116 protein-coding genes (1 of these 116 running past the window's edge) are annotated in these 115,343 nt (G+C 60.8%); 26 read left to right on the forward strand and 90 right to left on the reverse strand.

All coding sequences use genetic code 11. The annotated features are described in order from the left end of the window. Positions 1–232, reverse strand: partial view of a RidA family protein gene (locus tag GV818_RS06295; protein ID WP_161753622.1) — the 5' portion only. The gene continues 218 nt to the left of window position 1, outside the view; only the first 232 of its 450 coding nucleotides appear in the window; it begins with the start codon at positions 230–232; the stop codon falls past the left edge of the window. A 134-nt stretch (positions 233–366) separates the two neighbouring features. After that, the gene (locus GV818_RS06300; RefSeq protein ID WP_161776074.1) at positions 367–996 is read right to left on the reverse strand and encodes a hypothetical protein; all 630 of its coding nucleotides are present in this window, start codon (positions 994–996) and stop codon (positions 367–369) included. A gap of 261 nt (positions 997–1,257) precedes the next feature. Between GV818_RS06300 and GV818_RS06305 the strand changes: the two genes are divergently transcribed. After that, complete coding sequence (locus tag GV818_RS06305) at positions 1,258–2,466, forward strand: MFS transporter (RefSeq protein WP_161776076.1); 1,209 nt, start codon at positions 1,258–1,260, stop codon at positions 2,464–2,466. 95 nt (positions 2,467–2,561) lie between these two features. On the opposite strand, the gene GV818_RS06310 is transcribed toward GV818_RS06305, so the two are convergent. The 11 genes from GV818_RS06310 to ccmA all read right to left on the reverse strand — a co-directional run bounded on the left by GV818_RS06310 (position 2,562) and on the right by ccmA (position 11,159). Then, positions 2,562–3,704: a hypothetical protein gene (locus GV818_RS06310; RefSeq protein ID WP_161776077.1), complete on the reverse strand. Its 1,143-nt coding sequence runs from the start codon at positions 3,702–3,704 to the stop codon at positions 2,562–2,564. 139 nt (positions 3,705–3,843) lie between these two features. Beyond that, entirely contained in the window at positions 3,844–4,233 is a 390-nt protein-coding gene (locus GV818_RS06315) for a hypothetical protein (protein WP_161776080.1), read from the reverse strand. 14 nt (positions 4,234–4,247) lie between these two features. Continuing rightward, on the reverse strand, positions 4,248–5,453 hold the full coding sequence (gene ccmI, locus GV818_RS06320) for a c-type cytochrome biogenesis protein CcmI (protein ID WP_161776081.1): 1,206 nt from the start codon (positions 5,451–5,453) through the stop codon (positions 4,248–4,250). After that, a complete protein-coding gene (locus tag GV818_RS06325; RefSeq protein ID WP_161753636.1) occupies positions 5,450–5,920 on the reverse strand; it encodes a cytochrome c-type biogenesis protein in 471 nt (156 codons plus the stop codon). Before GV818_RS06325 ends, ccmI begins: the two co-directional genes overlap by 4 nt. Continuing rightward, a complete protein-coding gene (locus GV818_RS06330) occupies positions 5,917–6,453 on the reverse strand; it encodes a DsbE family thiol:disulfide interchange protein (RefSeq protein WP_161776082.1) in 537 nt (178 codons plus the stop codon). The genes GV818_RS06325 and GV818_RS06330 overlap by 4 nt, the downstream gene beginning before the upstream one ends. Beyond that, positions 6,450–8,438, reverse strand: coding sequence for a heme lyase CcmF/NrfE family subunit (locus GV818_RS06335; RefSeq protein ID WP_161776083.1), 1,989 nt, complete (start codon positions 8,436–8,438; stop codon positions 6,450–6,452). The genes GV818_RS06330 and GV818_RS06335 overlap by 4 nt, the downstream gene beginning before the upstream one ends. Before the next feature lie 3 nt (positions 8,439–8,441). Continuing rightward, complete coding sequence (ccmE, locus tag GV818_RS06340; protein ID WP_161753642.1) at positions 8,442–8,897, reverse strand: cytochrome c maturation protein CcmE; 456 nt, start codon at positions 8,895–8,897, stop codon at positions 8,442–8,444. Next, the gene (gene ccmD / locus GV818_RS06345) at positions 8,894–9,070 is read right to left on the reverse strand and encodes a heme exporter protein CcmD (protein ID WP_161753645.1); all 177 of its coding nucleotides are present in this window, start codon (positions 9,068–9,070) and stop codon (positions 8,894–8,896) included. Before ccmD ends, ccmE begins: the two co-directional genes overlap by 4 nt. Then, positions 9,067–9,822 (reverse strand): heme ABC transporter permease, encoded by a 756-nt coding sequence (locus tag GV818_RS06350; protein ID WP_161753647.1) that lies wholly within the window; start codon positions 9,820–9,822, stop codon positions 9,067–9,069. Before GV818_RS06350 ends, ccmD begins: the two co-directional genes overlap by 4 nt. A 90-nt stretch (positions 9,823–9,912) precedes the next feature. Next, positions 9,913–10,581, reverse strand: coding sequence for a heme exporter protein CcmB (gene ccmB / locus GV818_RS06355; RefSeq protein WP_161753649.1), 669 nt, complete (start codon positions 10,579–10,581; stop codon positions 9,913–9,915). After that, entirely contained in the window at positions 10,578–11,159 is a 582-nt protein-coding gene (gene ccmA / locus GV818_RS06360; RefSeq protein WP_256679433.1) for a cytochrome c biogenesis heme-transporting ATPase CcmA, read from the reverse strand. Before ccmA ends, ccmB begins: the two co-directional genes overlap by 4 nt. A gap of 250 nt (positions 11,160–11,409) precedes the next feature. Between ccmA and GV818_RS06365 the strand changes: the two genes are divergently transcribed. Together GV818_RS06365 and GV818_RS06370 are read left to right on the forward strand one after the other, a co-directional pair. Next, the gene (locus GV818_RS06365; RefSeq protein ID WP_161776085.1) at positions 11,410–12,993 is read left to right on the forward strand and encodes a flagellar hook-length control protein FliK; all 1,584 of its coding nucleotides are present in this window, start codon (positions 11,410–11,412) and stop codon (positions 12,991–12,993) included. Beyond that, positions 12,990–13,319, forward strand: a complete 330-nt coding sequence (locus GV818_RS06370) for an EscU/YscU/HrcU family type III secretion system export apparatus switch protein (RefSeq protein ID WP_161753655.1) — start codon at positions 12,990–12,992, stop codon at positions 13,317–13,319. Before GV818_RS06365 ends, GV818_RS06370 begins: the two co-directional genes overlap by 4 nt. 95 nt (positions 13,320–13,414) lie before the next feature. On the opposite strand, the gene GV818_RS06375 is transcribed toward GV818_RS06370, so the two are convergent. The 65 genes from GV818_RS06375 to GV818_RS06695 all read right to left on the reverse strand — a co-directional run bounded on the left by GV818_RS06375 (position 13,415) and on the right by GV818_RS06695 (position 83,625). After that, on the reverse strand, positions 13,415–13,807 hold the full coding sequence (locus tag GV818_RS06375; protein WP_161753657.1) for a DUF2802 domain-containing protein: 393 nt from the start codon (positions 13,805–13,807) through the stop codon (positions 13,415–13,417). Then, positions 13,808–14,290, reverse strand: coding sequence for a chemotaxis protein CheW (locus GV818_RS06380; RefSeq protein WP_011060011.1), 483 nt, complete (start codon positions 14,288–14,290; stop codon positions 13,808–13,810). It lies immediately after the preceding gene. 79 nt (positions 14,291–14,369) lie between these two features. Continuing rightward, positions 14,370–15,254 carry a CheW domain-containing protein gene (locus GV818_RS06385; protein ID WP_161753659.1) on the reverse strand — a complete coding sequence of 295 codons (885 nt, stop codon included), beginning with the start codon at positions 15,252–15,254 and terminating at the stop codon, positions 14,370–14,372. Positions 15,255–15,338: 84 nt separating this feature from the next. Continuing rightward, a complete protein-coding gene (locus tag GV818_RS06390; protein ID WP_161753661.1) occupies positions 15,339–16,127 on the reverse strand; it encodes a ParA family protein in 789 nt (262 codons plus the stop codon). A gap of 50 nt (positions 16,128–16,177) precedes the next feature. Next, positions 16,178–17,065, reverse strand: coding sequence for a flagellar motor protein MotD (motD, locus tag GV818_RS06395; protein ID WP_372242067.1), 888 nt, complete (start codon positions 17,063–17,065; stop codon positions 16,178–16,180). Then, the gene (locus GV818_RS06400; protein WP_161753665.1) at positions 17,065–17,805 is read right to left on the reverse strand and encodes a flagellar motor protein; all 741 of its coding nucleotides are present in this window, start codon (positions 17,803–17,805) and stop codon (positions 17,065–17,067) included. Before GV818_RS06400 ends, motD begins: the two co-directional genes overlap by 1 nt. Further along, a complete protein-coding gene (locus GV818_RS06405) occupies positions 17,805–18,920 on the reverse strand; it encodes a protein-glutamate methylesterase/protein-glutamine glutaminase (protein WP_161753667.1) in 1,116 nt (371 codons plus the stop codon). The genes GV818_RS06400 and GV818_RS06405 overlap by 1 nt, the downstream gene beginning before the upstream one ends. A 47-nt stretch (positions 18,921–18,967) precedes the next feature. Then, positions 18,968–21,238 carry a chemotaxis protein CheA gene (locus tag GV818_RS06410; RefSeq protein ID WP_161776086.1) on the reverse strand — a complete coding sequence of 757 codons (2,271 nt, stop codon included), beginning with the start codon at positions 21,236–21,238 and terminating at the stop codon, positions 18,968–18,970. 12 nt (positions 21,239–21,250) lie between these two features. After that, positions 21,251–22,039, reverse strand: a complete 789-nt coding sequence (locus GV818_RS06415; protein WP_161753671.1) for a protein phosphatase CheZ — start codon at positions 22,037–22,039, stop codon at positions 21,251–21,253. Between the two features lie 30 nt (positions 22,040–22,069). Beyond that, positions 22,070–22,441, reverse strand: a complete 372-nt coding sequence (locus GV818_RS06420; protein WP_003183998.1) for a chemotaxis response regulator CheY — start codon at positions 22,439–22,441, stop codon at positions 22,070–22,072. Positions 22,442–22,607: 166 nt separating this feature from the next. Next, positions 22,608–23,348 (reverse strand): RNA polymerase sigma factor FliA, encoded by a 741-nt coding sequence (gene fliA, locus GV818_RS06425; RefSeq protein ID WP_011060003.1) that lies wholly within the window; start codon positions 23,346–23,348, stop codon positions 22,608–22,610. Further along, a complete protein-coding gene (gene fleN, locus GV818_RS06430) occupies positions 23,345–24,175 on the reverse strand; it encodes a flagellar synthesis regulator FleN (protein WP_011060002.1) in 831 nt (276 codons plus the stop codon). Before fleN ends, fliA begins: the two co-directional genes overlap by 4 nt. 118 nt (positions 24,176–24,293) lie before the next feature. Next, positions 24,294–25,616: a flagellar biosynthesis protein FlhF gene (gene flhF / locus GV818_RS06435; protein ID WP_161753673.1), complete on the reverse strand. Its 1,323-nt coding sequence runs from the start codon at positions 25,614–25,616 to the stop codon at positions 24,294–24,296. Between the two features lie 11 nt (positions 25,617–25,627). After that, on the reverse strand, positions 25,628–27,757 hold the full coding sequence (flhA, locus tag GV818_RS06440) for a flagellar biosynthesis protein FlhA (RefSeq protein ID WP_161753675.1): 2,130 nt from the start codon (positions 27,755–27,757) through the stop codon (positions 25,628–25,630). A 280-nt stretch (positions 27,758–28,037) separates the two neighbouring features. Beyond that, positions 28,038–29,213 (reverse strand): flagellar biosynthesis protein FlhB, encoded by a 1,176-nt coding sequence (flhB, locus tag GV818_RS06445; protein WP_161753677.1) that lies wholly within the window; start codon positions 29,211–29,213, stop codon positions 28,038–28,040. A gap of 3 nt (positions 29,214–29,216) precedes the next feature. Then, entirely contained in the window at positions 29,217–29,999 is a 783-nt protein-coding gene (gene fliR, locus GV818_RS06450; protein WP_161753679.1) for a flagellar biosynthetic protein FliR, read from the reverse strand. 4 nt (positions 30,000–30,003) lie between these two features. Then, complete coding sequence (fliQ, locus tag GV818_RS06455) at positions 30,004–30,273, reverse strand: flagellar biosynthesis protein FliQ (RefSeq protein ID WP_011059988.1); 270 nt, start codon at positions 30,271–30,273, stop codon at positions 30,004–30,006. 24 nt (positions 30,274–30,297) lie between these two features. Beyond that, positions 30,298–31,047 (reverse strand): flagellar type III secretion system pore protein FliP, encoded by a 750-nt coding sequence (gene fliP / locus GV818_RS06460; protein WP_161753681.1) that lies wholly within the window; start codon positions 31,045–31,047, stop codon positions 30,298–30,300. After that, positions 31,047–31,493, reverse strand: a complete 447-nt coding sequence (gene fliO, locus GV818_RS06465; protein ID WP_161753683.1) for a flagellar biosynthetic protein FliO — start codon at positions 31,491–31,493, stop codon at positions 31,047–31,049. Before fliO ends, fliP begins: the two co-directional genes overlap by 1 nt. Continuing rightward, positions 31,494–31,955 carry a flagellar motor switch protein FliN gene (gene fliN, locus GV818_RS06470; protein ID WP_161753685.1) on the reverse strand — a complete coding sequence of 154 codons (462 nt, stop codon included), beginning with the start codon at positions 31,953–31,955 and terminating at the stop codon, positions 31,494–31,496. A gap of 55 nt (positions 31,956–32,010) precedes the next feature. Next, the gene (gene fliM / locus GV818_RS06475; RefSeq protein ID WP_161753687.1) at positions 32,011–32,979 is read right to left on the reverse strand and encodes a flagellar motor switch protein FliM; all 969 of its coding nucleotides are present in this window, start codon (positions 32,977–32,979) and stop codon (positions 32,011–32,013) included. Positions 32,980–32,988: 9 nt separating this feature from the next. Continuing rightward, a complete protein-coding gene (gene fliL / locus GV818_RS06480; RefSeq protein ID WP_161753689.1) occupies positions 32,989–33,489 on the reverse strand; it encodes a flagellar basal body-associated protein FliL in 501 nt (166 codons plus the stop codon). 240 nt (positions 33,490–33,729) lie between these two features. After that, positions 33,730–35,142: a flagellar hook-length control protein FliK gene (locus GV818_RS06485; protein ID WP_161753691.1), complete on the reverse strand. Its 1,413-nt coding sequence runs from the start codon at positions 35,140–35,142 to the stop codon at positions 33,730–33,732. 98 nt (positions 35,143–35,240) lie between these two features. After that, positions 35,241–35,585, reverse strand: a complete 345-nt coding sequence (locus tag GV818_RS06490) for an Hpt domain-containing protein (RefSeq protein WP_161753693.1) — start codon at positions 35,583–35,585, stop codon at positions 35,241–35,243. A 30-nt stretch (positions 35,586–35,615) separates the two neighbouring features. Then, positions 35,616–37,313, reverse strand: coding sequence for a fused response regulator/phosphatase (locus GV818_RS06495; protein WP_161753695.1), 1,698 nt, complete (start codon positions 37,311–37,313; stop codon positions 35,616–35,618). Positions 37,314–37,327: 14 nt separating this feature from the next. Continuing rightward, entirely contained in the window at positions 37,328–37,633 is a 306-nt protein-coding gene (locus GV818_RS06500) for an STAS domain-containing protein (protein WP_161753697.1), read from the reverse strand. A gap of 87 nt (positions 37,634–37,720) precedes the next feature. After that, a complete protein-coding gene (gene fliJ, locus GV818_RS06505; RefSeq protein WP_161753699.1) occupies positions 37,721–38,170 on the reverse strand; it encodes a flagellar export protein FliJ in 450 nt (149 codons plus the stop codon). Between the two features lie 6 nt (positions 38,171–38,176). Next, a complete protein-coding gene (gene fliI, locus GV818_RS06510; RefSeq protein ID WP_161753701.1) occupies positions 38,177–39,535 on the reverse strand; it encodes a flagellar protein export ATPase FliI in 1,359 nt (452 codons plus the stop codon). Then, complete coding sequence (gene fliH, locus GV818_RS06515; protein ID WP_161753703.1) at positions 39,525–40,370, reverse strand: flagellar assembly protein FliH; 846 nt, start codon at positions 40,368–40,370, stop codon at positions 39,525–39,527. Before fliH ends, fliI begins: the two co-directional genes overlap by 11 nt. Before the next feature lie 9 nt (positions 40,371–40,379). After that, the gene (gene fliG / locus GV818_RS06520; RefSeq protein WP_011059975.1) at positions 40,380–41,399 is read right to left on the reverse strand and encodes a flagellar motor switch protein FliG; all 1,020 of its coding nucleotides are present in this window, start codon (positions 41,397–41,399) and stop codon (positions 40,380–40,382) included. Continuing rightward, on the reverse strand, positions 41,392–43,179 hold the full coding sequence (gene fliF, locus GV818_RS06525; RefSeq protein WP_161753705.1) for a flagellar basal-body MS-ring/collar protein FliF: 1,788 nt from the start codon (positions 43,177–43,179) through the stop codon (positions 41,392–41,394). The genes fliG and fliF overlap by 8 nt, the downstream gene beginning before the upstream one ends. A gap of 15 nt (positions 43,180–43,194) precedes the next feature. Beyond that, complete coding sequence (gene fliE, locus GV818_RS06530) at positions 43,195–43,521, reverse strand: flagellar hook-basal body complex protein FliE (RefSeq protein ID WP_161753707.1); 327 nt, start codon at positions 43,519–43,521, stop codon at positions 43,195–43,197. Positions 43,522–43,650: 129 nt separating this feature from the next. Beyond that, positions 43,651–45,057, reverse strand: coding sequence for a sigma-54-dependent response regulator transcription factor FleR (gene fleR, locus GV818_RS06535; protein ID WP_161776087.1), 1,407 nt, complete (start codon positions 45,055–45,057; stop codon positions 43,651–43,653). Between the two features lie 5 nt (positions 45,058–45,062). Next, positions 45,063–46,256 carry a sensor histidine kinase gene (locus GV818_RS06540; protein ID WP_178124769.1) on the reverse strand — a complete coding sequence of 398 codons (1,194 nt, stop codon included), beginning with the start codon at positions 46,254–46,256 and terminating at the stop codon, positions 45,063–45,065. Positions 46,257–46,384: 128 nt separating this feature from the next. Beyond that, positions 46,385–47,860 (reverse strand): sigma-54 dependent transcriptional regulator, encoded by a 1,476-nt coding sequence (locus GV818_RS06545; protein ID WP_161753712.1) that lies wholly within the window; start codon positions 47,858–47,860, stop codon positions 46,385–46,387. Between the two features lie 171 nt (positions 47,861–48,031). Then, positions 48,032–48,328, reverse strand: coding sequence for a flagellar protein FliT (locus GV818_RS06550; protein WP_161753714.1), 297 nt, complete (start codon positions 48,326–48,328; stop codon positions 48,032–48,034). 11 nt (positions 48,329–48,339) lie between these two features. Next, positions 48,340–48,735 carry a flagellar export chaperone FliS gene (gene fliS / locus GV818_RS06555; RefSeq protein ID WP_161753716.1) on the reverse strand — a complete coding sequence of 132 codons (396 nt, stop codon included), beginning with the start codon at positions 48,733–48,735 and terminating at the stop codon, positions 48,340–48,342. Positions 48,736–48,863: 128 nt separating this feature from the next. Continuing rightward, a complete protein-coding gene (fliD, locus tag GV818_RS06560) occupies positions 48,864–50,330 on the reverse strand; it encodes a flagellar filament capping protein FliD (RefSeq protein WP_161753719.1) in 1,467 nt (488 codons plus the stop codon). An 82-nt stretch (positions 50,331–50,412) separates the two neighbouring features. Continuing rightward, on the reverse strand, positions 50,413–50,784 hold the full coding sequence (locus GV818_RS06565; protein WP_161753721.1) for a flagellar protein FlaG: 372 nt from the start codon (positions 50,782–50,784) through the stop codon (positions 50,413–50,415). Between the two features lie 73 nt (positions 50,785–50,857). Further along, a complete protein-coding gene (locus GV818_RS06570) occupies positions 50,858–51,709 on the reverse strand; it encodes a flagellin domain-containing protein (RefSeq protein ID WP_161753723.1) in 852 nt (283 codons plus the stop codon). A 242-nt stretch (positions 51,710–51,951) separates the two neighbouring features. Then, positions 51,952–52,221, reverse strand: a complete 270-nt coding sequence (locus GV818_RS06575; RefSeq protein ID WP_161753725.1) for a hypothetical protein — start codon at positions 52,219–52,221, stop codon at positions 51,952–51,954. Continuing rightward, the gene (locus GV818_RS06580) at positions 52,218–53,507 is read right to left on the reverse strand and encodes a motility associated factor glycosyltransferase family protein (protein WP_161753727.1); all 1,290 of its coding nucleotides are present in this window, start codon (positions 53,505–53,507) and stop codon (positions 52,218–52,220) included. The genes GV818_RS06575 and GV818_RS06580 overlap by 4 nt, the downstream gene beginning before the upstream one ends. 82 nt (positions 53,508–53,589) lie before the next feature. Then, entirely contained in the window at positions 53,590–54,516 is a 927-nt protein-coding gene (locus GV818_RS06585) for a ketoacyl-ACP synthase III (protein ID WP_161753729.1), read from the reverse strand. A 231-nt stretch (positions 54,517–54,747) separates the two neighbouring features. After that, positions 54,748–55,800, reverse strand: a complete 1,053-nt coding sequence (pseI, locus tag GV818_RS06590) for a pseudaminic acid synthase (protein WP_161776089.1) — start codon at positions 55,798–55,800, stop codon at positions 54,748–54,750. Then, entirely contained in the window at positions 55,793–57,298 is a 1,506-nt protein-coding gene (pseG, locus tag GV818_RS06595; RefSeq protein ID WP_161753733.1) for a UDP-2,4-diacetamido-2,4,6-trideoxy-beta-L-altropyranose hydrolase, read from the reverse strand. The genes pseI and pseG overlap by 8 nt, the downstream gene beginning before the upstream one ends. Further along, complete coding sequence (gene pseF / locus GV818_RS06600) at positions 57,295–58,002, reverse strand: pseudaminic acid cytidylyltransferase (RefSeq protein WP_161753735.1); 708 nt, start codon at positions 58,000–58,002, stop codon at positions 57,295–57,297. Before pseF ends, pseG begins: the two co-directional genes overlap by 4 nt. A 5-nt stretch (positions 58,003–58,007) precedes the next feature. Next, positions 58,008–59,171 (reverse strand): UDP-4-amino-4,6-dideoxy-N-acetyl-beta-L-altrosamine transaminase, encoded by a 1,164-nt coding sequence (gene pseC, locus GV818_RS06605; protein ID WP_161753737.1) that lies wholly within the window; start codon positions 59,169–59,171, stop codon positions 58,008–58,010. Next, positions 59,168–60,169, reverse strand: coding sequence for a UDP-N-acetylglucosamine 4,6-dehydratase (inverting) (gene pseB, locus GV818_RS06610; protein ID WP_161753739.1), 1,002 nt, complete (start codon positions 60,167–60,169; stop codon positions 59,168–59,170). The genes pseC and pseB overlap by 4 nt, the downstream gene beginning before the upstream one ends. A gap of 10 nt (positions 60,170–60,179) precedes the next feature. Further along, the gene (locus tag GV818_RS06615) at positions 60,180–63,116 is read right to left on the reverse strand and encodes a TIGR00180 family glycosyltransferase (RefSeq protein ID WP_161776091.1); all 2,937 of its coding nucleotides are present in this window, start codon (positions 63,114–63,116) and stop codon (positions 60,180–60,182) included. Between the two features lie 51 nt (positions 63,117–63,167). Then, positions 63,168–63,905: a cephalosporin hydroxylase family protein gene (locus GV818_RS06620; RefSeq protein ID WP_161753743.1), complete on the reverse strand. Its 738-nt coding sequence runs from the start codon at positions 63,903–63,905 to the stop codon at positions 63,168–63,170. A 20-nt stretch (positions 63,906–63,925) separates the two neighbouring features. Continuing rightward, a complete protein-coding gene (locus GV818_RS06625; protein ID WP_161753745.1) occupies positions 63,926–64,996 on the reverse strand; it encodes a class I SAM-dependent methyltransferase in 1,071 nt (356 codons plus the stop codon). Next, entirely contained in the window at positions 64,986–65,843 is an 858-nt protein-coding gene (locus GV818_RS06630) for an NAD-dependent epimerase/dehydratase family protein (RefSeq protein ID WP_161753898.1), read from the reverse strand. Before GV818_RS06630 ends, GV818_RS06625 begins: the two co-directional genes overlap by 11 nt. A 5-nt stretch (positions 65,844–65,848) precedes the next feature. Then, on the reverse strand, positions 65,849–67,075 hold the full coding sequence (locus GV818_RS06635; protein WP_161753747.1) for a class I SAM-dependent methyltransferase: 1,227 nt from the start codon (positions 67,073–67,075) through the stop codon (positions 65,849–65,851). Beyond that, the gene (locus tag GV818_RS06640) at positions 67,072–67,632 is read right to left on the reverse strand and encodes a dTDP-4-dehydrorhamnose 3,5-epimerase family protein (protein WP_161753749.1); all 561 of its coding nucleotides are present in this window, start codon (positions 67,630–67,632) and stop codon (positions 67,072–67,074) included. The genes GV818_RS06635 and GV818_RS06640 overlap by 4 nt, the downstream gene beginning before the upstream one ends. Beyond that, positions 67,629–68,711, reverse strand: coding sequence for a CDP-glucose 4,6-dehydratase (rfbG, locus tag GV818_RS06645; RefSeq protein ID WP_161753751.1), 1,083 nt, complete (start codon positions 68,709–68,711; stop codon positions 67,629–67,631). Before rfbG ends, GV818_RS06640 begins: the two co-directional genes overlap by 4 nt. Then, positions 68,693–69,466, reverse strand: coding sequence for a glucose-1-phosphate cytidylyltransferase (gene rfbF, locus GV818_RS06650; protein ID WP_161753753.1), 774 nt, complete (start codon positions 69,464–69,466; stop codon positions 68,693–68,695). Before rfbF ends, rfbG begins: the two co-directional genes overlap by 19 nt. Positions 69,467–69,735: 269 nt before the next feature. Beyond that, on the reverse strand, positions 69,736–73,308 hold the full coding sequence (locus tag GV818_RS06655; protein WP_161753754.1) for a glycosyltransferase: 3,573 nt from the start codon (positions 73,306–73,308) through the stop codon (positions 69,736–69,738). A gap of 121 nt (positions 73,309–73,429) precedes the next feature. Next, entirely contained in the window at positions 73,430–74,998 is a 1,569-nt protein-coding gene (locus GV818_RS06660; protein ID WP_161753757.1) for a flagellar hook-associated protein 3, read from the reverse strand. 13 nt (positions 74,999–75,011) lie between these two features. Further along, positions 75,012–77,063, reverse strand: coding sequence for a flagellar hook-associated protein FlgK (gene flgK, locus GV818_RS06665; RefSeq protein WP_161776093.1), 2,052 nt, complete (start codon positions 77,061–77,063; stop codon positions 75,012–75,014). Between the two features lie 10 nt (positions 77,064–77,073). After that, entirely contained in the window at positions 77,074–78,330 is a 1,257-nt protein-coding gene (gene flgJ, locus GV818_RS06670) for a flagellar assembly peptidoglycan hydrolase FlgJ (protein ID WP_161776095.1), read from the reverse strand. A gap of 10 nt (positions 78,331–78,340) precedes the next feature. After that, a complete protein-coding gene (locus GV818_RS06675) occupies positions 78,341–79,450 on the reverse strand; it encodes a flagellar basal body P-ring protein FlgI (protein ID WP_161776097.1) in 1,110 nt (369 codons plus the stop codon). A 15-nt stretch (positions 79,451–79,465) separates the two neighbouring features. Next, complete coding sequence (gene flgH / locus GV818_RS06680) at positions 79,466–80,161, reverse strand: flagellar basal body L-ring protein FlgH (RefSeq protein ID WP_161753765.1); 696 nt, start codon at positions 80,159–80,161, stop codon at positions 79,466–79,468. Between the two features lie 58 nt (positions 80,162–80,219). Further along, entirely contained in the window at positions 80,220–81,005 is a 786-nt protein-coding gene (gene flgG, locus GV818_RS06685) for a flagellar basal-body rod protein FlgG (protein WP_161753767.1), read from the reverse strand. 45 nt (positions 81,006–81,050) lie between these two features. After that, a complete protein-coding gene (locus GV818_RS06690; RefSeq protein WP_161753769.1) occupies positions 81,051–81,791 on the reverse strand; it encodes a flagellar basal body rod protein FlgF in 741 nt (246 codons plus the stop codon). A 280-nt stretch (positions 81,792–82,071) separates the two neighbouring features. Continuing rightward, positions 82,072–83,625, reverse strand: a complete 1,554-nt coding sequence (locus GV818_RS06695) for a sigma-54-dependent transcriptional regulator (RefSeq protein ID WP_161753771.1) — start codon at positions 83,623–83,625, stop codon at positions 82,072–82,074. A gap of 304 nt (positions 83,626–83,929) precedes the next feature. Here GV818_RS06695 and phhA point away from each other — a divergent pair, with 304 nt between their 5' ends. The 3 genes from phhA to GV818_RS06710 all read left to right on the forward strand — a co-directional run bounded on the left by phhA (position 83,930) and on the right by GV818_RS06710 (position 86,343). Then, entirely contained in the window at positions 83,930–84,721 is a 792-nt protein-coding gene (phhA, locus tag GV818_RS06700) for a phenylalanine 4-monooxygenase (RefSeq protein ID WP_161753773.1), read from the forward strand. A 69-nt stretch (positions 84,722–84,790) separates the two neighbouring features. Next, positions 84,791–85,147, forward strand: coding sequence for a 4a-hydroxytetrahydrobiopterin dehydratase (locus tag GV818_RS06705; protein WP_007930096.1), 357 nt, complete (start codon positions 84,791–84,793; stop codon positions 85,145–85,147). After that, entirely contained in the window at positions 85,147–86,343 is a 1,197-nt protein-coding gene (locus tag GV818_RS06710; RefSeq protein ID WP_161776099.1) for an amino acid aminotransferase, read from the forward strand. Before GV818_RS06705 ends, GV818_RS06710 begins: the two co-directional genes overlap by 1 nt. A 117-nt stretch (positions 86,344–86,460) precedes the next feature. Here the strand turns inward: GV818_RS06710 and GV818_RS06715 are convergent, their stop codons facing one another. Further along, a complete protein-coding gene (locus GV818_RS06715; protein WP_161776101.1) occupies positions 86,461–87,231 on the reverse strand; it encodes an anti-sigma factor family protein in 771 nt (256 codons plus the stop codon). Next, a complete protein-coding gene (locus GV818_RS06720; protein ID WP_161753780.1) occupies positions 87,228–87,737 on the reverse strand; it encodes a sigma-70 family RNA polymerase sigma factor in 510 nt (169 codons plus the stop codon). Before GV818_RS06720 ends, GV818_RS06715 begins: the two co-directional genes overlap by 4 nt. Before the next feature lie 148 nt (positions 87,738–87,885). Here GV818_RS06720 and GV818_RS06725 point away from each other — a divergent pair, with 148 nt between their 5' ends. The 5 genes from GV818_RS06725 to GV818_RS06740 all read left to right on the forward strand — a co-directional run bounded on the left by GV818_RS06725 (position 87,886) and on the right by GV818_RS06740 (position 91,132). Continuing rightward, positions 87,886–88,857: a metallophosphoesterase family protein gene (locus GV818_RS06725; protein WP_161753781.1), complete on the forward strand. Its 972-nt coding sequence runs from the start codon at positions 87,886–87,888 to the stop codon at positions 88,855–88,857. Between the two features lie 13 nt (positions 88,858–88,870). After that, positions 88,871–89,188: a cupredoxin domain-containing protein gene (locus tag GV818_RS06730; protein WP_372242060.1), complete on the forward strand. Its 318-nt coding sequence runs from the start codon at positions 88,871–88,873 to the stop codon at positions 89,186–89,188. Between the two features lie 228 nt (positions 89,189–89,416). Then, complete coding sequence (locus GV818_RS34365) at positions 89,417–89,548, forward strand: hypothetical protein (protein WP_256667335.1); 132 nt, start codon at positions 89,417–89,419, stop codon at positions 89,546–89,548. 83 nt (positions 89,549–89,631) lie between these two features. Next, entirely contained in the window at positions 89,632–89,814 is a 183-nt protein-coding gene (locus GV818_RS06735) for a hypothetical protein (RefSeq protein WP_161753782.1), read from the forward strand. A 118-nt stretch (positions 89,815–89,932) separates the two neighbouring features. Next, positions 89,933–91,132 carry an MFS transporter gene (locus GV818_RS06740; RefSeq protein WP_161776103.1) on the forward strand — a complete coding sequence of 400 codons (1,200 nt, stop codon included), beginning with the start codon at positions 89,933–89,935 and terminating at the stop codon, positions 91,130–91,132. Here the strand turns inward: GV818_RS06740 and arfB are convergent. Further along, positions 91,129–91,542 carry an alternative ribosome rescue aminoacyl-tRNA hydrolase ArfB gene (gene arfB / locus GV818_RS06745; RefSeq protein ID WP_161776105.1) on the reverse strand — a complete coding sequence of 138 codons (414 nt, stop codon included), beginning with the start codon at positions 91,540–91,542 and terminating at the stop codon, positions 91,129–91,131. The two genes, GV818_RS06740 and arfB, sit on opposite strands and share 4 nt — an antisense overlap. Positions 91,543–92,375: 833 nt before the next feature. On the opposite strand from arfB, the gene GV818_RS06750 reads away from it, so the two are divergent. From GV818_RS06750 to GV818_RS06765, 4 genes are all read left to right on the forward strand, one after another. Beyond that, positions 92,376–94,631: a glycoside hydrolase gene (locus tag GV818_RS06750; protein WP_161776107.1), complete on the forward strand. Its 2,256-nt coding sequence runs from the start codon at positions 92,376–92,378 to the stop codon at positions 94,629–94,631. A 113-nt stretch (positions 94,632–94,744) separates the two neighbouring features. Next, complete coding sequence (locus tag GV818_RS06755) at positions 94,745–95,431, forward strand: hypothetical protein (protein ID WP_161753786.1); 687 nt, start codon at positions 94,745–94,747, stop codon at positions 95,429–95,431. Positions 95,432–95,843: 412 nt separating this feature from the next. Beyond that, complete coding sequence (locus GV818_RS06760) at positions 95,844–96,569, forward strand: hypothetical protein (RefSeq protein WP_161776109.1); 726 nt, start codon at positions 95,844–95,846, stop codon at positions 96,567–96,569. A gap of 104 nt (positions 96,570–96,673) precedes the next feature. Beyond that, the gene (locus GV818_RS06765; RefSeq protein ID WP_161776111.1) at positions 96,674–97,093 is read left to right on the forward strand and encodes a hypothetical protein; all 420 of its coding nucleotides are present in this window, start codon (positions 96,674–96,676) and stop codon (positions 97,091–97,093) included. Positions 97,094–97,177: 84 nt separating this feature from the next. On the opposite strand, the gene GV818_RS06770 is transcribed toward GV818_RS06765, so the two are convergent. Continuing rightward, positions 97,178–98,599 carry an amino acid permease gene (locus GV818_RS06770; protein ID WP_161753788.1) on the reverse strand — a complete coding sequence of 474 codons (1,422 nt, stop codon included), beginning with the start codon at positions 98,597–98,599 and terminating at the stop codon, positions 97,178–97,180. Positions 98,600–99,626: 1,027 nt separating this feature from the next. Between GV818_RS06770 and GV818_RS34065 the strand changes: the two genes are divergently transcribed. Next, positions 99,627–99,764 (forward strand): hypothetical protein, encoded by a 138-nt coding sequence (locus GV818_RS34065; RefSeq protein WP_178124747.1) that lies wholly within the window; start codon positions 99,627–99,629, stop codon positions 99,762–99,764. A gap of 63 nt (positions 99,765–99,827) precedes the next feature. Next, positions 99,828–100,793 carry a leucyl aminopeptidase gene (locus GV818_RS06775; protein WP_161753789.1) on the forward strand — a complete coding sequence of 322 codons (966 nt, stop codon included), beginning with the start codon at positions 99,828–99,830 and terminating at the stop codon, positions 100,791–100,793. Between the two features lie 139 nt (positions 100,794–100,932). Here the strand turns inward: GV818_RS06775 and rluB are convergent, their stop codons facing one another. From rluB to GV818_RS06800, 5 genes are all read right to left on the reverse strand, one after another. Next, complete coding sequence (gene rluB / locus GV818_RS06780; protein ID WP_161753790.1) at positions 100,933–102,123, reverse strand: 23S rRNA pseudouridine(2605) synthase RluB; 1,191 nt, start codon at positions 102,121–102,123, stop codon at positions 100,933–100,935. A gap of 305 nt (positions 102,124–102,428) precedes the next feature. Beyond that, positions 102,429–103,490, reverse strand: coding sequence for an SMC-Scp complex subunit ScpB (gene scpB, locus GV818_RS06785; RefSeq protein WP_161776113.1), 1,062 nt, complete (start codon positions 103,488–103,490; stop codon positions 102,429–102,431). Positions 103,491–103,502: 12 nt separating this feature from the next. After that, entirely contained in the window at positions 103,503–104,201 is a 699-nt protein-coding gene (locus GV818_RS06790; RefSeq protein ID WP_178124775.1) for a segregation and condensation protein A, read from the reverse strand. Between the two features lie 120 nt (positions 104,202–104,321). Then, positions 104,322–104,951 (reverse strand): L-threonylcarbamoyladenylate synthase, encoded by a 630-nt coding sequence (locus GV818_RS06795; RefSeq protein WP_161753795.1) that lies wholly within the window; start codon positions 104,949–104,951, stop codon positions 104,322–104,324. A 13-nt stretch (positions 104,952–104,964) separates the two neighbouring features. Then, positions 104,965–105,825, reverse strand: a complete 861-nt coding sequence (locus GV818_RS06800) for a PHP domain-containing protein (RefSeq protein WP_161753797.1) — start codon at positions 105,823–105,825, stop codon at positions 104,965–104,967. 87 nt (positions 105,826–105,912) lie between these two features. Between GV818_RS06800 and GV818_RS06805 the strand changes: the two genes are divergently transcribed. The 6 genes from GV818_RS06805 to GV818_RS06830 all read left to right on the forward strand — a co-directional run bounded on the left by GV818_RS06805 (position 105,913) and on the right by GV818_RS06830 (position 110,029). After that, the gene (locus GV818_RS06805) at positions 105,913–106,509 is read left to right on the forward strand and encodes a septation protein A (protein ID WP_161753799.1); all 597 of its coding nucleotides are present in this window, start codon (positions 105,913–105,915) and stop codon (positions 106,507–106,509) included. A 1-nt stretch (position 106,510) separates the two neighbouring features. Continuing rightward, entirely contained in the window at positions 106,511–106,810 is a 300-nt protein-coding gene (locus tag GV818_RS06810; RefSeq protein ID WP_161776115.1) for a YciI family protein, read from the forward strand. Positions 106,811–106,920: 110 nt separating this feature from the next. After that, entirely contained in the window at positions 106,921–107,331 is a 411-nt protein-coding gene (locus GV818_RS06815; RefSeq protein WP_161753802.1) for a translation initiation factor 2, read from the forward strand. Positions 107,332–107,338: 7 nt separating this feature from the next. After that, entirely contained in the window at positions 107,339–108,016 is a 678-nt protein-coding gene (locus GV818_RS06820) for a response regulator transcription factor (RefSeq protein WP_161753804.1), read from the forward strand. A gap of 161 nt (positions 108,017–108,177) precedes the next feature. Beyond that, on the forward strand, positions 108,178–108,621 hold the full coding sequence (locus tag GV818_RS06825) for an LTXXQ domain protein (protein WP_161776117.1): 444 nt from the start codon (positions 108,178–108,180) through the stop codon (positions 108,619–108,621). 67 nt (positions 108,622–108,688) lie between these two features. After that, the gene (locus tag GV818_RS06830; RefSeq protein ID WP_161776119.1) at positions 108,689–110,029 is read left to right on the forward strand and encodes a sensor histidine kinase; all 1,341 of its coding nucleotides are present in this window, start codon (positions 108,689–108,691) and stop codon (positions 110,027–110,029) included. An 82-nt stretch (positions 110,030–110,111) separates the two neighbouring features. Here the strand turns inward: GV818_RS06830 and GV818_RS06835 are convergent, their stop codons facing one another. Next, positions 110,112–110,678: an NAD(P)H nitroreductase gene (locus tag GV818_RS06835; protein ID WP_161753810.1), complete on the reverse strand. Its 567-nt coding sequence runs from the start codon at positions 110,676–110,678 to the stop codon at positions 110,112–110,114. Positions 110,679–110,790: 112 nt separating this feature from the next. Between GV818_RS06835 and GV818_RS06840 the strand changes: the two genes are divergently transcribed. Continuing rightward, positions 110,791–112,245 (forward strand): TrkH family potassium uptake protein, encoded by a 1,455-nt coding sequence (locus GV818_RS06840; RefSeq protein WP_161753812.1) that lies wholly within the window; start codon positions 110,791–110,793, stop codon positions 112,243–112,245. Here the strand turns inward: GV818_RS06840 and GV818_RS06845 are convergent. Further along, positions 112,202–113,263, reverse strand: a complete 1,062-nt coding sequence (locus GV818_RS06845) for an AraC family transcriptional regulator (protein ID WP_161753814.1) — start codon at positions 113,261–113,263, stop codon at positions 112,202–112,204. The genes GV818_RS06840 and GV818_RS06845 overlap by 44 nt on opposite strands. Before the next feature lie 160 nt (positions 113,264–113,423). Here GV818_RS06845 and GV818_RS06850 point away from each other — a divergent pair, with 160 nt between their 5' ends. Together GV818_RS06850 and GV818_RS06855 are read left to right on the forward strand one after the other, a co-directional pair. After that, positions 113,424–113,735, forward strand: a complete 312-nt coding sequence (locus GV818_RS06850; RefSeq protein WP_161776121.1) for a DUF962 domain-containing protein — start codon at positions 113,424–113,426, stop codon at positions 113,733–113,735. A 98-nt stretch (positions 113,736–113,833) separates the two neighbouring features. Continuing rightward, entirely contained in the window at positions 113,834–114,424 is a 591-nt protein-coding gene (locus GV818_RS06855; RefSeq protein WP_161776123.1) for an HD domain-containing protein, read from the forward strand. Positions 114,425–114,444: 20 nt separating this feature from the next. Here GV818_RS06855 and GV818_RS06860 read toward each other — a convergent pair whose 3' ends face one another. Next, positions 114,445–115,266 (reverse strand): UDP-2,3-diacylglucosamine diphosphatase, encoded by an 822-nt coding sequence (locus tag GV818_RS06860; RefSeq protein ID WP_161753820.1) that lies wholly within the window; start codon positions 115,264–115,266, stop codon positions 114,445–114,447. Positions 115,267–115,343 lie beyond the last annotated feature (77 nt).

Below are 115,343 nucleotides of genomic sequence, written 5' to 3' on the forward strand. Positions count from 1 at the left end.
GCATCACCACATCCGCCAGCCTGCCACCGGCCTCGGCCAGGACCCTGGCGATATTGTCGAAGGCCTGCTCGGTCTGCTCCCGCAGGCCTGGGCCCACGGTACGCTCCTGCTCATCCACCCCCACCTGGCCGGAGAGCAGCAGGCGTCGGCCACCGCGGACCTCCACCGCCTGGCTGAAACCGTACTGCAGGGAATTGAACACACTGGCTGGGTTGAACGTCGACTTTTCCATACGGCACTCTCGGCGCATTGAACGACCGGGAACCGTAAACCAAGCGTTTCCCAACTTCCACCGCAACCCGCGTGCTGCAACACTTGGCAATGCAAGCCCTGCCTGCGCCACCAGCGCCCCCGTGTAGCAGCGGCCTACATCGGCGGCGCAACCCCGTCCTTGCCGGCGGAAATCGACTGCGCGGTGAGTTTGCCGTCGGCGCTCTGGGTGACGAACATCACCACCTTGACCCCAGCCTTGAGCAGGCTGCGATCCCCGGGAGCGAGGTTGACGATGGGAACGTCGTCCGGCACCAGGATCTTCTGCTGGCCCCCCTTGTAGTTGACGGTCAGGGTGCGGCCATTGCTCACCACCAGGTCACCGACACTGCCATTGGTCATGCTGCTGCCCTTGGCCAGGTCGAAGGGCCGATGGCCATCGCCGGTGCCGGCCATCTGCGGTGGGAATACATGCACTTCCATGGCCTTGAGGGTGCCGTCGGCCATGGGCATGGCCGCCGAGCCGATATAGCTGCCGGGCTTGATGTCTTCGATATTGGCCAGGGTCACGGCGCGCACCTGGGTCTGCGGCGTGAGATCGACACTGACATTCTCGCCGCTGTTGACATGCACCCGTACCACATCACCGCTGATCCCGGTGATTTCCCCGCGCACGCCAATGCGCATGCCCGGAGCATCCTGGGCCAGGGCCGCAGTGCTGCCCAGCATGAATGCCAGGGCGATGCATTGAACGTTGCACAACAGACCAAGCAAAGACCGATTCATGAAATGCATTTCCTCTACTGAAAGGGTGCACAGGGCCACGCAGCCAACGCCTGGACCCTGGAAGGCATGAGCATGCTATCGAGCAGGATGTAAGTAAATGTATCATTGCGCCTCGGCAGCGGTACGCCCTCGACAATACCCGGATCGCCGGCAATCGGTCATTTATTCCCCATTGGAATAATCCTGTTACCCGCCCCTCCCCGCTGCATCACTGCGCTGTCGCTCCATCTCGCTCCATCCTATCGCTGCCAGAGAACCGTGATGACTTCCACCCCCCAGGCGCTGCCTGCCAGCAGCCCGACAATGACCCGAGGCATGGTGTTGCTGTTCGCCTTCTGCTGCGGTGCCATCGTCGCCAACATCTACTACGCACAGCCGATCATCGAATTGATCGCACCGGACCTGGGCCTGTCCAACTCCATGGCCAGCCTGATCGTGTCCCTGACCCAGATCGGCTATGCCCTGGGCCTGTTCTTCCTGGTACCACTGGGGGACCTGCTGGAAAACCGTCGGCTGATGATCATCACCACCCTGGTGGCTATCGCCAGCTTACTGGGCGCCGCCTTTACCCAGCAGCCCAATGCCTTTCTCCTGGTGTCGCTGCTGATCGGCTTCAGCTCGGTGTCGGTGCAGATCCTCATTCCCCTGGCTGCGCACCTGGCACCCGAGGAATCCCGGGGCCGGGTGGTAGGGGGAATCATGGGCGGTCTGCTGCTGGGGATTCTCCTGGCCCGCCCAGTGTCCAGCGTGGTGGCCGACCACTTCGGCTGGCGCTCGATGTTCATCGCCGCCGCAGTGCTGATGGCCGCTATCAGCCTGGTGCTGATGCTGACCATCCCCAAGCGCCAGCCGGCCCACAGTGCGACCTACGGCCAGTTGCTGCACTCCCTGGGAAGCCTGCTGCGCCAGCAACCGGTCCTGCGTCAGCGAGCCTTCTACCAGGGTTGCATGTTCGCCACCTTCAGCCTGTTCTGGACCGCAGCGCCCCTGGAACTGGCCCGGCATCACGGCCTGTCGCAGAGCCAGATCGCGCTCTTCGCCCTGGTAGGTGCCATCGGCGCCATAGCCGCGCCCATCAGCGGACGCCTGGCGGATGCCGGGCATACCCGTATCGCCTCGCTGCTGGCCATGCTGCTGGCGGCCCTGAGCTTCGTGCCGAGCCTGATCCATCCGGCCTACAGCGTCATCGGCCTGGCGGTAACCGGAGTAGTCCTGGATTTCTGCGTGCAGATGAACATGGTGCTTGGACAGCGCGCGGTGTACGCCCTCGACGCCCACAGCCGCAGCCGCCTGAATGCGCTCTACATGACCAGTATCTTTATCGGCGGTGCCTTCGGCTCATCGATTGCCAGCGCGGTCTACGAACATTCCGGCTGGCTGGGAATCGTGCTGGTGGGCAGCGCGTTTCCGCTACTGGCGCTGCTGCGATTCCTGCTGGTGAAGGAAAACCACAGCCCGGTCCACGCCTAGCCTTGCGTGTCGGCGGCCTTGCCGATTCAGCGCAAGAATCGGCGAGCGCCAAAACCGGGCGTTAGAGGATTACCTGGAGCAGTTGCTGGCGTGTCTCAAATACGCTCGCGCACCAGCACTTCGATATTCACCGCTTCACCCCAGCGCCGTAGCCGGTCGATCAGGCCCGGATCGGTTTCTCCCACCAGGTACAGGATGTCGATGGTCTGGGTCGCCGCCCACTCGACAAACTCGCTGCTGTCGAACTCGGCAAGGGTCGTGAGGCGGAACTCGTTCTCGTAAAAGCCCGGCGTCACCGGGACCGGAGAGTCCTGGGGGCTGGCCCCGGCAATGAATTCACAGGACAGGTGCACCACGCCCCATTGCGCCACACGCCAGTTCCTCAGCGCCTCGTCCAGCCGGGCACGGGCGCCACGGACAAATCCCAGGCCATCGATCACCACACGCTGGTTGACGATCAGCCACAGCTTGCGCCGCCGTGGCGCCTTGAGCAGCACCTCGCCAGTGACCTTGGAAGCTCGCAGGGCCAAGGCGATCACCAGCAGCAACGGCACGCAGTAGCCATAGAGCTTCTCGGCCTGGCTGACCTCGGTCAGCCCTTGCAACCGGTGGACATCGGCCCGCTGACGCTCGATCTCGCCGAAGGTCTCGCTCAGGCGCTCAAGCCATTGGCTGACCAGCGGCGCTGAATACTCGCTACGAAGATCCCCCAGGGCCTGCTGCACCTTGATCACCGCCAACGCCGACAAGCGCCCGTCGGCCGAGCGCTCCAGAGCGGCAAAGCGCTCGCACAGCCGACTGACCTGGGCTGCATCCTGGGGTTCAGGCAGATCCTTGGCGGCCTTGCAATGTTCACTGCCGAGCATGTCGTCGATTTCGGCCGCGATACGCTTGTGCAGGCGACTCTCGGCACTTTGTGCCAACTGGTAATCAGTCTGGAACCAATCCACCCGCACTGCCTGAGTGGCACTGATCAAGGCCAGGGACGCCAGCAGCAGCCAACCATAATCCACGCGCTTCCAGCCGACTTCCCCCAGCCGGAACACCGAGATCAAACTCCAGCAGAAGAAGTAGTACATGAAGGCGAACGCCACCAACAGGTACACCGGCGCCAGGGACAGATAGATCAATTCCGGCACATCGGCCGACCCCTGGCCATACACCAGCAACAAGACACCGACCACAGCCAGCCAAAACACCATGGGCGCAAAATAGGGTTTATTCAGGTCTTTCTTCATTGGATGCTCAACGACAACGACTCAGGAACACCCCGCTGTATCGGCCAGCCTTCCCGGGGCTTAAATAATCCGCCAGCCGTGGCAAGGCTTGCGCCGGCTCGGGCCTGCGCGGGTGCAGTCAGGCAGCGAGGCCTGGGGTTTACTGGTATTGGCGCCCCAACCCGGCCGGAACCCCATGAATATCGGTGTCTTCCCAAGGTCCATCCGGGCTGATGGAGCGGCTCCAGCCGTTGTTCCAACGGTAGTAGGTACGCTGGCGATAGAAGGTATCGCTCTGGTTCTCCAGCACATACACCCCAAGTCGCGCGTCCCAGTGGCTGTGGCCGCCCGGTGGCGGGGCAAAGCTCGCCGAAGTACGTGGCAGGGGCTTGGCAGCGGGGATCGGCGCGCCGGGCGTACTCGGCGCCGGGCGGGTGCTCGGCCGCGCAGGCGGAATCGGCTCGGAGCTGGTGGGCTGAGGCCGCGAGACCGTACAAGCGCTCAACCCCAGGACCAGTGCTAACAGGGTGATACGAGCGATGACGGTCATGGCGGTTTCTCTGATTATTGATCCGGGCTGTCGATGGTCAACTGCTGGGCGGCAGTCGTGCTGCTGGCCAAGGGCTGGCTGCGCCCGACCCACTCGCCGGCCGTTGGCTGGCCGGCGCGGGATACGCGCGCAACCAGTTGGACTTCAGGGAAGTTCGACAGTTTCAACTGCGGCATCATTGCGTCGGCATCGCCCAACTCGACGGTTACCGGCAGATCGGCCACGGTCACACGCTTGGCCGCCAGTGGCGCGGGCGGGCCCTGGGTGGCGCGAGCGAAGATGAACACGCTGTCATCCGGCTGGACCTTGGCCTTGAGCTCGGCCGCCAGGTCAACCCGGACCTTGAGCAAAGCGCCATTGGGCTTGGTCGCAGGCTCAGTCGCGACCTTGCCGCCGCTGGCCACCAGCTTCTCGCTGGCGCGATCGATACCGCCCTGCAGTGCTGCACGCGAGTTGTCGTCCGGTGGCAGTTGCGCCTGCAGGCGCTTCCAGTAATCGATGGCTTCCTGGAATCTCCCGCCTTCAAAGGCTGCAATCCCCAGTAGCCCGAGGCTGGTGACTTCGTTGGGATCGGCTTTCAGCGCTTCGTCGGTCAAGCCCCGGACCTTGTCCGACCATTGCTTGTTGTCTGCGAAGTACTGGGCCTGGGCCCACTGCCCGAGCAGCTCCGGCTGGCGCCCGGCCAGGGCCACGGTGCGCTCGAAGATCTTCGCCGCGTCCGCAGGACGGTCCTGGGCCATGTAGGTGCGTCCGAGGAAATACAGGCCCTCGGCGGAATCCGGCTGCGCTGCTACCGCACGTTCCAGGCGCCGAGTCATTTCGTCCATGGACTGTGGCGCTTGGGCGAACTCCCGGGTCAGTTCAACCTTGTCGCTGGCACCGAAGTGCAGGTACAGGCCCAGCCCCAGGATCGGCACCAGCAACGCCGCCAGCAACGGCAACGGCTTGCCCAGGCGCGAGGTGCGCACCGGGCCGTTGCCTTCGGTGTCCGCCAGCAGTTCGCGGGCAGCTTCGGCGCGACCGCTGTCCATCTGTTCGGCACTGAGCACGCCTTCCTGCTGCTGGCTGTGCAGCTCGGCCACGCGCTCTTCATAAAGCGCCACGTTCAGCGCGGTACGATCCTCTTCACGCTGAGCACGACGCTCACGCAACACCGGGATCAACAGGAAACTCAGGGCAATCAGGAGCAGCAGGCCTGCCGCAAGCCAGAAATCAATCATGGGTGGTTTTTATCCAGCAGTTGGTCGAGGCGCTGACGCTCTTCGACGGAAAGCGTGTTCGGGCTGTCGCTGCGCTCGGCACGACGACGCCGGACAATCACGGCAATGAGCACCAGGCCACCCAGCAACAGTGCGGCAGGGCCGAACCAGAGCAGCGCGGTCTTGCCGGTCAAAGCCGGCCGGTAGCGGACGAAGTCACCGTAGCGATCGACCATGAAGTCGATGATCTGCTGATTGTCCTTGCCCTCGCCGAGCATGCGGAAAATCTCTTTGCGCAGGTCCGCGGCGATGGGTGCGTTGGAGTCGGCGATGTCCTGGTTCTGGCACTTGGGGCAGCGCAGTTCCTTGGTCAGCTCGTGATAGCGTTCGCGCTCGGCGTCGTTGGCGAACTGATAGGTGTCGATGGCGGCGTGGGCCACGCCAGCGATGCTCAGGCCCAGGATGGCAGCGGCTAACCAGCGCTTCATGGCTTGGCCTCATCCACCAGCGCCTGGTACTTGGCGGCCAGCTGTTCGCGCCATACCACTTCGTCGATCACCCCGACGAACTTGTCGCGGATGATGCCCTTGGCATCGATGAAGAAGGTTTCCGGCGCACCGTAGACGCCAAGGTTCAAGCCCAGGGAGCCGTCCTCGTCACGCACGTCCAGCTGATAGGGGTTGTGGAACTCCGCCAGCCACTTCAGGGCGTCGGCATTGACGTCCTTGTAGTTGACGCCGTAGATCACCACGCCTTGCTGGGCCAGCTTGTTCAGCACCGGGTGCTCGACCCGGCAGGAGATACACCAGGTGGCCCAGACGTTGACCAGCGCCGGCTTGCCCAGCAGGTCGGCTCGGGTCAGGGTCTTGTCGCCCTGCACCGCCGGCAGGGAAAACTCCGGGAACGGCTTGCCGATCATCGCCGACGGCAACTCGGCCGGGTCCAGGTACAACCCGCGGTACAGGAACACCGCGACCACCAGGAACAGGGCCAGGGGCAACATCATCATCCAGCGTCTCATGCGGTGGCTCCTGTCATGCCCAGTGCTTCGCGCACGCGGGTTTTAACCTTGACCCGATAACGTCGGTCCATCGCTGCCAGCAAGCCACCAAAACCGGTGAGCAGGCCGCCGAACCAGATCCAGCGCACGAATGGCTTGACGTGCACCCGCACGGCCCAGGCACCCTCTTCCAGGGGCTCGCCCAGGGCGACATACAGGTCACGGGTGAACCCGGCGTCGATCCCGGCCTCAGTCATCATTGAGCTCTGCACGGTGTACAGGCGTTTTTCCGGATGCAGTAGCGCCACTTCCTTGCCGTTGCGCACGACCCGCACAGTGCCTTTGTCGGAGGTGAAGTTCGGCCCTTCGAAGTGCTTGGCCCCCTCGAAGATGAAGTGGTAACCGGCCAGCTCCATGGACTCGCCAGGCGCCAGACGCAGATCGCGCTCGGCACTGTTCTGGCTCGACAGCACGACACCCAGGGCACAGACCGCGATCCCCAGGTGCGCCAGCTGCATGCCCCAGTAGCTTCGAGTCAGGCTGGACAAGCCCTTGATCAAGCCTTTGTGGCGGGTCTTGTCGAAAATGTCGCGTACACCCGCCAACAGCACCCAGGCCGACAGCAGGAAAGTCGCCAGCACCGCCCAGTTGAAGTCGCCATAGGCAATGCCTGCAACCACGGCCAGGGCCACGCTGCCCAACAGTACCGGAGCGAGCATGCCCGCCAACCACTTCACCGGAGTGTCTTTCCAGCGCACCAGCACGCCCACCGCCATCACCACCATCAGCAGCGCCATCAGCGGTATGAACAGAGCGTTGAAGTACGGCGGGCCCACCGACATCTTGGCCCCGCTCAGGGCGTCGAGCACCAGTGGGTACAGGGTGCCCAGGAGAATCATCGAGGCCGCCACCACCAGCACCAGGTTGTTACCCAGCAGCAGGGTTTCCCGGGACCACAGGTTGAAGCCCACCTGGCTCTTGACCACCGGTGCGCGCAGGGCGAACAGGGTCAGGGAGCCACCCACCACGAACAGCAGGAAAATCAGGATGAACACGCCGCGCTCGGGGTCCGAGGCGAAGGCATGCACCGACGTCAGCACCCCGGAACGCACCAGGAAGGTTCCCAGCAGGCTCAGTGAGAAAGCGGCGATGGCCAGCAGCACGGTCCAGCTTTTGAACACACCGCGCTTTTCCGTGACCGCCAGGGAGTGGATCAGCGCCGTGCCGACCAGCCAAGGCATGAAGGAGGCGTTTTCCACCGGGTCCCAGAACCACCAGCCACCCCAGCCGAGTTCGTAGTAGGCCCACCAGGAGCCCAGGGTGATACCGATGCCGAGGAAAGCCCAGGCGACGATGGTCCAGGGCCGCGACCAGCGGGCCCAGGCAGCGTCCAAGCGACCGCCCAGCAGCGCGGCGATGGCGAAGGCGAAGGCCACCGAGAAACCGACATAACCCATGTAGAGCATTGGCGGGTGGACGATCAGGCCGATGTCCTGCAGCAGCGGGTTGAGGTCACGGCCGTCCGCGGGTACCTGAGGCAGAATTCGCGAAAACGGGTTGGAGGTCATGATCAGGAACAGCAGGAAGCCAGTACTGATCATGCCCATCACTGCCAGCACCCGGGCCAGCATCACTTGCGGCAACTGGCGCGAGAACACCGACACGGCGAAGGTCCAGCCACCGAGGATCAGTGCCCACAACAGCAACGAGCCCTCGTGGGCGCCCCACACGGCGCTGAACTTGTAGTACCAGGGCAAGGCGCTGTTGGAGTTGCTGGCGACATAGGCTACCGAGAAGTCATCGCTCATGAAGGCGTAGGTCAGGCAACCGAAGGCGAACACCAGGAACGCGAACTGGCCCCAGGCCGCCGGCTGGGCCAGGCTCATCCACAGGCGATCGCCACGCCAGGCGCCCAGCAGCGGAACCACCGCCTGGACCAGGGCGAAGCACAAGGCGAGGATCATCGCCAGATGGCCGAGTTCGGGAACGAACAGTGCGGAGCTCATGGCTTAACCCTCTTTGGCTGGCGTCGGTGCCGACTGGCCGCTGTCTTTCAGCGCCTTGGTAACTTCCGGCGGCATGTATTTTTCGTCGTGCTTGGCCAGCACTTCATCGGCCACCACCACGCCATCGGCGTTGAGCTTGCCCAGGGCGACAATGCCCTGCCCCTCGCGGAACAGGTCCGGAAGGATGCCGCGATAGGTGATGGTCACCGACTTGTTGAAGTCGGTGACCACGAATTTCACGTCCAGAGAGTCACCGGAACGCTGCAGGGAGCCGGCCTCGACCATGCCGCCGGCACGAATGCGCGTGTCCAGGGGCGCTTCGCCATTGGCGATCTGGGTCGGGGTGTAGAAGAGATTGATGTTTTCCTTCAGCGCACTGAGGGCCAGACCGACGGCAATGCCGACGCCGACGAGAATCGCCAGGATGATCAAAAGACGCTTTTTACGCAGCGGATTCACTTACCGTTCTCCCGGCGCAGACGACGCGCCTCTTGTTGCAGATAACGCTTGCGGGCCAGGATCGGCACCGCCACGTTGAGGGCCAGGACCGCCAGGCAGATGCCATAGGACGACCAGACATACAGGCCGTGATGGCCCATGGCGATAAAGTCGCTGAAGGATGCAAAACTCATCGAGTGGTCTCCAGGCAGCCCTGCACTTCGGCCTTGACCCAACTGGCCCGGGCTTCACGCTTGAGCACTTCCAGGCGCATGCGCAGCAGCAGCACGGCGCCAAAGAAACAGTAGAAGCCCAGCGCCGTGAGCAGCAGCGGCAGCCACATCTCCACCGGCATCGCCGGTTTTTCCGTGAGGGTGAAGGTCGCCCCCTGATGCAGGGTGTTCCACCACTCCACCGAGTACTTGATGATCGGGATATTCACCACGCCGACAATCGCCAGCACCGCACAGGCCTTCGCGGCGCTGTCACGATTACTGATGGCGTTGCCCAAGGCAATCAGACCGAAGTACAGAAACAGCAGGATCAACATGGACGTCAGTCGCGCATCCCAGACCCACCACGAACCCCAGGTCGGCTTGCCCCAGATAGCCCCGGTCACCAGCGCCACGGCCGTCATCCAGGCACCGATCGGCGCAGCACATTGCAGTGCCACGTCCGCCAGCTTCATCTTCCACACCAGGCCGACCACGCCGCAGACCGCCAGCATCACGTAGCAGGACTGCGCCAGCATGGCCGCAGGCACGTGGATATAGATGATGCGAAAGCTGTTGCCCTGCTGGTAGTCCGGTGGCGCAAAGGCCAGGCCCCAGACCACGCCGACAGCGATCAGCAACACCGCGGCGATGCTGAGCCAGGGCAGCATCTTGCCGCTGATGCCATAGAACCATTTAGGCGAGCCGAGCTTATGAAACCAAGTCCAGTTCATTCACTGTTTCCATCACGGGTGCTTTTCGTGGTCGAAAAGCCAGGGTCTTTTCTTAAACAGAAATGATCAAAAAATGATCAGACCTCATTATTATTCGCCGACGCTGATCTTCAGGCCAGCCGCTATTGCAAAGGGTGTCAGGGTTACTGCCAGGGCGGTCAGGCTCCCAAGCCACAGCAGGTAACCGGTGGCCGGCATGCCCTGCAATGCCGCCTGCAAGGCGCCACTGCCGAGAATCAATACCGGGATGTACAACGGCAGGATCAACAGCGCCAGCAACAGGCCGCCGCGCTTGAGTCCCACCGTCAATGCCGCGCCCACCGCGCCCAGCAAGCTAAGCACCGGTGTACCCAGCAACAAGGACAGCAACAACACTGGCAGACAGGCGGCAGGCAGCCCCAGCATCAGCGCCAACAATGGCGCGAGCAAGACCAGTGCCAATCCGGAAAACACCCAGTGTGCCAGCACCTTGGCCAGAACCAGAAGAGCCAGGGGGTGCGACGAAAGGACCCACTGCTCCAGGGATCCGTCCTCAAAATCACTGCGAAAGAGCCCGTCCAGCGAGAGCAGGACGGACAATAAGGCCGCTACCCAGACCAGCCCCGGAGACAAGGTTTGCAACAATTGCGTCTCAGGTCCCACGGCCAACGGGAACAGTGCGACAACGATTGCGAAAAATACCAGGGGGTTGGCCAACTCCGCCGGACGACGACAAAGCAACCGCGCTTCGCGGGCTACCAACAGGGCAAAGACACTCATGCGGCCCACCGCCCCAAGTCCATGTCTCGGTAACCCGAGGGCATCCGGGTCAAGCTGTGGTGGGTCGTCAGGACCACCGCGCCACCACGCTCGCAATGGGCGGCCAGGTGTTCTTCGAGCTGGGCCACGCCCTGCTTGTCGAGGGCGGTGAAAGGCTCATCGAGAATCCACAGCGGTGGGCTGTCCAGGTACAACCGGGCCAGAGCCACGCGGCGCTGCTGGCCGGCGGAGAGGGTATGACAGGGCACATCTTCGAAGCCCCGCAGGCCGACCGCGGCCAGGGCCTGCCAGATCGCCTCGCGCCGGGCGGGCTGGTGCAGGGCGCAAAGCCAGCTGAGGTTCTCTTCGGCGGTGAGTAAATCCTTGATGCCGGCGGCATGACCGATCCACAACAGGTTGTGTGCCAGCTCCGTGCGCTGAGCATGCAACGGCAAGCCATTGAGCAGCACCTCGCCGCTGGTGGGCTGCATCAGGCCGGCGAGCAAACGCAACAGGCTGGTCTTGCCGCTACCATTTGGGCCACTGATCTGCAGCATGTCTCCGCCAGTCAGGCGCAACTCGAGGTGTTCAAACAGCATCCGCCAATCACGCTCACAGGCGAGTGCTACGGCTTCGAGAAGAGGGCTGGTCAAGGGATAGAGGGCCTTTACGGGTTCAAGTCGGCAATGGAGCGGCCGTTAAAGGGATGCAGGATAAATGCATCGACGACCGGTTCTAGAGAGCTGCGTCAAACATTTGCAATGTTTTCACCACTCCCCCAAAGACGGGCGGCATTATACATGCGAAGCCCTACTCTCAAGAGGGCTAATTTCCACAGGTTGTGTCCGAATGACAGGCGAAATCAACATCCTCCCGCTGCCCCAGACAACTGCGCCCGGCGCCTCGCGCCCGCAAGCGATCAGCGGTGAACTGCTCAAGCTGGTGCAACCTCTGGAAGGCCTGATTGCCGCCGGCCAGAGCGCCAAGGCCGAAGTGCTGTCACTCAAGCAGACCGACCAGACCTTCCAGCTGCTGCTCAAAGTGACCCTGGACAACGGCCGGCAAACCACCCTGCAGGCCACCAGCAACCAGCCCCTGCCGCAAGGCACCAGCCTGACGATCACTCAGCCTTCGGCGAGCAACCTGGCGATCACCGTGCAACAGGCCATCGCCTCCAATGTCGCCGCGCTGACCCGACTGGACACCACACAACTGCCTCCCGGGACCCTGCTCCAAGGCAAGGTACTGACGACCCAGATGCTGCCCCAGGGCAGCAACCAGCCGGCGATCTACCGCTCGCTGGTGAGCCTGCTCAATACCGCCCAGAGCGGGACCACCCTGAGCATCGACAGCCCGCAGCCACTGCGCATCGGCAGCCTGCTCAGCGCCCTGGTCTCGGACTCGCAAACCCTGAACTTCGTGCCCCTGAGCAACCGCCAGGAACAATTGGCCATTGCCGCACAACTGGCCAGCCAGCAAAGCCGCCAGGGCTCCTTGAGCGGACTGATCAATGCCCTGCAGAACCTGCCCGCCGACAGCGACCCGACGACGACTTCCACCGACCTGCGGGCCGCCGTCGAACGCCTGCTGGCTGGCCTGCCTGATCCACAACAGTTGAGCACTCCCCGTGGGCTGGCACAGGCCCTGCTGGGCAGCGGCCTGTTCCTGGAAGCCAAGCTGCTGGCCGGGGCCAACCCGGGGCAGGCTCCGGACATGAAGGCCGACCTGTTGCGGCTGATCGCCCAACTGACTCCCGGCCTGCCCTCCTCCAGCAGCTTCAATGCGATCATCGCCGCCAATACCCTGGCCCAATCGCTGCCGAGTTTCGTTCGCAGCGCCCTGGGCACCCTCGGCCAAGTCAGCGCCAAGAGCCCGCCCAGTGGCTTTCCACTGCCCGAGCGGCTGCTGCAGAGCCTGGAAGGTGAAGGTGATCTGCAACAGCTATTGCGCCTGGCGGCTGCCGCGGTATCACGCTTGCAGAGCCACCAGCTGGCAAGCCTGGAACAAAGCGGCCTGACCGACGATGGACGGCAACTGACCACCTGGCAGCTGGAAATCCCCATGCGCAACCTGCAGGACATCGTGCCCTTGCAGGTCAAGCTGCAACGCGAAGAGGCGCCAGAACCGGAGCCGCAACAGAAACGCGAAGAGCGCGAGCCCAAGCAGGCCCTGTGGCGGGTCGACCTGGCCTTCGATCTGGAGCCGCTGGGACCGCTGCAGGTCCAGGCGCAACTGATTCAAGGCCGGCTGTCCAGCCAGCTCTGGGCTGAACGCCCCTACACTGCGAGCCTGATCGAAAGCCATTTGGGCAACCTGCGTGAACGCCTGCTGGCTTCAGGACTGAATGTCGGCGACCTGGATTGCCACCTCGGCAGCCCGCCCCAAGGCCCGCAAACTCGACTGGAACAACGCTGGGTGGACGAAACCGCATGAAGCACTCTGCCCCACCCCGCCAGGCCATTGCCCTCAAATACGATGGCCAGCAAGCCCCGACGCTCACCGCCAAGGGCGACGACGAACTGGCAGAAGCCATCCTCAAGATCGCCCGGGATTATGAGGTACCGATCTACGAGAACGCCGAGTTGGTGAAACTGTTGGCGCGACTGGAATTGGGCGAGAGCATTCCCCCGGAGCTGTACCGGACCATCGCCGAAATCATTGCCTTCGCCTGGAATCTCAAGGGCAAGTTTCCGGCTGGGCATGATCCGCAGCAGGGAGAATTAGAGAGGGACATCACCGAACGCGGTGACGATTACTGACGCTAGCCACCGCCGCACAAGGCCCGAAGATCCTTTCGAAGCCCCAAGGGCGGCGCCTGCTTCGGCGCCGACCGCAGCTTGCGACAGCAGCTATATCAGTTTTTGTGCATCTTGCTGACCAGCTCCGCCTCGGCCTGGGTCAGGCCACAAGACTGGGTCAGCTCGTCAACACTGGCGCCCATGCCTACCAAGCGTGCGGCCTGGGCGAAGGACAGACTGGAGGGGTCACGCTGTTCCAGCTGGGCCAGCTTGTCCGGCAAAGGCGCCACCACCGCACGTAACTCGTGCAGATCCTCACCCATGCGCACCGTACCATTCTGATAATGGTCGACGCGCTTGGACAGTTCCTTGATCCGCTGGTCACGTACAGCATCGCCCTCGGCCTGCTGCGCAGCAATCTGCCGCTGGTTGCGGGTGTAAGACAGGAAAAACGCCACAGTGGCGACCCAGAGGATCGCCAGGACAATTACCGCTACCTCGAGGATCAATCAGATACTCTCCAGTTCCGACCATTCCTCTTCGCTCATCATCTTGTCCAGCTCAACCAGAATCAGCAGTTCGCCGTTCTTGTTGCAGACACCCTGGATGAACTTCGCCGACTCTTCGTTACCGACATTCGGCGCGGTCTCGACTTCAGACTGACGCAGATAAACCACTTCCGCCACACTGTCGACCATGATCCCGACCACTTGCTTGTCGGCTTCGATGATGACGATCCGGGTGTTGTCGTTGACTTCGGTAGGCACCAGGCCAAAGCGCTGGCGGGTGTCGATCACAGTGACCACGTTGCCGCGCAGGTTGATGATCCCCAGCACGTAGCTCGGAGCACCCGGCACCGGGGCAATCTCGGTGTAGCGCAGGACTTCCTGGACGCGCATCACGTTGATGCCGTAGGACTCGTTATCCAGCTTGAAGGTGACCCATTGCAGGATCGGATCTTCGGAACCCTGTGCAGACGACGACTTATTCATACCCTGACCCCTCAAAAAACCGTTGAAAACGGCGTGTGTTCTGTGTGGCCACGCCCGACGGACATGGCCTGTTGTTGGTTTACTTCGGCTTGTGGGCCGCTTGACTGATAGCCATCTGCTTGGCGCCACCGGTGGCGATCAACTCGGCCAGTTCGGCAACGTCGAGCAAAGCACACATGTGTTCAATCACTGTGCCGGCCAGCCACGGGCGCTGGCCACGATGACTGCGCCATTTGATTTCATTGGGGTCCAGACGCAGCGAGCGGCTGACTTGATGCACCGCCAGCCCCCACTCATACCCCTGGACCGAGATCACGTACTGCAGGCCCTGGCGGAAATCGTCGCGGTAGCGGTCCGGCATGACCCAACGCGCGGTATCCAGGACTTTCAGGTTACCCGCCTGGCTCGGCAAGATGCCGAGGAACCACTCCGGCTGACCGAACAGTGGCGTCAGCTCCAGCCCCGCCAGGGAATAGATCGAACCCAGGCATACTAGCGGCACCGCCAGGGTCAACCCGGCGACATCGAACAACAGGCATTCGAAAGGCTCGGCCGCCCACTCGGGACGGTCATTACCCGTCACCGGAGGCGGTGTATTGCTCGGAGGCAAGTGCACGTCGACAACCGGCGGCACCAGAGCCTGGAGCATCGGCACCACCGGCGAGATCGAAGCTGGCAAGGACACCGGCGCTTCCAGCACCGGAGCCACTACTGCGGCAGGCGCTTCGACTCGGACAGCAGGCAGCACCTGATGCTGAACCCTGGCGTCTCGTGCCTGCTCTTCCAGCACCGCGGCCTGGAAGTCGTCCAGCGCTTCGCTGGCGGCCTCCAGGATTACTGGTGGGGCAATCGGGGCCGGTGGTTCTGGCGGCAACAGTTCTTCAGTGGCGTCCTGCAACAACGCATCCAGGTAGGACTGCAGCGCCAGCTGCGGCCGGCTCTTTATATCCAGGGGACGGCTCATGAGGATGCCCACGCAAAAACCCCGACACAGTGATGTGTAGGGGTTATCGGCCGGGCTGCCGAGTGACTTGAATAACGCTTCACGTCAAGCCACCTGCGCCACAAGTTGCTGGGTCAGCAGGTGCTTGAGCAAGGCTTTATAGGCCAGTACGCCGCGGCTCTTGCCGTCAAACTGCGAGGGCGTGACTCCGGCCCGGCTGGCATCCCGCAGGCGGGTATCCACCGGAATGTAGCCTTGCCAGATGTCCTCGGGAAACTTGTCGCGCAAAATACGCAAGGTGCCCAGGGAAGCCTGGGTCCGACGGTCGAACAGGGTCGGCACGATGGTGAACGGTAGCGGCTGCTTGCGCGAGCGGTTGACCATCGCCAGGGTATTGACCATGCGTTCCAGCCCCTTGACCGCCAGATGCTCGGTCTGCACCGGAATCACCAACTGCTGGCTGGCCGCCAGGGCATTGACCATCAGCACCCCGAGCAACGGCGGGCTGTCGATCACCGCATAGTCGAAATCCTGCCAGAGTTGCGCCAGGCTCTTGGCAATCACCAGGCCCAGGCCACTCTGCCCCGGAGACTGGCGCTCGAGGGTAGCCAGGGCAGTGCTCGAGGGTAATAGCGAAATACGCTCATGACTGGTGCCCAGCAACAGCTGGCCCGGCAAGTCCTCGGGCACGCTGCCCTTGTGCAGGAACAGGTCGTAGCTGCTGTGTTCCAGGGTATCCGGGTCATAGCCGAAGTAACTGGTCATGGAACCGTGGGGGTCGAGATCGACCACGACCACGCGCTTGCCCGCCTCGGCCAGCAAGCCGGCTAAAGCGATGGAACTGGTGGTTTTACCGACACCACCCTTTTGATTGGCAACTGCCCAGACTCTCATTCGGTTTGTTCCTCCCGCCCGGCCACAGCGGGGCGAGACATAGCGCTAAGTTATAAAGCGGGTGACGGAGAATTGACGGCGCTTCCCTGTACCGGCGTTTTCACCGGGGTCGGTGCAGTTTGTGTGCCAGCACGCTTGAGTGCCGCATCCGGTGTCGCATTGGCGGTTCCGGTGCCGGTCAGGCTGCGACGCACATCCAGGTTGCGCGACACCACCAGCACCACCCGGCGGTTGCGCGCCCGGCCATCGGCAGTGGCGTTGTTGGCCACCGGCTGGAACTCGCCATAACCCACCGAGGCCATGCGCGCCGGGTTCACCCCCTGCATCGCCAGCATCCGCACGATGCTCGCCGAGCGCGCCGAGGACAGCTCCCAGTTGGTCGGGTATTGCGCGGTCTGGATCGGCAGGTTGTCGGTGAAACCTTCGACATGGATCGGATTGTCGAAAGGTTTGAGGATCTTCGCCACCTTGTCGATGATGGTGAACGCCTGGTCGCTGGGCATGGCATCACCACTGCCGAACAACAGGCTGGAGTTGAGCTCGATCTCTACCCACAGTTCGTTGCCACGCACGGTCATCTGATTGGAGCTGATCAGGTCACCAAAGGCTGCGCTGATGTCATCGGCGATGCTTTTCAGCGGATCACTGGCACCGGAGATGCCCGCGTCGACCTGGTCGCTGTCCTTGACCAGCGGCTTGGCTGGGGTCACCGTCTTCGGCCGCTCATCGCCGATGGGAATCGGCTTGAGGCTGCGATCGGAGTCACTGAAGACCCCGATCAAGGCTTCGGAAATCACCTTGTACTTGCCCTCGTTGATCGAGGAAATCGAGTACATGACCACGAAAAAAGCGAACAAAAGGGTGATGAAGTCGGCATAGGAAACCAACCAGCGTTCGTGGTTTACATGTTCTTCTTGCTGGCGACGACGAGCCATAATCAGTCCATGAAGCCTTGCAGCTTCAACTCGATGGAACGGGGGTTCTCGCCTTCGGCAATCGACAGGATGCCTTCCAGCAACATTTCCCGGTAACGCGACTGGCGCAGGGCGATGGCTTTCAGCTTGGCGGCAACCGGCAGCAGCACCAGGTTGGCACTCGCCACCCCGTAGATGGTCGCAACGAAGGCCACGGCGATGCCGCTGCCCAGTTGCGACGGATCGGCCAGGTTGCCCATCACATGAATCAAGCCCATTACCGCGCCGATGATGCCAATGGTCGGCGCATAGCCGCCCATGCTTTCGAAGACCTTGGCGGCTTCGATATCCCGGCTTTCCTGAGTGTAGAAGTCCACCTCAAGAATGCTCCGGATAGCTTCTGGCTCGGCGCCGTCCACCAGCAATTGCAGGCCTTTGCGCGAATAGGTATCCGGCTCGGCATCCGCCACGCCTTCCAGGCCCAGCAGGCCTTCCTTGCGTGCGGTCAGGCTCCAGTTGACCACCCGGTCGATGCCACCCGGCAGATCGACCCGCGGTGGAAACAGGATCCACACCAGGATCTGCATGGCCCGTTTGAAGGCACTCAACGGCGACTGCAGCAAGGCTGCCCCGATGGTGCCGCCAAGCACAATCAGTGCCGCCGGGCCGTTGGCCAGCGCCGACAGATGACCGCCTTCCAGGTAGTTGCCGCCGATGATGGCGACAAACGCCATGATGATCCCGATAAGGCTGAGCACATCCATCAGAGACAGGCCTCGACCAGGTGCCGGCCGATGTCATCCAGGCTGTACACCGCATCCGCCAGGTTGGCTTTGACGATGGCCATGGGCATGCCGTAGATCACGCAACTGGCCTCATCCTGGGCCCACACCGCACTACCACCTTGCTTGAGCAGGCGTGCGCCCTCACGACCGTCAGCGCCCATGCCGGTAAGCACCACCGCCAGAACTTTGTCGTTATAGGACTTGGCCGCAGAACCGAAGGTGATATCCACACACGGCTTGTAGTTCAGGCGCTCATCACCAGGAAGAATCTTCACCGCACCGCGCCCGTCGATCATCATCTGCTTGCCACCGGGAGCCAACAACGCCAGGCCCGGACGCAGGATGTCACCATCCTCGGCTTCCTTGACGCTGATGCGGCAGAGCTTGTCCAGTCGCTCGGCAAAGGCCTTGGTGAAGGCCGCCGGCATATGCTGGATCAGGACGATGGGGGCCGGGAAGTTGGCCGGCAACTGGGTCAGGACCCGCTGCAGCGCCACTGGGCCACCGGTGGAAGTACCGATCGCCACCAGCTTGTAGGCCTTGCGCTTGGGCGCAGGCGATGCCGGACCAGCCGCTGGAGCACGGGCAGGTGCCGGTGCTGGCGCCGGGCGCGCAGTGCTGCTGAAGCTGGAAGCACTCGGTGCAGGGGCGGCCGCCGGCTGCGGCGCCGGAGCGCTGTAGCTGCTGAAACGCCGATTGCTGCGCGAGATGCTGTGAACCTTCTCGCACAGCATCTGCTTGACCTTCTCGGGATTGCGCGAGATGTCTTCGAAATTCTTCGGCAGGAAATCCACAGCCCCGGCATCCAGCGCATCGAGGGTCACTCGGGCGCCTTCATGGGTCAGGGACGAGAACATCAGGACCGGCGTCGGGCAGCGCTGCATGATATGCCGCACTGCAGTGATGCCATCCATCATCGGCATCTCGTAGTCCATGGTGATCACGTCCGGCTTGAGCGCCAGGGCCTGATCGATCGCCTCTTTACCGTTGGTCGCCGTACCGACGACCTGGATATTCGAATCTGCTGAAAGAATTTCCGAGACGCGGCGGCGGAAAAAACCCGAATCGTCCACCACCAGGACTTTGACTGCCATAAACACTCCGTTAGGTGGGGCGAGGCCAACCGCCCCTCCCCGCCGAATCAAATACGCCGTGCGGCGTAACGCTTGAGCATGCTAGGAACATCGAGAATCAGAGCGATGCGGCCGTCACCGGTAATGGTGGCGCCGGACATGCCCGGGGTTCCCTGAAGCATTTTGCCCAAGGGCTTGATGACCACTTCTTCCTGGCCCACAAGCTGATCGACGACAAAGCCGATCCGCTGAGTGCCCACCGAAAGGATCACTACATGGCCTTCACGCTGCTCTTCATGAGCGGCGGAACTGACCAGCCAGCGCTTGAGGTAGAACAGGGGTAATGCCTTGTCGCGCACGATCACCACTTCCTGACCGTCCACTACGTTGGTGCGCGACAGGTCGAGATGGAAGATCTCGTTGACGTTGACCAACGGGAAAGCAAACGCCTGGTTGCCGAGCATCACCATCAACGTCGGCATGATCGCCAGGGTCAACGGCACCTTGATGACGATCTTCGAACCCTGGCCCTTGGTCGAGTAGATGTTGATCGAACCGTTGAGCTGGGAAATCTTGGTTTTCACCACGTCCATGCCCACGCCACGACCGGAGACATCGGAGATCTCGGTCTTGGTAGAGAAACCCGGGGCAAAGATCAGGTTGTAGCACTCGCTGTCGCTCAGGCGGTCGGCGGCGTCCTTGTCCATCACGCCACGCTTGACGGCAATCGCCCGCAGGACGTTCGGGTCCATGCCCTTGCCGTCGTCGGAGATCGACAGGAGGATGTGGTCACCCTCCTGTTCCGCCGCCAGCACCACCTTGCCGCCACGGGACTTGCCCGAGGCTTCGCGCTCTTCCGGCGATTCGATACCGTGGTCCACCGCGTTGCGCACCAAGTGCACCAGCGGGTCGGCCAGGGCCTCCACCAGGTTCTTGTCGAGGTCGGTTTCTTCCCCTACCAGTTCCAGGTTGATCTCTTTCTTCAGCTGCCGTGCCAGGTCGCGAACCAGGCGCGGGAAGCGCCCGAAGACCTTCTTGATCGGCTGCATGCGGGTCTTCATGACCGCGGTTTGCAAGTCGGCGGTGACCACGTCGAGGTTCGACACCGCCTTGGACATGGCTTCGTCGCCGCTGTTGAGGCCCAGGCGCACCAGACGGTTACGCACCAGCACCAACTCGCCGACCATGTTCATGATTTCGTCCAGGCGCGCGGTATCTACCCGCACCGTGGTTTCCGCTTCGCTGGTGGGTTTTTCCGCCGGCGGGGCAGCAGCAGCGCGAGCCGGGGCAGCAGCAGGAGCAGGAGCAGCGGCAGGCTTCGGCGCTTCGGCCTTGACCTCAGGCTTCTTCGCCACTGGCTTGGCGACTGCCGCGGTAGCCGCAGCAACCGGCGCAGCCGTTGTCGCAGCTGCAGGTTTCGCCGCACCCGGAGTTTCAGAGAACTTGCCCTTGCCGTGTAACTCATCCAGCAGGGATTCGAATTCGTGATCGCTGATCAGGTCGCCACCCGCTGCGGCGGCGCTAGGCACCACTGCTGCAGGTACCGCGGCCACTGCCGACTCCAGAGCATCGACAGCAAAGCTGCCCTTGCCATGCAGTTGGTCCAGCAAGGCTTCGAATTCGTCATCGGTGATTTCATCACCACCGGCGGCCGCACCACTGGCGGCCTGGGCCGCTGCAGGTACTACCGCATCAGGTGCGAACTGACCCTTGCCGTGCAACTGGTCCAGCAGCGACTCGAACTCGGCATCGGTGATTTCATCGCCGGCCGGCTCACCTTGCGCCACTGCTGCGGCGGGCACTGACTCGGCGTCGGCCTTGGCGGCATTCAGCGAATCGAGCAGGAGTTCGAATTCGTTGTCGGTGATATCACCCTCTGAGCTTTGGGCCTCAGGCTCGACAACGGCTGGAGCCACCTCCTCCACAGCTGGCGCTGCAGGTTCGGCGCCGGCGGGCTCTGCCAGGCGCGCCAAGGCGGCCAGCAGTTCCGGGGTCGCAGCGGTAATTGCGGTGCGCTCACGGACCTGGCTGAACATACCGTTCACCGCATCCAGAGCCTCAAGCACCACGTCCATCAATTCCGAATCGACACGCCTCTCACCCTTGCGCAGGATGTCGAAGACGTTCTCGGCGATGTGGCAGCACTCCACCAGCTCATTGAGCTGGAGGAAGCCGGCGCCCCCTTTAACAGTGTGAAAACCGCGAAAAATTGCATTGAGCAAGTCCGCATCATCTGGCCGGCTTTCCAGCTCGACCAGTTGTTCGGACAATAGCTCTAGAATCTCGCCGGCCTCAACCAGGAAATCCTGAAGGATCTCTTCATCGGCGCCGAAGCTCATTAATGGGTGCTCCTAGAATCCAAGGCTGGAAAGCAAATCGTCTACATCGTCCTGACCGGACATAACGTCTTCCCGTTTATCGGCATGAATCTGTGGACCTTCACCCTTGGCGAGATGTTTTTGCGGATCTTTTTCAGCGAGGATCGATTCGCGGTCATGTTCGATACCGGCAAAACGATCGACCTGGCTGGCCATCAACACCAGTTTGAGCAGATTACTTTCGACTTCCGTGACCAACTGGGTCACACGCTTGATTACCTGGCCGGTCAGGTCCTGGTAATCCTGCGCCAACAGAATGTCGTTGAGGTGGCCCGAGACGGTGCGATTTTCCTGCTCGCTGCGAGTCAGAAAAGCGTCGACCCGACGCGCCAGCTCACGGAACTCTTCAGCCCCGACCTCGCGCCGCATGAAGCGTCCCCAGTCCGCGCTCAAGGCCTGTGCTTCAGTGCTCAGGCCGTTGACCAGCGGGGTGCTGCTCTCTACCAGGTCCATAGTGCGGTTGGCAGCGGCTTCCGTCAGCCGAACCACATAGGACAGGCGCTCGGTGGCATCCGTGATCTGTGAAACTTCCTCGGCTTGCGGCATGTGCGGGTCAATCTGAAAATTGACGATCGCGCTATGCAGCTCGCGGGTGAGCTTGCCCACTTCCTGGTACAGGCCACGGTCACGGGTCTGATTAAGCTCATGGATCAATTGCACTGCGTCGCCGAATCTGCCCTTTTCAAGGCTCTCGACCAGTTCCAGGGCGTGCTTTTTCAGGGTCGACTCAAAGTCGTCCAGTGAAGATTCGTTATGCTCCATAGCTCCCCCGTGGCGGAATGGCTACGCACATCAACCGATGCGCTCGAAGATCTTTTCGATCTTCTCTTTCAACGCCTGGGCCGTGAATGGTTTGACCACATAGCCGTTCACCCCGGCCTGGGCAGCTTCGATGATCTGCTCGCGCTTGGCTTCGGCAGTTACCATCAACACCGGCAGGTGCTTGAGCTTTTCATCGGCACGCACGTGGCGCAGCAGGTCGATACCGGTCATGCCGGGCATGTTCCAGTCCGTTACCAGAAAGTCGATGCTTCCGCTGTTGAGTACCGGAATGGCGGTGGTGCCATCGTCGGCCTCGACCGTGTTGGTGAAACCCAGATCACGCAACAGGTTTTTTATGATCCGCCGCATCGTTGAAAAGTCATCAACGATGAGGATTTTCATGTTCTTGTCCAATTCGACCTCCAAGCAGTCTTAAACGCGTCCAGCACCTGAACGCGCCATTCAATCAATTCGGCATAACACACAACGACTGCATGAAGCACATACTGCAAAACCGGTGCTGCGCCTGGCCCCACCGGTCTTGATCGCAGTGTCCCCACACTGCCTGTCAGCGCGCTCGCCACTCCCCCAAACGCCCCCGCAAGCGGGCTGCGCACTGGCTGTGTAACTGGCTGACCCGCGATTCGCTGACCCCCAGGACCTCACCGATTTCCTTGAGGTTCAGCTCTTCGTCGTAGTACAGCGCCAACACCAGTCGCTCGCGCTCCGGCAAATTGGCAATCGCATCCGCCAACGCGGCCTGGAAGCGTTCATCCTCCAGGTCTCGTGACGGCTCGAGATGAGCACTGGCGCCATCCTCGTGCAGCCCTTCATGCTCGCCGTCCTGCAACAGATCGTCGAAACTGAACAGGCGACTGCCCAAGGTGTCGTTCAAAATCCCGTAATAATCGTCGAGACTCAATTGAAGTTCGGCCGCAACTTCGTGATCTTTAGCGTCACGACCGGTTTTAGCTTCAATTGCGCGAATTGCATCACTGACCATGCGCGTATTACGGTGCACCGAACGGGGTGCCCAGTCGCCTTTACGGACCTCATCGAGCATCGCCCCACGAATCCGGATACCGGCGTAGGTTTCAAAGCTCGCGCCCTTGCTCGCATCGTATTTGGTCGACACTTCGAGCAAACCGATCATCCCGGCCTGAATCAGGTCTTCCACCTGAACACTGGCCGGCAACCGCGCCAGCAGGTGATAGGCGATACGCTTGACCAGAGGCGCATAGCGCTCGATCAATTCGTACTGGCTATCACGCGCCGACTTCTTGTAAAGGTTGTAGCCACTGGCAGTCATAGCACCGGTCCCGCTGTTTGATGCACTAGCCGCTCGACAAAAAATTCCAGATGCCCGCGAGGGTTCGCCGGCAACGGCCAGGTATCGACTTTTTGCGCGATGGCCTTGAACGCCAATGCACACTTCGAACGAGGAAAGGCTTCATAGACCGCACGCTGCTTTTGCACGGCCTTGCGTACGCTTTCGTCGTAGGGAACTGCGCCGACGTATTGTAAAGCCACGTCCAGGAAGCGATCCGTGACCTTGGTCAATTTTGCAAACAAGTTGCGCCCTTCTTGAGGGCTCTGTGCCATGTTGGCCAGGACCCGGAAACGATTCATGCCGTAGTCGCGATTGAGCAGCTTGATCAGCGCATAGGCATCGGTGATCGAGGTCGGCTCGTCACAGACCACCAGCAATACTTCCTGGGCCGCGCGAACAAAACTGACTACCGAGTCACCAATACCCGCAGCGGTGTCAATCACCAGCACATCGAGATTGTCGCCAATGTCACTGAAGGCCTGGATCAGGCCCGCGTGCTGGGCGGGGCTCAGGTGCACCATGCTCTGGGTACCCGAGGCGGCCGGGACAATGCGGATGCCGCCAGGCCCCTGGAGCAGCACATCGCGCAGCTCGCAGCGACCCTCGATGACATCGGCGAGGGTGTGTTTGGGAGTCAGCCCCAGCAGGACATCGACGTTGGCCAGACCCAGGTCGGCGTCCAGCAGCAACACCCGCCGACCCAGCTCAGCCAGAGCCAGGGACAAGTTTACTGACACGTTAGTCTTGCCGACGCCACCTTTGCCGCCGGTCACCGCAATCACCTGTACGGGATGCATGCTGCCCATGTTCTTTCTTTACCTTGTCTTACTTAGACGGGGCCACATAACTGGCTGCGCGTTCACCATTGGAACAATGCATGGCAGACCATCGATGTAGATACAGTGCAATCTATTCATGCTTACCTCAGCCAACCCGCTTGGTCGAGCTGTGGTAAAGGTCAGCGAACATGTCGGCCATGGCTTCTTCGCTGGGTTCTTCCTGCATCTGCACACTCACTGCGCGACTCACCAGTTGGTGTCGGCGTGGCAGGTGCAAGTCGTCAGGAATCCGCGGCCCATCGGTCAGATAGGCAACCGGCAGTTCATGACTGATGGCCAGGCTCAAGACCTCGCCAAGACTGGCTGTTTCATCCAGTTTAGTCAGGATGCAACCGGCCAGGCCGCAACGCTTGTAGCTGTGGTAGGCGGCGGTCAACACCTGTTTCTGGCTGGTGGTTGCCAGCACCAGATAATTCTTCGCCCTGATCCCGCGACCAGCCAAGCTTTCCAGCTGCATGCGTAACGCCGGATCGCTGGCCTGCAGACCGGCGGTGTCGATCAGTACCACGCGCTTGCGCAGCAGCGGATCCAGGGCCTGGGCCAGGGATTGGCCAGGGTCGACATGGGTCACCGAGACATTGAGGATCCGGCCCAGGGTCTTGAGCTGCTCCTGAGCGCCGATACGGTAACTGTCCATGCTTACCAGCGCGATGTTCTGCGCGCCGTACTTGAGCACGTAGCGCGCCGCCAGCTTGGCCAGGGTCGTGGTCTTGCCCATGCCGGCAGGACCGACCATGGCGATCACGCCACCCTCTTCCAGCGGCTCGATTTCCGGGGTCAGGATCATCCGCGCCAGGTGCGCCAGAAGCATGCGCCAGGCCTGCCGGGGCTCGTCGATTTCCACAGTCAACGCCAACAGGTCGCGGGCCAGTGGACCGGACAAGCCGATACGCTGCAGGCGGCGCCAAAGATTGGCCTGCTCCGGACGACTGCCTTGCAGCTGACTCCAGGCCAGGGAGCCCAGCTGCACTTCCAGCAGCTCGCGCAGGCCATTGAGTTCGAAGCGCATCGAATCCAGGGCCCGGTTATCGGCAACCGGTGCCGCAGGGGCCGGTGCCGGGCGCGGGCGCTCGGTCAGGGTCGGCTCGATCAGCGGCTCGGCAGCTGTCAGCGGCAGGCCGGCGAACAGCTGGCGATTGGTGATCGCGGTACTGTCGCCCTCGCCCCGCAGGCTCAATTCGGCCTGGGCGGTGACGATCCGCGACTGGGTCTTGCGCAGTTCATCCTCAAGTTCCATGTTCGGGACCCGGGGCGACAACGCCGACAACTTGTAATCCAGCGCAGCCGTCAACTCGACGCCCCCGGCAATCCGCCGATTGCCGATGATGGCGGCTTCAGCGCCCAGCTCATCACGAACCAGCTTCATGGCCTGACGCATATCGGCGGCAAAAAAACGCTTAACTTGCATAACCCACTACCTCAGCCGTTGGGCCCTACTGTCGCAACGATGGTCACTTGCTTGTTGTCAGGAATTTCCTGGTACGCCAGCACATGCAAACCCGGGACGGCGAGACGGCCGAACCGCGAGAGCATGGCGCGGACCGGACCCGCCACCAACAGAATCACCGGTTGACCTTGCATCTCTTGACGCTGCGCCGCTTCGATCAGCGAGCGCTGCAGTTTCTCAGCCATGCTTGGCTCCAGCAGAACGCCTTCTTCCTGGCCTTGTCCTGCCTTCTGCAGACTGCTGAGCAAAATTTGTTCCAACCTTGGCTCCAAGGTGATCACAGGCAGCTCAGACTCAGTGCCTACAATGCTTTGGACGATGGCGCGAGACAATCCGACGCGTACCGCAGCAACCAAAGCGGCAGTATCTTGACTCTTGGCGGCATTGTTGGCGATGGCCTCGGCAATGCTGCGAATATCGCGTACTGGTACCTGCTCGGCCAAAAGCGCCTGCAATACCTTGAGCAACTGTGACAGCGACAGCACGCCCGGTACCAACTCCTCGGCCAGCTTCGGCGAGCTCTTGGCCAGCAACTGCATCAGTTGCTGCACCTCTTCATGACCGATCAGTTCACTGGAGTGCTTGTACAGAATCTGGTTCAGGTGAGTCGCGACCACCGTGCTGGCGTCCACCACGGTGTAACCCAGGGACTGCGCCTGGGGACGCTGGCTGATCTCGATCCACACTGCTTCCAGGCCAAAGGCCGGGTCCCGGGCGGAGATACCGTTGAGTGTGCCGTAGACCTGCCCCGGGTTGATCGCCAGCTCGCGATCCGGATAAATTTCCGCCTCTGCCAGGATCACTCCCATCAGGGTCAGGCGATAGGCGCTGGGGGCCAGATCCAGGTTGTCACGGATATGCACCGTGGGCATGAGGAAGCCCAGGTCCTGGGAGAGCTTCTTGCGCACCCCCTTGATCCGCGCCAGCAACTGCCCACCCTGGTTGCGGTCCACCAGGGGAATCAGGCGGTAACCGACTTCCAGGCCGATCATGTCGATCGGGGTCACATCGTCCCAACCCAGCTCCTTGGTTTCCATGGCACGAGCCGGGGATGGCAGCAGGTCCTGCTGGCGCTGGACTTCTTCCAGGGCCTGGACCTTGACCGCGTTTTGCTTTCTCCACAACAGGTAGGCCGCGCCGCCGGCTACCGCCGCCAGGCTGAGGAAGGAGAAATGCGGCATGCCCGGCACAATGCCCATGACCGCCATCAGGCCCGCAGAGACCGCCAGGGCCCGGGGCGAGGCGAACATCTGCCGGTTGATCTGCTTGCCCATGTCCTCGGAGCCCGAAGCCCGAGTAACCATGATGGCCGCCGCGGTGGAGAGCAGCAGCGATGGCAGTTGCGCCACCAAACCGTCACCGATGGTCAACAGGGCATAGACCCGGCCGGCATCGCCGAACGACATGTTGTGCTGGAAGATACCGACGGCCATGCCGCCGATCAGGTTGATGAACAGAATCAACAGGCCGGCGATGGCGTCACCGCGGACGAACTTGCTGGCACCGTCCATGGAACCGTAAAACTCGGCTTCCTGGGCCACTTCCAGGCGACGCAGCTTGGCCTGGTTCTGGTCGATCAGGCCGGCGTTCAAGTCGGCGTCGATGGCCATCTGCTTGCCGGGCATGGCGTCCAGGGTGAAACGCGCACTCACCTCGGAGATACGTCCGGCACCCTTGGTCACCACCACGAAGTTGATGATCATGAGGATCGCGAAGACCACGATACCAACCACGTAGTTACCGCCGATCACCACTTCACCGAAGGCCTGGATCACCTTGCCCGCGGCGGCGTGACCGTCCTGGCCGTGAAGCATTACCACCCGGGTCGAGGCCACGTTGAGCGCCAGCCGCAGCAGTGTAGCCACCAGCAGGATGGTCGGGAATACGGCGAAGTCCAACGGTCGCAGGGCATACACGCAGACCAGCAGGACCACGATCGACAGGGCAATGTTGAAGGTGAAGAATACGTCCAGCAGGAACGGTGGCACTGGCAGCATCATCATGGCCAGCATGACCAACAGCAGCACCGGCACACCCAGGTTGCCCTGACCGAGGCCGGCCAGGCTACTGCGAGCTGTGTTGATTAACTGAGAGCGATCCACCGATTTACCCCGTTCCGTAAAGCAAACTTTTGACGCCTGAAGCGGCATGGGGCGGCTACTGCAAGAAGCCTTCCAACTTTGCCGCAGCAGCGCAATCCCCCCGCCCCACAGGAATCGGCTTGCCGGCGAACACGATCACGGGGGCGCCCTTACCTGCAAGCGAACCCCGCACGGCCGGCTTCTACAGATCGGGTTAGACAAGGCGAGATAGTGGCAATTAGCCATTTTTCTGACAAAAATCGGAGGCATTCGCTGGCAAGCCAGCCCCTACAGGCCGCGACTACAGCGGATCGATGGGGCCACCAGAAGACTGCTTGCCGGAGGTGTCGCGCCGCAGGTCCGCCGGGATCGGCAGGTCCTTGAGCGGGTCCGGACGCTTGCCCTTGCCCGCGCGATGCTGGCGGATCTGGTAGACGTAGGCCAGGACCTGAGCCACCGCCAGATAGAGCCCGGCCGGAATCTCTTCCTCAAGCTCGGTGGAGTAGTAGATCGAACGCGCCAGGGCCGCCGACTCCAGCAACATCACTTCATGGGCCACGGCAATTTCACGAATCTGCAGCGCCAGGAAGTCGCTGCCCTTGGCCAGCAGCACCGGCGCCCCGCCTTTCTCCGAGTCGTACTTGAGGGCCACGGCGAAGTGCGTCGGGTTGGTGATGACCACGTCGGCATCCGGGATCGCCGCCATCATCCGCCGCTGGGACATCTCGCGCTGCAACTGACGAATCCGCTGCTTGACCTCCGGACGCCCCTCCTGATCCTTGTGCTCGTCGCGCACTTCCTGCTTGGTCATCAACAGCTTCTTGTGGGACTGATACAACTGCACCGGCACATCCACTGCAGCAATCAGGATCAACCCGCAGGCCATCCACAACGTACTCCAACCCACCACCTGCACGCTGTGGATGATGGCCAGTTCAAGGGGCTCGTGGGCGATCCGCAGCAGATCATCGATATCAGAAGACAGCACCGACAGCGCCACGAACAGCACCAGGCCGAACTTGGCCAGTGCCTTGAGCAACTCGATCAGCGCCGTGGCAGAGAACATCCGCTTGAGGCCATTGGCCGGATTCATCCGACTGAACTTGGGCGCCAGGCTCTTGCCGGCAAACAACCAGCCCCCCAGGGAAATCGGGCCGATGACGGCCGCCAGCAACAGGGTCAGCAGCACCGGCTGCACCGCCAGGATGGCGATCTTGCCCGAGTGCAGCAGGTACAGCCCCATGGCCCCGGGACTGAGCAGCACCTCACGGGGCAGGGAGAAATTCAGGCGCATGATCTCCAGCAGGTCCAGGGCCAGGCCGCCGCCATAGATCAGCAGCGCACCTGCCCCGGCAAGCATGATCGCCAGGGTATTGAGCTCCTTGGAGCGGGCGATCTCGCCCTTTTCCCGGGAGTCCTTCTTGCGCTTCTCCGTGGGGTCTTCTGTCTTGTCCTGACCGCTCTCGCTCTCTGCCATGGCTCAGCGCGCCTGTGCCAGTTCGCGCAAGAACTGCAGGGCTTCGGAGGCCAGCGGCTGATACTGATTGAGGATGTCGGCCAGGCTGATCCAGACAATGCCCATGCCAAGCACCAGGGTCAGGGGGAAACCAATGGAGAAAATGTTCAACTGCGGCGCCGCGCGCGTCATCACGCCAAAGGCGATGTTGACCACCAGCAAGGCTGTGATCGCCGGCAACACCAGCAGCAGCGCTGCCCCCAGGACCCAGCCAAGTTTACCGGCCAACTCCCAGTAGTGATTAACCATCAACCCGCCACCCACCGGCAGCGTGGTGAAGCTTTCAGTGAGCACCTCGAACACCACCAGGTGACCGTTCATGGCCAGGAACAGCAGGCTCACCAACATGGTGAAGAACTGTCCGATGACCGCCACCGACACGCCATTGGTAGGATCGACCATGGAGGCGAACCCCATGCCCATCTGGATCGCCACGATCTGCCCGGCGACGACAAAGGACTGGAAGAACAGCTGCAGGGAAAAGCCCAGCACCGCACCAATCAGAATCTGCTCGGCAACCAGCAGCAAGCCACTGAGATCCAGGGCATGCACCGCGGGCATGGGCGGCAGTCCCGGGGCTATCACCACCGTGATTGCCAGGGCGAAATACAGGCGCACCCGTCGAGGTACCAGGGTCGTGCCGAAGATCGGCATCACCATCAGCAGCGAAGTCACCCGGAACAGCGGCAACATGAAGCTCGCCACCCAGGTACTGATCTGCGTGTCGGTCAGCGCCAGCAAAGACATCGGCTCAGCCAATCAACTGCGGAATACTGCCGTACAACTGACGGATGTATTCCATGAAGGTTTGCACCAGCCAGGGACCGGCGACAATCAGGGTCACCAGCATCACCAGGAGGCGCGGCAGGAAGCTCAGGGTCTGTTCGTTGATCTGGGTGGCCGCCTGGAACATGGCCACCATCAAGCCCACCAGCAGGCTGGGCACCACCAGCACCGCCACCATCATGGTGGTCAGCCAGAGGGCTTCGCGAAACAGGTCTACCGCGACTTCTGGAGTCATTGTCGAGCACCCGCAAACAAGGTTTTAAACACCACCGAAACTGCCCGCCAAGGTGCCAATGATCAATGCCCAGCCATCCACCAGGACGAACAGCATGATCTTGAACGGCAGGGAGATGATCAGCGGTGACAACATCATCATGCCCATGGCCATCAACACACTGGCCACTACCAGGTCGATAATCAGGAACGGGATAAAGATCATGAAGCCGATCTGGAACGCCGTCTTCAGCTCCGAGGTGACGAAGGCCGGCACCAGGATGGTCAGCGGCGCCTGGTCGGGGCTGGCAATATCGGTGCGCTTGGACAGGCGCATGAACAGCTCCAGGTCACTGCTGCGGGTTTGCGCCAGCATGAAATCCTTGATCGGCACCTGGGCCTTGGCCACTGCATCCTGGGCCGTGAGCTTTTCCGCCAGGTAAGGCTGCAGCGCATCCTGGTTCACCCGGTCGAACACCGGCGCCATGATGAACATGGTGAGGAACAACGCCATGCCGGTCAGGATCTGGTTTGACGGCGTCTGCTGCAGGCCAAGGGCCTGACGCAGGATCGAGAAGACGATGATGATCCGAGTGAAACTGGTCATCAGCATGACGAACGCCGGAATGAAGCTCAGCGCGGTCATGATCAGCAGGATCTGCAGGCTGACCGAGTATTCCTGCTGGCCGCTGGCGTTGGTGCCAAGCGTGATCGCCGGGATCGACAACGGGTCGGCCGCCAGCGCCAGCGGCGCTACCAACATCAGCGCCAACGTCAAGATGATGCGCAACGGCATTACTTCTTATCCTTCTGGTCCTTGCCCAACAGCTCCATCAGGCGCTGGGCGAACTCGGGCGTCGCCTGCTCGGCACTGGGCACCTGCACCGGCTCTTTGAGTACATGCAGCGGCGTGATAGTGCCCGGAGTCAGACCCAGCAGAATCTGCTCGCCGCCCACCTGCACCAGCACCAGGCGATCCCGTGGCCCCAGGGCTCGGGAGCCGATCAGCTCGATCACCTGACCCTTGCCCGCCGGCCCGGCCTGCTGCACCCGGCGCAACAGCCAGGCGAGGAAGAAGATCAGCCCGATCACCAGCAGCAGGCCCAGCACCAACTGGGTCAACTGCCCACTGACACTGCCCACCGCAGGCACTGCAGCGGCAGTCACGGCAGTCGCCACCGGCTCCGCAGCCAGGGCACTCAGCGGCAAGCCGAGCAGCACTAAGCCAAGCAGCTTGTTCACTTAGCGCAGCTTCTTGATGCGTTCGCTGGGACTGATCACGTCCGTCAGGCGAATACCGAACTTCTCGTTGACCACCACCACCTCGCCATGGGCGATCAGGGTGCCGTTGACCAACACGTCCAGCGGTTCGCCGGCCAGGCGATCAAGCTCGATCACCGAGCCCTGGTTGAGCTGCAACAGGTTGCGGATGTTGATATCGGTGCTGCCCACTTCCATGGAGATCGACACCGGGATGTCGAGGATCACATCGAGATTGGGACCATCGAGCGTGACCGGGTCGAGATTCTTCGGCACGCTGCCGAACTCTTCCATCTGCAAACGCCCGGAGCCTGACGCGGCACCTGCATCGGCCGCCAGCAAAGCGTCGATATCGGCCTGACCGGCATCACCGGTTTCTTCCAGCGCAGCAGCCCATTCGTCGGCCAGCGCCTGGTCGTCCTGGGAGTTAATTTCGTCAGCCATCATGGGTCCTCGACGGGCAAAAATTCATTGAACAGCAAACAGGTTGGAGCGCCGCTTAACGGCGCCCGATCGGTTCGATCACTTGCAGCGCCAGGTTGCCCTTGTGGGAACCCAGCTTGACCTTGAACGAGGGCACGCCATTGGCGCGCATGATCATGTCTTCCGGCAGTTCCACCGGGATCACGTCGCCAGGCTGCATGTGCAGGATGTCTCTTAGGCGCAACTGACGACGGGCCACTGTGGCGCTTAGCGGCACTGCCACATCCAGCAGGTCCTCGCGCAGGGCCTTGCTCCAGCGTTCGTCCTGGTCATCCAGGTCGGACTGGAAGCCGGCGTCGAGCATCTCGCGGATCGGCTCGATCATCGAATACGGCATGGTTACGTGCAGGTCGCCACCGCCGCCATCGAGCTCGATGTGAAAGGTCGACACCACAACGGCTTCGCTGGGGCCGACGATGTTGGCCATGGCCGGGTTCACTTCCGAGTTTATGTACTCGAAATTGACCGGCATGATCGCCTGCCAGGCCTCCTTCAGATCGACGAACGCCTGCTCCAGCACCATGCGCACTACCCGCAGTTCGGTCGGGGTAAATTCACGCCCTTCGATCTTCGCATGACGGCCATCGCCGCCGAAGAAGTTGTCCACCAGCTTGAACACCAGCTTGGCGTCGAGAATGAACAACGCCGTACCGCGCAGCGGCTTGATCTTTACCAGGTTGAGGCTGGTGGGCACGTACAGCGAGTGCACGTATTCACCGAACTTCATGACCTGTACGCCGCCTACCGCCACGTCAGCCGAACGCCGCAGCATGTTGAACATACTGATCCGGGTATAGCGGGCGAAACGCTCGTTGATCATTTCCAGGGTCGGCATGCGTCCACGGACGATGCGATCCTGGCTGGTCAGGTCGTAGCTTTTGACACTGCCGGGCTCGGCAGCGTGTTCGGTCTGTACCAGACCGTCGTCGACGCCATGCAACAGCGCATCGATCTCATCCTGGGACAGCAGGTCCTGCACGGCCATGTCGTGTTCCTACTGCAGTACGAAGTTAGTAAAGAGCAACTGCTCGACCACCACTTTGCCCACCTCTTTCTGCGCCACTTCCTGGACGCTGGCGGTGGCCTTCTGGCGGAGCATTTCCTGACCGACCGGAGTCGCCAGGGTGTCGAAATTCTGCCCGGAGAAGAGCATCACCAGATTGTTGCGGATCATCGGTATGTGCACTTTCAAGGCGTCCAGGTCAGCCTGGTTACGCGCCAGCAGGGTAATACTCACCTGCATGTAGCGCTGACGACCATTCTGCGTGTAGTTGGCCACGAAGGCTGGGGCCATGGGCTCGTAGATCGCCGCCGACTTGACGTTAGTGGCGGTCTCCGCAGCCGGGGCAGGCTTGCTCTGAGCACTGTGCATGAAGTACCAGGTGGCGCCGACCGAAAGGCCGATGGCCAGAAACAACGCCAGGACAATCAAGAGGATAAGCTTGAGTTTGCTTTTCCCTGCGGTGGGTTTTTCTGCTGCTTCGCTCTTCGCCATGCCAATAATCCGTCACTATTCGGGGGTTCACAGTCGCACGGCAAGGCAAGAGCAAGTGTTATGCCAGATTTGTCTGGAGCGGGGGGATGAACCGAATGCGGGGGTGGTGCGAGAGGAAACCTGCGGGATAACGGCTTGAGGTTAGGCCACAGGCATCGGCATTGCGAAGGGCCGGGGCAAGCGCCGCGCAGTGGAGCGGGAGCAAGCTCCCTGACCCCACAGCCAGCCCCCGACTACAAGTCAGGCATAGTAATCGACGGCGCTGGAACCGATCACTGTCTGCACCGGAGCGGCCACTTCAGCCACGGCATGAGGCTGCTCGTCGTCGACTCCGTCCAGACGTCCACCACTGGTACTGGAACCACTGCCACGATTTTGCCCCTGCTGAGCCTGCTCCTGGCCCTGCCAGCCACGGGACTGATCGGAGACGTTGACGTCGACCTGCCCCAGGCCTTGCTGGCTGAACATGTCGCGCATGCGGTGCATCTGCCCCTCCAGGGCTTCGCGAACACCGGCATGGGCACTCATGAAGGTCACCTGGGTCTGCTGATCGGGGATCATGTGCACACGAATATCCAGACGCCCCAGTTCGGCTGGCTGCAACTGGATGTCCGCCGACTTGAGGTTGCTACTGGACAGGTACATGACCCGGTTGACCACCTCGTCGGTCCAGCCACTCTGATGCATGGCCAGAGGCTGGTTGACCGGCGTCGCGTTGGCGGTCTTGGGTGTCGCAGCCTGGGTCAGGGCCGCCAGACGATTGGCGAAATCATCCACACGAGTGTCGCTGGATGCCCCCTTGAGGTCTTTCAGGCCTTCGGCAACCAGTCCCGTGAAAGCCTTCTCTCCACCCTGCTCGGTACTGTTCTTGCTGGTTTGCTGCTCGAGCATGCTCGCCATGCCATTGGCGAAGTTCTGCACCGACGCCAGTTGGCCGTCACTATTGGCGCTCGCCGGAGCGGCCTTGGGCTGTGCCTGACTGGAAGCCGAGACATGTCCGCCCTGCTCCATGGCCAGGCGCACGGCTGGCATGGCATCCAATGGATCGGCCTCTGGGTCGAATTCTGCCTTGGCCGGATCGGCAACCGGCGCCACCACCGCAGCAGCGACCGGCGGCGGCACCACCGCCGGAGCCGCTTCAACCTGAGGCGCCAGCGGCGTGGCGGGAGGCGCTTCGGTCGCCACTACAGGCGGCGGCGGCACTACTGACACCAGGCTTGAATCCAGCGGCGGCACGCTTGGTGGCGTATCGACTTGAGCGGTATCGACCGGCTTACTGTCATCACTGGCGGCGGCCTTGCTGTCGTTGCCCGAGGTTTTGCTGTCGCTGCTGGCGGGCTTGTCGGCAGGCAAGGTCTTGCCGCTATCGGCAACCACCGACTGCGGCGCGGCAGACTGATCGCTGCCGACATCCTTCTTCGAGCTGTAGTCGGCACTCTTGTCACGCCCCGGCTTGGGCGAATTGTCAGCGACGACCAGAGGCTTGCTCTGTGGTTTGTTCTGGGATTCTTTGGCGTAGAGCTGCGCAAAGCTGGAGGCCTTGTCATCAGGCTGGGCAGCGTTTGCCAGAGGGCTGACAGGGGCCGCTTGAGGCTTGGCCTGAACAGTGGCCTGAGCGGCGGCCTGAAGAAGCGAATTGGGGGTAACAGCCATGGGACAGTCTCCGCTGCACTGGAATCATAGGTACAGTTGCGAGACTTGAATGCAAGGGTTGAGCCAGTTTCATCACACTGCGGATAAAAAGTTATTTCTCAGCAGTGAAAACGCTGCAGCTCTTGCTGACATAGACGCCGGACAATGGCGAACTCGCCATCGATCTCACCCACCAACTGACGGACTCCGGTAGCGGCCGACTGCCCAGCCCGCAACTCCAGTTGATGACAGAGCTCAGCCAGGCGAATAGCGCCCATGTTGCTGCTACTGCCCTTGAGGCTATGAGCAGTGGCCACCAACTGGATCGCATCTTCGGACTTGCGCAACAGTTGCACTCGCTCCTCGGAATCGCAGACAAAGGTGTCCAGCAGGAGGGGGTACTCATCCTCCATAACTTCCTGCAGCGCATTGAGCACAGTGTGGTCCAGATGAATCTCAGCCACTTGTTCACTCCTTGATCAAGAACAGACTAATTATGCCATTGCCTCCCAAGAAAACTCCACGCAGACACTGCGCCCGTCGTCCGCCCACACCGCCTGCTGGCTCATTTGACGAATCAGGCTGACGCCGCGCCCCGACAAACGCCCCGCATCGTTGGGCCTTGCCAGGACTGCAGCGATGTCGAAACCCTCACCACTGTCCTCAACCCGAACCACCAGGCGCCCTCCGGCCTCCCGGGGCAGCACCTGCAGGTGGACCCGGACAAAACCTTCCTGAAGCTCCGCGAGCCTGGCGCTGCGCTCGCGATAATAGCGGGTGAAGCCCTCAGCATCGCGCTTGAGCCGCGAGTCCAACTTGAGCACACCGTGCTCCAGCGCATTGGAATAAAGCTCGGCCAGCACACTGTAAAGCGCCCCGCTCTGAGACCTCAGGCCGTGCACCTCAAGCAGCAACTGCAACAGGTAGGGCAAGGGATTGAAGCGCTTGAGGGTCGCCGCACGAAACTCGAAGCTCACCGACCAGTCCAGCGGGCAGGATTGTCCGCTATCGGAATACACCAGGGTGGGCGGCGCCAGCCTCGGGAGCTCCGGCAACCCAACCTCGACCATGCTCACATCGTCCCGGGCACTGCCCCCAAAGTCCTTCAGGGCCTGCTGAACCTCCTCGAACAGGAGCCCTTGCTGGCGATTGGCGGCAAACACCTGCTGCAACCGCTGCACGCCAAACAGTTCATCCTCGACGTTACAGGTGTCGATCACTCCATCAGAGAGCAGGAACACCCGATCCCCCAAAGCCATGGGAAACACTTCGGTAGCATCCTCGAAAGCCTCGGCACTCAAGACCCCGAGAGGCAAGTGGCGAGCCACCAATGGCGTTCTCGCAACACTGACCTGGCTGTACAAATAGCCCTCGGGCATCCCGCCATTCCACACCTCCACCGCCCGCCGCTGATGACTCAGGCACAACAGCGTGGCGCAGCAGAACATGTCCACCGGCAGGATGCGCTTGAGCTTGGCATTCATCTCCCGGAGGATTTCCGGCAACCCATAACCCTTGGCGGTCATGGCGTAGAACACCTCGGCCAGGGGCATGGCGCCGACCGCGGCGGGCAGACCATGGCCGGTGAAGTCCCCCAGCAAGACATGCATGTCCCCTGCGGGGGTGTAGGCCGCCAGCAACAGATCACCATTGAACAGCGCGTAGGGCGATTGCAAATAGCGAATATTCGGCGCATTCAGGCAGCCGGAATGGGCAATTTTGTCGAATACAGCCTTGGCCACTCGCTGCTCATTGAGCAGATAGTCGTGGTGGCGAGTGATCTGGTCACGCTGGTGCAGAACAGTTTCCTGCAGACGCCGCAGACGATCCATGGCATTGATCTTGGCGGCCAGGATCACCGGGTTGTAGGGCTTGGCCAGGAAATCGTCACCACCCGCCTCAAGACAGCGAGCCAGCGCCTCGCCCTCGCTCAGGGAGGTAAGGAAAATGATCGGTATCAGGGCTTCGCCCGCCAGCGCCTTGATTCGCCGTGCCGCCTCAAACCCGTCCATCACCGGCATCATCGCGTCCAGCAGCACAATGTGCGGACGCTGTTGCTGAAACAGTTCCAGCGCCTGCGCCCCATTGCTCGCCGCCAGCACCTGATGCCCCTGGCGCCGGATGATACTGGACAGCAGCAGGCGATCCGCCGCGCCATCTTCGGCAATCAGTACACACAGGGGCTCGGCCATCGAGCGCGCACCACTCAACTGATGTCGAAAAGCTTGTCGAAATTGGAGATGGCGAGAATCTTGCGCACATCCGAATTGCTGTTGATCACCCGCACATCGGCACTGTCGCCTCCGGCGTGGTCACGCAACAAGAGCAACATGCCCAGGGCCGAACTGTCGAGGTAGGTGGCCTCCTTGAGGTCCACCACGATGGACTCCGGCGTCCTGTTGAGTCGCTCATAGGATTCACGAAATTCCTGGTGGCGTCCGAAATCAAAACGCCCCCTGATCGAGATCGTGAGTTTCTGTCCATCAGGGGATATTTCTGTAACGACCGACATGAGACTGCTTCCTTGTCATAGACGACGTCTAGAAGGTTTAGCACCCACTCGCCAGGCGGACAACCTGCAGCACAAAAATGAGCAGGGTCAATAAGGATCTTGACGGGGCAAACGCTGGGAAAGCTCATCCAGCAGCTTCTGCTCGCGCTTATCTTCTAACGCCCGAGCCTCATCGATATAACGCTGCACCAGCTTGCGCAATCCGCCCACCCGCGCATACGCCTGCTGCCAAGCCTCCCGCGCGCGATCGAGGTTGTTCTGGTGCCAGGCCAGGCTTTGCCGCTGCTGGGCCACCGCGGTGTCTAGCTGGCTGAGGAAGTACTGGTAGTTCATCAGCCAATGGCCGCTGACGCCGAGCTTGCCGCGCTCGACCCATTGCTCCTGGTAGTCGCCGCGAAAACGCTCCAGGTCGCCCAGCTTGCTCTCGGCCACGCGCACTTGACCATGGAAGTACTCCAGGCGCTGGGCGGCAGTGCGCTCGGCATTTTCAGCCATGTCCACCACTGGCGCCAGACGCGCCGCACGGCTGTCGGCCATTGCCCGTTACCCGCCCGTTGCCGGAGCGAAGAGCATCTCCAGATGGGTCTGGCTATGGCCAAGACTGACGTTGTCATTCAGCCCCTGACGCAGGTAGGCCACCATCGCCGGCTGCAAGGAGATCGCGGTGTCGGTATCGCGGTCGCCCCCAGGCACGTAGGCACCGACGCTGATCAGGTCGCGAGCTTGCTGATAACGCGACCACAGCTGCTTGAAGTACTGGGCGCGAGCCATGTTGTCGGGGCTGATCACCGCCGGCATGACCCGACTGATGGAGGCCTCGATGTCGATCGCCGGGTAGTGCCCCTCTTCCGCCAGACGCCGGGACAGTACGATGTGTCCGTCGAGCACGCCTCGGGCAGAGTCGGCAATCGGATCCTGCTGGTCATCGCCCTCGGAGAGCACGGTATAGAACGCCGTGATCGAACCACCGCCAGCCTCGGCATTACCGGCGCGCTCCACCAGCTTGGGCAGCTTGGCGAACACTGAAGGCGGATAACCCTTAGTGGCCGGCGGCTCGCCGATGGCCAGGGCGATTTCCCGCTGGGCCTGGGCGAAACGGGTCAGAGAATCCATCAGCAACAGGACGTTCTTGCCCTTGTCGCGAAAATATTCAGCGATGCGCGTGCAGTACATGGCCGCGCGCAAACGCATCAGCGGCGCATCATCCGCTGGCGAAGCCACCACTACCGAACGCTTAAGGCCTTCTTCACCCAGGATGTGCTCGATGAACTCCTTGACCTCACGACCCCGCTCGCCGATAAGGCCGACCACGATGATGTCGGCCTCGGTGAAGCGGGTCATCATGCCCAGGAGCACACTCTTACCCACGCCGGTACCGGCGAACAGGCCCAACCGCTGGCCGCGACCCACCGTCAATAAACCGTTGATGCTGCGGATTCCCACATCCAGCGGCTGGCTGATCGGGTCACGCTTGAGAGGGTTGATGGTGGGGCCGTCCATCGGCACCCAGTCCTCGGCGCGCATGCCGCCCTTGCCATCCAGCGCCCGTCCGGCGCCGTCCAGCACTCGCCCGAGCATGCTCATGCCCATGGGCAAGCGCCCGGTGTCGGCCAGAGGTACCACACGGGCACCCGGAGCGATCCCGGCGACGCTGCCCACCGGCATCAGGAATACCTTGCCGCCGGAGAAGCCCATGACCTCCGCTTCAACCTTGACCGGGTGATAACTGTCATCGTTGATCACCAGGCAACGGGTGCCCATGGCCGCACGCAAGCCCTCGGCTTCCAGGGTCAGGCCAACCATGCGCAGCAAGCGCCCTTCAAGAATCGGCTGACCCGGCAGCTTGATCGCTTCGGCGTAACCGCCGAGGCGCTTGCCGAAGCTGGTGCGTTCAAGGCGCATCGAAGTGATCCACAGGCGCGTGCGTTGCAGCCTCCTCGATGGCGTTGGTGCTGGCGTCATCCGGCGCCGGCACTATCGGCGTCCGCGGGCCGAGGTCCAGGCTCAAGTCTGTGGCGGCCGGGTGCAGCGACTGCTCGTGCATCTGGTCGAACAGTTGGTCCATGGCCTGGGTGATCCGGGTTTCAACACTGGCATCAATCCGGCTGTGCTCGGTCTCGACCCGGCAACCACCGGGCAGCAGCGCCTCGTCCTCGACGATACGCCAGCTTTCCTCATGCCGGTCACGCAGGCTTTTGACCTGCTCGAAATCCTGCGGATTGACGTACAGACGCACATTGCCGACGCCCAAGGGCAACAGCTTGAGCGCTTCACGCATGACGTGCTCGATCTGGCTAGAGTCCATGGCCAGCTCACGCTGGATCACTTCGCGAGCGATGTGCTTCACCAACTCCACCAGAGACTTTTCAATCTGTGTGTCTTGCTCGGCGATAGGCTCGAACAGGTTGCTCATCAGCAACTCAAGCGTCTGCAGCTTGGCCCTCAGGGCAACCTCGGCTTCCTGACGGACCTTGAGCGTGGCGCTGTGGAAGCCTTCCTTCTCACCGGTGGCGAAACCTTCGTTATAGGCTTCCTGGCGAATGCTCTCGAGCTCTTCAAGGGTCAGTGGCTGGACTTCGTCCAGCGGCACTTCCTCGATTTCTTCCGGCACCTCTTCAGGTTCCGGCTCGGGCTCGGGCGGCTCGGGATCGAAACTGGGCAGAGCCCAGACGTCAAAATCCTCGACGTCCCGAGCGCGAATCACTTCGCTTTGGGACTCATCACTGCTGGACGACATAAAGCGACCTTAGATCATTTCTTCGCCGCCCTTCCCGCCGAGAACGATTTCTCCGGCTTCGGCCATACGGCGGGCAATAGTGAGGATTTCCTTCTGCGCGGTCTCCACGTCGCTGACGCGAACCGGGCCCTTGGCTTCCAGGTCGTCGCGCAGCAGCTCTGCCGCACGCTTGGACATGTTCTTGAAGATCTTTTCCTTGACCCCTTCGTCCGAACCCTTGAGGGCCAGCACCAGCACATCGGAAGACACTTCGCGCAGCAACGCCTGGATGCCGCGGTCGTCGACATCGGCCAGGTTGTTGAAGACGAACATCAGGTCTTCGATCTGACCGGACAGGTCTTCGTCGACCTCGCGGATCGAATCCATCAACTGGCCTTCGATCGAGCTGTCGAGGAAGTTCATGATGTCGGCTGCGCGCTTGATGCCGCCCAGAGTGGTACGTGAAGCGTTGGAGTTGCCGGAGAACTGCTTCTCGAGAATCTGGTTCAGCTCTTTCAAGGCTGCCGGCTGCACGGTATTGAGCGAGGAAACCCGCAGAATGATGTCCAGGCGCGCCTTGTGGTCGAAGTTACCCAGCACTTCGCCCGCTTGATCCGGGTCGAGGTAAGCCACCACGATAGCCTGGATCTGCGGGTGCTCGTAACGGATCACGTCGGCCACGGCCCGCGGTTCCATCCACTTAAGGCTGTCCAGGCCGCTGGTGTTGCCACCCAAGAGAATGCGGTCAATCAGGCCGTTGGCCTTGTCTTCGCCCAGGGCCTGGGTGAGCATTTTGCGTACATAGTCGTCAGAACCGACGCCGAGGCTGGTCTGATCACCGACGATGTCGACGAACTCACTCATCACCTGCTCGACCTGCTCACGGTGCACGTTGCCCATCTGCGCCATGGCCACACCCACACGCTGGACCTCTTTGGGCCCCATGTGGCGCAGCACTTGCGCGGCATCGGTGGACCCCAGGGACAGCAGCAGGATCGCTGCTTTGTCGACCCGGGTCAGTTTGGCGGTAGCGGCTCGGTTATCACTCATCTGCGTTAATCCACTCTTTCACGACCTGAGCCACACGACCCGGGTCTTCAGCCACCAGACTCTTGATTGCGTTCAATTGAGCGTCATAACCCTCGCTCGGGCTTGGCAGCAGAATGCTTTGCGGGCCACCGAGACTGACTCGATCGTTGGACAGCTCACCATCCAGCCCACCCATGCCACCCAACTCGACATCACTGCCCAGGCCGGCCAATTGCTTGTCCTTGCCACCGCCAGTGATGTTGTTGAGCACCGGACGCAGCACGCCGAATACCAGCACCAGGATAAACAACACCCCGAGAACCTGCTTGACGATGTCCCAGAACCAAGGCTGCGAGTAGAACGGAATATCGGCGACCACTTCTCCACGCTCGGCAGAGAATGGCACGTTGATCACACTGACGCTGTCGCCGCGGCTGGCATCAAAGCCCACGGCGTCCTGCACCAGACGGGTGAAGCGCGCCAATTCGTCGGCACTCCAGGGAGCACGACTGGTTTCGCCGTTGGCCGGGTTGACCTTGACCTGATCGTCGACCACCACGGCTACCGACAGGCGATTCACACGCCCCTGTTGCTGCCGGGTATGGCTGATGGAGCGATCAAGCTCGAAGTTCTTGGTGGATTGCTGACGCTTGTCCGCCGGGTATGGCGCCAACATCGGCTGACCGGTGGCCGGATCCATGATCTGTTGACCGTTGGCATCCAGCAGTGGCTGCCCCGGTTGCACCATGCCGGCGGCGGCAGTAGCACCACCCGTGGTTTGCGGCGCGGACGCCGGCGACGGCGGCTGGTTGCTCAGAGCACCCGGCACGCCTTGCGGGCCGTTGCTGCTGGAGCGCTGTTCGTTGACCGACTGCTCGCTACGTAAGGCAGGCTGATCAGGGTTGAACTGCTCAGAGGTGGACTCCACCGCACTGAAATCGACATCTGCCGAGACTTCAGCCTTGTAGCGGTCGTTGCCCAGCACCGGCTGCAGGATATTGTGCACCCGCTGGGTCAGCATGCCTTCCAGGCGACGGCTGTAGTCGAACTGCTTGCCGGCCATGGTCAAGGCAGAGTTCTCTGCCTGATCGGAAAGCAAGTTGCCTTTCTGGTCGACTACGGTCACCTGGGACTTGCTCAGCTCAGGAACGCTGGTAGCCACCAGATTGATGATAGCCATGACCTGCCCCGGTTCCAGGGAGCGACCGGAGTACAGTTCCACCAGCACCGAAGCGCTGGGCTTGCGTTCGTCACGGACGAACACCGAGCTTTTCGGAATTGCCAGGTGCACCCGGGCACCCTTGACGTTGTTCAGGCTGGAAATAGTCCGTGCCAGTTCGCCTTCCAGGCCGCGACGGTAACGGGTCGCCTCCATGAACTGGCTGGTGCCCAGGCCTTGTTCTTTATCAAGAATCTCGAAACCGACGTTGCCGTCACCCGGCGCTACACCGGCGGCCGCCAGCTTCAGGCGGGCACGGGACACATCATCGGCCTTGACCAGCAAGGCACCGGAGTTGGGCTCGACGGTGTAAGGAATGTCGGCAGCGGCCAGAGTTTCCATGACCTGCTTGGCATCCATCCCGGCCAGGCTGCCGTACAGCGGCCGGTAGTCGGGCTGCTGGGACCACAGCACCACGGCAAAGCCAATCGCCACGCTGGCGGCCAGCCCCACCAACAGGCCGACCTGACGCAGCATGGTCATCTGGGACAGGTTTTCCAGGAAGGACAAACCGAATAGCGGCGGTTTACCGTCTATCGGGGTGGCCTTGGCCGGTACGTTATCGGCGACTGCTTCTGCCATGACTCAATCTCGTCCTTAAACCGGCATCTGCATGATGTCTTGATACGCTTGAACCAGCTTGTTGCGCACCTGGGTCAAGGCTTGAAAAGACACGCTGGCCTTTTGCGAGGAAATCATCACGTCCGTCAGGTCGACACCGCTCTTGCCAATCTCGAAGGCACTGGACAGCTGATTGGACGCCTGCTGAGTATCGCTAACCTTGTTCACGGCCTGGCCAAGCATGTCAGCGAAGCTGCTGCCGCTGACTTCTGCCACTGCGGCGGTTTTAGGCTGCGACATGGCGTCCATTTGCATGGCCCGCATATCCAGCATCAACCGATTAAATTCAACACCTTGGCTCATGGTCTACTCTCTCTGACGACCCGCAATTTTTTGACACTCACCGTGCGGTTAGTGAGGTGTTAGCAACAACGGTGCCAGCTCCATGGCCCAACCCGACAAAAGCCCGTTCCGGGCTTCCGAGATCATTCCTCAAGTAGCAAACAGATAGGCCTCGACGTCCATTCCGGCATCACGCATCTGTGCCAGTTTGTAGCGCAGGGTCCTCGGGCTGATCCCCAGGCGCTCCGCTGCCTCCTTGCGGCGCCCGCGCTCGGAACGCAAGGTATCGATGATCATCTGGAACTCTCGACGTCGCAGATCGTCGCCCAACCCCCCCGATTCCCGGGGTCCGCCCTCGATATCGCCTAGCGCACCGCGAAGTGCCGGCTGATTGGCGGGAGCTAGCGCTGGCAGCGGCGCACAGGCCACCGGCCCGGCGAGACAGAAGTCTTCCGGCTGAATCAAGCCGCCCTGTTGCAGGATCAATGCTCGCTGCAACGCATTGTCCAACTCACGCACGTTACCCGGCCAGGGATACGCCAACAGACAAGCCTGAGCCTCAGCCGACAGCCTGGCGGCGGCATGCTTCATTTTATTGACGTGTTTGGCCAGCAAGCGCTCGGCCAGCGGCAGGATATCGGCGGTGCGCTCGCGCAGCGGACGCCAGGCCAGAGGAAATACCGACAGACGGTAATACAAGTCCTCGCGAAAACGCCCCGCCGCGACTTCTCCTGCCAGATCACGGTTGGTCGTGGCCACCACCCGAATGTCCAGGCTAATCGGCTTGCGTGCGCCCACCCGCTCGACCTCGCGCTCCTGCAAGACCCGCAGCAGCTTGGCCTGCAGGCCGAGAGGCATTTCAGAAATCTCGTCCAACAAAATGGTGCCGCCGTCGGCCTGCTCGAACTTGCCGGGCTGGGCAGCAATAGCCCCCGTAAAAGAACCCTTCTCGTGCCCGAACAAGGTGGCCTCGAGCATGTTGTCGGGAATCGCCGCACAGTTGATGGCGATGAAGGGCTGATGAGCCCGATGGGAATGCTGGTGGATATAACGCGCCAGGACTTCCTTGCCAGTACCTGACTCGCCGGAAATCAACACCGTGGAATCACTGCGAGCCACCCGCGCCGCCAGCTCCAGCAACTGCGCACTGGCCGGCTCAAAAGCCACCGGCCCTTCATCCTCGCCAGCCCCCAGAGACCCCAAGGCATGGCGTGCCACCAAGTCGAGCAAGGCTCGAGGCTCGAAGGGTTTGACCAGGTAATCGGCAGCACCCTGGCGCATGGCATCCACTGCGCGCTCGACGGCACCGTGAGCGGTCATCAGCAATACTGGCAACTGTGGCTGGCGCGTGCGCAGCAGGCCCAGCAACTGATGACCATCCATGCCCGGCATATTGACGTCGCTGACCACCAGGCTGAACGACTCGGCCGCCACTGCCTCCAGCGCGTCTTCCGCACTGCCGACCGCTTTGTAGTCATGACCGGCCAACAGCAGAGTGTCTGCGAGGGCCTCGCGCAGCGCGCGATCGTCTTCAACCAGTAAAACCTTGATTGCCATTACCTTCACTCCACTCCATGAGCACTGGAGAACAGGGGCAAGGTCACCAGCGCACAAGTACCGCGCCCAGGACGCGAACGCAGCGACAATTCTCCCTGATGGGCACGTGCCACTGCCTTGACCACCGTCAGGCCGAGCCCAGTTCCATTAGCCTTGGTAGTAAAAAATGGCTCCCCCAGACGTTCCAGCACCGCAGCATCGATACCGCTGCCACTGTCGCTGACGCACAGCCGCAGGGTATCGCCCCGGCTATACAGGTGCACCTTGAGACGCGCCGCGCCAGCACTGGCCTGAACGGCGTTCTCGATCAGATTGAGCAAGGCCCCCACCAGCGTGTCGCGATTGCACAGCAACTCGCCATGATGACTGTCGCACTGCCAGCGCACGGCAACGTCCTGGACATGAGTCAGGGCCGCGGCCTGCAACGACTGCAACAGCGCCCTGGGAGTCAGGCGATCGGTCAGGGGCAACTCACCACGAGCGAATACCAGCATGTCGCGGACCTGATGCTCAAGCTCATGCAGACGCTCCTTGAGCCGCCCGGCAAAACGTTGGTGAGTGGCCACCGGCAGCTCCTGCTCAGTCAGATGACTGGCATACAGCAAGGCTGCCGACAACGGAGTGCGAATCTGGTGAGCCAGGGAAGCAACCATCTTGCCCAAGGAAGACAACCGCTCATGACGGGCCAATTGATCTTGCAGATGACGGGTTTCAGTCAGGTCATTGAGCAGCACCAACTGCCCCGGCTCAGCATCCAGCGAGCGAGTAGAGATCGACAGGCGTCGACCGTCGCGCAGGGAGATTTCATGACCGTCGTCTTCACGCGGAGCAAAACTGCGGGCAATGATGTTGCGCCATAGCTCTCCGGCCAACGGCAACCCCAACAGCTCGCATGCAGCCGGGTTAGCTTCGCTGACAATGCCCTGACCATCAATGACGATCACCCCGCCCGGCAGCAGATCGAGAAGGTTCTGCAGCCGGTTGGCCAGACGCTCCTTCTCCGCCAGCTCTTGCATGCGCTGGGCACTGACCACCGCCAATTCACCCTTGAGTTCGGTAACCCGGGCTTCAAGCATGCTGTAGGAGTCAGTAAGTTGGCTCGACATCTGGTTGAACAAGGCAAAGGCCTGCTCAAGGCCCAGCCGGCTTGCCTGCTCTACGGACGACGATTGCCCCTGAGCATCAGGGACAGGAGACATCTGGGCGGCTTGGGGCATCGTGCTCTCTCGCTTGGCTGACCGTCAGTTAAACGGAACGTTGCAAGAGACGTAGCAATACCCGTGCCTAAAAAAAACCAACCAGATTTCAACGACTTGAAAAACAGGCGTCAATCATCTGCCTGTTCATCACCCTCACGGCGGCTCATGCCGTACTTACGCATCTTCTCCACCAGGGTGGTGCGACGGATGCGCAGCCGCTCGGCGGCTCGTGCCACGATGCCATTGGCATCATCCAGCGCCTGCTGGATCAAACCCTGCTCCAGACTGCCAAGGTAGTCCTTCAGGTCCAGGCCTTCCGGCGGCAGCATGGCAGTGGCGGCAAAGTCCGGCGCATGGCCGTTGATTGCCACCCGCTCTTCCAGATCGCTGCGCAGACTGTCCACCAACTGCTCATCTTCGTCATCGACATAGCGGAACTTCTTCGGCAGCTCGACCACACCGATCACCCCGTACGGATGCATGATCGCCATGCGCTCCACCAGGTTGGCCAGTTCGCGGACGTTGCCCGGCCAGCCATGCCGGCACAGGGACATGATCGCGGCAGAATTGAAACGGATCGATCCGCGCTTCTCGTGCTCCATGCGTGAAATCAGCTCGTTCATCAGCAGCGGAATGTCTTCCACTCGCTCACGCAACGGCGCCATCTCGATCGGGAACACGTTGAGGCGGTAGTACAGATCCTCACGGAAACTGCCCACTTCGATCATGCTTTCAAGGTTCTTGTGGGTGGCGGCGATGATTCGCACATCAACACCCTGGGTCTTGTTGCTGCCCACCCGCTCGAAGGTGCGCTCCTGCAGTACGCGCAGCAGCTTGACCTGCATCGGCAGCGGCATATCGCCGATTTCGTCGAGAAACAGGGTTCCGCCGTTGGCCAACTCGAAGCGTCCGGCACGGCTAGTGATAGCCCCGGTGAACGCCCCCTTTTCATGACCGAACAGCTCGCTCTCCAGCAATTCAGCCGGAATAGCTCCGCAATTGACGGGAACGAAAGGCGCGTCACGGCGCTTGGAGTGATAGTGCAGATTACGCGCAACCACTTCCTTGCCAGTACCCGACTCACCAAGGATCAGCACGCTGGCGTCGGTATCCGCCACCTGCTGCATCATCTGCCGCACATGCTGGATCGCGCGACTGGTACCCACCAGACTGCGGAACAGATTGGGTTCGCGATGCCGACCGCGCTCGCGGGCCTGATCGTACATTTCACGATAGACCTGAGCCCTATGCAGGGAGTCGAGCAACTTGCTGTAGCTGGGGGGCATTTCCAGGGTAGAAAGCACTCTCCGGCGCTGGTCTTCAGGCAGTTCAACGGAAGAATTTTCGCCCATTAACAAAACCGGAAGGAACTCATCCCAGGTTGAGAGTGTCTTTAGCAAGCCCAGAAGTGCACCAGGAGCATTTACAGTCCCGATGAGGACGCAAATTACTTCGCGACTTGACGACAAAGAGCCGACGGCCTGCTGCCAGTCATGGCTGCCGCAGGGGAAATTTTCCTCGCCGAGAAAATTTAAAATCACCGCCAGGTCGCGGCGGCGCACGCTATCGTCATCGATCAGCAGAATTTTGGTTTCACGCCACATGCAATAGCAACTTCCCTAGTCAACTCAATGCCCAGAATGAGGGGCAAGCTAGACGCGCTTGTCGGCATTTTCTGCCTTATAGACGCCTGAAATCTGAAAACAGCCACTAGTTAAGTCAAAAATGCGTGCACAGTCAAATTTATGGCGCGCAACGTTCGGATTAACTCAACATCAACCGAACAAATGGTAAACCTTTGCCGCGTTCTGTGCTTGCTGGATCTGCGACATCTCGTCGACTATTGCCTGGCGCTCACCCGTTGCCACCTCAAGCAGTTGCCGGTAAACCCCCAACAACTCCTCCAGATTGTCCCGCAAGGCGACTTCGTCGACCTGAGCTTCACTGAGCACGTCCTCCATGCATGAACGGCAGGCCAGGTCCAACTCACCAATGGCTTGCCAATTGCGCTCGGCCAAAGCACCAACCAGGGCCTCGCGAGTTTCTTCAATGCGTTGCAGGACAGCACTCATGGTGTTTCTCCTTAAAACTGCGGACCTGGAGCTGCAATAGCGTCCCAGCCCTCTTTGACCGTGCGCAGCAGATCAGTGACTTCATCGAGGATCTTCGGATCGGTCTTGATATTGGCTTCGGTCAGACGCTTCATCATGTAGGTGTAGAGACCGTCCAGGTCACCCAGGGTTTCCGGGGAGTTTTCCAGGTCCAGGCCCTCACGCAAGCCACCGATAATGCCAATGGCCTTGCCGATGAACACGCCTTTGTTGGCAATATCCTTGCGCTCCATCGCGCCCTTGGCCTGAGCGATACGATCCAGGCCGCCTTCCATCAGCATTTGTACCAGACGATGAGGACTGGCTTCGGAGGTCTGCGCCTGCGCACCGATCTTCTGGTACTGCCGAAGGGCTAACATCGGATTCATGTGATACCTCTTCAAAACTCAAGGGTTCGTATAAGCAATATATCGACGCAACGTCAAAAAACTTTAGGTCACATACAAAAGCCCGGAGCGCTGGAAAACGCTGCCGGGCTTTTGGCGCTGAGTGAATATCAGCCTTTTTGCTGTGCGGTCAAGGCCTGGAACATCGACGTGATGTTGCTGGAGGTAGCCTTCAGCTTGCCTACCAGGGTATCCATGTCGTTGTACTTTTTGGTCAGCACCGCGGTCAGAGTCGCCACTCGACGATCAAGGGCATCCTGCTGATCGCTGAGTTTTTTCTTGGTCATATCCAGGGTCTTGGTCCGAGTGGTCAAAATCCCCTCGGTCATGGTGCCTACGCCCTGAGTGAAAGGCTTGATGGCATTGGTCATGCGATCCAGCAATCCCAGGTTGGTGCCATCGCCACTGAACAGTTTTTGCACCTCACCACCCAGCTTTTTATCCGTCATGGCGACAGTGAACTTTTTGTCATCAAAGTCCAGCGCACCAGTCTTCTGGTTGGTGGTAATACCCAGCTGCGCCAGCACGGTCAGCTTGTCACCCGCCCCGGTTTCCGATAGTGGTGCACGAATAGCCGCCAGAATTGAGCGAGGCAGTGAATCACCGGTCAACTGCGCTGGAATTGTCGGTTTGCCGCTGTCATCCAGAGAAGGCTTGGTCAGGGTAGTAATACCGTTGGCCACGGCGTTGTAGGCATCGACAAATTTCTGGATCGAGGTTTTCAGGCCTTCAGTGTTGGTAGCAACCGTCACCGTGATAGGAGTGTTAGCGGCGGTCGGAGCGACCAGGTTGAGCTTCAGACCGGAAACCGCCTGAGTGACGGCATTGGTTTTGCTGGTCAACTGCATACCATCGATACTGAAGACCGCATCAACGGCCAAGCCACCGACGGAACCGGACGAGGTAGCCGTGGTGGGATCCTGAGCAGTGCCTTTAGGCATGACCTTGCTGCCATCGATCTCCAACCCAGCGATACCACTGACAGAAAAGTCAGTGCCTGCACCAGTCTTGCTGGAACCGATCACCAGTCGCGAACCGAAGGAGTCAGTCACGATGTTGGCGCTGATCCCTGACATGTTCATCTTGGAATCGGCGTTGATCGAGTCACGCACCGACTGTAACGTCGCATTCGCACCGATGGTCAACGGATAGCTAGTGCCATTTTGAGTGATGTTCAGTGTACCACTCGGAATGGCACTGGTATTTCCTCCGGCAAAAGCCGCACTGGCCACTTTTGACGAAGTTGCAATATTCGTGACGGTAACGGAGTACTTGCCGGCAACCGCATAGTTGTCTGCCGTGGCATCCACAAACTTGCTGTCGCTGGAGGTAGCCGCAAAGCCGGCAAAGGAAGGATTGATAGAACTTCCCAACCCCGTGACCGACAGGGTGCTCTGGAAGGTCGACAACAACGACTGCAAGGTTCCGATACCGGAGATGCTGGCACTGTTGGTGGTAGTTGCACGGTCGATCTGACCTTGCTTGGCCGATTTGTCAGCCGCTACCAACGCCTTGACGATAGCACCAGTGTCGAGGCCGGAACCCAGACCGGTACCCGGTAGAATTGGACTTGCCATATGTCTCTCCCTTCAATGTGCCGCCAGTCTTTTGACCACTACAGCGCCCAAAAGTACAGAGCAACAATTTTCATGCCAGCTGTCAGACCTTGGCGCTGAACAGCAAGCTGCTAGCGTCATTCAAGCTGTTGGCCAATTTCAGCACTTCTTCGTTGGGGATCTGACGAACCACCTCACCCGAATCACTGGCAATAACCTTGACCACGACCTGCCCGGAGGGCTCGTCAATCGAGAACTCCAGGTTACGCTTGACCGACTGGACGAACTTCTCGATTTCCTGCACGGCCATCTTCAACTTTTCCTGCTCGGCCTGCGCATCTTTTTTACCGTCCTGCTTGGCGCTTGCCGAAACAGCAGGAACGTCCTCTCGAGGCTTCTCCACAGGCTTGTCAGCAACAGGCGTCACCGGCTTGGCCGCAGGATAAGACAAGTTCAGCTTCACGCTCATATCCATGTCCATCACCTCTTAAAGTAAAAAAGCGGGAGAGCACGACCAGCGCACTCCCCCGCCAAAGCTTAGCCGGCTATTACTGAAGCAGCTTCAGTACAGCGGATGGCAGTTGGTTGGCCTGGGCCAGAACTGCGGTCGAAGCCTGTTGCAGAGTCTGCTGCTTGGTCAGCTGGGCAGTTTCAGACGCGAAGTCGGTATCTTGTACGCGACCCAGTGCAGCACTGGCGTTTTCGTTGATGTTCTGCAGGTTGGAGATGGTGCTGGTCAGACGGTTTTGTGCAGCACCGAGGTCAGCACGGCTGGAGTTGATGGTCTGCAGAGCCTTGTCGATGGCGTCCATTGCAGCCTTGGTGCTGGCTTCTGCAGTGGCGCTGTCGGTACCGGTGATAGCGATGGCAGCAGAGTCAACGCTCAGGGTTGCAGCGTCGAAGCCGCTGGCCAGAGTGATGGTGATCTGGTTGGTAGCACCAGTGTTGGAACCGACCTGGAAGGTCATGGTGCCAGCAGTACCGTCGATCAGGTTCTTGCCGTTCAGGTTGGTCGACTTGGCGATACGAGTCAGCTCGTCCGACATCTGACCGAATTCTTTGTTCAGAGCAACGCGGTCTTGAGTACCGTTGGAGTCGTTTCGCGACTGAACAGCCAGTTCACGCATACGCTGCAGAATGTTGGTGGATTCTTGCATCGCGCCTTCAGCGGTCTGGGCGATGGAGATACCGTCGTTGGCGTTTTTGATTGCCATGGTCTGGCCACGGATCTGCGAGGTCATACGGGTAGCGATCTGCAGGCCGGCGGCGTCGTCTTTTGCACTGTTGATTTTCAGGCCGGAAGACAGGCGAGTCATCGAAGTCGACAGAGCGTCGGAAGCGCGGTTCAGGTTTTTCTGAACGTTCAGCGACGTGACGTTAGTGTTTACTGTTAAAGCCATGACGAATTCCTCGTTGGTTGGGTACTGCGGCTTCCGGCCCTGGCAACCGCCGGGTAATGGCCTAGAGAACCTTCGTAATAGTTATCGTCGGCAATGCAAGTTGCTTTAGGGCTTTTTCAAAAATATTTGCCATCACCCGGCCACCTCTTGAGAAACAAGGGCTTAAACCCATCACCAAACGAAAAAATGACGCCAGAAAATTCCCAACCAAAACCGAGTTAGCCCACACCGGGGCACCCCCTCTAATCCGCGAATGCTACCTGCAACCAGTCCACCAACTCATACTCGAGATAATCGGCCAGACCCAGCCAGTCCTGCGCCTCCTGGCACTTGAGCATCAATCCCAGTAGCGCGGCCCAATCCTGCTGCGCCGACGACGGCGCACCATCAACCAGCCCTTGTACCGGGTCGAACAGCTCGATCATCGCCACAGCCGCCTCGACATCCCGCCCCAGACGGAACAGGTCGGCAACGTCCCGGGCATTGTCAAACAAAGGCTCATGTCGACTCATCGGACAAAATCCCCATGGAAGGTCGTACCGGCAATCATCGCGCCGCTGCGACTGGTATTGAAAAATGCAACCTCGGGCTGGCCCTCGATGTAACGCTCCAGCTCACACAGATAGCTACGGAAATTGAGCTGGGTCTTGACTCGCTGCCCGTGACCGTCCAGTACCCAATGCTTGGCGGCATTGAGCTGTGGCCCCAGATCACCGTCCTGCCAGCCGGCGTGAGTGCGATTCATCGGAAACGCGAAGTCCGCACCGAACAGGGTCACTCGCCGAGCGCCCATCTTCACCGCCAGGTCCACTGCCGGGTGAATCACACTGCCACCCGAGTGCAATTGAGCCCGCGGCACCCGCAGACGCATCTGTTCGAAGAGCGGGCTGGTCGAATAGGCGACGTAACGCGGCCCCTGCCAGCCCTCAAGCACCTGCGGGTCGGCCAACGGCATATAGACCAGGGTGGTGCCCTCACTGCCCTGAGACGGCAAATGCCGGGAGGAAATACGCTGATCGATGCTCACCACCAGGTCCGGCTGGATACCGTGCCTGCGCAGCGGCTGATAAGCCGTATCCACGCAGATAAACAGCGGTCGCTGCGGCTGCTCGGCCAAGGATCGCAAGGCTTCGAAGTGCGGTTCCAGACTCGGCCCGGTAGCGATGACGAAGACCTCGCGCCCGGGATCCGTGCCAAACAACTCGGCGACATCCAGGTCCGCCTGGACCCAGGACTCGACGGCAACCAGACGCGCGGCAATATCAGCCGCGTCGGCCGTGAACCGGCGATTGTTGAACGATAAATGGATTTCGCTGATCAGCCGGTCACGGATCTTCGCACTGTAGTCATCCGCCAGTACCAACTCGGCCGGCAGGGCAAAGAACGGCAATTGAATCTCTCGCAGATCTCCGGCATACAACAACTCGACCCGCGGATCAGCCAACCAGCCCTGCTGCTCAAGCAACTGCAGCGACAGCTTGAACACGGCGCCATTGAGGATGTGCACATACAGCCGCGTAAGCTCCGGGCGTGCCAGCAACGCCATCTGCAGATCCCCCAGGCCAGAGCCATACAGGTGCAGAACCGGCGCCTCAGGCAAACTGGCCGCCTGTCTGTGGGCTTCACGAGTGCGGTCATGGCGACTGGTCAGCTGGATACCGCCAATGCTCAGGGTCGAGCCCAGCCCTTCCACCAGTTCAGCCTGCAACGAGGCATCGTCTTCAGCCAGCACCCGCTCCAGCAGCACCGGCCAGCGCTCCCTCATCACCCGGGCGTTGCGTTCAAAGCTGTCGCTCATATTGCCTCGCTTATCACTCGTGCAAAAAAATAGCGCTCAAGATTACACCTTGAGCGCTATGTTTACCGCCGCAAGCAGAGGCTCAGGCGCGATAGATGATCGCCGATCCCCAGGACAACCCGACGCCAAAACCGCTCAAGGCCACGCGCTTCCAGCTGGAGTCGAACATGTGTTTTTCCAGCAGCAGCGGAATGCTCGACGACACGGTATTACCGGTTTCCACCATATCCTTGATGAACTTGTCCGGGTTCCCCTCGAAACGCCGGGCCACGGCGTCGACGATAGCCGCGCTGCCCTGGTGAATGCAGAAGGCATCGATGTCATCAGACTGCAAGCCTGACTCATCCAGCAACTCGTGCAGGTGGGCCGGAACCTTGAGCAGGGCGAAATTGAACACCTGGCGGCCATTCATGAAGAACACGCCATCGGTGACCTTCAGATGCGGAGCACCGGAACCATCAGTACCGAACTTGGCCTTGCCCAACTGCCAGGTGGCCCCCTCCCCCAACCAGGTGGCGGTTGCGGCGTCACCAAACAGCATGGTGGTGTTGCGGTCTTCCGGATCAACGATCTTCGAATAAGGATCGGCGGTGACCAACAGGCCATTCTTCAGCCCAGTGGCCTCCATGAAGCCCTTGATAGCGTAGATGCCGTAGACGTAACCGGAGCAACCCAGGGAAATATCGAACGCCGCTACGGTAGTCGGCAGGCCCAGCTTGTCCTGGACGATCGCCGCGGTATGAGGCAGGCCTTCTTCGTCACCGTTCTGGGTGACCACGATCAACACATCGATGGCTTCGCGCTTGAGCTCAGGGTTACTGGCGAACAAAGCATTGACCGCTTCGACACACAGATCGGAAGTCTCCTGCCCAGCGTCTTTGCGCGGCAGGAAAGCCGAACCGATTTTGCCCAGGATGAACTCTTCATCCTTGGCGAATTTTGCACCTTGTGCGTAATTGTCCACGCCGGCTACAGGCACGTAGCTCGCAATGCTTTTTATGCCAATCATTACGGCTTCCCAATAATAAACAGCTCAATACCCCCGCTCAGTCACTGAGCAGGGGCTGCCGAAAAAAATACAGATATACCTGCCAAACACCGCGGTATCGGGAAGAACCAAGGGCTATCACTGGACCTGTCACGCAGGGCTGGCGCCATCTTCCCGGGCAACACAATACAGTGAAGATGCGCGTTATGACTCACAGGTCACGCTATTTTGCCGAATCCGCCACACAAAGGCCTATTCGACCAATGCCCAGTCCAGCGCAGTGCCGCGCTTGAGCGGCTGACGCGCACGACGGCCAAGCAGCGTATCGTAGTGTTTGGGGGCCAGCCCCAGCCCAGGGCGGATTGCCCGCACATTGTCCGCACTGAACAGCTCTCCAGCCTGCATGTCCCGAGTGACATATAGCGACCGACGGTAAACCAGAGACTTGCTTTCAGCCTGGGTGGCGCCATAGCGTACCTGCCCCATGGCCTGCCAGGCGCGCTCGGTTTCCAGCACCAGGCAGGCCAGTTCCGCAGGCTCCAGGGAGAAGCTGGCGTCGACCCCGCCAGCGGCGCGATCCAGGGTGAAGTGTTTCTCGACCACCGTAGCACCCAGCGCCACCGCCGCCACGGACACCCCGACGCCCATGCTGTGATCGGACAACCCCACTTCACAGCCGAACAGTTCCCGCAGATGGGGAATGGTCAACAGATTGCTGTTCTCTGGCGACGCCGGGTAAGTACTGGTGCACTTGAGCAGCACCAGGTCACGGCAACCCGCTTCCCGGGCAGCACGGACACTTTCATCCAACTCGGCAATGCTGGCCATGCCGGTGGAGATGATCAGCGGCTTGCCGGTAGCGGCTACTCGGCGAATCAACGGCAGGTCGGTGTTTTCAAAGCTGGCGATCTTGTAGGCAGGAACATCCAGGCTTTCAAGAAAATCCACCGCGCTTTCATCAAACGGCGTGGAAAACACCAGCATGCCCAGTTCTCGCGCCCGGGCGAAGATCGGCTCGTGCCACTCCCAGGGCGTATGGGCACGCTGGTACAGGTCGTACAGCGATGAACCGGCCCAGAGGCTGTCCGGGTCCTTGATGAAAAACTCCCCCTGATCCAGGTCCAGGGTCATGGTGTCGGCGGTGTAGGTCTGCAACTTCAGAGCATGGGCACCGGCCCTGGCTGCGGCCTCGACAATCTGCAGGGCCACATCCAGCGACTGATTATGGTTGCCGCTCATCTCGGCGATGATCAACGGCGCATGGCCGGCGCCGACATGGCGCGAACCGATCTTGAAGCTAGTCATCCAGATGTTCCTTCAATACTCGGGTGAATTCGCAGGTGCCCTGGTGATAGCCGGCCCGGCGAAACAATGTCAGCGAAACCTGATTCTCTGCCATGACCTGGGCCCGCAAGCGCTGTGTATCAGGCCAGTGGCGCAGCAGGCAAGCCTCGCCCTGCTCCAGCAGGGCTTGCCCCCAGCCAAACCCGAAACGTCCGGCAAACAGGTAGATCGACACTTGGACGTCCCCTTGTTCCCGGTCATAGCGCAGCATTCCCAGTGGACCATCAGGCAACTCAGCGATCAGCAACAAGCGCTGCGGGTCATGCAAACAGGCCTTAAGCCACTGCACATGGCTCGACCAATCGATTACCCCAGACTGCTGGGACCAACGCCTGACCGAATCGCCATTGCGCCCCTCGAACAGCAGCTGGGCATCGTCAAGGGTTGCCGGACGCAGGCACAGTGCCGCGGTGAACAACGCTGCCGCCACCCGCTGCGCGCCCAGACCATCGACCAGTTCGCGGCCCCGGGCGGCCAGGCTGTGGCGCAACCCCGGGTTGCCCAGCAGGAGTTGCAAGGCGTGGCGCATCTGTTCGACGTCCACCCGCTCACAGGGCCCCAGGTACACGTGAGCTCCTGCTTCGGCCAGCAACCGGGCATTGGCCTCCTGATTGCCGGCCACGGTAATGCACAGGGTGGGCACGCCCAGTACCGCTCGCTCCCAACTGGTACCGCCGCCGGCACCCAGGCACAGATCGGCTTGCGCCAGCAGCCCGGCGAAATCGCTCACGTAGCTGTGCAAGTGCCAGTTCGGCCGGTCTGCGGCCAGCACCTGCATGGCCTGCCAGTGCGGATTGCCACTGCCGGCGACAAAATCCACCTGCAACTCACCCAGGTCAGCCAACGCCAACATGGCCTTGTGGGTCTGGCCGGCGGCATCGAAACCACCGAAATTCACCAGCAGGCGCTGCGCCAGTGGCCGAATCAGGATCGGCGGGCGACGAAACTCTTCACGCAGCAGGGCAAAGCGCGGCCCGAACAAGGTTCGACAACCGGGGCCATACAACCCGGCATACGCCTCGGCCGAACCGCTGAAGTTCTGGTCCAGCAACAACTCCACCGCGTGCCGGCGGTTGGCCAGATCATCGATCGCGGCGATCCGTGGCGCAAACTGGCGTGCAGCGCTCTGCCACTGATGGTCAAGGCCGTAATGATCCACCAGCACCCAATCGAAGGTCGGTTGATCAACCAGGGCCTCCCGCAGCGCGGCGATATCTGCCTGCCAGGGCAAGGGCGCCTCAATGCCCAACTGCGGGCGCTCAGCGGCGTAGCGCTCAGGCAGCTCAAAGGTCTGAAAACCATCGTCGTGCAGGGCCGCCAGACGATGGCCGGGCAAGCGTCGACAGGCAAATGCGACATCGGCACCTTGTCGGCGCAGCACCTGAGCCAGGCTCAGACAACGAGCCACGTGACCACTGCCGATAGTCGGCGAAGCGTCGGCCCGGATCAGCACCCTCACTCCAGCTCCCCTCCGGCCTTGAGCGCGGCGTACAGGTATTCAGCCCGGCGCCAATCCTCTTCGGTGTCGATATCCTGCACCAGGTGACGCGGCAGGATCACCGGCAGGCTGCCAGACGAAAACAAGGCCTCGCCATCCAGCCAGGCCCGGCTTCGGCCCCAATAGAATTGCGCCGCATCCTGATAGGCCACGGGCAAATCCTGCGAGCGAACATGACGAAACTCGGGATACAGAGCGCCCAGGGCCCCCTGCTCGTCGAGCGTCAGCGCCCGCTGCACGGGAAACCCGAAACTGCACACCGAAAAGGCGAACGACTTGTCCGGGCGCTGCTCGAGCAACTCCAGCCCCTGGCGCAGAAAACGCAGCTGCAACAAGGGCGCAGTGGCGTAGATGCAACAGGCATATTCGAATGGCTGCCCCTGCCCCTGCAAAGCTTGCAAGGCATGCTCAATGACCGCCGCGGTGCCGGCGAAATCATCCGCCAGGGCCTGTGGCCGGACAAAGGGCACTTCTGCGCCACAGGCAACCGCCAGCTCAGAAATCCCGGGGTCGTCGGTACTCACCACCACCCGCTGGAACAGCCCGGAGCTCAGCGCCTTATCGATGGAACGGGCAAGCATGGGCACGCCATCGAAGGGTTTGAGGTTCTTGCCTGGGATCCGCTTGCTGCCACCACGGGCGGGGATAATCGCGATCGCACTCATGGCCGCTACCGCCCCTGAATCCAGTGCTGCAATTGCTGGACAACGTAATCCTGCTGCGTCTCACTCAGTTCGGGATACATCGGCAAGCTGATGGCCTGTGCGTAATAGTCTTCAGCCTCGGGAAAATCACCCTCAGCGAAACCCAGCTCCCGATAGTAGGGTTGCAGGTGCACCGGAATGTAATGCAGGTTGACCCCGATACCCGCCTTGCGCAGCCCCTCGAAAACTTCACGGTGCGAGTGCTTGATGCGCTGGAGTTGCAAACGCACGACATACAGGTGCCAGGCCGACTGCGCATCAGGCTGCGCCTGGGGCAAGGTCAACGGCAGGTCCTGCAACAGCCGCTGATAGCGGGCCACCAGATAACGCCGGCGCTGCACAAAGCCTTGCAGCTTGTTCAGCTGTGAGCGTCCAAGCGCCGCCTGAAGGTCGGTCATGCGGTAGTTGAAGCCCAATTCGACCTGCTGGTAGTACCAGGGACCATGGCTGTCGCCCACCATCTGCGCCGGGTCGCGGGTCATGCCGTGGCTGCGCAGGCGACGCAAATGCTCGGCCAGTTCCGGGCGATTGGTCATGACCATCCCGCCTTCGGCACTGGTGATGATTTTCACCGGGTGAAAGCTGAACACCGTCATCGCCGCGAACTCGCCACAGCCGACCGGACGCCCGGCATAGGCAGCCCCCACCGCGTGGGAGGCATCCTCGATCAGGGTGAAGGCATAGCGCTCGGCCAGCTCCGCCAGACGTCGCATATCACAGCTCTGCCCTGAGAAAGCCACCGCAATCACTACCTTAGGCAACGTCCCGCTTGCTTCGGCCGCTTGCAGCTTGAGGGCCAGAACCTCGACATCGAGATTCCAGGTCCGCGGGTCGATGTCGACAAAATCCACATCAGCGCCACAGTAGCGACCACAGTTGGCCGACGCCAGGAACGTATTGGGCGTGGTCCATAAGCGATCGCCAGGCCCCAAGCCCGCTGCCAGACAGGCAATATGCAAGGCTGCGGTGGCGTTGCATACCGCCACGCCATGGTCCGCCTCGCAAGCGGCTGCCATTGCCTGCTCGAAAGCCTCGATCGCCGGCCCCTGGGTCAACCAGTCGGACTGCAAAACCCCCAGTACGGCATCGATATCCGCCTGGTCAAGGCTTTGTCGCCCATAAGGAATCATCGCGCTATCCCGGTATGCAGCTCAACGAGCTGCCCCACCGACAGAAAGTCTGGATTGGTATCGGAGCGATACTCGAAATCCTCGGCCACCGAAACACCCTTCTCACCCGTCCCGTCCACAGCAAAATCGACGTTCACGCTGGTAAAGCGAATCGAGGGCTGGATCGTGTAGTGATCGTCGAACTCCAAGGTCATGCGCGCATCATCCAGAGGCACCATCAATTCATGGAGCTTCTCGCCCGGACGAATGCCCACCTGCTTATGCGGTAAGTGCGCGGCCATGCCCAAGGCCAGGTCGACAATGCGGATCGACGGAATCTTCGGCACGAAAATCTCTCCGCCGTGCATCCGCGCAAAGCTGTCCAGAACAAATTGCACCCCATGATCCAGGGTGATCCAGAAGCGCGTCATGCGCTCATCGGTAATCGGCAGTTCCTGTGCCCCTTGAGCGATCAGCTGGCTGAAGAACGGCACCACCGAACCTCGGGAACCTGCAACATTGCCGTAGCGCACCACGGCAAACCGGGAGGCCTGCTCACCGGCGATGTTGTTCGCCGCCACGAACAACTTGTCCGACAGCAACTTGGTCGCGCCATACAGATTGATCGGGCTTGCAGCCTTGTCGGTGGACAAGGCGACAACTTTTTGCACCCCGTTGTCGATGGCCGCAGCAATGATGTTTTCAGCACCGTTGACGTTGGTGCGAATGCATTCCGTGGGGTTGTATTCAGCCGCCGGCACCTGCTTCAGGGCCGCGGCATGCACCACGTAGTCGATGCCGCGCATGGCCTGGCGCAAGCGCTCGGCATCGCGAACATCACCAAGGAAGTAACGCATGCAGGGCGCATTGAAGGTCTGCTGCATTTCGTATTGCTTGAGCTCGTCGCGGGAAAACACCACGACCCGCTTGGGTTGGTACTGTTCCAGCAGGCGTCGAATGAAGCTGCGGCCAAAGGAACCGGTGCCACCGGAAATGAAAATCGACTTGCCGTTGAACATGACTGAATCCTTATCCGAGCAACTGATCCCAGTTCACCGCGTCAGCAACGCCCAGGGCAAAGCCCTTGCCGCTCAACGCCAGGTTCTGGTTATAGGCAATATCCTGGGCAAAGCGCGCCGCCCACTTGTCTTGAAGGGCAGCAACTGCCTGTGGCTGCTGTGCCAAAGTCCCCGGGTGCTGCACCTGGGCCTGAGGAGTCAATACCGTAAGGTAGCCGGCATCGGCGACTTTCAGGCACAGGTCGACATCGGCGAAGGCCTGATCGAAATGCTCTTCGTCCAATCCACCCACCGCTTCGAACAGCGCCTTGGCAATCATCAGGCAGGCACCGGACACCGCTGAGTAGTTCTTCTCCACCCACAGGCTGTTCATGTAGCCCGCAGCGTCCTTGGCCTCGCCAGCGAAGGCCGCACCCAGGTGGCCGTCGAAACCCAGGATCAGTCCGGCCTGAGTGGTCACGCCCCTTTCGTTCACCAGCTTGGCGCCGACAACCCCGACCTCAGGACGTTGGGCCTGGTTGAGCAGGCTCTCGATCCAGTTGGCGTTGACCACTTCACCATCGGCCGAGAGCAGCACCAGGAACTCGCCCCGCGCCTCCCGGCACGCCATGTTGTGCAAGGCCGAAGCACTCAGACGCTGGCCGCTGCGCAACACACGGATACGCTCGCTGCGCCCTTCCAGGCTGGCCAGCCAGCTGTCGAGCTCGGCGCTCTGGCTGTGGTTCTCGGCAATCAGCACTTCATACCGCTGGTAGCGAGTACGCTGCAGCACGCTGACCAGGCAGCGTTGCAACTCGACGAAGTTGTCCTGGCTCGGCAGGATGATCGACACCAGCGGCCGCTCGGCGTGCTGATACTCGATCTGGTAGGTACCCGGCCGTGACGAACTGACCTGGGCGCGATAGCCCCGCGCCGCCAGATGGCGGGTCAGCACCTGACGCTCTTCAGCGCTGGATTCGTCTCCCGGAGCGCGGCAGATCAACAACGGCTCGGCCAGATGCGCCAGGCCGCCAAGGCCGCCTTCCTGGATCAGCTTCAACAGCACATCGAACTCCAGCGCCTGCTTGAGATCGCTGGAGAAACCACCGACCTGCAACAATGCCTCGCGCTGCAGCAACCAGTGGCGGGCCATCAGTGACGGGGCGCTTTGCAACTGGTCCAGATTGACCCCAGGCCGGAACACCGGGCTCAAGGTGAAATCACTGCGGCGCTGGACCTCATCCATGGCCACTGCGCGAATGCCTTCGGCGCCCAGCAGCTCCAGGCTTGCCCGCAGCAGACCGCTGGCGGTGAACTGATCACCTGCCTCGACCAACAACACCCAGTCGGCGCTGGACTGCGTGAGCGCTTGGTTGAGTCGTTCGCTGTAGTTGTTTTCAGTCACCTTGACGAAGTGCAGGGTGTCCTGGGCAGTGGTAGTGGCCGGCAAATCGCCAGTGGTCAACACCACCAGCTTGAAGGCCTTGAAATGGCTGGTGACCAGGCTGTCGAAGGTCGCTTGCAACTTGACCATGTCGGCGTCGAGGTCGAGCAACAGGATCTGCACCTGAGGGCCGCCGCCGTGGCGCGCCAGGTGAGCATTGATGGCATTCAACTGCGCCGGTGCCGGCGAACGCGCCTCCAGCCAGCTGAGCAGACGTCCCGACTCGGTGCCGTTGAACAGCGCACGACTGTCCGGCCCTGGCACCGAATCCAGCCGCTCGTCCCAGACCTGCAGCTTGCGCGCCTCCTCCGGCTCGTCGCTGTCCTGCATCGACTCGGCCAGGCGCTTGACCACCTGGCGGTTGAACAGGTTCAGGGTCAAGGCTTCCCACAAGCGACTGCGCACGGTCTGCACGGTGTCGTTGGGATGCACGCGCATCAGTTCTTCCTGGCGCAACAGTACGCCTTCCAGTTCATTGAGCTGGACCCGGCCCGCCGGCATGGCGTGCATGAGGAATTCGAACTGGGTCAAAAGATCGAACATCGGCTTGTTGTAGAACGGCATTTCGACAAACTGCTCGGGACCGAAGGAACGTACCGGCTCGTCCCCCACCGCGACCCAGGCCGAACGGAAAATCATCGTACCCCTGAGGGAGCGTCCGGCAAGCAGGCACTCGGCCATGGCCGCGAAACTGTCCAGGGCAATCTGCTTCACCTGCTGCGGATCCCGTCCACTGAAACCGCTGGGCAGCGCCGCGAGAAACTCGGCAAAGTCCTCACGCTGCTGCACCGACAGGGCGTCCTTGAACGTCAGCACGGTCAAGACATTGGTGTTGTGCTCGGAAGCGCCGTAATTGACCTCGCGCACGGCATAGGGAATCGGCAGAATCCGTGCCTTGGCGCAGGCCAGAAGGTAGAAGCTGTGGCCAATTTCCTGCCACTCGAAACTCACTCCTGGTGGCAACTGGTTGTACCACTGGTGCAACAGATCGGTACGCGTCACCCCATAGAACGGTGGCAGAAACTGCCCCATGAAGTTCATGACCCGATCCTGGGGATCAGCGGACGCATAATCTTCGATGACCCGGCAGTCACGGCGGTAATAGTTGGTTTCCGAAGCCCGGGCCAGGTACATCATCCCGTAGCCATGACACAGCCCGTAGTCCGGGTGGGCTTCGAGAAACTCCACCGATGCGGTGAGCGCGTCATGGATCAGGAAGTCGTCATCGGCGGCAAACGCCATGTAGGGCGTGGTGACCAGGTTCACACCGTAAGTCAGCTTGTCCTGCAGGCCCTTGTAGGTGAACTGGGGCAGATGCCGGTAGTCGACCTGGGGATAGCGCTCAGCCAGGGACTCATCCGCTTCCAGCGATGAGTCCAGGACCAGGATCGAGCAGGGGTAGGTGCTGTAGTACTGCAAGGTGCGTTGCAGAAACGCCTTGCGGTTGTGGGTCATCACCACCAGGGTGAAGCGTTCGCTCATTGGCGCTGCGTTACTGTTCATTGCTTTGTCTTCAACCCACATATGCCCTTCCCCAGCACCGGCCAACCGTCCGGAACCTGCAACCATTGATGTTTAACGAACCCGACGCAGGTAACCGTCCGGCGCTACGGTGATCAGCAGCTTGTTCTGCATCTGGTAGTCGATCTCGAAATCACGGTTCTCCTCCAGATAAGCCCAGACCGCAGTTTTCGGGTTATCGCCCGGCCCCCAGGGACGATCCGGGAAGAAGGCCGGCGGCATGTCCTCGACCACGGTGTCCATGACCACGCAGTAGCTGTCGACCGAGACCAGCGGCGCATACAGGCGCAGCTCTTCAAGCACGTGCTCGTGGGTGTGATTGGAGTCCAGGACCAGAATCACTTTCTTGCCCGCGGCCGCGGCCCGTACCTGCTCGGCGATGGCCGGATCGATGCTCGAACCTTCGATCATGCGGATGCGCTTGCTCATCGGATGCTGCTCGATGGCTTCGCGGTTGTGCGGACGGATATCCAGGTCGATACCCAGCACTTCGCCATGGCCCTGCAACTCCAGCAGCGAGGCGTAGTAGATGATCGAACCGCCGTGGGCGATACCGCATTCGATCACCAGGTCCGGCTTGACCCGCCAGATGATCTCCTGCATGGCCATCATGTCCTGGGGCAGCTGAATGATCGGCCGGCCCATCCAGGAAAAGTGATAGCTGTACTTGTGGCCAGCGGACTCGTTGAAAAACTCACGGGCCAGGCCCTTGAGTTTTTCATCCTGGCCCTGGGCACTGATCTGCGCCTGGCATTCTTCTTCAAAAGCTTGGATGACGCTTTTCTCGGTCATGTTCGATTCTCAATGACAAATTAGCTGAATGAAGCGCTATCGACGGCGTGATAGACGTAACGGCCATCGGTCATGCGCTTGATTTCTTCGAGGTAGTTGGAGTTCATCACGAACAGGTTGGCGCCCACGGGCAACGCCTCCATGGCTTCTTGCGGTGATGACACCCGCATGCCGCTCAGCGGCAAGTAACGGCCCTGCTTGGCCGGATTGATATCCACGACTTGATCCACCGCCACGCCGGCCCGTTGCAGGAACAGCGAATAGATCACGCCCTTGGAAGAAGCGCCCCAGATCCCGGCAGCGGTTTGCGGCGCCGACTGGATGATGCGTTTGGCGCACTCGATGCTAGCGGTGAAATCCGCCGGCATCTGCAGCGGCCGGACCGGTGCCGGCAACGCCGACTGCAAGCTGCCCAGGTCCGCCACCACGTACAGGTATTGACCGCCAAACAGATGCCCGGCCTCATGCACGGTGCCGAACATGCGCTGCAGGTCTTCGAGACGAAAGTAATTGACGTGCTCATAGAACACGTCGAACCAGGCGCGATGCTCGAGGATCCAGTCGAAACACGGCACTTCGATATAGATCTGCCCGCCTTGGTTGGCATCGGCGATCTCCGCCAGAAAGGCCTGCGGATCGGCGATATGCTCCAGCACATGGCGCAGTACGATAGCCTCGGCAGCCAGCCCCAGGCCGCGGGTAAAAGGCGCCTTGATCACCTCGGGGTTGGTCCCCTCGTAGGCCGGGTCGATCCCGGTGACGGCGTAGCCCTCGGTGCGCAACAGTTCGAGGAAATAGCCCTTGCCGCAACCCACCTCGATCAGCTCGCGCCCCTTGAAGTGCCGGGCAATGATGCCCTCCACATCCTTCAGGTGCCGCTGGAACTGCGCCGAGTGCGCCTGCTCGTTCTGATAGTCGCTGTCGTAGCTGAGCTTGTCGGCATCGAAGGCCTGATTGAAGATCAGCCCGCTTTGCAGGTCCTGCACCAGCACGATATCCGCAGACGCCGAAGCGCGAGCACTCTGGGCATCGGCGAAGGTGCGGTTCTGCAGCACCGGCAAGTCGGCGACCCGATACAACTCATGCGCCATGTTCGGCTCCTGTTATTTGCTCCAGGCGCTGGTTCAAGCCCCAGAAAGCCATGGGTTCGTAGTCCGGGTACGGGTAATGCCCCAGGTTCAGGCGGATCGATGCTGCGCGCTGGGCGATACGCTGTTCCACCAGGGCGCGCACGGATATCGGCTGGCCACTGGAGCAATTGACCACCCCGGAAAACCCTCGCTGACCGAGCAGCGCAGCCAGGTATCCAGCCGCCTCCTCGATGCCCAGGTAATCCCGCAGTTGTTCGCCGCCCGACATATTGAAAACTTCGTCACCGCTATCGATCGCTCGATCCAGCGCCGCCAGCAAGCTCTTGGGGTTCTGTCCCGGGCCATGCAGGTAGAACAGCCGTGCCCACTGCAAACTGAAGGGCAACTGCTGCTGCAGGGCTTGTAGAAACAGATGCAGGCTGTGCTTGGCCAATCCGTAGGGATTGCTCGGGCGAGCCTCGACCTCTTCACTCAAAGGCCCGCTCTGCATGCCGTACTCGAAGCAGGTGCCGGTGACCAGCACCTGAGTCACCCCCGCCTCGACCACGGCCTTGATCAAGCGGTAATCCGCCATCAGGTTGTGCTCAAGGTGAAATAGCGCCTGATAGTTGGGCAGCCCGGGCCAGGCCAGATGCGCCAGCGCATCGACCCCGTCCACCAGCGCCGCAACATCGAGTTGTGGGGCGTGCACATCCAGCGCCCTGAACTCCACCGCATCGAACCAAGGCATCTGCCGTGCCTTGTCGGCATCCCGGGCCACCGCGCGCACCCGGCAACCCCGAGCCAGCAAGGCCGCGACCAGATGCTGGCCGACAAAGCCGGTGGCGCCAGTGACCAGCACCTGCATGCCGTTCACAGCAGTTTCAACTCAGGCACGGCGATCACGAAACGCCCGCCCCATTGCCGAACCTGGGCCAGTTGCTCACTGACTTCGGTCAGCAGGTTCCAAGGCAGCACCAGCACATAGTCCGGGCGTTCCTGATCGATGCGCTCCGGAGCCACCACTGGAATCCGGCTGCCAGGCAAGAACTTGCCTTGCTTGTGCGGGCTGGCATCTGCGACCCAGGCCAACAGGTCGCTCTTGACCCCGGCGTAGTTGAGCAAGGTATTGCCCTTGGCCGCAGCCCCATAACCCACTACCCGCTTGCCCTCGGCCTTGGCCTTGAGCAGGAAGCGCAGCAGTTCATGCTTGATCTGCAGCGCTGCCGGAGCCAGGCTCCGGTAGTACTCGGGAGTCGTGACCCCGGCCTCCTGCTCCAACCGCAATTGACTCGCCACGCGGTCCTGCAGAGGGTGGTGCGAACCATCAATACGCTGCACGAACACCCGCAGCGAACCGCCGTGGGTCGGCAAGGTCTCGACGTCAAAGACTTGCAGGCCGTTGCGTTGGCACAAGCCCTGGACGGCGGTCAGCGACAGGTAGGAATAGTGTTCGTGGTACAGGGTGTCGAACTGCTGCCCGGCCATCAGGCTCAGCAACTGCGGAAACTCGAACGTCGCCACGCCCGTTGGCTTGAGCAAGGTGGCAAAGCCGCAAAGGAAATCGTTGATATCCGGCACATGGGCCAGCACATTGTTGGCCGCCATCAGGTCGGCGCCCCAACCCTCCTCCAGCAGTTGCTCGGCGGTATCACGACCGAAGAACGACTCGCGGATCTGCAGCCCTTTGTCACGGGCGGCCTGGGCGGTACTGCGGGTCGGCTCGACCCCCAGGCAAGGAATGCCGCGCTGGGCCACATACTGCAGCAGGTAGCCGTCGTTCGCCGCGACTTCCACCACCCGGCTCCGGGCATCGAGTTCGAAACGCTCGACCATCTGCGCCACATAGCCCTGGGCATGCTTGAGCCAGGTACTGGAGAACGAACTGAAATAGGCGTAGTCGGCGTCGAACAGATGATCGGCGCGGGTGTAGTCCTCGGTCTGCACCAGCCAGCATTGCTGGCAGACCTGGACCTTCAGTGGCACCCACTGCTCGGCCTGGTCCAGTTGCTCGGCCCGCAGGTAGGCGTTGGAGGGCGGTGAGGTGCCCAGGTCGATCAGAGGCAGGCTCAGGCAAGCGCCACAACCGCGGCAATTCATAGTTTCACTCCAGCGAATGCGGGATCGAGCAAGGGATGGCTGGCATCCCGGCTCGACAGATTATTGACAGGCAACGGCCAATCGATCGCCAGCCGCGGGTCCAGCACCGACAGCCCGGCCTCATGCTCCGGTGCATAGTCGGCGCTGTGCAGATACAGCAATTCGGCATCGTCGCTCAGGGTCTGGAAGCCATGGGCAAAACCCGCCGGCAACAACAGGCTGCGACCGTCACCGGCCCGCAGGTGTTCAGCGTGCCATTGCAGGAACGTCGACGACTCGGGACGCAGGTCCACCGCCACATCCCAGACTTCGCCGCGCAGGCAGGTGATGAGCTTGGCTTCGGGCTGCGCCGCAGTCTGGTAGTGCAAGCCGCGCACGCTGCCGCGCTCGCGGGTGCAGGAGTGATTGATCTGGCGGATATGAAAAGGTTGGCCGAACGCGCTCAGGCTACCCTCGCAGAACAGCCGGGAAAAATGCCCGCGCTGATCCTCGAAGCGTTTGTGACGAACCTCGAACAAGCCCTCCAGCGGCAGGGCCAGGACCTGGAACTCGCTCACAGCGCCCCCCGATACAGGTTCAACTGCCCCAGGGTCACGGCGCGCATGTCCGCACCGCTCTTCCAGGCCAGGTGCCAGTCGAGGGTCTGCGCCAGACATTGCTCCAGGGTCCAACGGGGTTTCCAGCCAAGCAACTGGCGGGCGCGACTGCTGTCCAGACGCAACAGGCCGGCCTCATGCAATTCACTGGGCTCGATCCGCAGGCCAGGGGCTTCAGGCCACTGCCCGGCCAACAACTCCACCACCTCACCAACGCTGCACATGTCTTGCTCGCCGGGACCGAAGTTCCAGGCACCGGCGTATTGCGGACCTTGCTGGTACAAGCCAGCGGCCAGCTGCAGGTAGCCGGCCAGGGGTTCCAGGGCGTGCTGCCAGGGGCGGACCGCCTGGGGATAACGCAAGGTCACCGGCTCGTCGTCCGACCAGGCCTTGAGCACATCGGGAATCAGCCGCTCGGGGGCGAAATCGCCGCCACCGAGGACATTGCCGGCCCGTGCCGTGGCCAGGGCCAGGCCATGTTCGGCATAACGCTCGGCAGCAAAGAAAGAGGATGCATAGGACTGCGCCAGCAGCTCGCAACAGGCTTTGCTGCTGCTATAGGGATCATGCCCGCCCAGGGGCTCGTTCTCCCGATAGGGCCACAGCCACTCCTGATTGGCGTAGACCTTGTCGGTGGTCACCAGGACGCAGGCGCGCACCCCGCCCACCTGGCGGATCGCTTCCAGCAGATTCAGGGTGCCCATGACATTGCTTGAGTAGGTCCCCAGCGGATCTCGATAGGCCTCACGCACCAACGGCTGAGCCGCCAGGTGCAAGACGATTTCCGGCTCCACCTGGGCAATCAGCTCCAGCAGGCTGCCCAGGTCGCGCAGGTCACCGCGATGGTCATTGATGCCTTCGGCCACCCGGGCCAGTTCGAACAGGCTTGGCTCGGTCCCCGGGTCCAGGGCAAAGCCACTGACCTCGGCCCCCAGGCTCTGCAACCAGAGGCTCAGCCAACTGCCCTTGAAACCGGTGTGACCGGTCAACAGCACACGCTTGCCGCTCCAGAACTCCGGACTCAGTCCCATTGCTTCCACGGGGCCTCCCCGCTTTGCCAGAGCTGCTCCAGGTGGTTCTTGTCCCGCAGGGTGTCCATCGGCTGCCAGAACCCGCTGTGCTCGTAGGAGCGCAGTTGCTGGTTCTCGGCCAGTTGTATCAGCGGTTCGGCTTCCCAGGTGGTGCTGTCGCCATCGATGTAGGACAACACCTTGGGCGAGAGCACGAAGAACCCGCCGTTGATCCAGCCACCGTCGCCACGAGGTTTTTCGGTGAACCCCAGGACCCGATCACCATCGCGCTCCAGGGCACCATAGCGGCCTGGCGGCTGCACGGCAGTTACCGTGGCCAGCTTGCCGTGGGCCTTATGGAAATCCACCAAGGCACCGATGTTCAAGTCGGATACGCCATCGCCGTAGGTAAAGCAGAACGCCTCTTCATCCTGCAGGTAGCGCCCGGCCCGGCGCAGACGCCCACCGGTCATGGTTTCCTCGCCGGTGTCGATCAGCGTCACGCTCCAGGGCTCGCTGTAATTCTGATGCACGTCCATGCGGTTGTTGCGCATGTCGAAGGTCACATCCGAGGTGTGCAGGAAGTAGTTGGCGAAGAAGTCCTTGATCGCGTAGCCCTTGTAGCCCAGGCAAATCACGAAGTCATGAATCCCGTGGGCTGAATACTGCTTCATGATGTGCCAAAGAATTGGCTTGCCACCGATCTCGATCATGGGCTTGGGCTTGAGGTGAGACTCTTCGCTGATTCGCGTCCCCAGCCCACCTGCCAGAATTACTGCCTTCATTGCGGTCCTCTTGCTCTTCGTGGGCTGAACCAGCCCTCTTGAGGCCTGGCATAACGCCAGACGCAGATCATTCATTCGCAGCCAACGGCTACCTGGCACCGCGCTGCGGTGAGGGTTTTATGGCGATATGCAGAGGACTTGCAGGAAGTGCGCCAATTACGCGAGCAGCACTTGGGGCGCAGCAGAAGACGCTGCACACAACCGCCCCGACAGGGCGGCCATGGGCAAACCCGGCTCGTGATGGGGGGCGATCACGAGCCCTGGGCCGATCAATCCGGCAACCAGCCCCACAGCCAGTGCCGCAGGTTGTCGTTGCGCAGCATGAAGTCACGACGCACCGCCTCGCGCAGCTCATCCCCCATGCGATAGCTCGCAGCCGGGTCGGACAGGTGCATGCGGATCGCCTGCAACCATTCTTCAGTGCTGTTGCTGCGGACCTTGGTGCACGGCAGGAAACCGCGATAGGCCTCGGTATCGGTGCAGATCACCGGGTAACCGCAGGCCCCATATTCCAAGAGCCGCAGGTTGCTCTTGCAGTCGTTGAAGATATGGAACTCCAGGGGCGCCAGCGCCAGATCCAGGTTCAGGCTGGCCAGCTTGAACGGATAACTCTGCAGGTTGGTCACCGAATGAAACTCATGTACGTAGGGACGCAAGGCATCGGGGCACATGCCGAAGAACACCCACTCGACCTCACTGGCCAGCTCGCGCACTACCTCGGCGATGATCTCCAAGTCTCCGGTATGGCTGGTGCCTCCGCCCCATCCCACCCTGGGCTTGCTGGAGGTGCCACGGCGACTGGTCAAGTTCGCCCAAGGCTCCAGCGCCAGCATGTTAGGCACCACGCGAATGTCACTGTGCATACTCGACAAGGCATCGGCCAGAGGCTGGGTGGTCACCACCACGCGATCACACAGGGCTATCCCCTCGCGCAGCATCTGCTCGGTGTTCACCGGCTTGTTACGGGCGTGAGTGTTTTTCTTCGGCGCACTGACGATGTAGTCATCGAGCTCGAAGACCCGCAACGCGCTGGAGTACTTTTTCATGCGCAGAATATCGGCAGCCGCACCATCGCTGTATCGGCACTGCAAGATAATGGTATCGGGGGACAGGCGCTCGATCTCTGCCGTGGACGGCGATTCGTAGGCCACTCGGGCAATCACCCGGCCGGCCTGCTCAAGCGCACTCAAGGGCCCCGTCACCCGGTAATGCCCGACCGCAGAGCTGTTGACCGGCAAGCCAAGGATCAACGGCAAGGCGCGACTGCAGAACGGATTCCAGTTGTTGCGCAGAGAGGGCTCCAGACTGAAGCTGGAGTACCCCAGGCTCAGGGCGGGGTTGTAGGCTGGATCGCGAGCGATCTTCGGCATCCACTGGCGGTAGAAACTCTCCTGCTCAGCCTCCAGCGCCTGTTGCTGGCCAAGCTTCTCGCAGACCGCTGCCGCTGGCGTCAACATCAAGGTCGCGTGAGGCGTCCAGACCACCAGATAGCCGTTACTGTCGACCCGCAGACACAAGTCGGACTCCCCCAGGTCGGCACTGGAGAAGCGCTCATCCAGACCACCGAGGCTGTCGAAAACCTCCTTGCGCACCATCAGGCAATCGCCACTGACCGAACTCCAGTTCTGCACCACCTGCAGCCGCTGCATGTAGCCGCGAGCCCCCATCGCCTCGCCGACAAAAGGCGAACCCACCGGCCCCGCCATACCCAACACCTGCCCGGCGTGAAGGATCGAACTGTCGGTAGCCAGAATCCGTGCACCAACCACCCCCACCTCCGGACGCTGGGCTTGATTGAGCAACTCGTCCAGCCAGTCAGCGGTACAGATCAACGCACGAGGATTGAGCAGCAACAGATAGTCACCACGGGCCTGCAACGCAGCGCGGTTGATGAGCACCATCTTGTTGATCAGCCCAGCACCCGGCAACACCCGCAGCATCGCCCCACCCAACTGCGCCATGGCCGCCAGCCAATCAGCCATGGCCGGATCTCGGCTGCCGGCATCCACCAGCAGAATCTCGTAGTGGTTGTAGGCCGTTTGCTCAATCAGGCTTTCAACGCAGCGTTGCAGTGCCGGCAACGAATCCCCACACGGGACAATGATCGACACCAGCGGCCGCCCCTCATGCAGGTAGTCGATACGGTTGAGCAACGGCAAATCATCGTGCCGAATCCGCTGCCCCACGCCGATGCGCTGCAGATGCGCGGCTACCAGCCCTTCGCTGGCCTCGATCACCTGTGACCGCGACAGCCACTGGGCGAAGCTGAACTCGGACTCCACCTGAATATCGGCAATATGCTCGATGGTCTGCGGGCCCGCCCCCTCCACCAGGCGCCACAGCAGATCCTGGGGAGCCAGCTCGCCTCGGGCCGGGTCGAACCCACCCTCGGCCATGAAGCGCTCGCGGGAAAAGGCCAGGACTCGACCGACATAGGGGTAGGCCCGCATCAGGTCGAGATTGAAGTCGGGCTTGAACACCGGCTCCGACGACTCCCCGTCCAGCAGCGCACCTTCATCGCTGTAGGCGCAGAGCATAAGCGGGGTATTGGCAATCCGTTCAGCGAGCACCAGCAGCGCCGACTCCGGCAGACGGTCGCCGGCCTGCAGCAGATAGAACCAGTCACAACCTTCCAACTGAGGCACCAGCTCATTGAGCTGCTGCACCCAGTCGGCTCTCAATGGCTGACGCAAGACCCGCTCCCCCGCCTCACACTCGGAGGCGGAAAGCACCAGCACTGCTGCGGGCTCATACAACTGCCCTGCAAGACTGCGCAGGGTCCGCGCAAGCGCCTCGCCATCACCCTCGAAGTCGATGACCACCGGCACGATCTGCGCCTTGGATGGCCAACTGTCGATGCGTTGCGGCATCAACCGCTGCTCCACTGCCGAGAACTTGCGTACCGACAGCCATTCCCGATAGAAGTCCTCATAACTGACGCTCTCACCGCCAACCCGCCCATCCACCACGGTACTGCGGTTGCCCAACACCCGGGTCACGCACAGCTCTTGCCAGTGACGCGGCTGCTCGGCAACCTTCGACAAGTCGACAAACCGCACCCAGCCCGAAGCCGGCGCCGCTTCGCCACTGCGTGCTGCCAGCATCTGCACCAGCCATCCCCACTCATTCCTGGCGCTCTTGAGCATTTCCGGGGTGCCACTGAGGCGCTCCGGGTAAAGGCGCTCGCAACTCAGCACCGTAGTCTGGGCCGCCAGATTGCCGCGCCGCATCAGGCAGATGAACAGGGCAAAATCCAACAGGGCAACAAAACCCGCTCCCTCCTGGATCAACGCCGGCAACAGCTCCAGCACGTCGGCACGACGCATCAGCGCCGAACTGAAGTTGCCAAGGAAGTTACGTGGCGTGCTCTCGAAGATCGCCAGCATGTCGTCGCCCTTGAGCACCACGTCACCCTGGGTAAAACGGCAGTTGTCGACCCGCGACGGCAGGATGAAATTCCCCGCATCACTGAACACTCGCAGGGCACACACCAGATTGACTTCGGGATGCTCGATCAGCAGCGGAGCCTGCGAGGCAATGCTCGGAGCAAACAGCCGATCATCGTCGCACAGCACCTTGATCAACTCGCCACGGGCCTCTTCAACACAGCGCGAGATATTCTTCTGCAGCCCCAGGCGCTGCGGATTGCGCAGGTAACGCAGCGGGTGCGCGGGTTCGGCAATGCCGTCGACGATCCGTTGGATCTCATCGCTGGCACTGTCGTCGCAAACGACGATTTCCAGGGGACGGTAGGTCTGGGCCAAGGCACTTTCCAGGGCCTGGCTGAAGAAACGCGGGTTGAAGGCAGGGATGACGATACTGACTAAAGGGGCTTGGTTCACGGCGGGGAACTCTCGAGCGGCGAGCCCCGGCCGATGCGACCAGGGCTGCAGGACCGCTTAAAAAAGACGGCTGACGGCTCGACGGTCATGGCGTTCGAGCCGGAGCTCGAACGCCATGTGCTTAGACCTTGTTGAACAGGCCGAGCTGGGTGATCTTGCTGAAGGCCAACTGCGAGGCCTGCAACATGGTCTGCTGCAGGGTCAGACGGGTCATGACTTCGGCCGGATCGGAATCACTGATGGAAGAACGGGTGGTGACGTTGGCTGCCGCCAGACTTTCGTTGATTTCGTTCTGGGTAGCCAAAGCCGAACCACGACCACCGATAGAGCTGATGCCGATGGACAGTTGATCAACACCACTGGCCAGGTTGGCCATCCCCGAAGCAAGGTCGGCCAACTGCTTCTGAGTCGCCAGGGCATTACCGTCAGTCGGTACGTTCAACGCGCTTTTCAACTGACTCACGGTGTCCAGGACGTTCTGGGTTTCGTGGGTGTTAACCGCCACGCTGAACTGGTCGTTGGCGGCCGGCGAAGGAGCGCCCGTCAGGGTGAAGCTCACGCCTGCCGCAGTGGCGACATTGCCCGGACCTACAACACCCGAAGACACCGGCTTGCTGTCTGCCGTCAGCGGCGCGGCATACAGATCGAAGTTGGTGGCGCTGGTGAACTTGAGCACTGCAGAGCCACTCGGGAACGTCGAGTTGTAGGCCACCGAATCAGTCACGCTGGCGGCTGAGACCTGAGTCATGCTCGGGTTGCCCGGAGAACGCGCAACGTTGAAGGTGTCCGGCTTCGAGGCCAAGGTGAAGCTGTGCCCCGGCAACACCGCGTTGGCGACATCGCCGGACTGAAGATTGATGTTCAGGTTCAGATCGACACCACGGAAACTCACCGTCTGATTCGGCGAAGTACCGACCACGCCGCCCTTGCTAGCCTCGGCGGTCACATCGTTGCCGCTGCCATCGAGGATCTTCAACTGGGTGCCGCTGACGAACGACACGGTATAAGGCTCGCCACCGCGGAACTGGCTGTTGTAGGTGCCGCTGTTGGTCATCTGCCCATTGGACAGGGAAACCCGTCCATCATCCACCGCCGGCGAGGTCATGGTGACCTGGCTACGACTGGTGTTGAGCGCCTGCTGGAACACATCCCAACCGGTGCTGTTGGCAGCCATCATCATGGTATCGCCCACCGGCAGCTTCAGGCTGCTCTGGTCACCGTTGTAACTGTAGGTGCCATCGGAGTTGCGACTGAACGGCGGAACGTCGTCCTTGGAACCACCAAAGAGGTACTTGCCGTTTTCGTCCTGAGAGTTCATCAGGCTCATCAGTTGCTCTTCGATCTGCCCCAGCTCAGAAGCATTGGCCTGCCGGTCGGCATCGGTGTAACCGGCGCTGCCGGCACCGGTGGCCAGTTGCTTGGCCCGGTCCAGGACGTTGTTGATGCTGGTCATCACCGACTCGGCCTGGCCCAGAGACGCCTTGATCGAGTTGCTGTTGGCCTTGTACTGATCAAGCAGGGAGGCCTGCTGGCCCAATTGCAGCAGACGGGCAGCACCCACCGGGTCGTCGGCGGCGGTCTTGACCCGGACCAGGCTGCTGGACTCTTCGCCGCTCTTGATGGCGTTGGAGAAGTTCTTCTGATAGTTGGCAGCCGAAGTCTCGTAAAACTGGGCGGTGGAAATGCGCATGGGCTACGACTCCTTAAAGGCTGTTGATCAGCGTGCTGAAGGTTTCCTGCGCAGCCTTGATGATCTGCGAAGACGCGGTGTAGTACTGCTGGAACTTGACCAGGTTGCCGGTCTCATCATCCAGGTTGACGCCGGACAGCGAGTCCCGGGCGCCCTTGGCGTTGGCCAGGATGGAACCGTTGGCAGCACTGTCGAGCTTGGCCTGGCTGGCCTTGGCGCCGACGTTCTCGATCAGCTTGCCATAGGCATCCACCAGCGTGATGCCCTTGCTCGGCGAACTGGTGTCCACGGTCTGCTTGGTCTGCAGACCCGACAGCGCCAGGCCGTTGCGGTTATCGGAAGAACCGGCGCCATTCACCGAAATGTTCATGTTGTCGCCGTCATTGGGCGAACCGGCAACGGTCATCTGCACCGTGAAGGTCTTGGTCACGGGTGGCGTGCCACCGTCAGTGATCGGGTTGCCGCTGGCATCGAGCATCTTGACCTGCAGGTTCAAGACATTGCTCTGCCCCGGCACGATAGAGCCGCTGCCCATCTTGACGCCCTTGGCGTCGAAGTAATCGTAGGTCTGGCTGCCGCCGGACGCCGCATTGAACACCACCTTGACCGGGCCGGAGTTCTTGAGCGCCGTCTGCATCTCAAGCTTGCTGGCGGCGTTGTAGTTGTCGATCGGCACCGCCAGGGAGGGTTGCGCAGAGATGCTTAGGGAGCTTTTGACCCCCGCACCGATCTCGGCTTTCAACGGTGCAGCCAAAGCCAGGCGCTTGGCGTCGGTCATTTCCGTCTGGATGGTGGCTGCGGCATTGCGGGTCGGGATGACCTTGAAGCTGTCACCAGCGGCCACCGTACCATTGAGATTCAGCGAGAAGCCGTCGATCACTGGCGCCGGGCTGGTCGTGGTGCTGAAGGTGCCCATGTCCTTGCCGTCGGAGCGCTTGACGCTGTAATCCGTGGCACTGCTGAAGGTCACGGTGTAGTCGCCGGTGCTCAGCTTGCCGGTGTCCTTGATGGTCACATCGAAGTTGCCCGAGCCCGCGCTGTTGGCGGTGCCGGCCATACTGCGCTGACCGATCATCCGCAGGCTGTTGATGTCGTTGAACAGGTTGCCGCCGAAGTCGCCGTTCTTGTCGATGCCCTGGGCCATCTGGCTGTTCATCTGGTCGGCAACCACCAAGGCCACGCGCCCCAGTTCATTCATTGCCGGGTCCAGCACTTCACTGCGATAGCGCAACAGACCACCGATCTCGCCACCGGTGGTGACGTTGGTGATGTCCACGGTGCTGGTGCCACGATTGAGCTGCAGCATGGAGCGGGTCGGGTCGTTCTTGCCCTGCACCACTTCCAGGGAGTTGGCGGAGTTGCCCATCACCAGCGGCTGGCCACTGCCCAGGTACAGGTCGAGGCTGGAACCACGCTCCGACACCTGAACGCCGATAAAGGTCGAAATCTGGCGCACGGTTTCGTTACGGGCGTCCAACAGGTCGTTGGGCATGCCGTTGCCATTGGTCGACAGCTCGGAAATCTTCTGGTTGAGCTGGGCGACGGTATTGGCCAGCTTGTTGACCTGGTCGGCCATGCTCCCCAGGTTGCCGTTGATGTTGCTGTTCTGTTCGTTGAGCTGGCTGGACACCGAGTTGAAACGGTTGCTCAAGGCCTGGGTGTCGCTGAGCAGCAACTGCCGGGAGGCCTCATCGGTAGGCTTCGCGTTGAGGTTCTGCACCGAGGCGAAGAACTTGGTCAGGGCGCCGTTCATGCCGGTACCGTTGTCCGACAGCAACTGGTCGATCGGGCTGATCTGGCCCTGGTAGGCAGCGACGTCACTGTTCAGGGACGTGGCGGTACGCAACTGGGCATCGAGGAAGCTGTTGTACACCCGGCGCACGTCAGCCAGGGTGGTACCGGTGCCGATGAAGACGTTGCCGAACTGATTCGAGGCCTTGGTGCCCTGCACGGTCTGCTGGCGCGAGTACCCGGCGGTGTCGGCGTTGGCGATGTTGTTACCCGTGGTCATCAACGACGTTTGGCTGGCGGCCAGCCCGGACATCCCGATATTGAGCAAACTCATGATTCAGACCTTATAAATTCGTGGAAACGCCCGCCGCAGCGTAGTTCTGGTAACTCTTCATCTGCTTGGCTATCTGCGAAATCTTGCTTGCGTAGTCCGGGTCGGTTGCATACCCAGCTTTTTGCAACTCGCGAACAAACTGTTCTGGTTTATCGGCCGCCTTCAACACTTCTTGATAGCGATTGTTGCTCTGCAACAAGGTCACCAGATCGTGGAAGCTGTCCTGGTAGGAATCGTAGGAACGGAACGCCGCCGTCTCCTTGACCATCTCGCCATTTCTGAACTCGCTGGTGATCGCTCGAGCCTGGGCACCCTGCCAACTGCTGCCAGCCTTGATGCCGAACAGATTGTGACTGCTGCTGCCGTCCTGCTGGCGCATCACCGATTTGCCCCAGCCGGTTTCCAGTGCGGCCTGAGCTACCAGGTAGCGCGGGTCGACGCCGATTCGCTGGGCTGCCTGCTGCGCCATCGGCAGCATGGTGGCAACAAAATCATCAGAGGAGCTGAAGGCACGCTTGGCCGGTGCCAGCGGTGGCTGAGCCATCGCCCGGCCGTAAACCCGCATCTTGCCCTGGGCTGCGGCATATCCCTGGTTGACCCGCCATTCACCACGCAACACCGCATCGGCGGCGGCCGTGGTACGCGTCGGCGCGACATTCTGGGTAGCGGCGTCAGCCACCCCGCCAGCCGAAGGCACGATACCGCTCAACAGCCGATCGGTAAGTTTGCTTGGCAACGACAAGCGTCGCTGGTTGAGCAAAGCCATGTCGTTATGCGCCACGCTAGTACGCAACGGATCCTGGGCACGGGAAGCCCACATTGGCCGCTGGCCATTGACCCGGCTCAACGGACCATTCTGGGCAGTGGTGCCGGCAGCAATCGGGGTCGGCGTGGCGACCGGTGCCGCCGCATGCGTTGCAGCACCCGGGTGAACCGGCTTGTTCTTCATCATCTGGCGCATCAGCACGTTGGCCAGGCCAATGCCGCCGCCCTCGCGCGACAGGGAAACCGCCAACTGCTGGTCGTACATGTCCTGGTATTGCTTGGTCGCCGGGGTATTGAGCGGGTTGTCCTGGCCCACCACGTCGGTGGCCTTGCGCATGGACTTGAGCATTTCGTTGAGAAACAGCGACTCGAACTCCTGCGCCACCTTGCGTACGTTGGCCTCGCCATCCTTGTCACCGACCTTGAGCTGCTGCAGGCGGTTGAGGTCGGAGTAGGACCCGGAGTCTGCGCTACCGATCAATCCGCTCTTACGTATATCCATGGCCGTCACCTCAAATCACGATCAGGTCGGCTTGCAGCGCGCCGGCCTGTTTCAAGGCTTCGAGAATCGCCATCAGGTCGCCTGGCGCAGCCCCCACCTGGTTCACCGCACGGACAATCTCATCCAGGGTGGTGCCAGGGCCGAACTTGAACATCGGCTTGGCTTCCTGCTGGGCATTGACCCGCGAGCGCGGCACCACCGCCGTCTGGCCATTGGACAGAGGGCCGGGCTGGCTGACGATCGGATCTTCGGTAATGGTCACGGTCAGGCTGCCGTGGGTCACCGCAGCGGGCGACACCTTGACGTTCTGGCCAATCACGATGGTACCGGTACGCGAATTGATAATGACCTTGGCCACCGCCTGCCCCGGATCGATTTCCAGGTTTTCCAGGATCGACAGGTAGTCCACACGCTGGCTTGGGTCCAAGGGCGCAGTCACGCGGATCGAACCGCCATCGACCGCCTGGGCCACGCCAGGGCCGAGCATGTCGTTGATCTTGTCGACAACGCGCTTGGCGGTGGTGAAGTCCGAACGGTTGAGGTTCAAGGTCAGGCTGTTGCCCTGATTGAAACCACTGGGCACGGCGCGCTCTACCGAGGCACCACCGGGAATACGGCCGGCCGACGGTACGTTAACCGTGATCTTCGAGCCGTCTCGCCCTTCGGCGTCGAAACCGCCCACCACCAGGTTGCCCTGGGCAATGGCGTAGACGTTGCCGTCGATACCTTTGAGCGGGGTCAGCAGCAAGGTGCCGCCGCGCAGGCTCTTGGAGTTGCCGATGGAGGAAACCGTGATATCCACCTGCTGGCCCGGCTTGGCAAAGGCTGGCAGGTCGGCGCTCACCGATACTGCCGCAACGTTCTTCAACTGCACATTGCCGGACCCGGCCGGAACCTTGATACCGAACTGCGACAGCATGTTGTTGAACGTCTGCAGGGTGAACGGTGTCTGGGTTGTCTGGTCGCCCGTGCCGTTAAGCCCGACCACCAGGCCATAGCCAATCAACTGGTTGGAACGCACGCCGGAAATACTGGCGATATCCTTCAACCGCTCAGCCTGTACGCCAAGGGACGTGGACAGCAACAAAGCCGCCGCCAGCAGGTGCTTGAAATTCAGCATGAGACTTTTCATCACCTAGAAAGGGAACAGCGGGCTGAGGAAGAAACGGTCGAACCAGCCAGGCTGGTTGGCATCGGCGAACGAACCGGTGCCCGAATAGGTGATGCGCGCATCCGCCACCCGAGTCGAAGAAACGGTGTTGTCAGTGGCAATATCGTCCGCCCGTACCAGGCCGGCAATGCGCACCAGCTCGTCGCCGGTGTTGAGGGTCATCCACTTCTCGCCGCGTACCGCGATGATGCCGTTGGGCAACACGTCGGCCACAGTTACGGTGATCGAACCGGTCAGGCTGTTGCTTTGGGCTGCCTTGCTGTCGCCCTTGGTGGCGCGGTTGCCGTTGTAGCCGGCATTCAGGGTCAAGTCACCGCTGCCCAGGGGGTTGTTGGTGTTGGGCACAGCACCAAACAGCGAAGTCAGGCCAACGCTATTGGAACTGGTCTTGGTCAGTGCCGAGTTGGCCCCTTTACTGGCCGCGGTCTTCTCGTTGAGGGTGATGGTGATGATGTCACCGACCCGAAACGCTTTGCGATCGCCGTACAGGTTCTGCTCGAAGCCGGCCTGATAGATCGAACCATTATTGGACGCGGAAGGCAGCGGTGTACGCGGCAACACTGGCGCGTAGTAAGGGTCATTGGGCTTCGGCGGCGGGGCGACACAGCCCACGAGCACGGCACTCCCAGTCAGCGCTAGAACACAAATAAACCGATTCATGACCCTTCCTCACGATGTTGCAGGTACGCCTCGCATCCGAAGCGACCTCAAGACTTGATTACAGCTTCTGCGTTACGAACGAGAGCATCTGGTCAGCGGTGGAGATCACCTTGGAGTTCATCTCATAGGCACGCTGAGTGGTGATCATGTTGACCATCTCCTCAACGGTGCTGACGTTGGATGCTTCCAGAGTGTTCTGCAGCGTGGTACCGAAACCGTTGAGGCCCGGGCTGCCGATTTGCGGCGCACCGCTGGAGGCGGTTTCCAGGAACAGGTTATTGCCCTGGGCCTGCAGGCCGGCCGGGTTGATGAAGTCGGCGGTTTGCAGGTTGCCGATCACCTGGGAAGCCGGGTTGCCGGCAATGGTGATGGACACGGTGCCGTCCTGGCCTACGGTAAAGGTCTGCGCGTCGTTGGGCACGACGATCGCAGGCTCCAGGGCAAAGCCGCTGGCAGTGACGATCTGACCGTTGGCGTTGAGGTGGAAGGTACCGTCACGGGTGTAGGACGTAGTGCCATCGGGCTGCAGGATCTGGAAGAAACCACGGCCATTGATCGCCAGGTCCAGAGGCTGCTCGGTCGTCTGCAGACTGCCGGCGGTGAAGTTCTTCTGGGTACCGACAATGCGCACACCGGTACCGACCTGCAAACCGGTGGGCAGCTCGCTGTCCTGGGTGGACTGAGCACCCGGCTGGCGCTTGATCTGGTACAGCAGGTCCTGGAACTCAGCACGATCACGTTTGAAACCCGTGGTCGAGACGTTCGCCAAGTTGTTGGAAATAACACTCAGGTTGGTGTCCTGAGCGGACAGACCGGTTTTGGCAACCCATAGAGCCGGAAGCATTCGATTCTCCTCTTGCGCCTGTTTTACGGCGCCAGGTACTGGTAATTAGCTGATTTGCAAGACCCGAGCCATGGCCTGGTCATCTTCTTTGGCGCTGTTCATCATCTTCACGTGCAATTCGAACTGGCGGGACAAGGCCAGCACTGCGGTCATCTCGTGCACGGCATTGACGTTGCTCGACTCGAGGAAGCCCGACACCAACTGCACATTGGCATCGGCCGGCGCCGGCTGGCCATCCTTGGTCTTGATCGAACCATCAAGCCCCTTGGTCAGGTTCTTGATGTCCGGATTGACCAGCTTGATGCGGTCAACCTCAGCCATGACCCGCGGGCCTTCGCCCATGGCACGAATGCTGATAGTGCCGTCCTGGCCGACTTCGATTTTCTGTTCCGGCGGCACGGCGATCGGACCGCCATTGCCCATCACCGGCATGCCATTACCGGCACGCAAGACACCCAGGGCGTCGACATTCAGGCTGCCGGTGCGCACATAGCTTTCACTGCCATCGGGACTCTGTACGGCAATCCAGCCATTACCGCTGACAGCCACGTCCAGGTCACGACCGGTCTCCACCAACGAGCCCGGGGAAAAATCCGTTGCCGGCCGTTCGGCCATGGCAAAAGCCCGCGCCGGAAAGCTGTCACCGAACACCGGCATCGAGCGCGCCTGCTCCAGGTCACGCTGAAAACCATTGGTGGAGATGTTCGCCAGATTGTTGGCATGAGCCTTCTGCGCCAGTGCATTCTGGCTGGCGCCGGTCATTGCCACATAAAGGTACTTGTCCACAGTCTTTCCTCTGTCTGCCGGACGTTTGCCGCCCACCGCTGTACTGCGAAGCCATAAGCAATAAGCGCACCAACTTTCCCCCAGAAGGTAGATCACCAAGCGGGGTAAGGCTTTGCCCTGTCCGAGAGCAATCCGGGGATTGGCACGAGAGACGGAAAAACGGCGGTCTTATGCCGCAAACGGCAAGTAACGGCCCGGATACACTCCGGACTGCCGCACCATCACCCTGGACCTGATGCGCAACCCAGGATGTGAACGCGGCATGTGCCTGCGGCAGTGACTACAGCTTGCCGACTTCGTATTCCCGCAATTTGTTGGCGATGGTGGTGTGGGACACCCCCAGCCGCTTGCCCAACTGGCGGCTGCTGGGGTGCTCGGCATACAGGCATTCGAGCACGGCCTTTTCAAACCGCCCGACAATCTGTTCCAGGCCGCCCTCCAGGGAAAAATCGCCAAGAGGCTGACGCGCACCATAGTCCGGCAGACGAATATGCTCGACCTTGACCGTGCCGCCATCACACAGCGATACCGCCTGGAACAACACATTTTCCAGCTGCCGGACATTGCCCGGCCAATGGTAATGACTGAGACGCTCCATCGCCGCCGGCGCCAGCCGCGGCAGCGGGCAGCCGATCTGCCGGCTGGCCTGGTCGAGGAAGTGCTCCACCAGCGGCGTCAAGCCATCGAGGCATTCGCGCAGCGGCGGAATATGCAGGGACAACACATTCAGTCGGTGGTAGAGGTCCTGGCGAAACTCGCCGCGGGCACACAGCTCGGACAGATCCACCTGGGTCGCACAGATCACCCGCACATCCAGGTACACCTCTTCATCACTGCCGACCCGGCGAAAGCAGCCGTCCTGCAGAAAGCGCAGCAACTTGACCTGCAAGCGCGGGCTCATCTCCCCTACCCCATCAAGAAACAGGGTGCCGCCGGCAGTCAACTCCAGCAGCCCGAGCTTGCCTTCCGCTCGCGCCCCTTCAAACGCCCCGGGGCCATAACCGAACAACTCGGTTTCGGCCATGGACTCTGGCAGCCCGGCGCAGTTCAGCGCCATCAGCGGCGACTGCCCGCGCGGGCTGGCCAGGTGACAGGCACGGGCCAGCAACTCTTTGCCGGTACCGGTTTCCCCCTCGATCAGCAATGGCGCATCCAGCGGCGCCATGCGCCGGGCTTCACGCACCACCGCAGCCATGACTTTCGAGCTCTGGAAGATGCTGTCGAAGCCCCGCAACTCTTGCTTGCGCACGTTGTAGATACGCTCGCCCACCCGATCCGCCCGATGCAGGGTCAGTACCGCGCCGGCCATGGCCTCGCTGTCATCGTGCTCGGATTGCAGCGGTGCGATGTCCGCCAGGAACACATCCCCCTTGACCTTGACCCGCAGCCCGTTGATCCGTGACTTGTTGGCCCGCACCAACTCCGGCAGATCGAAATCCTCGGCGTAGCGCGACAGGGGAATTCCTGGCACTTCATCCACTCGCACCCCCAGCAGTTGCGCTGCGGCACGGTTGGCGGCAACGATCGAGCCCCCCATGTCGATAGACAGCACCGGGAACTCCAGCGCACCCAGCAGCGCGTTGAGCTCCATGTGCCGGCGCTCGCTGGGCATCAATCCGACCCGCTTCACGCCAAACACCCCGGCAATCGATTCGAACTTGGGCCGCAGCGCCTGGAACTGCAGATTGATCAGGTTAGGACAATGCAGATAGATGGCATTGCCATGCTCACCGCCCACCTCACCACGGGCGACGTTGATCCCGTACTCCACCAGCAGATTGAGGATGTCCCGAAGGATGCCAATGCGGTTCTGGCAGTGAACTTTGATGCGCATAGATAGGGGCCCGAAACAGGTAATGGAGGGCATAAACGCCGACAACCGACGTTTTTGACGCCAGCCGTCGCTGATTTTCTGCGGGGTGACGCAGATAACCGTCAAGATTATGTGACGGATTCAGGCTTTTTCAAACCGAAAAACAGCCAATAGCACGGCACGCGAAGCAGATCGTAACGAATACTTTACGAATCCTTCCCCAGAGCCTCTCTAAAAACACGCCCCTGCCTGCTGCAAAACGCCGCACCTCGGGGTAACACTGCGGTCAACAGAACAAGAACGCATCCCCTTGCAGGAGAGCAGCATGAAACAGACGCAGTACGTGGCCCGCGAGCCCGACGCGCAAGGTTTTATCGACTACCCAGCCGAAGAACACGCAGTATGGAACACCCTGATCACCCGGCAGTTGAAGGTCCTCGAAGGCCGTGCCTGCCAGGAGTACCTGGACGGCATCGACAAACTCGACCTGCCCCACGACCGCATCCCGCAACTGGCGGAAATCAACAAGGTCCTGGGTGAAACCACCGGCTGGCAAGTGGCCCGGGTGCCAGCATTGATCCCCTTCCAGACCTTTTTCGAATTGCTCGCCAGCAAGCAGTTTCCAGTGGCAACCTTCATTCGTACCCGAGAAGAACTGGACTACCTGCAAGAACCGGACATCTTCCACGAGATCTTTGGCCACTGCCCGCTGCTGACCAACCCCTGGTTCGCCGAATTCACCCATACCTACGGCAAGCTTGGCCTGCAAGCCACCAAGGAAGAGCGGGTGTACCTGGCGCGCCTGTACTGGATGACCATCGAGTTCGGCCTGATGGACACTCCAGAAGGACAGCGGATTTATGGCGGCGGCATCCTCTCCTCGCCCAAGGAAACCGTGTACAGCCTGTCCGCAGAGCCGGAGCACCAAGCCTTCGACCCACTGGAAGCCATGCGCACGCCATATCGCATCGACATCCTGCAGCCGGTCTATTTCGTCCTGCCCAACCTCAAGCGCCTGTTCGACCTGGCCCATGAAGACATCATGGCCCTGGTCCACCAAGGCATGCAGCTGGGCCTGCACGCACCCAAGTTTCCGCCAAAACCCAAGGCGGCCTAAGCGGTTCGCACTCGCGAGCCGCTGCGAAAGATAGTAACTTCCAACAAGAATTGATTTCGGGAACCCACCATGACCGCTCTGAACCAAGCCCACTGCGAAGCCTGCCGCGCCGATGCCCCCCAGGTCAGCGACGAAGAACTGCCGGTATTGATCAAGCAGATTCCTGACTGGAACATCGAAGTTCGCGACGGCGTAATGCAGCTGGAAAAAGTCTTCCTGTTCAAGAACTTCAAATTTGCCTTGGCCTTCACCAATGCCATGGGCGAGATTTCCGAGGCCGAAGGCCACCACCCGGGCCTGCTCACCGAATGGGGCAAAGTCACCGTGACCTGGTGGAGCCACTCGATCAAGGGCCTGCACCGCAACGACTTCATCATGGCTGCCCGCACCGACGAAGTGGCCAAGACTGCAGAAGGACGCAAGTAATGCATTTCGACGCCATCGGCCGGGTACCCGGCGACCCGATTCTCGGCCTGATGGGGGCCTACGCCAGCGATCCCAACCCGAACAAGTTCGACCTCGGCGTGGGGGTCTACAAGGACTCCCAGGGCCTGACCCCGATTCCACAATCGGTGAAGCTGGCAGAGCAGCGCCTGGTAGACCGCCAGACCACCAAGATCTACATCGGTGGCCACGGTGACCCGGCCTTCGGCAAGGTGATCAATGAGCTGGTACTGGGCAGCGACTCGCCACTCATCGCCGCGCAACGTGCCGGCGCCACCCAGACCCCGGGCGGCACCGGCGCCCTGCGCCTGAGTGCCGACTTCATCGCCCACTGCCTGCCAGGCCGTGGCGTATGGCTGAGCGACCCGACCTGGCCGATCCACGAAACGATCTTCGCCGCAGCCGGGGTCAAGGTCAGTCACTACCCTTATGTGGGCAGCGACAACCGCCTCGACGTCGAGGCGATGCTGGCGACCCTGAACCAGGTGCCCAAGGGTGACGTGGTACTGCTGCACGCCTGCTGCCACAACCCCACCGGTTTTGACCTGAGCCACGACGACTGGCACCGGGTGCTGGAAGTGGTGCGCAGCCGCAACCTGTTGCCGCTGATCGACTTCGCCTACCAGGGCTTCGGCGACGGCCTGGAGCAGGATGCCTGGGCGGTTCGACTGTTCGCGGCGCAACTGCCGGAACTCTTGATCACCAGCTCCTGCTCGAAGAACTTCGGCCTGTACCGTGATCGCACTGGCGCCCTGATCGTCTGCACCCAGGATGCCGAGAAGCTGCTCGATGTGCGCAGCCAACTGGCCCACATTGCCCGCAACCTGTGGTCCACACCTCCGGATCACGGGGCTGCAGTGGTTGCCACCATCCTCGGTGACACCGAGCTCAAGCGCCTGTGGATCGACGAAGTGGAGGCCATGCGCCAACGCATTGCGCAACTGCGCGCCGGCCTGGTGGAAGCCCTGCAACCCCATGGCCTCGCCGAGCGCTTCGCGCATATCGGCGTGCAACGCGGAATGTTCTCCTACACCGGCCTGAGCCCAGCCCAGGTGCAGATGTTGCGTGAGCAGCACAGCGTGTACATGGTCAATTCCGGCCGGGCCAACGTGGCCGGAATCGATGCTGCGCGCCTGGACCTGCTGGCCGCGGCCATCGCCTCCGTCTGCAAAGGCTGAAGCCAACCGTTACGCATCCCCCCGGCATCTGCGTCGTCGTGCAAGTGCCGGGGTTGCTCAATAGATCACTCGCCCCTTCGCTCCCACCCTCCCCCGAAGGCACTCACGCACAGGCCTTCAAAGACTGTGCCGGATCAATTGTCCCAGCGTCTCCAACTCGCCTTGCTCAAGGTCTGAAACCAGAATAAAACGCAGGTGAGCGTGCCTCCAGGCAACCAGGTTGTAGCCACGCAGAGACAACGTCTGCGCAGATGCATCCGCCTCCGTCGTAGGCAAGATGAACAGATTGATCAGGTGCCGAGCATGACCGTAGGTCAAGGCTGCGGCGCTTTGCTGCTGCAGGTAGTCGAGGCGGCCGCCCAAAAGCGGGTAACCCTGTTCGCGGAAGTCGAAAACCGGTGGGGCAAAGTCGAGCTTGCCAGTGAACCAGGGCTTGACCGTATGCCGGTCCGAGGACGCCACATCATTCAAATGATCAACCATGAGCGAACGCACATGGCTCGACACCGCCTCGTCCAGCCACGGACGCTCACTGGAAGGCGCCGCCAGGTAAAGCACCAGGGACAAGACCAGCGCCAACGCTGAAAACACCGGCGCCAGCCAACGGGCACTGCCCCTTCCCAACAGCCCCTGCAACAACCCGCCTTGTTGCGCCACAGGTGCCGCGACACTGGCCCGTACCCGCTGGCTCAGGGCAGCTGGCGCAAGATGATAGGGCGCATGCGCCTTGACCTGAGCAATCAGGCGCCGAGCGTCAGCGCACTGCCGCGCACACTCTGCACAATGCCGCAGATGCTCCGCCACCTCGGCGGCCGCGTTCACTTCCAGCTCGTTGTCGAGGTAGCCGTGCAGCCATTCACCGCAAGACTTGCAGCCGATGTCATTCATGATGAGCAGGACTTCTGCAGTTGCAGCCGCAGCATGGCCCGGGCCCGGGCCAGGCGCGACATCACCGTCCCTAAAGGAATGTCGACGATTCTCGCAATGTCCTTGTAGGCCATGTCTTCCAACTCCTTGAGCACTATCACCTCACGAAAAGCCGGAGCCAGGGCCAGGAGCGCCTGCTGCAGCCGTTCGACCTCCTGCCCCTGGATGAGCTGCCATTCCGGCGTTCGCCCATCGGACAGCGCCGGTTCATCCTCCAGGCCCGCCTCATCGAAGACCACGGTGCCATGGCGGGACGACGCCTTGAGCCAGTTGTAGCTTTCGTTGCGGACGATGGTCAGAAACCAGGCCTTGGGGTTGCCACCGTCGAAACGATGGAGAAACTTCACCGCCCTGTAGGCGCTCTCCTGCACCACGTCCTGGGCCGCACTGTCGTTGTCGGTGAGCCAGCGCGCGAGGTTATAGGCCGCATTCAGATGCGGCAGGAACAATTCCTCGAATCGCGTCATGGTGGCTCCATTTCCTTTGCACCCTACAACGGTAAAAAACCGGGTTTTATTCCCGAAATAAAATCTGTTCTTTCGGAATAAAGCCCTTCACCGCACGGTTTTACAGATGTCAGCTCAATCACTGTAGACCGCTACCGAGGGCGCCCCCATGGATACTCACGCCACATCGCCGAGCCAACCCACCGATGGCCCGCAGAACCCTGATCGCCGCACCCTGCTCAAATGCTCGGCCTGGGCCGGTGCCGGGGTCATCTGGGCGTTGAGCGGGGGAATTCCACGGGCCTTCGCCCTGGATCAGAACGGCCAACCATCCGATCCCGCCGCACTTAACAGCAGCTTCCACTTTGTGCAGATCAGCGACTCGCACATCGGTTTCAACAAAGAGGCCAACCCCGAGCCGGCGAAAACCCTGCAGGTAGCCATCGACAAAGTGCTTGCCCTGCCCAAGCCGCCCTCGCTGATCCTGCATACGGGAGACATCACCCACCTCTCCAGACCTGCGGAGTTCGATACCGCCGCACAACTGCTCAAGGGCCTGCCCGCGACCGTGCACTATGTGCCGGGCGAGCACGACACCCTCGATGAAGGGGCCGGCCAGTTGTATCTGCAACGTTACGGCAAAGGCACCAAAGGCAACGGCTGGTACAGCTTCGACCAGCAGGGCGTGCACTTCGTCGCCCTGGTGAATGTCTTCAACTTCCAGGCCGGCCATGAAGCCAACCTGGGGGCCGAGCAGCTCGCCTGGCTGGCGGACGACTTGCGGGCAGTGACCAGCAGCACGCCCATCGTGGTGTTCACCCATATCCCCCTGTGGACCATCTACCAGCCCTGGGGCTGGGGCACCGAGGACGGCGACCAGGCCATCGCCCTGCTACGCCGCTATGGCTCGGTGACCATCCTCAACGGCCATATCCACCAGGTTATCCAGAAGGTCGAGGGCAACATCACCTTTCACACCGCCCGCGGCACCGCCTATCCGCAACCGGCGCCGGGAGCCGCGCCCAACCCCGGCCCGATGACCGTGGCCGCCGACCAGTTGCGCAACTACCTGGGCATCACCGATGTCCTGGCCACCCAGGGCGAACACCCGCTGGCCCTGCTCGATTCCACCCTGATCTGAAGGTGCCGGCCCGATGAAGATGCTCCTGCAACTCTTGCTGCTGGGCTGCCTGGCAACGCCGGCCTGGGCCCAGGAAGTGAAGATCGATATCCGCGAGTTCATGTACAACCCCAAGGATGTGCAAGTGACGGCCGGCACCCAGGTCACCTGGGTCAATGACGACCAGATACCCCACACCGTGGTGGAGACCCACAAGCTGTTCCGCTCCGCGGCACTGGACACCAACGACAGCTTTTCCTATGTGTTCGATACCCCGGGCACCTATGAATACTTTTGCGCCCTGCACCCACAGATGGTCGGCAAGATCATCGTCAACCCGCCCCAACCCTAGCCGCGACGCTCGACGCAACGCCGTTTCCAGCGTTGCGCCGAGCCACTGCTGCCGGGACCGTGAAGCAGTGTCCCCGTCGGATGCAGCACCAAGGGTTCAGACCAACGAGCATCGATCGAGGGAAATAAACATCTTTCTGTCATTTGTACTGCTGTATCCTGCCCAAGCTTTTTAAAAGCGCGGATCTACCCAGCGATTTAAAAAACAGACTTTGCGAGGAGCAACGACATGCATGAGATTCCGAATCTCCCCTTCCCAAGCCTGCACGAAACTGAGCAGACAACCCCGCCACAAGCCAGTGCTGAAAAGCCTGTAGCGAAAGAAGCCGCCGACAGCCGCAAGGCCGACAGCGAAAGCTGATAGAGCAGCAACCAGACCGTGTGGAAAGCGCTACTCAAGCGCTTTCCACACCGCCTGAAACCTCCCCCGAGCCCCACCGAACCATGACCGACTCCTTCAGCGAAACCCAAGCCAGCGTACTGATCGGCACTGCAGAGCAGATGATCGCGGTGTGGAATCGTCTCAGCGCGGAAAAACAGGCAATCCTGCTCGCCCGCTTCGGCACCCAGGAAAACGCCCTGGCCGCCTTGGTCACCACGCAACTGCTGGGTGCCAAAGACGCCTGAGCCTGCGCCAGAGCAGGTAAAGATCTGCACAACGCGCCGATTTCTCCCCCTGCATCCCGGCCCACATCGGTATCATAAGCAGCCTATCTATTCAGCTGTCGCAGTGGACCCACCCCCCATGCCAGATACCCCACTCCCTTCAGTGGTCACGATACAAGTCGTCTCCATCGTCTTGTTCACTTTTATCGGCTACCTGAATATCGGCATTCCCCTGGCAGTATTGCCGGGCTACGTCCACAGCGACCTGGGTTTCGGTGCGGTGATCGCCGGCCTGGTGATCAGCGTGCAATACCTGGCGACCTTGCTCAGCCGCCCCTATGCCGGACGCATCATCGACAACCTGGGCAGCAAGCGCGCAGTGATGTACGGCTTGGCCGGCTGCGGCCTGAGTGGAGTATTCATGCTGCTCTCGGCCTGGCTGCAGAGCGTACCGACCCTGAGCCTGATCAGCCTGCTGATTGGTCGCCTGGTACTGGGTAGCGCGGAAAGCCTGGTGGGCTCGGGCGCTATCGGCTGGGGGATTGGCCGGGTCGGAGCACCAAACACCGCCAAAGTGATCTCCTGGAACGGCATCGCCAGCTACGGCGCGCTGGCCGTCGGCGCGCCGCTGGGGGTGCTGCTGGTCAATCGCCTGGGGCTGTGGAGCATGGGCGCGAGCATCATCCTGCTGGCGCTGATCGGTCTGTTGCTGGCCTGGCCGAAACTTGCCGCGCCCATCGTTGCCGGTGAACGCCTGCCGTTCATCCACGTGCTGGGCAAGGTTTTCCCCCACGGTTGCGGCCTGGCGCTGGGCTCCATAGGGTTCGGCACCATCGCCACCTTCATCACCCTGTATTACGCCACCCAGCACTGGTCCGACGCAGTACTGTGCCTGAGCCTGTTCGGCGCCAGCTTCATCGGCGCGCGCCTGCTGTTCGGCAACCTGATCAATCGCCTTGGCGGCTTTCGCGTGGCGATCGCCTGCCTGTCGGTGGAAACCCTCGGCCTGCTGCTGCTGTGGCAGGCCCCCGATGCGCACTGGGCGCTGGCCGGTGCAGCCTTGAGCGGTTTTGGCTTCTCCCTGGTGTTCCCAGCCCTGGGCGTGGAAGCGGTGAATCTGGTGCCCGCCTCCAGCCGTGGTGCAGCAGTGGGTGCCTATTCGCTGTTCATCGACCTGTCATTGGGCATCACTGGGCCGCTGGCCGGGGCGATTGCCGCCGGCTTCGGTTTTGCCTCGATCTTCCTGTTCGCCGCCATTGCGGCCTGCAGCGGTCTGGTGCTGAGCCTGTACCTGTATCGCCAGGCCCCCACGCTGCGCAGGGACCGCGAAGCGCACTAGAAATCCACCTTGCCGCGACCGGCCTTGATGTTGCCGCGCTTGGCCTTGGTCTCCAGGCGACGCTTCTTCGAGCCTAGGGTCGGCTTGGTGGGACGGCGTTTCTTTTCCACCTTGATGGCGCTGAGAATCAGCTCGACGAGGCGCGCCAAGGCATCGGCGCGGTTCTGCTCCTGGGTGCGGTATTGCTGGGCCTTGAGGATGATCACGCCGTCACTGGTGATACGGCTGTCGCGCAGCTCCAGCAACCGCTCCTTATAGAAAGGCGGCAAGGACGAAGCCGGAATGTCGAAGCGCAGGTGCACCGCGCTAGACACTTTGTTGACGTTCTGCCCACCGGCACCCTGGGCGCGGATGGCCGTCAATTCGATCTCGGCATCCGGCAGATGCACGTTGTTGGAAACCCTCAGCATTGCACTCTCATAGCGACTCCTAAAATATCCAAGCATCCATAAAGCCCTTTATTATTAGGGCCATAGGAGTTCTTCCGTTGTTTCAGTGCTTCACTATACAACGTGACTTTTAAGGCAAAACGGGAAATAAACGGGAGAAATGGCCAAGCGCATTCGACTGACAGAAAAGGAAGCCTACAACGTCAGAGACAAGACATCCGAACCTGTCGAAACCAGTGGCAAAGGCTCCCTAACACTCGAACGCAAACAGCTGGGTTCATAAACGGCTAGTGCCGCGAGCTTGCGGCGTGAGGCAAAATTCGTCTATTCACATACCGTAACGTCCGCGTCAGCGCTGAAATCTTGATAGCCCGCCCGGCATCAGTACCGAAGTGCCTGCTCGGCGGCTGTCACATGAACGTAGTGGCATACAGCCCAAACACCACGACCGCTATGGCTACTGACCGGAAAACGCGCAGCCCTGGAGCAATTGGGGGCGCCACCTGGATGCTTTGGCAAAGGGAGATAACTCTGCCTGCAATGACGCTTGATTGACTGCAGATAAAAATCCAACGAACTGGCGTTATGTATGCCATTTCCGAACATATACCCCTATATGTACCGACGAGGAACTTTTCTGCTGGCTCAAAACAGGAGACGCAGCGAGCGAATGAGGTTATTGAATTGCTATCGTACAAGTGAGCGCCCGTTTAACTACGCAGGCATGTTCGCCTGACGCTTACACCTTGCGAACCTTGGTTTAGAACACCGAACAACCTTGCAACATTTACCGTACGACGCAGCTACCCGATTGCATTACCCTCCCCGTTTTTTATCGCAGAAGGGACAACCCTATGCCATCCCAGCATCGCTGCCTGTGCGTTGCACTCCTAATCGGTGCCGCAATGCTCTCGCCTTGGGCCATCGCCAACGCCGTGCTGGAAAACCTGCTCTGGCGCGTTGAAATCGACCCCGCGACGCTGGCAATCCAAGTAACACCGACACAGAGCCCGACCATACAAGCCTCCGCCGGGGTCAACGCACACACCGTCAACGACCTCGTTCAAACGCCCAGCCGGATCGACTGGCAATGGGACAACGGCGCCTGGGTGCTGAGCGCCAGCCTCGATCAACGCGATCTGTCGCTATCCATCACCGCCCGCGATCCCGGTGAACTAGGTTTCCTCAATCAACCTGGTAGCGCCATGGGCAAAGGCTTGATCTGGCCATTGGCCGAGGGGCATTACGTGCCGGCGGGGGATGCGTTGTGGCAAGACTTTCTGCTCGATCAAGGTGAACTCAATACCACCCAGGATCTGAGCCTTCCGCTATGGGGCGTTGATCACGGCCGCTTCACCCTGAACTGGCTGCTGACCAACCCGTACAACAATCACCTGACCTTCAGCACCGATGGTAAGGCCCTGGGGTTGGCAGCCCGTCATGAATTCACTTCGCTTGCGCCAGGCACACCGCTGACCTTCAAGTTATCGTTGGGCGATGCTAATCCGCTGTCGGGTGCCAAGCGCTATCGGCAATGGCTGAGAGACAACGGGCAATACGAATCCCTTGACGATAAATTTCTGAAAACCCCAGAGGCGAAAAAACTGCTGGGAGCCAGTCACGTGTATCTGTGGGGCAGCGACCTACTCGGACCGGATGATGTGCGCAGTTGGCCTGCGCTGTTGAAGCTGTTGCGGGGCAACGGTGCGTTGGTTAGCGAGTTGCGCGGCAGCTTTGATGCTGAAACTCGCAAGCTCCTGACCAAGGAGCAAGCAACGCTGGATCGCTATGAACAAACCACCTTGCTGCGCAACCTAAATAGCGCGCTTAACACCAAGGCGCGGAGCGGTTGGCAGATGGTCGCCGAACCGGACATGCAAAAACTCGCCGAGGGTTATGGCCGATTGCGCACGCAAGTGGCAACAGTCTTCGACAAGGCGCTGACGGCCTCCCCAGAACGCTGGGGCAGCACGTTGACGCCAAAAACGTTCGAGCAGTTGCAAACCGCGGGGTTGTCACGCTTGTGGCTAGGCCTCGGCGAGGGTTGGGAGGGCGGACTCTGGCATCCCGAAGCGGTACGCCAAGGTGTGGCGGCCGGGTATCTGGTGGCGCCTTACGACTCTTACGAAACCGCGTTGAGCGCCACTGAAAACCCGGACTGGAGCACCGCGCACCTCGGCTCACGGGCCAACACTGAGTGTGCGATTATCTTGAACGGCGGCGCGTTCAAAAGTGGTTTCCAGCAGTCCGGGCATTACACCGATCCACGTTGTGTGCGGCCATTACTTGAGGCCCGAATCAAAGCCGTGCAGGCCAAGGCCGGGTTCAATAGCTGGTTTCTCGACGCCTACGCCACAGGCATGGTATTTGACAGCTATCGTCTCAGCGCCTCCATGACCCAAGCCCAAAACGCCGAGGGCAACATCGACGCCTCGCGCTGGCTGAACGAGACGCTGCGGTTGCCTGCTGGATCCGAGGATGGCAATGCCACCACGGCCCGGGGCGTGCTGTTTGCCCATGGCATGCAGACACCGGTGATCGGCTGGGGGGATCCGGACATGAGCCAAAATCCCCAATCGCCCTATTACCTGGGGCGCTGGTTTCCCAACGAAAAACCTCAGGTGTTCTTCAAGGCCGTGCCGCTCAAGGAACCCTATCGCACCGTGCACTTTGCCCCACAGACGCGGTTGCCGCTGTATCAGGCGGTGTTCCACGGCTCGGTGATCACCACGCATCACTGGTTGTTCGACAGCCTGAAACTGAGCAACGTGCGAACCGAGAGTGAGCTGACTCAGTTGCTCTATAACGTGCCGCCGCTGTATCACCTGAGCGCCGACACATTGCAACAACGGTTACCGGCGATGGTTCGCCAGGATGGGTTTTTCCGGCCACTGCATGAGCGTCTGGCAACACAGGCAATGACGGATTTTCGGTGGTTGAGCGAAGATCGGCTGCTGCAGCAAACCACGTTTGCCGATGGGACACGGCTGGTGGCGAATTTTGATTCAGGTGAGCGTGAGGTGGAGGGACGGCGATTAGAAGGACAGAGCATCACGGCACTGGACGTTGGTGGAACTGCAGTGACTTATCAGATAAATACACAGCGCTGAATGCCTGTTTACCAGGCATGGATCAGCGTTTAGAAAGAATGAGCTTTAGCTGCTCTAGGTTAAGCCGTTGACACTCAACTTCATACACTTGATCCTTTGAGGCAGCACCACCCATGATATTAAAACAAATCTATCTCTACCCTGACCTCGTAGAGTTTCACAATCGTGCAAAAGACACTTCCATCATCAGGGATCAAACACGCCACATCTGCAACTATCTTGAACGACAACTTTCCTCATTGAAATTCAACTCTGAAAAATTCAATAAAATCTGCATCATAGGATATAGCAATCCACAAAACGAAATGTATGTAGCATCCACGAACGCTCTTGCTGTGCCGATCGGCTTTGACATAGACCACTGCCGATCAACCCCTAAAGAGCTACTTGCCAGATATTACATAGACCTACTGATTGATGGACTAAAAAAAGCCTCATCAGCGTTTGACATCCCGCTTGACCACCTACTTGAATGGCTTGACGACTTCAAAGCCGGTGGACTGCGCAACGAATGGGTATTTAAAGATAAAAATTTCCGCCACATTGGAATAAGATGCCGACTCGACTGTTCCATGACACTTGACGAATTCAAACTCAAGCTACATGCATCCAAGAAAGAAAGAACTGTATTCGAGCGTGTGATTCTCATCACACCTCCAGACGAAGTGGCCTTCCATTACAGATTTAAAGACATTCTCATTGAAGATGAAAAACTAGTCATCACAACAAGAATCAATACTGGAGGTGAGCGTATTTTATACTCGGCACCGCTATCAGAACTACAATCCATGGCTGATTAATCATCTATTCTTTGTTCCTGCCGAAAGTCTTGACGACAGGGTCACCCTCAGCGAAAAATCAGCGCGAGCGGCACAATGTAACGGTTCCACTACCACAGTTGAACCCGCCTTATCCACGCCCAATCCTGGCAAGGCCTGCGCCTGCTCCAGGAACAACACGTCGACCGTCGCAGCCTCTACATCTACGAACCCGGTAGCTAAGCCCCACAGGCCCGCGTCGAGAACAACCCTGAACACACGAAGCAGGGAGGTTCACCACGCAGGATGCATGAAGTTGATGGGTGAGGATAATCCCTATCGGCATGCGCCGAATGCGCTGGGTTGGATTGGTCGGTGGGGAGAGCTGTAGTTCTGCCTTGCAAGAAGTCTAGGTGGCGCATCAAGAGCTGTGCACAATGCTCAGCCTATTGTCATGTCTAACTCAATTGAATCCAAGACAGGGCCAGCCAAACCCCAAGAACAACGTAATAACGGAAAAACCCGTATTGCCGCGAAGCAAGGAATCGCAATGAAAGATACTTTACAGTCATTATTTGAAGACAACAGAAACAAGTATCCAGACTTTTTAAAACGAACAAAGCAAGAATCAACATCAACCCAATGGGGAACCGGAGTAATGCCAGCCTATGACTTACTCCCTTACAATGCAGAGTTACTTGGCCACAAAGCAGGAAGAATGTTAAAAAAGGAGTCAGAACCGGGGAACAACAAACAGTGTTACCACCTAGAAAAGCATGGGGAAATAATTAGCGAAACAGAATATGCAGAATACAACTCAAGAGAGGGGTACTGGCTGGTCTATCAACGGTTTTTTATTTATCAGCCAGATCACGCAATTGAATTTGCCTTTGGCAGTTCCCGAGACAGCGACACAGAAGCCAACCTGAATTTTGTGAAGTGGGCAAAGCTCGAAAATAGCACAACAACAAATTCATACCTTTTTAACCGCCGCGGCGAATACACAGAACTAGACTACAACTACCAAAACAACAAAATCACCACAATAAACCAAAGATCATGGCTAACAGATGAAATCATTGCACACCGACTCTATCAATTAAACCATGCCAGTAATGGAGTGATTATTACCGAGATCCTGCCGGACGGGAGCATACATAAAATTTTTCCAAAAAAATAACCCTGGATCAGCGCGACCTGGACCACTATTCAATTAATCACTCGTAGGGCGCGCCTCTCGGGCCCAGCTATTGACCTGCACTTTTGCCATAGGAAACCTGAGCCGTGAGCAACTTAAATTTGTCGATCGTCAGTAAAATCGAGGTGGGCAACCTGCTAGAGAATCAAGGCAAGCCTCAGGAGGCACTAGAGATATACCTATCGACTTGGAAAGACATGGACGCATTGAAATCCGAAAAATACCAAACAGAAGAAGCACGGCGGCTGATTAACTGCATTTACGAAGTGCATATTCAATTAGGCGATTATCAAACTGCAAAAAAATGGCCGGAAGATATTTTCAAATGCAACATCCCTGACGCCGGAACCTCAGAACTGATAGATCTAAGAAAAATACACTTTGAGCTTGGCGAAGAAGATAAATCTTTTGAGTTTTTTCTAAAGGCATATGAAAAAGGCAAGGATAGAGCCTTCAAGGAATACGCCCCTAAGTACCTTGCGTTTTTTGAAGCACATCAAAAATAGCTTGGAAGGCGGTCTCAGCCCCCACAAAGATTACACGCATGAAAAACCCGGCCGGAGCCGGGTCTGTCATTGCCGGGGTCGCGCTTACTTCAGCGAAGCGCTGGCCGCCTGCAGCGCATGCTGGGCACTGCGCTTGTTCTTGATGACATAGCAGACCCACATGAACACCACCCACACCGGGATCGCGTACACCGAGATCTGGATGCCCGGGATCAGCAGCATGATGCCAAGGATGAACACCACGAACGCCAGGCAGATGTAGTTGCCGTAGGGGTACCACAGGGCCTTGAACAGCGAGGTCTGGCCGGTACGGTCCATGTGCTGGCGGAACTTGAAGTGCGAGTAGCTGATCATCGCCCAGTTGATCACCAGGGTTGCCACCACCAGGGACATCAGCAGCTCCAGGGCATGCTGAGGAATCAGGTAGTTGAGCACGACGGCGATAAAAGTCACCACCGCCGAGGCAAGGATCGACATCACCGGTACACCACGCTTGTCGATCTTGGCCAGGGCTTTGGGTGCATCGCCTTGCTCGGCCATGCCCAGCAGCATGCGGCTGTTGCAGTAGGTGCCGCTGTTGTACACCGACAGCGCCGCGGTCAGGACCACGAAGTTGAGAATATGCGCCGCGGTGTTGCTGCCGAGCATCGAGAACACCTGGACGAACGGGCTGCCGCTATAGGCATCGCCGGACGCGTTCAGGGACACCAGCAGGCTGTCCCACGGGGTCAGCGACAGCAGCACCACCAGGGCACCGATGTAGAAAATCAGGATGCGGTAGATCACCTGATTGATCGCTTTGGGGATCACGGTTTTCGGCTTGTCGGCCTCAGCTGCGGTGAAACCGAGCATTTCCAGGCCACCAAACGAGAACATGATGATCGCCATCGCCATCACCAGGCCACTGACGCCATTAGGGAAAAAGCCGCCATGTTCCCAGAGGTTGCTCACTGAAGCTTGTGGGCCGCCGTTACCGCTGACCAGCAGGTAACTGCCCAGGGCAATCATGCCGACGATCGCCACCACCTTGATGATCGCGAACCAGAACTCGGCTTCGCCGAAGACCTTGACGTTGGCCAGGTTGATCGCATTGATCATCACGAAGAACACTGCAGCCGAAGCCCAGGTCGGTACTTCCGGCCACCAGTAGTGCACGTACTTGCCGACGGCAGTCAGCTCCGACATGCCCACCAGGATGTAGAGGATCCAGCAGTTCCAGCCGGAGAGGAAACCGGCAAAACCGCCCCAGTACTTGTGCGCAAAGTGGCTGAAGGAACCGGCCACGGGCTCTTCGACGATCATTTCGCCCAGTTGGCGCATGATCATGAAGGCGATGAAACCGCAGATGGCGTAACCGAGGATCATCGACGGGCCGGCGGATTTGAGCACCCCGGCCGAGCCCAGGAACAAACCGGTTCCAATCGCACCGCCCAGGGCGATCAGTTGAATATGACGATTTTTCAGGCCGCGTTTCAGCTCGCCCGAATGCGAGTTTTGTCCACTCATGAAAAGGTTCTCACGCAAGGTTTGATGATGTATGCAAGACGTTGCCGCCCGGTCAAGGCTTAAGCGGCACGGATCAAATCCCAGCGCAGGCACCAGAAGCTCAGCGTTTCTTTAACGGTCATGCGTCACCTGTTTGTTTTTATCTGTGACGAAATCGAACCCACCACGCTCGTGACGCGGCGGAGTGAACAAGGTGGATAACCTTGAGTTTATTGGCCCGGCAGAGGTGTTTTCAGCAACGCGCAGACAAGCTGAAAACGGCTGCCCTGGCGCAAAATGCGCGGGTACGCAGTTGGGTCACAGTTAAAACGCCGCGCATTGTACACCCCTGACCCCCTGCCGCCAGACACCGCTGTTTCAGCGTGCCGGTAACCGGGATCTCATGGGGCCAGCTCGATGCTCGGCATCGACGGCGGAAAGTTGGACGGGCCGCGTGCGGTCGTCAATGAAGGTGCGATGACCATCGCCCTTCGAAGGGTGTCGGTGAAAGTCGGTTACGGCGTTCATTGCGCCTCCTTCTTGTTATGCACCTGTACGCAGGCAGGTGTGCATCACACCTGCCTTGGCGCCCCGGAACAAGCGGACCAGAGCCTTGCAGGCCGAATTATCCAGCGCCTTTCGGAAGCTTTTCCTTACAGCTCGCCAAGCACTACGCATTCAGTGCCCAGAACGCCCGATTCCGTAATGATTTCTTTACAGTGCGTAACATAAAATTGCCAAAACAGATCCACTCAACGACAGACTACAAATTGACGCCGACCACTCCAATGCGAGCGCAAAGCCTTAGCTTTTTGTTTTCCGGCAATAAATTTTCCAGCATCAAAATAGAAAATAAAGTTCAGTAGAAAATAATCTAATTATTTTTTTGCACTTCAAAATGCCCTGGACTAGGTTTCCAGCCACTTGCCGGATCCAATATCCGGCAAGCCCGAGGAACGGCTGACAGCACTCGCAACCATCCCGTTCGCCGCTGTTGATCTGTTCCGCCAATGGACTGCAATGCGCAATGTCATCTAGGAGAGTCACCATGCAAACACTGGAACAAGACCTGGAAACCGAGCTGCAACTGGACGATTGGTTCGAAGTGACAACCCATGATGCCGCAGTGGAAATGATGCAGGCTGACGCGGTGGTTCCGTTCGGCACGGCGATGTGGCCGATGTAAGGCGCCCGGACCGGAGCAGGCCCAGCGCCTGCCCCGGTCATTTTTGTCCTCCAGGGAGGTTTTATGGACCAGACCCGCGCCATCCGCCATTTCCTGTACTACCTCGAACGTCACCCGGCCCTGAGCAACACCCAGCCATCGAAGGTAGTGATCGGCCATACCGCCGAGTATCAGGCCATGAGCCGCGCCATCATCGAACAATCCCGCCAGTCCACGCCACTGGCGGTCAGCGCCCTGCGCCTTGATCTGGAGCCTGCCGAGAGCCTGGCCCAGGCAATTATCGACTGTGACCTGTACATCTTTTTCTATGACTCCTCGACCCTGCCTCAGCCGCGCCCAGATGGCCCGGAATTTCTCCGACCGCTGCATGGGCTGATGGCCGAGCACTGGAAAAAATCCCTATTGTTCAAGGATTACGGCGAGTACTTCTACGATACCTTCAGCATCGAGCCGCAGCGGATCGCCGACCTCAATGCGACCCTGATCCGGCGCTTGTCCCAGGCCGGCACCCTGAGTTTCAGCGACCCTCAGGGCTCGTATTTCGAAGCACCACTCAATAGCGTGAAGAAGTGGACCGACATCAACGGCGTGGGCAATTACGACCTGGCGCCAGGTGAAATCGCCACCCACAGCGAGGCGATCAATGGCCATGTACGATTTCTCGGCACCTTCCTCAGCACCATTCCGTTTGCCCGCAAGTACGGGGTGCTGCAAACGCCACTGGAGCTGTGGATCGAGAATTCGAGCATCCGCCAGGTGGCGACCGAAGTCCCTGGACTGGCCACTGATTTCAACAAGTACCTGGATGCCAACCCGTCGAATCGGCGCATCGAGGAGCTGGGGATCGGCACCAACGAGGGCATCAAGTCCTTGTATGGACGCAACTCCGGTTTTGAAGAGCGTCACTGCGGCCTGCACCTCGGCCTGGGCGGTGGAGCCAAGGGCAGCCATCATCTGGACCTGATCTTCAGCGCCGGGGTACTGGCGGTGGACAACAAGCCAGTGTTCGACGGCCAGTTCGCCTTCTAGCCTCCGCGGTCAGAGCCGGTCGCCGGCGAAAGCAGTCCGCAGTCCTGCTGACTATTCATCGGCAAGCCGGCTCCTACGAACCACCAGGCAAAAAAAAACGCCAACCCGTGGGTTGGCGTTCTTGTGCACCGACCGGGATTTACTCCGGCTTGCGGCGACCAAAGCCAGGACGCTGGCCGCTACCGGCTGGAGCGCCGCGACGCTTGCCGGATGGCGCATCCTTGTCCAGCACCAGGCTTGGACGCTTGGACTTCGGCGCCGGCTTGGCCGGGCGCTTGGTGTCCGCCGGACGATCGGCCACTGGCGTGCCACGACCGGTTGCCGGCCGCGGTGCACGTGACCCGCGCTCGCCGTCCTGACGGGCCGCAGGCTTGCGCCCTGGGCGCTCGCCTTCGATCTGCGGCTCACGGGGGGCACGCGATGTGGTTGGGGTGCCGTTGGCCGGACGCAGGGTGCGCACACGCTCGCTCTTGCCCACTGGACGCGAAGATTTACGCTGCATGCGCTCCAGCTTGTCCTTGGACTTGGCGTTGAGTTGCGGCATCGCCACAGGAGTCAAGCCAACCTCAGCACTGAGGATGTCGACTTCGTACTGGCTCATTTCGCGCCAGCGGCCCATGGGCAGGTCGGAGTTGAGGAATACCGGGCCGAAGCGCACGCGCTTCAGGCGGCTGACCACCAGGCCCTGGGACTCCCACAGGCGACGTACTTCACGGTTACGACCTTCCATCACCACGCAGTGGTACCAGTGGTTGAAACCTTCGCCACCGGGCGCCTGCTTGATGTCGGTGAACTTGGCCGGGCCGTCTTCGAGCATGACGCCAGCCTTGAGGCGCTCAATCATCTCGTCGTCGACTTCACCACGCACGCGCACGGCGTACTCACGGTCCATTTCATAGGACGGGTGCATCAGGCGGTTGGCCAACTCACCGTCGGTGGTGAACATCAGCAAACCGGTGGTGTTGATGTCCAGGCGGCCGATATTGATCCAGCGGCCTTCTTTCGGGCGCGGCAGCTTGTCGAACACGGTCGGACGGCCTTCCGGGTCGTCACGGGTGCAGATCTCGCCGTCGGGCTTGTTGTACATGATCACGCGGCGTACCGATTCGGCAGCCTCTTCGCGCTTGATCACCTTGCCATCGATGGAAATCGCGTCATGCAGGTCGACGCGCAGGCCCAGGGTGGCCTCTTTGCCGTTGACCTTGATGCGGCCCTGGCTGATCCAGGACTCGACGTCGCGGCGCGAGCCGACGCCGATGCGGGCGAGGACTTTCTGCAGTTTCTCGCCGGCTGGACGGATTTCCTGGTCGTTCTGATCGGTATCGCTCATCTGGGCACCTCCCGGTGTGTCGCTTCAGGCTTGAGTAGCCTGAAGGGTAAAAAACAGAGTCTGTGGCGAAGGGATCGCCAAAGGGTCGCGAATCATACGCTCATGGCGGCGGTTGCGCATCACAGACTAGTCGATAAGTCGCGACCCAGGCTTTTTTCCGCCAATCTGTGGCGTCATCTGTGGCGCCAATCCCTGTAGGAGCCGGCTTGCCGGCGAAGGGGGCGAAGGGGGGCTTGAGCCTTGTGGTGAGGCGGCTGACGCCTTCGCTGGCAAGCCAGCTCCTACACAAGCTGGCCTCTTGCGGGTCAGTCGTCCAGCAGGCGGCGCTCACTCTCGATGGCCTCGGCCAGTGCCAGGGCTTCAGCCTCTTCTTCACTCAACTCGGCGGCTGCCGGCTCCAGCGCAGCCACGGCGGCCAACAACCTGGCCCGGGCCTCGGCCACCCCGAGCACATCGTCCTCAGCTTCCACCGGCGACTCATCCTCAGGCTCGATCGCAGCGTCGGCTACCTCATCCTGATCGTCTTCCGGCCACCGGCTTGCCTCGTACTCGTCCGACAGCGACGGCAAGGATAAGGCGACGCCATCATCGACCATTGCCTGGGGCTTCAGCTGCGGCTCGACAGCGAGATCATCCACCGCATCCGGCGCGCCCTCACGGTGCAGGTCGTCGAAGTCGGTCTTGATCCCCTCCTCCATCGAGTCCAGCTCCAGCAGCAAGGTGTGGAAGCTGGTTTCCTCCTTGGGCTCTTCCGGTTCGGCGCTGGCGTCGGCCAGTTGCTGCAGGTGCTCGGGCACCGGAACGTCGTCGAACTCCAGTACCGGCTCGACCTCGATCTCGCGAAGCTCGGCCAGGGGTGGCAGGTCGTCGAGGTTCTTCAGGTTGAAGTGATCGAGAAAAGCCTTGGTGGTGGCGAACATCGCCGGCTTGCCCGGCACGTCGCGATAGCCCACCACACGAATCCACTCGCGCTCCAGCAGGGTCTTGACGATGTGGCTGTTGACCGCCACGCCGCGCACATCCTCGATCTCGCCCCGAGTGATGGGCTGGCGGTAGGCGATCAGGGCCATGGTCTCCAGCATGGCGCGGGAATAACGCTGGGGCCGCTCTTCCCACAAGCGCCCCACCCAAGGGGAGAATTTCTCGCGGATCTGCAGGCGATACCCCGAAGCCACTTCCTTGAGCTCAAAGGCGCGCCCCTCGCAGGACTTGCCGAGCAGGGTCAGGGCCTTCTTGAAAACCGCCGGATCCGGCCGTTCGGCTTCTTCGAAGAGCTCGAACAGGCGTTCCAGGGACTGGGGTTTTCCCGAGGCCAACAGAAAGGCTTCGAGCAGGGACGCCAGCTCGCGGGGTTCATTCAAATTCATGATTTAAGCTCGTTATTCGGCTCGCGCCCGTACATGGATGGCCGCAAAGGGCTCATTCTGCACCAGCTCGACCAGGGATTCCTTGACCAGTTCGAGGATCGCCATGAAAGTCACCACCACACCCAGGCGCCCTTCTTCAGCGGTGAACAACTCGACAAAGGGTACGAAACCGCCCCCCTTGAGCCGCTCCAGTACATCGCTCATGCGCTCGCGAGTGGACAGGGCCTCGCGGCTGACCTGATGGCTTTCGAACATGTCGCCTCGACGCAGAACTTCGGCCATGGACATCAGCAACTCTTCCAGGGCGACATCCGGCAACAGCTTGCGCGCCCGGGCCTCTGGCGCATCAAGCTTGGGCACCACCACGTCACGGCCAACCCGACTCAGGCCGTCGATGCCTTCGGCGGCAGCCTTGAAGCGCTCGTACTCTTGCAGACGGCGGATCAGTTCAGCCCGAGGGTCATCCTCTTCCTGCTCGACCTCGGCGGAACGCGGCAAGAGCATCCGCGACTTGATCTCGGCCAGCATCGCCGCCATCACCAGGTACTCGGCGGCCAGCTCCAGGCGCACGGACTGCATCAACTCCACATAGCCCATGTACTGGCGAGTGATTTCCGCCACCGGAATGTCGAGGATGTTGATGTTCTGCTTGCGGATCAGGTACAGCAACAGGTCCAGCGGGCCTTCGAAAGCTTCGAGGAAGACTTCCAGGGCATCCGGGGGGATGTACAGGTCCAGGGGCATTTCCATCACCGCCTGGCCGTAGACCATGGCGAATGGCAACTCCTGCTGGGCGCCGGCCTGCTCGTCGACGGTTTCTACTGCGGACATCTAGGCCTCGACCATGAACGGCGCAGGATCGCCGCAACCCGCACGGATCAGCTCAGGTTCACCATCGGCAAGACTGATCACCGTGGAGGACTCGGTGCTGCCAAAGCCGCCGTCAATGATCAGGTCAACCTGATGCTCCAGCAGTTGGCGCATTTCATAGGGGTCGCTGAGGGCTTCGGTATCGCCAGGCATGATCAGACTGACACTCATCAGCGGCTCGCCGAGCTCGGCCAGCAGCGCCAGGGCGATTGGATTGCTCGGCACCCGCAGGCCGATGGTGCGGCGCTTGGGATGCAGCAGCAAACGCGGCACTTCGCGGGTGGCATTGAGGATGAAGGTGTACGGACCCGGCACATGCGCCTTGAGCAGGCGGAACGTACCGGTATCGATCTTGGCAAACAGGCCCAACTGCGAAAGGTCGCTGCAGATCAACGCGAAGTTGTGCTTGTCGTCCAACTGGCGCAAGCGCCGCACCCTCTCGATCGCACCCTTGTCGCCCATCTGGCAACCGACGGCGTATGAAGAGTCCGTGGGATAGATCACCACGCCACCGCCGCGAATAATCTCGACGGCCTGCTTGATCAGGCGCGGCTGCGGGTTTTCCGGGTGGATCTGGAAAAATTGACTCACTGTCTCTACCTGTTCAGGCGGCAATAATTGGGTCATGTTTGAACCGACACCATAGCGGCGGCAAGTCCTCCGGAACCGGGCGATATTCGCCGATCTCGGACCAGCCTCCTGGACCATGAAAGTCACTGCCGGCGCTGACCAGCAGTCCGAATTCACGAGCAAGGATAGCCAAACTGCCCACTTGCTCTGCAGGTTGGTGGCCATTGACCACTTCTATGGCATGACCACCGGCTTGAATATAGTCGGCAATCAGCCGGCGACGCTTGCTGCGGGTGAAATCGTAATGCCAGGGATGGGCCAGGCTGACCCAGGCACCCGCCTCGCGTAGCGTGGCCACGGTCTCTTCCAGGGTCGGCCAGTGCTGCTTGACGTCCCCCAGCTTGCCGGCGCCCAGCCATTTGCGGAACGCTTCGGCACGGTCCTTCACAAAACCGGCGCGCACCAGGTAGTCGGCAAAGTGCGGCCGCGCCGGTGCATTGCCGCTGTCGCCGAGTTCCTGCTGGATCGCCCGGGCACCTTCCAACGCTCCCGGCATCCCCTTGAGGGCCAACTTGCGGCTTATTTCCTCGGAGCGCAGCCAGCGTCCGTCGTGCAATTTGGCAATGGCCTGCACCAGCGCCGGGGCCTGAGTGTCGAAACCGTAGCCCAGGACATGGATGGTCGCGCCGCCCCAGGTACAGGACAACTCAACGCCGTTGACCAACTGCATGCCCAGGGCGTTCGCCGCTTGGCGGGCCTCAGCCAGGCCTTCGAGGGTGTCATGATCGGTCAGGGCCAGGACTCGCACGCCTCGCTCAAACGCCCGCGCAACCAGAACCGCGGGCGCCAGGGCGCCGTCGGAAGCCGTGCTATGGCAGTGCAAATCAACATTCACAGGACGATAAAACCTCAAGTCAGCTGGCGCTTTCGCTACCAAGGATGTTTGTTATTATGCCGCCACATCCTGCTTCTGGCTGCCACTGTGAAACAATTCATCGACTTCATCCCGCTGTTCCTGTTTTTCATCGTCTACAAAATCGATCCCCGCGTCGTCGACCTTGCCGGTCACGAAGTCACTGTGGGCGGCATCTACAGCGCCACGGCGGTGCTGATCATCAGCTCCCTGGTGGTCTATGGCGCACTGTTCATTTCCCAGCGCAGGCTGGAAAAAAGCCAGTGGCTGACCCTGATCGCCTGCCTGGTCTTCGGCAGCCTGACCCTGGCCTTCCACAGCGAAACCTTCCTCAAGTGGAAGGCCCCGGTGGTCAACTGGCTATTCGCCCTGGCCTTCATCGGCAGCCATTTCATCGGTGACCGCCTGCTGATAAAGCGCATCATGGGCCACGCCCTGACCCTGCCGGATCCGGTGTGGACCCGCCTGAACATCGCCTGGATCGCCTTCTTCCTGTTTTGCGGTGCCGCCAACCTGTTCGTTGCCTTTACCTTCCAGAGCATCTGGGTCGACTTCAAGGTCTTCGGCAGCCTGGGCATGACCGTACTGTTCCTGGTGGGCCAGGGCATCTACCTGTCGCGCCACCTGCATGACACCGATCCCACTACCCCGAAAGCCGAGGACTGACATGCTTTACGCAATCATTGCCACAGACGTCGCCAACTCCCTGGAAAACCGCCTGGCCGCGCGCCCGGCGCACCTGGAGCGCCTGCAGCAACTCCAAGCCGAGGGGCGCGTGGTATTGGCCGGCCCACACCCGGCCGTGGACAGCAATGATCCTGGCGCAGCCGGTTTCAGTGGCAGCCTGATTGTCGCCCAGTTCGACTCCCTGGGCGCTGCCCAGGCCTGGGCCGACGCCGACCCTTATGTAGCTGCCGGCGTCTACGCCAGCGTGCTGGTCAAACCGTTCAAGCAAGTCCTGCCGTAAATCCTCCGAGACGTGATGAACCTTCACCGGTCATCACGTTCTCAATCGCTCATTATTCTCGTTTGACGGCCGACAACCTGCCCAACACTCGATTGGAATCAGGAGTTTCGATGCGCCAAGGTCCGCTGTGCCTGCTGTTGGTCATGTTGTCGATCGGGGCTCCGGCCCTTGCCGAGGAAACTCAGGAATCCGGTCATTCGACGCCGCTCTCCCTGAGCGCCGGCAGTCAGATCACCGAGTTGCAGCAACGCTTGAAAGAAAGCGAGCGCCTGCGTGATGAATTGAGCAAACAATTGCAAAGTGCCGATGCCGAACGGGAAAGCGCCCAGCTGACCCGCTTGCGCCAAGACAATCAGCGCCTCAAGCTACAACTCAAAGAGACCCAGGCCAACCCGGCGCCACCTCTGATGACCGACCAGCAACAATGGTTCGTGACCGGCGGCGGAGTGGCCCTCATCGCCCTGCTCTGCGGTATCTTTGCCAGTGGCGGACACCGCAAGCGTCGACAATGGCTAAATTGAGTGATTCATGAGCGACCTGTTACTGATTGATGATGACCAGGAGCTGTGCGAGCTCCTGAGCAGTTGGCTGAGCCAGGAAGGCTTTCTGGTGCGGGCCTGTCACGATGGACTGAGCGCACGCCGGGCGCTGGCCGAGACCGCGCCGGCAGCCGTGGTACTGGACGTGATGTTGCCCGACGGCAGTGGCCTGGAACTGCTCAAGCAATTGCGCAACGACCATCCCGACCTGCCGGTGCTGATGCTTTCAGCCCGTGGCGAACCGCTGGACCGCATCCTCGGCCTGGAACTGGGCGCTGACGACTACCTGGCCAAGCCGTGCGACCCTCGCGAGCTCACCGCCCGCTTGCGTGCCGTGCTGCGCCGCAGCCACCCGGTGGCAACCTCCAGCCAGATGGAGCTGGGCGACCTGTGCTTCAGCCCGATTCGTGGCGTAGCCACCATTGATGAGCAGGACATAACCCTGACGGTCTCCGAAAGTCGCCTGCTCGAGGCCCTGCTCAAGCAACCGGGCGAACCCCTGGACAAGCAGGAGCTGGCGCAGATTGCCCTGGGCCGCAAGCTGACCCTGTATGACCGCAGCCTGGACATGCACGTCAGTAACCTGCGCAAAAAGATCGGCCCCCATCCTGACGGCCGCCCGCGGATCGTTGCCCTGCGCAGCCGCGGCTACTACTACAGCCTGTAAACAAACCCTGGGGCCTGTCTGCGTTACCGCGACGGAAATTTGTCAGGTCCAGGGATTCTTGTCTTTACCCAAGCTTTACCCTCCGCTGACCGCCGCTGACCTTGATCTGCGTAACCTGAGCTCATCCGGAACTCACCGGGAACGAGACAAGGAGACACACCATGCGCAAGACCCTGATCGCTCTGATGTTCGCCGCCGCTCTGCCGACCGTGGCCATGGCCATGGCCATGCCTGAAGGCAACGGCCCGATGGGCCCAATGGACGGCCCTCGGCACAGCGAACACATGCGCGGCAAAGGCCTCTTCAGCCAACTGGACCTGAGCCGCGAGCAGCGCCAGCAGATCGGCAAGCTGATGGGCGAGCAAATGCACGAACGCAAAGCGCTCGTAGAGAAATACCTGGAGAAACTCTCCCCGGCCGACCAGAAAGCCATGAAAGACGAACAGGCCGCCAAGCAGCAGAAAACCCAGGCCGACATCCGCGCCCTGCTCAAGCCTGACCAGCAGAAAGAGTTCGACGCCATGGTAAAGAAACAACAGGAACGTCGCGCCGAGTGGGCGCAGTTCAAAGAGTGGAAGGCGCAACAACCGCAAAAAGCGCAATAATGTTTTAGCTTTCACCCCTAGCCCAGTGGCCTCCCCCCACTGGGCTTTCTGCGTTCGAGGAGTTCCTGTGCGTTCATTGTTCTGGCGCATCCTGGCCAGCTTCTGGCTGGCCATCACCCTGGTTGCAGGGCTATCGATCCTGCTCGGGCACATGCTCAATCAGGACGCCTGGATTCTCAGTCGTCATCCAGGTCTCAACAGTCTTGCCGAAGAGTGGACGCAAACCTACGAGACCCAAGGCGAGGACGCCGCCCAGGACATCCTCCAGCAGCGCAAGCGTCAGTACCACATTGACGTGCAGGTACTCAACGAGAGCGGGGACCCGGTGGTCCGCGGGACTTTCCCACGCCGCGCCGCGGCGTTCGAGGCCCGGCAGAACAATGACGACCGGCACCTGCCCTGGCGCCGCCTGACAGCGGAATACACCAGTCCGAAAACCAGTGACACCTACCTGTTCATCTATCGCATCCCACACCCGGAACTGGATGCCTGGCATCGCGACAGCCTGACCTGGCCCCTCAGTGCCCTGGCCATTGCCCTGGTGGTGCTGACGCTGTTCAGCTTGTTGGTGACGCTGTCCATCACCCGTCCCCTGAGCCGTTTGCGCGGGGCCGTCCACGACCTGGGCCAGGCCACTTATCAGCAGAACAGCCTGGCGCGCCTGGCCAACCGCCGTGATGAGTTCGGGGTCCTGGCTCGGGACTTCAATCGCATGGGGTCACGCCTGCAGAGCCTGATCGGTAGCCAACGCCAACTGCTCCGGGATGTTTCCCACGAATTGCGTTCACCCCTGGCGCGCCTGCGCATCGCCTTGGCGCTGGCGGAGCGGGCTGCTCCCGAAGAGCGGGAAAAACTCTGGCCTCGGCTAACCCGTGAATGTGACCGCCTGGAAGCCCTGATCAGCGAAATCCTGGTACTGGCCCGCGTCGATGCGGACAATGCCAGTGCCGAAGAAGTCGACCTCAACGCCTTGCTGCTGACCCTGCAAAAAGACGCGCAACTGGCCTGCCCCGAACAGCCAGTGCAGATCGATGCCCAAGCGCAATTGAGCCTGCGCGGCTGGCCGACCATGCTCGAACGGGCCATGGACAACCTGTTGCGCAACGCTCAGCGCTTCAACCCTGTGGGACAACCCATCGAAGTCCTGGCTCAACGCCAGGGCGACAAGATCCTGATCAGCGTGCGTGATCACGGCCCAGGCGTGGATGCCGAACACCTGAACCAGTTGGGAGAACCCTTCTTCCGCGCGCCGGGACAAAACACATCAGGTCATGGACTGGGACTGGCCATCGCCCGCCGCGCAGCAGAACGCCATGGCGGCAGCCTGATACTGGCCAATCACAGTCAGAACGGTTTTATCGCGACCCTGGAACTCCCCCTGGTTCCTGGTGCCCTGGCCCCGGTATGAATGCAACATGGGCAAGCCGCCTCTGCCCCATTGAGCAGAAACGGGCTTGCCCACGGTGCAGCCCAAAACCGGGCCGGAATGATCAGGCCTTGGCGCTCCAGGCGCTGACGAACTCGGTGGTATCGACTTTCGCCGCGACCCTTGGCTCGTTCAACGGCGTCCCCAGATACAGGAAGGCGATGATCTCTTCACCTTCCGCCAACCCCAGCCCCTTGGCCACATGGGCCGAGTAGGACAACTCGCCGGTGCGCCACACCGCGCCGATGCCCTGGGCATAGGCCGCCAGCAGGATGCCATGGGCGGCGCAGCCCGCAGCCAGCAACTGCTCGGACTTGGGAACCTTGAAGTGCTCCTGCAAGCGGGCCACCACCACAACCACCAGCGGCGCGCGCAAGGGCATCGCCCGGGCCTTGTCCAACGCGGCCGGAGTCACCTCGCCAGCCTCCTGCTGTACCGCTTCTGCCAGCAACTCGCCCAACTGCTGACGGGCCTCGCCTTCGACCGTCAGAAACCGCCAGGGGCGCAATTGACCATGATCCGGCGCACGCATGGCAGCGCTGAACAACACCTCACGCTGTGCGGCGGTAGGTGCAGGCTCCACCAGACGAGGCACGGAAACACGGTTGAGCAAAGCGTCGAGAGCCTCCATCGGCCACCTCCTGAAAAAAAGTCCGCCCATTCTAACCGGCGGAGTGCCGGTTTACATGCCCTGCACCGCAGGTAGAATGAGCGCCCTTCTTTTATCACCCCGAGCGGACCCCATGGCGTTGCCGACTTTACGGATCATTGGTTTCATCATCGGCATCTTCCTCATCACCCTGGCCATCGCCATGGTCGTGCCCATGGCGACACTGGTGATCTTCGAACGCACCGGTGATCTGCCGTCGTTCCTCTGGGCCAGCATGATCACCTTCATCGCCGGCCTGGCCCTGGTGATTCCCGGGCGCCCCGAGCACATTCACTTGCGACCGCGGGACATGTACCTGCTGACAGTCTCAAGCTGGCTGGTGGTATGCATCTTTGCCGCCCTGCCGTTCCTGCTGACCCAGCACATCAGCTACACCGATTCATTCTTTGAAAGCATGTCCGGCATCACCGCCACCGGCGCCACCGTACTCAGCGGCCTGGACAGCATGTCCCCGGGCATCCTGATCTGGCGTTCGATGCTGCACTGGCTGGGGGGGATCGGCTTCATCGGCATGGCGGTGGCGATTCTGCCGCTGCTGCGCATCGGCGGCATGCGCCTGTTCCAGACCGAGTCTTCGGACCGCTCCGAGAAAGTCATGCCTCGCTCACACATGGTGGCGCGGCTGATCGTCGCCACCTATGTCGGCATTACCATCTTCGGCAGCCTGGCGTTCTGGTGGGCCGGCATGACGGTATTCGACGCCATCAACCACGCCATGTCGGCAATTTCCACCGGCGGTTTCTCCACCTCCGACGACTCTCTGGCCCACTGGAAACAACCAGCAGTGCACTGGGTGGCGATCGTGGTGATGATCCTCGGCAGCCTGCCTTTCGCCCTGTACGTGGCAACCCTGCGCGGCAACCGCCGTGCGCTGATCAAGGACCAGCAGGTTCAAGGCTTGCTCGGCCTGTTGCTAGTGACCTGGCTGGTACTCGGCACCTGGTACTGGTGGACCACCGACCTGCACTGGCTGGATGCCTTGCGCCACGTGGCACTGAACGTGACCTCGGTGGTCACCACCACCGGTTTTGCCCTGGGTGACTACAGCCTGTGGGGCAATTTCTCGCTGATGCTGTTCTTCTACCTGGGGTTCGTCGGTGGCTGTTCGGGATCGACTGCCGGCGGGATCAAGATCTTCCGTTTCCAGGTCGCCTACATCCTGCTCAAGGCCAACCTCAATCAACTGATCCACCCGCGCGCGGTGATCAAGCAGAAGTACAACGGTCATCGCCTGGATGAGGAAATCGTCCGTTCGATCCTCACCTTCTCGTTCTTCTTCGCCATCACCATCTGCATGATTGCCCTGGCCCTGTCGCTGCTGGGCCTGGACTGGATGACCGCCCTGACCGGCGCCGCCAGCACCGTGTCCGGGGTGGGCCCGGGTCTGGGAGAAACCATTGGCCCGGCCGGCAATTTCTCCACCCTGCCGGACGCTGCCAAGTGGATCCTGTCCCTGGGGATGCTGCTGGGCCGACTGGAAATCATCACGGTGTTTGTACTGTGTATTCCGGCGTTCTGGCGTCATTGATCGAGACTGGCATCTCCAGCAGCCGCGCCCGGTACTCACCGGGCGTGACATCGAACCAGCGACGGAATGCACGGAAGAAGTTGCTCGGATCGGCAAACCCCAGCAGATAGGCAATCTCCAGCAAGGTCATGTTCGGCTGCGCCAGGTACTGCTCGGCCAATTCACGGCGCGTATCGTCGAGCAGGGTCTGGAAACTGGTGCCCTCTTCCTGCAGGCGGCGTTGCAAAGTGCGCTGGGACAGGTGCAGGGTCTGCGCCACCCTCTCACGCTTGGGCTCGCCCTGGGGCAGCAAACGGCACAATACCTGCCGCGCCTTGTGAGTCACTCGGCTCTCGGAGAACCGTGCCAGGTATTCGCCGGCAAACCGATCATGCAGCAAGGCCATGGCTTCATTGGCAGTGGGCAGTGGCGCTTCCATGTCGGCGCGCAGAAAAATCAGCGCATCGTAGGGTGCGGCAAACACCAGGGGCGCATGGAACATCTCCTTGTAAGGCTGCACGTCCAATGGTTGCTCCCCTTGCAGCAACACCTTGCGGGGCTGCAATACCCGCCCCGTCAGCCAGCCACACAGGGCCAGGGCACAGGCCAGCGAGGCTTCGGCGCTTTGCCGGGTGGGCGGCAGATGATCGCCATGTACGGTAAGGATCAATGCATAACCCTCAGGTAGAAGGCGAAAGCTCAGATCAGCGCTTTCGGCAATGATCCGCTGATAGCGCACCAGCCGTTGAAAACCCTCTGCCAGCGTACGACTCGACATCAGTGCATAACCGGCCACATGAAAGGACGCGGGGCGCACCACCTTGCCCATGTTCAAACCGATCGCCGGATTGCCGGAAACCTCGACGGCCCGCTGCCAGAGCCGGGTCATCGAGTCCTGGGTAAAGCGCGCGTCCGGGTCCTCCAAGGCGCCATAGTCAAGCCCGAGTTGCTTGAACAATGCCCGACAATCAAGGCCATCCATTTCCAGGGTTTTGACGATTCCCAGGGTCCAACTTGCAGAAGTCGTACGTTCGCTCATGAGGGTTACTTACATGATGAGCCGCATGCTACGGCCAATTTCCCAAGGATACTAAAGTGGCGCCTATTGTCACTGGCCAGTACCGCCAAGGACTCTAGACTCAAATAAGCTCCCCGCAGAACATCCCGCTCGCAGAACAACAAGCACAGAGATCGCGGCCATGGAAAACACTCGACAGTTCAACAGCTTCGCCGAGTTCTACCCCTACTACTTGAGCGAACACAGCGACAGCACTTGCCGGCGCCTGCATTTCATCGGCACCAGCCTGGTGATCTTCCTCCTGGCCTTCGCCATCGGCAAAGGTGCCTGGCTGTTGCTGCTGGCCTTGCCCCTGGCCGGCTATGGTTTTGCCTGGGCCGGGCATTTCTTCTTCGAGAAAAACCGCCCTGCAACCTTTCAGCATCCGCTGTACAGCCTGCTGGGGGATTTCGTCATGTACCGCGACATGATCCTCGGCAAGGTGCCTTTCTAGGCCCGACTGGACAGCAAGCCGTCCCGCACAGCCACTGCGATGGCAAGGGCCAGGCATACACTCGAGTCCTCCAGCCCAAAACAACAAGAGGATGGCCGATGAGCACTCAAGCACGCTTCACCCATATGCAGGACGGCACCCCCGAGGACTGGGCGATCATCGCCGCGGACTTCAGTGCCTACGCCAAGCAATTACCCGCACGCATCCTGCTTCACCTGCAACTGCTGAAAGGCGATTTCGGCGGTTTCCCGGTGGATCGCCTGACCCACTCGCTGCAGACCGCCAGCCGCGCCTGGCATGATGGGCGCGACGAGGAGTACGTGGTCTGCGCCCTCCTCCACGACATCGGTGACACCCTGGGTTCCTACAATCATCCGGACATCGCCGCGGCCATTCTCAAGCCCTTTGTCAGTGCCGAGAACCTGTGGATGGTTGAGAAGCACGGCATATTCCAGGGCTACTACTTCTTTCATCACCTGGGCATGGACCGCCATCTGCGGGAGCAATTCAAGGATCACCCGCTGTACCAGCGTACCGCCGAGTTCTGCGCCAACTACGACGCAGCGGCCTTCGATCCCGCCTATGAAAGCCTGCCCCTGAGCTTCTTCGAGCCAATGCTGCAGCGCCTGTTCGCCCAACCTCGGCAATCGCTGTACAAGGCGGCCATGGAACAATCCAGCCGCGCCTGAGGCGTGATCATCGACGCGGTTCAGGCCGGCTCCGCCATCTTCACTTGCTCGGCCTTGAGCTGGGCTTCTCGGGCCTGCGCCTCGGCCAGGCGGTAGAGCTCGATAGTGCCGTCCCAGTGTTCGATCAAGGCTGTGCAGGACTCCACCCAATCACCGCAATTGAGGTAGTCCACCTCGCCGACTTTGCGGATCTCGGCATGGTGAATATGCCCGCACACCACCCCGTGCAACTCGCGCTTGACGCACTCATGGGCGATGGCCTCCTCAAAATCGCTGATAAAGCTCACGGCGGTCTTCACCTTGTGCTTGAGGTAGGCCGACAACGACCAGTAACCGTAGCCGTAGCGCGCCCGCCAGTGGTTGAGCCAGCGATTGAGGGTCAGGGTGAACTCATAGGCCGAGTCGCCGAGGAAGGCCAGCCAGCGATGATAACGGGTGATGACGTCGAACTGATCGCCATGGATCACCAGCAGATGGCGCCCGTCTGCGGTGACGTGCACCGCCTCGTCCACCAACTGGATATTGCCCAGGATAAGCTTGGAATAACGGCGCAGGAACTCATCATGGTTACCGGTGACGTAAATCACCTCGGTACCGCGCTTGCTCATGGTCAGCAAGCGGCGGATCACATTGGTATGGGCTTGAGGCCAGTACATGCCTCCGCGCAGCTTCCAGCCATCGATGATGTCGCCCACCAGGTAAATGCGATCGGCGTGATACCCCTTGAGAAACCGTGCAAGGTGCTCCGCCTGGCAATCCCGGGTGCCCAGGTGCACATCTGAAATCCATAAGGTCCGTACCCGTTGCTTGCGGCTGGGTCTGGCAAGTTCGGCATGAGTCATGGACGCTCTCCGGGATTTTTTGCGAGCTTGCGCCCCAGCGATTAATAGCCCATGACAAAAATGCGGCAGAGCGATGA

The sequence above is a fragment of the Pseudomonas sp. Fl4BN1 genome (assembly GCF_009908285.1).
GTDB lineage: Bacteria > Pseudomonadota > Gammaproteobacteria > Pseudomonadales > Pseudomonadaceae > Aquipseudomonas.

Coding starts and splice junctions, on each gene's coding strand:
- GV818_RS06300 (WP_161776074.1), bottom strand. CDS start 996: ATGAATCGGTCTTTGCTTGGTCTGTTGTGCAACGTTCAATGCATCGCC.
- GV818_RS06305 (WP_161776076.1), top strand. CDS start 1,258: ATGACTTCCACCCCCCAGGCGCTGCCTGCCAGCAGCCCGACAATGACC.
- GV818_RS06310 (WP_161776077.1), bottom strand. CDS start 3,704: ATGAAGAAAGACCTGAATAAACCCTATTTTGCGCCCATGGTGTTTTGG.
- GV818_RS06315 (WP_161776080.1), bottom strand. CDS start 4,233: ATGACCGTCATCGCTCGTATCACCCTGTTAGCACTGGTCCTGGGGTTG.
- ccmI (WP_161776081.1), bottom strand. CDS start 5,453: ATGATTGATTTCTGGCTTGCGGCAGGCCTGCTGCTCCTGATTGCCCTG.
- GV818_RS06325 (WP_161753636.1), bottom strand. CDS start 5,920: ATGAAGCGCTGGTTAGCCGCTGCCATCCTGGGCCTGAGCATCGCTGGC.
- GV818_RS06330 (WP_161776082.1), bottom strand. CDS start 6,453: ATGAGACGCTGGATGATGATGTTGCCCCTGGCCCTGTTCCTGGTGGTC.
- GV818_RS06335 (WP_161776083.1), bottom strand. CDS start 8,438: ATGAGCTCCGCACTGTTCGTTCCCGAACTCGGCCATCTGGCGATGATC.
- ccmD (WP_161753645.1), bottom strand. CDS start 9,070: ATGAGTTTTGCATCCTTCAGCGACTTTATCGCCATGGGCCATCACGGC.
- GV818_RS06350 (WP_161753647.1), bottom strand. CDS start 9,822: ATGAACTGGACTTGGTTTCATAAGCTCGGCTCGCCTAAATGGTTCTAT.
- ccmB (WP_161753649.1), bottom strand. CDS start 10,581: ATGAGTGTCTTTGCCCTGTTGGTAGCCCGCGAAGCGCGGTTGCTTTGT.
- ccmA (WP_256679433.1), bottom strand. CDS start 11,159: ATGCTGTTTGAACACCTCGAGTTGCGCCTGACTGGCGGAGACATGCTG.
- GV818_RS06365 (WP_161776085.1), top strand. CDS start 11,410: ATGACAGGCGAAATCAACATCCTCCCGCTGCCCCAGACAACTGCGCCC.
- GV818_RS06370 (WP_161753655.1), top strand. CDS start 12,990: ATGAAGCACTCTGCCCCACCCCGCCAGGCCATTGCCCTCAAATACGAT.
- GV818_RS06380 (WP_011060011.1), bottom strand. CDS start 14,290: ATGAATAAGTCGTCGTCTGCACAGGGTTCCGAAGATCCGATCCTGCAA.
- GV818_RS06385 (WP_161753659.1), bottom strand. CDS start 15,254: ATGAGCCGTCCCCTGGATATAAAGAGCCGGCCGCAGCTGGCGCTGCAG.
- GV818_RS06390 (WP_161753661.1), bottom strand. CDS start 16,127: ATGAGAGTCTGGGCAGTTGCCAATCAAAAGGGTGGTGTCGGTAAAACC.
- GV818_RS06400 (WP_161753665.1), bottom strand. CDS start 17,805: ATGGATGTGCTCAGCCTTATCGGGATCATCATGGCGTTTGTCGCCATC.
- GV818_RS06405 (WP_161753667.1), bottom strand. CDS start 18,920: ATGGCAGTCAAAGTCCTGGTGGTGGACGATTCGGGTTTTTTCCGCCGC.
- GV818_RS06410 (WP_161776086.1), bottom strand. CDS start 21,238: ATGAGCTTCGGCGCCGATGAAGAGATCCTTCAGGATTTCCTGGTTGAG.
- GV818_RS06415 (WP_161753671.1), bottom strand. CDS start 22,039: ATGGAGCATAACGAATCTTCACTGGACGACTTTGAGTCGACCCTGAAA.
- GV818_RS06420 (WP_003183998.1), bottom strand. CDS start 22,441: ATGAAAATCCTCATCGTTGATGACTTTTCAACGATGCGGCGGATCATA.
- fliA (WP_011060003.1), bottom strand. CDS start 23,348: ATGACTGCCAGTGGCTACAACCTTTACAAGAAGTCGGCGCGTGATAGC.
- fleN (WP_011060002.1), bottom strand. CDS start 24,175: ATGGGCAGCATGCATCCCGTACAGGTGATTGCGGTGACCGGCGGCAAA.
- flhF (WP_161753673.1), bottom strand. CDS start 25,616: ATGCAAGTTAAGCGTTTTTTTGCCGCCGATATGCGTCAGGCCATGAAG.
- flhB (WP_161753677.1), bottom strand. CDS start 29,213: ATGGCAGAGAGCGAGAGCGGTCAGGACAAGACAGAAGACCCCACGGAG.
- fliR (WP_161753679.1), bottom strand. CDS start 29,999: ATGTCTTTGCTGGCGCTGACCGACACGCAGATCAGTACCTGGGTGGCG.
- fliQ (WP_011059988.1), bottom strand. CDS start 30,273: ATGACTCCAGAAGTCGCGGTAGACCTGTTTCGCGAAGCCCTCTGGCTG.
- fliP (WP_161753681.1), bottom strand. CDS start 31,047: ATGCCGTTGCGCATCATCTTGACGTTGGCGCTGATGTTGGTAGCGCCG.
- fliN (WP_161753685.1), bottom strand. CDS start 31,955: ATGGCTGACGAAATTAACTCCCAGGACGACCAGGCGCTGGCCGACGAA.
- fliM (WP_161753687.1), bottom strand. CDS start 32,979: ATGGCCGTGCAGGACCTGCTGTCCCAGGATGAGATCGATGCGCTGTTG.
- fliL (WP_161753689.1), bottom strand. CDS start 33,489: ATGGCGAAGAGCGAAGCAGCAGAAAAACCCACCGCAGGGAAAAGCAAA.
- GV818_RS06485 (WP_161753691.1), bottom strand. CDS start 35,142: ATGGCTGTTACCCCCAATTCGCTTCTTCAGGCCGCCGCTCAGGCCACT.
- GV818_RS06495 (WP_161753695.1), bottom strand. CDS start 37,313: ATGGCCGAGCCCCTGTGTGTACTGATTGCCGAAGATGGCGCGGCGGAT.
- GV818_RS06500 (WP_161753697.1), bottom strand. CDS start 37,633: ATGTCGGTCGTTACAGAAATATCCCCTGATGGACAGAAACTCACGATC.
- fliJ (WP_161753699.1), bottom strand. CDS start 38,170: ATGGCCGACAGCCGTGCGGCGCGTCTGGCGCCAGTGGTGGACATGGCT.
- fliI (WP_161753701.1), bottom strand. CDS start 39,535: ATGCGCCTTGAACGCACCAGCTTCGGCAAGCGCCTCGGCGGTTACGCC.
- fliH (WP_161753703.1), bottom strand. CDS start 40,370: ATGTCGTCCAGCAGTGATGAGTCCCAAAGCGAAGTGATTCGCGCTCGG.
- fliG (WP_011059975.1), bottom strand. CDS start 41,399: ATGAGTGATAACCGAGCCGCTACCGCCAAACTGACCCGGGTCGACAAA.
- fliF (WP_161753705.1), bottom strand. CDS start 43,179: ATGGCAGAAGCAGTCGCCGATAACGTACCGGCCAAGGCCACCCCGATA.
- fliE (WP_161753707.1), bottom strand. CDS start 43,521: ATGAGCCAAGGTGTTGAATTTAATCGGTTGATGCTGGATATGCGGGCC.
- fleR (WP_161776087.1), bottom strand. CDS start 45,057: ATGGCAATCAAGGTTTTACTGGTTGAAGACGATCGCGCGCTGCGCGAG.
- GV818_RS06540 (WP_178124769.1), bottom strand. CDS start 46,256: ATGTCTCCTGTCCCTGATGCTCAGGGGCAATCGTCGTCCGTAGAGCAG.
- GV818_RS06545 (WP_161753712.1), bottom strand. CDS start 47,860: ATGTGGCGTGAAACCAAAATTCTGCTGATCGATGACGATAGCGTGCGC.
- GV818_RS06550 (WP_161753714.1), bottom strand. CDS start 48,328: ATGAGTGCTGTCCTGCAACGCATTGAAGAAACTCGCGAGGCCCTGGTT.
- fliS (WP_161753716.1), bottom strand. CDS start 48,735: ATGAATCCGATGTTAGCCCTTCGGCAGTACCAGAAGATCGGTGCGCAG.
- fliD (WP_161753719.1), bottom strand. CDS start 50,330: ATGGCAAGTCCAATTCTACCGGGTACCGGTCTGGGTTCCGGCCTCGAC.
- GV818_RS06565 (WP_161753721.1), bottom strand. CDS start 50,784: ATGGATATGAGCGTGAAGCTGAACTTGTCTTATCCTGCGGCCAAGCCG.
- GV818_RS06570 (WP_161753723.1), bottom strand. CDS start 51,709: ATGGCTTTAACAGTAAACACTAACGTCACGTCGCTGAACGTTCAGAAA.
- GV818_RS06575 (WP_161753725.1), bottom strand. CDS start 52,221: ATGAGTCGACATGAGCCTTTGTTTGACAATGCCCGGGACGTTGCCGAC.
- GV818_RS06580 (WP_161753727.1), bottom strand. CDS start 53,507: ATGAGCGACAGCTTTGAACGCAACGCCCGGGTGATGAGGGAGCGCTGG.
- GV818_RS06585 (WP_161753729.1), bottom strand. CDS start 54,516: ATGATTGGCATAAAAAGCATTGCGAGCTACGTGCCTGTAGCCGGCGTG.
- pseI (WP_161776089.1), bottom strand. CDS start 55,800: ATGACTAGCTTCAAGATCGGTTCGCGCCATGTCGGCGCCGGCCATGCG.
- pseF (WP_161753735.1), bottom strand. CDS start 58,002: ATGAGTGCGATCGCGATTATCCCCGCCCGTGGTGGCAGCAAGCGGATC.
- pseC (WP_161753737.1), bottom strand. CDS start 59,171: ATGATTCCTTATGGGCGACAAAGCCTTGACCAGGCGGATATCGATGCC.
- pseB (WP_161753739.1), bottom strand. CDS start 60,169: ATGTTCAACGGCAAGTCGATTTTCATTTCCGGTGGCACCGGTTCCTTT.
- GV818_RS06615 (WP_161776091.1), bottom strand. CDS start 63,116: ATGTGGGTTGAAGACAAAGCAATGAACAGTAACGCAGCGCCAATGAGC.
- GV818_RS06620 (WP_161753743.1), bottom strand. CDS start 63,905: ATGACCGAGAAAAGCGTCATCCAAGCTTTTGAAGAAGAATGCCAGGCG.
- GV818_RS06625 (WP_161753745.1), bottom strand. CDS start 64,996: ATGGCGCATGAGTTGTATCGGGTCGCCGACTTGCCGGTGCTGCAGAAC.
- GV818_RS06630 (WP_161753898.1), bottom strand. CDS start 65,843: ATGCAGGTGCTGGTCACTGGCGCCACCGGCTTTGTCGGCCAGCATCTG.
- GV818_RS06635 (WP_161753747.1), bottom strand. CDS start 67,075: ATGAATTGCCGCGGTTGTGGCGCTTGCCTGAGCCTGCCTCTGATCGAC.
- rfbF (WP_161753753.1), bottom strand. CDS start 69,466: ATGAAGGCAGTAATTCTGGCAGGTGGGCTGGGGACGCGAATCAGCGAA.
- GV818_RS06660 (WP_161753757.1), bottom strand. CDS start 74,998: ATGCGCATTTCCACCGCCCAGTTTTACGAGACTTCGGCTGCCAACTAT.
- flgK (WP_161776093.1), bottom strand. CDS start 77,063: ATGAGTTTGCTCAATATCGGGATGTCCGGGCTGGCCGCCAGCCAAACG.
- flgJ (WP_161776095.1), bottom strand. CDS start 78,330: ATGGATATACGTAAGAGCGGATTGATCGGTAGCGCAGACTCCGGGTCC.
- GV818_RS06675 (WP_161776097.1), bottom strand. CDS start 79,450: ATGCTGAATTTCAAGCACCTGCTGGCGGCGGCTTTGTTGCTGTCCACG.
- flgH (WP_161753765.1), bottom strand. CDS start 80,161: ATGAATCGGTTTATTTGTGTTCTAGCGCTGACTGGGAGTGCCGTGCTC.
- flgG (WP_161753767.1), bottom strand. CDS start 81,005: ATGCTTCCGGCTCTATGGGTTGCCAAAACCGGTCTGTCCGCTCAGGAC.
- GV818_RS06695 (WP_161753771.1), bottom strand. CDS start 83,625: ATGCGCATCAAAGTTCACTGCCAGAACCGCATTGGCATCCTTCGGGAC.
- phhA (WP_161753773.1), top strand. CDS start 83,930: ATGAAACAGACGCAGTACGTGGCCCGCGAGCCCGACGCGCAAGGTTTT.
- GV818_RS06705 (WP_007930096.1), top strand. CDS start 84,791: ATGACCGCTCTGAACCAAGCCCACTGCGAAGCCTGCCGCGCCGATGCC.
- GV818_RS06710 (WP_161776099.1), top strand. CDS start 85,147: ATGCATTTCGACGCCATCGGCCGGGTACCCGGCGACCCGATTCTCGGC.
- GV818_RS06715 (WP_161776101.1), bottom strand. CDS start 87,231: ATGAATGACATCGGCTGCAAGTCTTGCGGTGAATGGCTGCACGGCTAC.
- GV818_RS06720 (WP_161753780.1), bottom strand. CDS start 87,737: ATGACGCGATTCGAGGAATTGTTCCTGCCGCATCTGAATGCGGCCTAT.
- GV818_RS06725 (WP_161753781.1), top strand. CDS start 87,886: ATGGATACTCACGCCACATCGCCGAGCCAACCCACCGATGGCCCGCAG.
- GV818_RS06730 (WP_372242060.1), top strand. CDS start 88,871: ATGAAGATGCTCCTGCAACTCTTGCTGCTGGGCTGCCTGGCAACGCCG.
- GV818_RS34365 (WP_256667335.1), top strand. CDS start 89,417: ATGCATGAGATTCCGAATCTCCCCTTCCCAAGCCTGCACGAAACTGAG.
- GV818_RS06735 (WP_161753782.1), top strand. CDS start 89,632: ATGACCGACTCCTTCAGCGAAACCCAAGCCAGCGTACTGATCGGCACT.
- GV818_RS06740 (WP_161776103.1), top strand. CDS start 89,933: ATGCCAGATACCCCACTCCCTTCAGTGGTCACGATACAAGTCGTCTCC.
- arfB (WP_161776105.1), bottom strand. CDS start 91,542: ATGCTGAGGGTTTCCAACAACGTGCATCTGCCGGATGCCGAGATCGAA.
- GV818_RS06750 (WP_161776107.1), top strand. CDS start 92,376: ATGCCATCCCAGCATCGCTGCCTGTGCGTTGCACTCCTAATCGGTGCC.
- GV818_RS06755 (WP_161753786.1), top strand. CDS start 94,745: ATGATATTAAAACAAATCTATCTCTACCCTGACCTCGTAGAGTTTCAC.
- GV818_RS06760 (WP_161776109.1), top strand. CDS start 95,844: ATGTCTAACTCAATTGAATCCAAGACAGGGCCAGCCAAACCCCAAGAA.
- GV818_RS06770 (WP_161753788.1), bottom strand. CDS start 98,599: ATGAGTGGACAAAACTCGCATTCGGGCGAGCTGAAACGCGGCCTGAAA.
- GV818_RS34065 (WP_178124747.1), top strand. CDS start 99,627: ATGCAAACACTGGAACAAGACCTGGAAACCGAGCTGCAACTGGACGAT.
- GV818_RS06775 (WP_161753789.1), top strand. CDS start 99,828: ATGGACCAGACCCGCGCCATCCGCCATTTCCTGTACTACCTCGAACGT.
- rluB (WP_161753790.1), bottom strand. CDS start 102,123: ATGAGCGATACCGATCAGAACGACCAGGAAATCCGTCCAGCCGGCGAG.
- scpB (WP_161776113.1), bottom strand. CDS start 103,490: ATGAATTTGAATGAACCCCGCGAGCTGGCGTCCCTGCTCGAAGCCTTT.
- GV818_RS06810 (WP_161776115.1), top strand. CDS start 106,511: ATGCTTTACGCAATCATTGCCACAGACGTCGCCAACTCCCTGGAAAAC.
- GV818_RS06815 (WP_161753802.1), top strand. CDS start 106,921: ATGCGCCAAGGTCCGCTGTGCCTGCTGTTGGTCATGTTGTCGATCGGG.
- GV818_RS06820 (WP_161753804.1), top strand. CDS start 107,339: ATGAGCGACCTGTTACTGATTGATGATGACCAGGAGCTGTGCGAGCTC.
- GV818_RS06825 (WP_161776117.1), top strand. CDS start 108,178: ATGCGCAAGACCCTGATCGCTCTGATGTTCGCCGCCGCTCTGCCGACC.
- GV818_RS06835 (WP_161753810.1), bottom strand. CDS start 110,678: ATGGAGGCTCTCGACGCTTTGCTCAACCGTGTTTCCGTGCCTCGTCTG.
- GV818_RS06840 (WP_161753812.1), top strand. CDS start 110,791: ATGGCGTTGCCGACTTTACGGATCATTGGTTTCATCATCGGCATCTTC.
- GV818_RS06845 (WP_161753814.1), bottom strand. CDS start 113,263: ATGAGCGAACGTACGACTTCTGCAAGTTGGACCCTGGGAATCGTCAAA.
- GV818_RS06850 (WP_161776121.1), top strand. CDS start 113,424: ATGGAAAACACTCGACAGTTCAACAGCTTCGCCGAGTTCTACCCCTAC.
- GV818_RS06855 (WP_161776123.1), top strand. CDS start 113,834: ATGAGCACTCAAGCACGCTTCACCCATATGCAGGACGGCACCCCCGAG.
- GV818_RS06860 (WP_161753820.1), bottom strand. CDS start 115,266: ATGACTCATGCCGAACTTGCCAGACCCAGCCGCAAGCAACGGGTACGG.